The sequence below is a fragment of the Pseudomonas lactis genome (genome assembly GCF_001439845.1).
GTDB classification, from domain to species: Bacteria; Pseudomonadota; Gammaproteobacteria; order Pseudomonadales; family Pseudomonadaceae; genus Aquipseudomonas; species Aquipseudomonas lactis.
On record NZ_JYLO01000004.1, the window covers coordinates 345,723 to 436,919 of the forward strand.

The following is a 91,197-nucleotide window of genomic DNA, read 5'->3' on the forward strand; positions in this document are numbered from 1 at the left end:
CCCACGCTGATGATCGCGGAAAAAGCCGCGCAGCTCATCCTGTCACCCAACACTGTAGGCGCGAGCTTACTCGCGAAAAACCCACCAACACCGCGCACTACAGGGCACCCCGCGTAATCGTTGACGTTGAAAAAATAGCGGCGCTGAGGTTGGCGCCGACAGTGGAACAACAATAAATAATCACTGTGAGGGACACCCGATGTCAGAACATGCTCAACCCCTGGGCTCGGCGGCCAGTGCAAGTACCGCCAACGAATCAAGAAAGGTCATCTTCGCCTCCTCCCTGGGGACGGTGTTCGAGTGGTATGACTTTTTCCTCTACGGCGCCCTGGCGGCGGTGATCAGCAAGCAGTTCTTTGCCGGGGTCAACGACACCACGGCGTTTATCTTTGCCTTGATGGCCTTTGCCGCAGGCTTTGTGGTGCGGCCATTCGGTGCGCTGGTGTTCGGCCGCCTGGGCGATATGATCGGGCGCAAGTACACCTTCCTCGTGACCATCATCCTGATGGGCGTGGCAACCTTCTGCGTCGGGTTGCTGCCGACCTACGCCAGCATCGGCATTGCCGCGCCGATCATCCTCATTGTGCTGCGCATGCTGCAGGGCCTGGCACTGGGCGGCGAATACGGTGGTGCCGCTACCTACGTGGCCGAGCATGCGCCACCGGGCAAGCGCGGGCTGCATACCAGCTGGATTCAATCCACCGCCACCCTCGGCCTGCTGCTGTCGCTGCTGGTGGTGCTGGCCTGCCGTTACTTCACCGGCGATCAGTTCGAAGTGTGGGGCTGGCGCATTCCGTTCCTGTTTTCCATCGTGCTGCTGGGCATCTCGACCTGGATCCGCATGAGCCTGCACGAATCGCCCGCCTTCTTGAAAATGAAAGAGGAAGGCAAGGCCTGCAAGGCGCCGATTCGCGAGTCCTTCGGCAAATGGGAAAACCTCAAGGTGGTGCTGATCGCCCTGTTCAGCATCAACGGCGGGCAGGCGGTGACCTTCTACGCGGCGCAGTTTTATGTGCTGTTCTTCCTCACCCAGTTCCTGCGCATGGACCCGGCCCTGGCCAATATGCTGTTGATTATCAGCGTGGTGATTGGCGCGCCGTTCTTTATCCTGTTTGGCTGGCTATCGGACAAGGTCGGGCGCAAGCCGGTGCTGATGCTCGGCCTGCTGCTGGCGACCGCGCTGTACTTCCCGATCTTCAAAGGCCTGGCGCACTACACCAACCCCGCAATGGACCAGGCCAGCCAACAGGCGCCGATCACCGTACTGGCCGACCCGGCCACCTGCACCTTCCAGTTCGACCCAGTGGGCAAGGCCCGTTTTGACAGCCCCTGCGACAAGGTCAAGACCTTCCTGGTCAAACAGGGACTGCCCTACAGCAGCGTCGCCGCCCCTGCGGGCAGCCCGGTGCAAGTGAGCGTCGGCGATGTGCGCATCGACGGTTTTGATGAAGCGGCCCTGCGTGGCGCCGTGGCCCTGGCCGGTTACCCGTCATCGGCGGATGCGGCCCAGGTCAACAAGCTGATGGTGGTGGTGCTGATCGTGGTGCTGATCTTCATCGCCGCCATGTGCTACGGGCCGTTGGCGGCGCTGATGGTGGAGCTGTTTCCGACGCGCATCCGCTACACCTCGATGTCCCTGCCCTACCACATCGGTAACGGCTGGTTTGGCGGGTTCCTGCCGACGGTGTCGTTCGCCCTGGTGGTGTACACCGGCGATATTTTCTATGGGTTGTGGTACCCGGTGGTGGTGACGGGGGTGAGCCTGATCGTCGGGCTGTTCTGCCTCAAGGAAACCCGGCATGTGGATATCGAAAAAAACTGATACCTCCCCCCTGCAGGAGCGAGCTTGCTCGCGAAGAACCTGAGAGCAACGCGGGGCACCAGGCGCCCCGCGTCATCGTTAACGACCTTCGCGAGCAAGCTCGCTCCTACAGCGGTGTGCAGTGCTCACACAAATTACTGTACATCCATACAGATAATGGTTGCTCAAATCCGTTCAAATAAGCATCCTGCAAGGCATCAACCTGATCTGATGTGATGACCATGCGGCTGTACCTCTGTGAAAAACCCTCCCAGGCCAAGGATATCGCGGCCGTGCTCGGCGCCAGCCGCCGTGGCGATGGGTGCTGGCTGGGTCATGGAGTCACGGTCACCTGGTGCATCGGCCACTTGTTGGAAACCGCTCCGCCCGACGCTTACGACGCCAAGTACAAACGCTGGGTGCTGGCCGACCTGCCGATCGTTCCGGAAAAATGGAAGATGCTGGTCAAGCCCAAGACCGCCAGCCAATACAAGGCCGTCAAACGCTTGCTGGGGGAAGCCCAGGAACTGGTGATCGCCACCGACGCCGACCGTGAAGGCGAGATGATCGCCCGTGAACTGGTGGAGCATTGCCGCTACCGCGGGCCGATCCAGCGGCTGTGGCTGTCGGCACTCGACGACGCCTCCATTCGCAAGGCCCTGGCGGCGCTCAAACCCGGTGCAGAAACCTTCAGCCTGTATCATTCGGCCCTGGGGCGCTCGCGTGCCGACTGGCTGATCGGCATGAACATGAGTCGCCTGTTTACCCTGCTGGGGCGCCAATCCGGTTACCAGGGCGTGCTGCCGGTAGGCCGCGTGCAAACCCCGACCCTGCGCCTGGTGGTGGACCGTGATCGCAGCATTGCCGACTTCGTGCCGGTGGCCTATTGGGCCATTGATGTCGACCTGCGTCACGAGCACATGACCTTCACCGCCCAATGGCGCGCCCCTGACGATGCCTGTGACGACCAGGGCCGTTGCCTCAACCCGCAACTGGCGCGGGACGCCGCCGACGCCATGCTCAACGCCGCCACGGCGCGACTGGTGAAACTGCGTACCGAGCGCATGCGCGAAGTGGCGCCCCTGCCCTTCGACCTCGGCACCTTGCAGGAGATCTGTTCGAAGAAGCTCGGCCTGGGCGCCCAGGAAACCCTGGACATCGCTCAATCCCTGTACGAAACCCACAAGGCCATCACCTACCCGCGCAGCGATTGCGGCTACCTGCCGTTGAGCCAGCACAGTGAAGCGCCGAAGATTCTGGCGGCACTGGGCCGTGCGGACACAGCGGTCAACGAACTGATGCCGCACATCGACCCTCAGCGCCGTTCGCGGGCCTGGAACGACGCCAAGGTCAGCGCCCACCACGGCATCATCCCCACCGGCGCCGGCAAGGCGGTCAGCCAACTGACCGGCAAGCACCGTGCGGTCTATACGCTGATTCGTGCGCGCTACCTGGCGCAGTTCCTGCCCAACCATGAATACGACCGCACCCAGGCCGATTTCGACTGTGCCGGCCACGCGTTGCGCGCGGTGGGCAAAGTGGTCATCGAACCGGGCTGGAAACGCGCCTTGCCCGAAGCGTTGGTGCCCGCCAAAGGTCGCGAAGCCCCCGCGCCCCAAGCATTGCCGACGCTGGTGCAGGGCCACGACTACGCCGTGGCCAAGGTCAACCTCAAGGACCTATGGACCCAGCCGCCCAAGCCCTTTACCGAAGGCGACCTGATCAAGGCGATGAAAAACGTCGCCAAGCTGGTGGAGGACCCGTTGCTAAAGCAAAAACTCAAGGACACCACGGGCATCGGCACCGAGGCCACCCGCGCCGGGATTATCCAGGGCCTGCTGGACCGCGGCTACCTGGTGAAAAACGGCAAGGCCCTGTCGGCAACCCCGGCCGCGTTCAGCCTGATTGACGCCGTGCCCCGCGCTATCGCCGACCCTGGCACCACCGCCATCTGGGAACAGGCACTGGACATGGTGCAAAGCGGCGAAATGAGCCTGGAAGAGTTCGTGGCCAAGCAAGCGGCGTGGATGAGCAAGCAGGTGGCGCGCTGCAACGGCATGCGCATGACCATCACTGGCCCCGCCAGCCCCGCTGGCCGAGGAGCAACGCCGTGGAAAAAGAAACGCAAGGCCGCGCCACGTAAGGCTGCTGCCAGCCCCAAACGCGGGAAAAAGCCGGCAAATGCGGGATAAATACCGAAAAAAACCGGCCCATGACGTTTTTCGACAGGTTTAACGCCGCATTGGCCCTTGCTCCGGCGGGTTCGGTCTAGGATTCTGTAGGGGATCTGGACTACCAACAACAACACCGGAGTGGCCGCCATGAAGACCGTTGCACAACTGCTCAAAGCCAAGGACCAGAAAAACCAGGACGTCCACACCATCAAATGGGACCACACCGTGTTTGAAGCGCTGGTGCGAATGTCCGAGAAAAACGTCGGGGCCTTGCCCGTGGTCAAGGATGACGTGGTGGTCGGCATCATCAGCGAAAGGGATTACGCACGCAAAATCATGCTCAAGGGCCTCTCGTCGGTCACCACCAAGGTCCATGAGGTGATGAGCTCGCCGGTGATCACCGTGGATACTCACAAGAGTGTCGAGGAATGCATGAACATCATGACCGACAGTCACCTGCGCCACCTGCCCGTGGTCGAAGACGGCAAACTGCTGGGCCTGCTGTCCATCGGTGACTTGGTCAAGGAAGCGATTGCCGAGCAAGCGGCCTTGATCCAGCAGCTGGAACAGTACATCCGCGGCGAATAGGGGGAACCCATGCTCGACACGCTGGACCATCAGCAAGACCACCTCGACACCCTGCACCGGGCCATGACCGGCCGGCGCTTTCTGGTGCTGACCGGCGCAGGGATCAGTACATCTTCGGGCATCCCGGATTACCGGGACGGTGAAGGTGTACGCCGGGGCAAGCCACCGATGATGTACCAGGAATTCCTCGCCACTCCAGAGGCGCGGCGCCGCTACTGGGCGCGGGCGATGCTGGGGTGGCCGCGGGTGCGCATTGCCCAGCCGAACAAGGCCCACCTTGCGCTCGCGACGCTGCAACACCGTGGCCATATCAGCGGGCTGATTACGCAGAACGTCGACACCCTGCATGACCAGGCCGGCAGCCGGGATGTGATCGAGCTGCATGGCAGCTTGCATCGGGTGCTGTGCCTGGATTGCCAATTGCGTAGCGAGCGCGACGTGATCCAGCGGCAGATGGAGGTCGATAACCCGCACATGGCGCAGGTTCATGCGGTGCAAGCGCCAGATGGCGACACCCTGCTCGATCCGGTGTTTGAACAGCGCTTCCAGGTACCCCACTGCCCACATTGCGACGGCGCAAGGCTGAAACCGGATGTGGTGTTCTTTGGCGAGAACGTCGCACCGGCGACGGCGCTCAAGGCGATGACGGCGGTAGAACATGCCGAAGGACTGTTAGTGGTGGGGTCGTCGCTGATGGCCTATTCGGCGTTTCGCCTGTGCAAGGCGATAGTTGAACAGGGTAAGCCGGTGATTGCCATCAACCTGGGCAAGACGCGGGGTGATGAGCTGTTGCAGGTGAAAATCCAGGCGTCCTGCGAGCGGCTATTACCCTTACTGTCCGAGAAATTGAGATAGCGACGCATCAACCTGTGGGAGCTGGCTTGCCTGCGATAGCAGTGTGTCAGGCGAACATGTACCCACTGACGCATCGCCATCGCAGGCAAGCCAGCTCCCACAGGGGATCTGCGTAAATTCGTCACCAAAATCCCGCGACCCACCGCACAGAAAATGACGCCCAAGTCACGTTTTCCCGCATTCCCCCGTCCCCACGGCAATTTATGTAGTGAGCAAAAATAATCACTACATAACCGTTGACGTAACCTTTTTGTCCTTGCATGATCTAGACGTCTCTCGGATCGAGAGCGTTGGTAACAAGCGTTTTGAACAGGCTCGTCTGACCGCCGAGCTGTTTTTCCGGATGTGCACTGCCCACAAGGCAGATTGATGAAGCTGACCGGCCCCGAAAGGGACAGGTACAAGACGCTCAAACGCGGCTTGTCTTCGTAATCAGAGCATTGCGTAGCAGCCCATCAGCAAGACTACATGCATCAGCTTCAAGACCCTGCCCGTATTCGGCAGCCCGTCGCTGACGCCCGGTTTTAGTAACCGGAGACAACTCAACTGGTATTAACGAATCAACTGATAGATCGCCAACTGGTCAAGGGGCTTACACATGAATCTGAACAACCAACCAACTATCGATGAATTGGCTGAGATGTTCGCAGCGCAGAAAGACACACTCGACGACCATATCCTGTGGATTGGCAAATCGGGCGAAGTGCAAATTGACTGCCTGGCGCCCCATACCGAAGAAGCCGAGTTTGACCGCAATAACCGTGAGCTGGCGGCGCGCTTGAAGATGTACCGCCGTGGCCAGGGTTATGTCGGCAAGAAAGCCGCGGCTGACCGCAACTTTATCGAGCAGGTGTTCGACACACTTAATAATGCCTGGGCGTCTTTCAAAGACAGCTCGCAAGTTAAAGTGATCGACCGTTACTACTAAGTAGTCCTTAATTAATGTGGGCGCTGGCTTGCCAGCGCCCACATTTGTATTACCGGCTTAAAAAGTTGGAAACCTGCCCTTCCCCGCTTCATCTCGAAAGATATCAAACAACACCTGCGCCGCCGCCGACAGTTCATGCCCCGGCTTGGTCAGCACCCCAATCGGCCGTTCGATCACCGGGCCGGTCAAGGTAATGCAATGGGCTCCGGCCTCTTCCATCTGCCTGGCGCATAACGCCGGCACCGCGCTAACCCCCAAACCGCTGGCAACCATCTTGCCCACCGTCGCCAGTTGATGGCTTTCCAAGGCCACGGGCAATTTCATCTGCAAGGCCCCCAGGTGCTCTTCCAGCATTACTCGCACGGTGGAAGGCCGTTGCAGGGTGATGAACGGCTGTTCCAATAGAGCTTTCCAGTCGATTTCAGCGCGCTGTGCCAAGGCTGAATCTCCCGGGACCACGGCGATAAAGCGGTCCAGGTACAGCGGCGTGAACGCCAATGACGAGCCATCTGATGGCTCGAACGCCACCCCCAACTCCACCTGACGGTCGCGCACCATCTCCAGCACTTGCTCATTGATCAGGTCATGCACCGTCACGTTCACCTGAGGGTAACGGGCGCGGAATATCTTCAGGATCGGCGGCAACAGGTTCCCCGCGAACGACGGCATGGCCGCCACCGTGACGCGGCCGCGTTGCAGGGTAAAACGCTGGCGCAGTTCGTCTTCGGCGTTGTCCCAATCGGCAATCAACCGGCGGGCCAGGGGCAACAGGGATTCACCTTCAGGGGTCAGCGCGACGTTGCGGGTATTGCGGCTGAACAGGCGCCCGCCTAAACCTTCTTCCAGGCCCTTGATGGTCAAGCTCAACGCCGATTGGGAGAGGTGCAAACGCTCGCAGGCAGCGGCAAAACTCAGGCTTTGCGCGACGGCGAGAAAGGCACGCATCTGTTTGACGGTCATGAGCTGCTCCGGACGATGACTGGACTATGCTGTTTTCTAAATCAATCAACCTTAAAAAACAACTTAACAAATCAATCCGCTGGCGCAACACTCAACTCACTGGCTGGACCACAAACAATAAAAGAGGTGCATATGGCAGGTTTCGATAAACGCGTGGCGTCCTATGAAGAAGCGCTGGCAGGCCTGGAAGACGGCATGACCGTGCTCTCCGGTGGTTTTGGCCTGTGTGGCATTCCAGAAAACCTCATCGCTGAAATCAAGCGCAAAGGCACCCGCGACCTGACGGTGGTCTCCAACAACTGTGGCGTCGATGGCTTTGGCCTGGGCGTGCTGCTGGAACAGAAGCAGATCAGCAAAGTGATCGCCTCCTACGTGGGTGAAAACGCCCTGTTCGAGAAGCAACTGCTCAGCGGCGAGATTGAGGTGGTGCTCACGCCCCAAGGCACCCTGGCAGAAAAAATGCGCGCAGGCGGCGCCGGCATCCCGGCCTTCTTCACCGCCACCGGCGTCGGCACCCCCGTGGCCGAAGGCAAGGAAACTCGCGAATTCAAGGGTCGCCCGTACCTGATGGAAGAGTCCATCACCGGCGACTTTGCCATCGTCAAAGGCTGGAAAGCCGACCACTTCGGCAACGTCATTTACCGTCACACCGCCCAGAACTTCAACCCGCTGGCCGCCACCGCCGGCAAGATCACCGTGGTCGAAGTCGAGGAAATCGTCGAACCGGGCGAGCTGGACCCGGCGCAGATCCACACCCCTGGCATCTACGTCGACCGGATCATCTGCGGCACCTTCGAAAAGCGTATTGAACAGCGCACCGTCCGCAAATAATCCCCGTCCAGAACAATAAGAGGAAACAATCATGGCGCTTACCCGCGAACAAATGGCTCAACGCGTTGCCCGCGAGATGCAGGACGGTTACTACGTGAACCTCGGTATCGGCATTCCGACCCTGGTGGCCAACTACATCCCCGACGGCATGGAAGTGATGCTGCAATCGGAAAACGGCCTGCTGGGCATGGGCCCGTTCCCGACCGAAGACACCATCGACGCCGACATGATCAACGCCGGCAAGCAGACCGTCACCGCACGCATCGGCGCCTCGATCTTTTCTTCCGCCGAGTCGTTCGCGATGATTCGTGGTGGGCATGTCGACCTCACCGTACTGGGCGCATTCGAAGTGGACGTACAGGGCAACATCGCTTCGTGGATGATCCCCGGCAAGCTGGTCAAGGGCATGGGCGGTGCCATGGACCTGGTGGCTGGCGCAGAAAACATCATCGTGATCATGACTCACGCCTCCAAAGACGGGGAGTCCAAGTTGCTCAGCCAGTGCAGCCTGCCGCTGACCGGTGCCAACTGCATCAAGCGCGTGCTCACGGACCTGGCGTACCTGGAAATCGAAAATGGCGCTTTTGTCCTCAAGGAACGCGCACCTGGCGTCAGCGTAGAAGAGATTGTGAGCAAGACCGCCGGTAAACTGATCGTCCCGGACCACGTTCCAGAAATGCACTTCCAGTGAGGACAGATTCCATGCAAGACGTCGTGATTGTTGCTGCCACCCGCACCGCCGTAGGCAGCTTCCAAGGTTCGCTGGCGAACATCCCGGCCCCGGAACTGGGCGCTGCCGTGATCCGTCGCCTGCTGGAGCAGACCGGCCTGGACCCGGCGCAAGTGGATGAAGTGATCCTCGGCCAGGTACTCACCGCAGGCAGCGGCCAGAACCCGGCACGCCAGGCTTCGATCCTCGCCGGCCTGCCCCACGCCGTGCCGAGCCTGACCCTGAACAAGGTCTGCGGTTCGGGCCTCAAGGCTTTGCACCTGGGCGCCCAGGCCATTCGTTGCGGCGACGCCGAGGTGATCATTGCCGGTGGCATGGAGAACATGAGCCTGGCCCCGTACGTATTGCCTGCCGCGCGCACCGGTTTGCGCATGGGCCACGCGAAGATGATCGACAGCATGATCACCGACGGCCTGTGGGATGCGTTCAACGATTACCACATGGGCATCACCGCCGAGAACCTGGTGGACAAGTACGGTATCAGCCGCGAAGCCCAGGACGCCTTTGCCGCCGCCTCCCAGCAGAAAGCCGCCGCCGCTATCGAAACCGGACGCTTTGCCGATGAGATCACACCGATCCTGATTCCCCAGCGCAAAGGCGACCCGGTGGCCTTTGCGGTGGACGAACAACCCCGCGCCGGCACCACCGCCGAATCCCTGGCCAAGCTCAAGCCTGCGTTCAAAAAAGACGGCAGCGTCACCGCCGGCAACGCCTCCAGCCTGAACGACGGCGCTGCGGCCGTGCTGCTGATGAGCGCCGACAAAGCCAAGGCTCTCGGCCTGCCCGTACTGGCGCGTATCGCCAGCTACGCCAACGCGGGCGTCGACCCGGCCATCATGGGCATCGGCCCGGTCTCGGCCACCCGCCGCTGTCTGGACAAGGCCGGCTGGCAGCTGGCTGACCTGGACCTGATCGAAGCCAACGAAGCCTTCGCCGCGCAATCCCTGGCAGTGGGCAAAGAGCTGGAGTGGGACGCGCAGAAGGTCAACGTCAACGGCGGCGCCATCGCCATCGGCCACCCGATCGGTGCTTCAGGCTGCCGCGTGCTGGTGACCCTGCTGCATGAAATGATCAAGCGCGACGCCAAGAAAGGCTTGGCAACGCTGTGCATCGGCGGCGGCCAAGGCGTAGCCCTGGCGCTCGAACGCAACTGACCTGTAGGAGCGAGCTTGCTCGCGAAAAACCTCAACGATAACGCAGCGCTCCTCATAGAACGTGTTGCCTGTGAGTTCTTCGCGAGCTCGCTCCTACATATGAGACATAACGAGCAACATTGAAAAGGCCTGGTTCCACGAAAACCAGGCCTTTTCTTTTTCTCGATCCCCCTGAATGAACTCGGTCAAAATGTGGGAACTGGCTTGCCAGCTCCCACATTTGATCTCATTGCCTGTCAGCTTGCGGCACCGCGAACACCGCGCTCGCCCGCAGCACCACCCGCTCCTCCACCTGCAAACTCAACGTGGCAAACGCCATCTGCCGTCCGCGCTTGTGGCTTTCCAAACGCACCACCATCCATTCCCCTACCTGCACGGCGCCCAGGTAATCCACGGTCATGCTGGCGGTAATCAACGGCAACGGCGGCTCACTGGAAAACGCCATGGCGTACCCCATGCCGATATCGGCCAGCGTCGCCAGCACCCCGCCGTGCACCGTGCCGCGCCCGTTGGCGTGACGATGATCGGCGCGCAGGCCGACTTCCAATTGCAAACCTTCGCCACGGCAATACGCCGGGCCGAGAAGTTCCAGCAACGGGCTGCTGCGCGGCAATGGGACAAAACCTTGGGGGACGGTCTGAGCGTTCATGGCGGTTGCTTCCCTGGTATGAGGCTTGAGATGTACGCCAGCCTCGACCCGGCAGCCACCACCATCAGCCGGGCAAATCCCGGGCAATGCTTTGCGTTAATGGGCCAGACCCGCTTTAATCTCGGCCAATTTCTCCTACACATTTCAAGGAAACGCCATGCGCCACCTGGACGGCAACTCCCACCCGCTTCGCGCGCCGCTGTTAATCTTGCTGGCCGGCCTGGCCTTGGCCGGTTGTTCCCCCAAGGACCACTCTCGCGCCACCGTCATCAATGGCGAACAGGGCAAGGCCGGGGCGCAACTGGCCTATGAGCATGAATTGACCCTGGCCCTGCCCGGCGCTCTGCTCGCACCGCGTATGCAGGCCACTCGCGAGGCGTGTGAAACAGCGCGCTTTGGTGCCTGCAATATCCTTGGCATTACCGAAGACGGCCAGGGTGGCCAAATCATCCTGCGGATCGCGCCCACGGGTGTGGAGCCGATGGTCGCCCTGGCGGCCGAAGGCGGTAAGCTCGGCCAGCGCATCACCACGGCCGAAGACCTGGCCGATGCCGTGGCGGATGTGCGCCGTCGCCAGGACCGCCTGCAAGCTCAGCAGCAACGCCTCGATGAACTGGCCAAGCGCAAGGACATCACCGTCAGCGACCTGATCGTCCTGAGCAAAGAGCAAGCCGGCATTGAAAACGAGCTGCAGGAACTGGCTCAGGTTGCCGCCGGCCAGCAACGCCGCCTCGACACCAACCGCGTGACCTTGAACTTCCGCTCCTCGGACGGCGCCAACCAGGTGTCAAGGTTCACCCGGATGTTCAGCAACCTGGGAGACAACCTGGTGAACGGCACCGCAGACGCGCTGGAACGTGCCAGCTATGTGCTGCCCTTCGTGATCCTGGCGTTCCCGTTGGTGTGGTTGTGGGTGGGCTTGTGGCGCCGGTTCGTCAAGCGCCGCAGTTGATCAGCGCTTCAGGCAGCGCTGGTAGCGCTCATCCACGCGCTTGGCAAACCAGGCCGTGGTCAGGTTGCGGGTGATCTTCGGGCTCTTGAGCACAATACCCGGCAGGATCGCCCGTGGCAGCGGCTTGCCGGCCGCCTGGTCGGCCAGGCTGAAGACGCGCTTGTACAAGGTGGTGTCCTCAAAATCCAACTGCTCGCCCTGCTCCAGTTGGCTGCGAATGCTCGGGTTGCGCATGTCCAGCTTCGCCCCCAGTGAACGCACCGCCAGCTCGGTGGTGCCGGGCAGCAATGAGCCATAGCGGATCAAATCCCCATCCAGCGCCAGCTCTTTACCCGACACACGGCTGACAGCGGCCTGGAACGCGGCATTGCGGCTGGCGTACCAACCGGCGTTGAAGTCGGCAAAGCGGTACAGCGGCTGGTCGTAGCTCACCGGGTAACCGAGCAGATGGGCGATGCCGAAGTACATGCCACCGCGACGGGTGAACACTTCGCGGCGAATCGTGCCGTCCACCGTGTAGGGATAACTCCGCGCCTGTTTCTGCGCAAAGTCGATACTGACCTGCATGGGGCCTGCGGTGTGCACCGGGTTGAAGCCGCCAAACAGCGTATTGCCCAGGGGCACCATACTGATGAAGTCGTCGAAGATGCCGCTCAAATCCCTCTCCGTACGGGCGGCATTCAAACGGTCTGCGTAGGTTTTGCCGGTGGGCGAGCGCAGTTGCAAGGCGCTGCGCACCACGAATGCCGGCACATGCACCTTGCCGGCGCGGCGCAGGATTTCATCCTGAGCGATCTTGCCCATACCCGGCACCGGCGGGTCGACCTGATAGGTGGACTCTTGCTCGGTCACCGCCAATACCGCACAGATGTTTTCGTTGCTGGGGTAGATTTTCTGGGTGTCGAAGGCGGTATAGATGTCCTGGGCCCAACCGTTACGGTGCGCGACCTTGGCCGGCAGCAGGCGCACGATCTGCGCCTTCACCTCGGCTTCACTGCGCTCGGGCTGCTGAGGGCCACGGGAGGTGGAACAACCGGCCAATACCAGCAAAGGAATAAGGCAGAGCAGCAGACGCGTTGAATACATGGGGCTTCCTTGGTTAACGACAGGCCGGGCAGTGCTGATATCGACAGGTAAGTCTAACCGGGGTTCGTCGGCATGCCGAACCCCGTGCCTGGCAGTAACTGAAACATCCCACACAACTGCCGGATAAGCTCTACTCCTCGCCTGCGCAAACCTCTGCAAAGTCCCTCGCCTGATCAAACAGTGCGAGGGAGTGCAGATGGTTTTTTCCGTGACGCGTGCGGTTGACGGGGCCGGCACTTGAACCCGGCCATTGGCAGGCTGGCGCTGACGCCAATGAACGCGGAAACGGTCGACGTTGAAGGCGTCTTCCGTGACTTTCGCGATTGCTTGAACACCTTTGACGAGTGGGCCGAAAGCTTTTGGAGCTTCTCGGCGCTGGACGTCGAACAGGTGTTCAAGGTTGGGGAGGACGTCGCGCTGGTCGCGCCGATCAATCGTTCCCTCTTGCCCAGCAGCACCGTCGCCACGTGCCAGGCCACAGGGACCTTGACCCTGGTGCATATGTTCCAGAGCACCAGGTTCGTGCCCATCGGCAACACGCCGGTGGTGGTGCAACGCGTTGATCCAAACGGCGGCCCGCTGGGCGAGCCCATTCATAAGACCATCGGCCCCAGTGGCATCCTCGAAGTCACCGAGTGTGATCGCAACCAGCAATACCGGGTGAGTTTCTACCCCAACGTTTCCCAGGATCACTTCAAGGCGCTGTATGCGTCCTACCAGTCGGTGATCGCCGCGCTGGAAGCCCGGCTGCGCAAAGAGTGGACCGACACCTTCCAAGCCCAGTGGAAAAATTACATAGACGCCCGCCCGCTAGAGCGGCGCCGCCTGCTGGAAGCGGCTTTTGCCAGCGGGTTGGGCAAGGCGCTTTACAGCCTTTGGGACAACATTGGCGAGCTGTCTGCGCTGCTGGCAGACCTCAAGCCCAACAGCGAAAAACTGCTGCACTACCTTTCGCAAACTGAGCTCGATGAACTGCTGACCCTGAGCAGTGACGCGATCGCCCAGGGCTTGTTGGTGCTCAGTGATGAGCCGCTGCTGTTTGTCTACCTGTCGGCGCTGGTCAGCTGGATGCGCATGCTCCCGCCTACGGAGATGGCTGAACTGTGGGGTGAAATCACCGGTGAGGTGCTGATCAATCTGCTGCTGATTCGCGTGTTGGGTGCGATGGGCGTGGTGGTGCGATTGGGGGCTCGTGTGCTCAGTCACGTCAAATCCGGGCGGGCGCGGGCGTTGTTGGAATTGCTGGCCAAGCAGGTGGAGGGGCCTCGGCTGGAAACCCATGTGGAGGTCGCCAAGCCGGTGTTGCTGAGCAGTGCGGCGACGCCGGTCAAGGCAGTGCCGGCTGCGCCGTTGAAGGCGGGCGATACGCTGGTTTCGAATTCGGTGCCGATGGTGCGCGGCAAGACCCAGCGCACGACGTTGGTTCGTCAGGAGCCTGTCGATGATGTGCCGGCTGTGGCTTCAAATCCCAAAGGGGATGCGGCGGCACCAGCGGACAAGACCGTTACCCACGGTTGCCCGGTGTCGATGGTTACCGGCGAGGAATTGCTCACCCTCACCGATGGCGCGCTGGATGGGATTTTGCCGTTTGAGTGGACGCGGCTGTACCGCACCAGTGCGGTTGAAGTCGATTGTGGGTTGGGGTTTGGCTGGAGTCATGCGCTGGCTCATCGGCTGGTGGTGTCGGGCGATTTGGTGGTGTGGACTGACCATGAGAACCGCTCGACTACCCTGCCCTTGCCTACAGCGGCTCGACCCGCGATCACCAATAGTCTGGCAGAAGCGGCGATCTATTTGGGAGCCTCGCCTGATGAACTGGTGCTGGCCCAGGCGTCGCGTTTCTACCACTTTCGCGACGGTGTGCTGACAACCATCAGCGATGCGTGTGACAACCGGCTGCGCCTTTGCCGGGATCGTTCTGGGCGGATTGAGCGGCTGGATAACGGCGCCGGTCGTTCGTTGCTGCTGCGTTATGAGTTGGGTCGCATCGTCGCGGTGGACTATCAGGTGCATCGCGCCAAAGGGCGTGAGCCCTACGTGTGGGTCACCGAGCAAAACGTTGTTTCCTACGCCTATGACGAAGATGGACGACTGGTTTGCGCGACCAACGCTGTCGGGGAAAGCGAGCGTTATCGCTACGACGATCAGCACGTCATTCTTGAACGCCAACTGGCCGGTGGCGCGAGTTTCTTTTGGGAATGGGAGCGCGCTGGCAAGGCGGCGCGCTGCGTCCGGCATTGGGCGAGCTTTTCGCAAATGGACACGCGCTATGCCTGGGGGGATGACGGGCGCGTCACGGTGCATAACGCCGATGGTAGCCAGGAGGTGTATGTCCATGACCAGCGGGCGCGGCTGGTGCAGAGGATTGATCCGGACGGCGCCACGCACTTTAAATCCTACGACAACCAGGGGCGGCTGACCGTCGAGCAAGATCCGATGGGCGCGGTGACGGCCTATCAGTATGACGACGCCGGACGCCTGGTCGCGCTGTTTCCGGGGGATGATGAGCCAACGTCCTACGAGCATGACAACGATTTTGTACGGGTTGTTCGGCGTGGGGAGGCGGTCTGGAAATATGAGCGTAATGAGCAAGGCGATGTTACGCGTAGGACCGATCCCGATGGAGAGGCTACTGACTACAGCTACAACAAACAGGGGCAACTGACTGGAGTTTGGTATCCCGACAGCAGTTGTCATCGGTTGGTGTGGAACGAGCGGGGGCAGTTGCTTGAGGAGCAATTGCCCAATGGTGGGATCAAGCGTTATCGCTATGACGACCTCGGAAGGCAAATCGCCCGTGAGGATGAGCACGGCGCGCAAACAGTCTATGAATGGGACAGCGTCGGTAGGCTGATTCGCCTCGTCTTGCCAGGCGGCGCCACACGCGAATTCAGCTACAACCCCTACGGCAAAATCATCGCCGAACGCGACGAACTCGGCCACGTCACCCGCTACGAATACGAAGGTGGCCTGCACCTGATCAGCCGCCGCCTCAACGCCGACGGCACCCAGGTCAAATACCGCTACGACAACACCCGACTGCTGCTCACCGAGATCGAAACGAAGCCGGAGAAACCTACCAACTCGACTACCACCCCAACGGCCTGATCCGCCAGGAAACCGGCTTCGACGGCCAGCGCACCGCCTACGCCTACGACCTCAACGGCCACCTGCTGGAAAAGACCGAATACGGCGACGATGGCAGTCAGCTAATCACCCGTTACGAGCGCGACCACGCCGGGCGCCTCGTACGAAAAACCCTGCCCGATGCCAGCGTTGTCGACTATGCCTACGACCGCCAAGGCAACCTCCTCAGCGTCGAGGACGGCCACTGGGCGTTGGCCTACGAATACGACCGCCAAAACCGCCTCACCGCCGAACACCAAGGCTGGGGCACCCTGCGCTACCGCTACGACGCCTGCGGCCAGCTTCAACACCTGTGCCTGCCAGACAACAACCGCCTCACCTTCAACCACGACAAAGGCGGCCACCTCGCCACCGTCGAACTCAACGGTGAAGTGCTCACCTCACATCTGTTCAAGAACGGCCGCGAACATCAGCGCCAGCAAGGCCCACTGCTCAGCCACTACCACTACGACGACCAACACCGCCTGCACGCCCACGCGGTAACGCAGCAACAAAACCACCTCTACCAGCGCCAATACGACTACGACAAAGCCGGCAACCTCGCCCGCCTGCTCGACACCCGCAAAGGCGAACACCTTTACCACTACGACCCCCTCGCCCGCCTGACCCGCGCCGACCACTCCCAAGACGTGCAGGAACGCTTCGGCCACAACCCCGCCGGCAACCTGCTGATGCAAGACCGCCCCGGCCCGGACATCGTCGCGGCCAACCGCCTGATGATCCAAGGCGACCGCCACTACGACTACGACGCCTTCGGCAACTTGATTCGTGAGCGGCGCAGCAAAGGCCAGCTACTCATCACCGAATATCGCTACGACTGCCAGCATCGGTTAATCAACATCACAAAGCCGAACGGCAAAACCGCAAGCTATCGCTATGACCCGTTTGGGCGGCGCATCAGCAAAACCGCGGACGACAAAACCACAGAGTTTTTCTGGCAAGGCGACAAGCTGATAGCCGAGCACCATGCAGAGCGCCATCGCAGTTACCTCTACGAACCCGACAGCTTCCGACCACTGGCGCTACTGGAAGGCTTCGGCCCACACGCCACAACGCCCTACCACTACCAACTCGACCACCTCGGCACCCCACAGGAACTGACCAGCCCCGACGGCGAAATCGTCTGGTCCGCCCACTACCGCGCCTACGGCCAGATCGCCCGGCTCGACGTAGGCAAAATCGACAATCCACTGCGCTTTCAAGGGCAGTATTTCGATGCGGAAAGCGGCCTGCACTACAACCGCCATCGCTACTACAATCCGGATATTGGTCGCTACCTGACACCGGACCCGGTGAAGTTGGCGGGGGGGATCAATGGGTACCGGTATGTGCCCAATCCGACAGGTTGGGTAGACCCGCTGGGACTAAGTTGTAAGATTGGAGTATGCCCTGGCTCAAAATTCGATTTAGTCCACACAAAAAAATTATCCAACGGCGTACTAGTTGCACACGAAAAATCTGGTGGGCACTTAATCAAAAAACATATAGGACAGACAGATATTCAGTTAGCTGAAAGGCTTGAATGGGAACCGAATATACCAGCAGCGTCCACATTCAAAACTTTAGAGGAAGCAGAAGCGCTCGTTACTGAAAGCTTATCCACACATCATCACGAAATATCCAAATTTCTCAAAGGAAAAAAAGACAAGCATATCATTAGAGAACACTCGAGCAGCCCTGTGGGATTGAGCGTTATAAGAGGTAGCACAGAGTCAGTCCCCGTATATAAATTTATTCTGGTTTTAATAAAAAAACCAAAAATGCCAAATGGCTACCTTTTACTTACAGGATACCCAATAGAAAAATGAACATACCATTAACTGAGCTTCAGCAATTTTTTGGCGCCTACTTTAATCAAGACTGGGTAGAGGATCACGCCTGCGCCGACGACGTCATTGATAGTTTTCTAATGGACTCGTCCACAGACGTGATCTGCACCGTAAGGAATGAGATTCTAGAATTGATTGACTCCTACACAAACGAATCAGAGTTCCAAGAAAACTTGCTGCACAAACAGTACTGTTTCTATTACTACCCAAATGAATGGGCATCAGGGCCGTTATGGCTCCACCATATAGTGGAAAAATTCGACACGCATTTACTTAAAAAATAAAATCCATCAGTACGCCGATCTCATTCAGCTACATCGATGTAACCAGCTACGGGGGCTGCTAGGCAGCCCCACGCGAGCAAGCTCGCTCGCCACAGGTTCAGCGACGCCCTTAAATCCCCGCCAACGCCAAATCCATCGCAAAATACGTAAATATCAAATCCGCCCCCGCCCGCTTGATCGACCCCAACGTCTCGCGCACCACCCGGTCCTCATCAATCGCCCCAGCCTGTGCGCCGAACTTGATCATCGCGTACTCACCGCTCACCTGGTACGCCGCCACCGGCAGGCGCGAGGCTTCGCGGATGTCGCGGATGATGTCGAGGTAGGCCCCGGCTGGCTTGACCATCAGCGCGTCGGCGCCTTCCTGTTCGTCCAGCAGCGATTCGCGCACGGCTTCGCGGCGGTTCATCGGGTTCATCTGGTAGCTTTTGCGGTCGCCCTTGAGCGCGCTGCCGCCGGCTTCGCGGAAGGGGCCGTAGAGGGCCGAGGCGAATTTGGTGGAGTAGGCCATGATCGGGATGTGGGTGAAGCCGGCGTCATCCAGGGCGCGGCGGATGGCCTGGACCTGGCCGTCCATCGCGGCGGACGGAGCGATCACGTCGGCGCCAGCGCGGGCGGCGGCCACGGCTTGTTTGCCGAGGTTGACCAGGGTCGCGTCGTTGTCGACATGGGCGCCGTGCATCACGCCGCAGTGGCCGTGGTCGGTGTATTCGCAGAAACAGGTGTCGGACATCACGATCATTTCCGGCACGGCGTCCTTGATGATCGAGGACATGCGCGAAACCAGGCCACGTTCTTTCCAGGTGTCGCTGCCGCTGGCGTCGAGGTGGTGGGACACGCCGAAGGTCATCACCGACTTGATGCCGGCGCGAGCGTAACGCTCGATCTCACCGGCGAGTTTTTTCTCAGGAATGCGCAACACACCCGGCATGCTGGTGATGGGCACGAAATCGTCGATTTCTTCTTCGACAAAAATCGGCAATACCAGGTCGTTGAGGGTGAACTCGCTTTCCTGGAACAGGCCACGCAGCTCCGGGGAGCGGCGCAGGCGACGTGGGCGGGCTTGGGGAAACTGGCTGGTCATGGCAATCCTGAAAAATGGCTGAACACTTTGGGGCGAAAGCTTATGCCCCCAAGTCCTGGCAACACAAACGCCGAGGGGCCAATAGTGTATTGCCAGGCGCGTAACAATTCATTGATCTACAGCTGTAGACGCCCTTCGATGCACAACGCCACGGCGCCGCCCACCCAGATTTCATCGCCCTGGCGCTCGATATGAATACGCCCCGCTCGCCCAATCGCCGTGCCTTGGCTGACCACGTAACGGCTGGGCGCCAGGCCCTCGGCGAGCAGCCATTGGGCCACGCCGGCATTCAAGCTGCCGGTGGCCGGGTCTTCGGCGGCGCCATCGCCAGCGACAAAAGCGCGCACTTCAAAGTGCGCGTCCACCGCATCACGCGTCGGATCACAGGGGGCGATCACCCCTACGGCCAGACCCAGCAGTTGCGCATAGTCCGGTTGCAACGCAAGCACCGCGTCACGATCAGCCAGCATCACCGCCAGCCAACCCGCACCATTGTCGACCCACTGGCTGCGCACAATCGCCTCGGGCGCCAGCTTCAAAGCCAGGCGCACGCGCTCCAGCAACGGCGCCTCCACGGGCCCTGCACGCAACAATGGCGGCGCGATAAACGCCAGTTGGTCACCCTGGCGACGAATACGCACCAAGCCGATTTCGCACTCCTGGATAATCTCCTCCCCACGTGGCACGCCGCCAGCCTGCAACCAGGCGTGGCAACTGCCCAAGGTCGGATGCCCGGCGAACGGCAGCTCTTTGAGGGTGGTGAAGATTCTTACCCGATAGTCAGCACGTGGGTCGCGCGGCGTCAGTAAAAACGTGGTTTCGCTGAGGTTGGTCCAATTGGCAAAGTCCGCCATCTGCTGGTCGGTGAAGCTATCGGCCCCCAGCACCACGGCCAAGGGGTTGCCTTTGAGCGGCACGCTGCTGAATACATCCAGTTGTTGAAAATCGAAAGTCGACATGCTTCAGCTCGGAATGTTCAGGCCACGGATCACCGCAGGACGTGCGACAAAGCCGTCCAACGCGCGCAGTACGTTAGGGAAATCGGTGATGCCTACCAGATCACCGGACTCGTAGAACCCAATCAAGTTGCGAACCCACGGAAAGGTCGCAATGTCGGCGATGCTGTACTCGTCGCCCATGATCCAGGTGCGGCCCAACAGACGCTTTTCGAGCACGCCCAGCAAGCGCCGCGATTCGGCGGCGTAGCGATCACGCGGGCGCTTGTCCTCATACGCCTTGCCGGCGAATTTGTTGAAGAACCCCAGTTGGCCAAACATCGGGCCAATGCCGCCCATCTGGAACATCAACCATTGCAGGGTTTCATAGCGGGTGGCCGGGTCTTCGGAGAGCAACTGGCTGGTCTTTTCCGCCAGGTAAACGAGGATCGCGCCGGATTCGAACAGTGCCAGCGGCTGCCCGCTCGGGCCGTTGGGGTCGATAATCGCAGGGATCTTGTTGTTGGGGTTCAGGGACAGGAACTCGGGAGACAATTGGTCCTGGGTGTCGAAGCTGACCTTGTGCGCCTCGTAAGGCAGGCCCAGTTCTTCGAGCATGATCGACACCTTGACGCCGTTGGGCGTGGGTAGCGAATACAGCTGCAGGCGTTCTGGGTGCTGGGCGGGCCATTTGCTGTTGATCGGGAAAGCGGCGAGTGCGTTCATCGAGAACCCCCTGGACGGAAAGTCCCCATGATAGTCATCTGCCTGCCGTCGTGCATGGGTCATCGTTGCGCAACATTTGCCGGCTAGAATCCCGCGTGGGCGAACCAAAGCGCCCGAATGCACTCTTAAAGAGCGCCCGAAGAATGAAAGGAGGCGCTTTGCTCTATCGACAGGGAACACCGCAGGACGCTGATGCGTCACTGGGGCCGGGCTTGTCCGCCTTAACCCGACGCACGAAGACTCGAACCTATCATGAAGATCAAGCCTCTGCGCCTTGTGCCACAACTCAAACGTTATTCCTATATGGTATTGCCGCTGCTGCTGGTCAGCGCCGCCATCGTCACCGCCCTGGACGCCCGTGAAAGCCGCGCGCAACCGGTCGATGGCGTGCAAACCCTGGTATTCCTGCGCCATGGCGAAAAACCGGCCGGTGGCCTGGGCCAACTCAATTGCCAGGGCCTGAACCGCGCCATGAACCTGGCGACCCTGTTGCCGGAAAAGTTTGGCAAAGCCAACTATGTGTTCGCTGCCAACCCGACGCGCAATGTCGAGGAAGGCGAACTGGATAACTCCTACAGCTACATTCGCCCCTTGATCACCATCAGCCCCAGCGCGATCAAGCTTGGCCTGCCGGTGAACATCGAATTTTCAGCGAATGACACCAGCGCCCTGGCCGAAGAACTGGTCGAGGACAAGTACCGCAACGCGACGATCTATACGGCCTGGTCCCATGGTTACTTGCCGGAACTGATCAACAAAGTCGCCAGCGAAGCAGCCGGCGAAAAACACACCATTACCGATGATTGGTCGGGCAATGACTACGACTCCTTGTATGTGCTGACACTGACCTGGCACAACGGCAAGGCCTCGCTGCTCAGTCGCAACTATAAGCAAGGGCTGAATAACGGTGGGGAAAACTGCCCGGACCCGACCCAGGTCAGCGCAGATATCTGAAGCTTGGGCCGCAGGGGCGTATGATGCCAGGCTATCGACTCACCTGCGGATCCTCTCCATGCCCAACCTCGCTTCCACCCAGCCCAGCCGCGGCTGGGCGTTCTGGTGCAAACCTGCCCTATTTCTGTTGGTGGCCTGCATCGGCCTCTACTATGTGAAGTGGTCGCCCTACTACCTCAAGGCGTTTGTAGCGGCCGATAACCACAGCATTGGCGCCTCGATTCTCAATGACCAGCAAAGCTCGCCCCTGGAGGCAGCTCTCGCCTATGCCCAGGTGTATTTCCTGGCCATCTGGAAAGCCGCCGTACTGGCGGTGATCCTCGGCTCGTTACTGCAAGTGTTGATCCCCCGCGACTGGCTGCTGCGCCTGTTTGGCCGCGCCGGGCTGGGCTCGACCCTGCGCGGTGGGCTGTTCGCCCTGCCGGGGATGATGTGCAGTTGCTGCGCGGCCCCGGTGGCGGCGGGCATGCGCCGCCAGCAGGTGTCGGTCGGCGCGGCGCTGGCGTTCTGGATTGCCAACCCGGTATTGAACCCGGCCACCCTGGTGTTCATGGGCTTTGTGCTGGGCTGGGGTTTCACCGCGTTGCGGCTGGTGGCGGGGATTGTGCTGGTGGTGGGCGTGTCCCTGGTGGCACAGCGTATTGCGCGCCCGGACCACGTGCCGGAAGCCGCACTGGAAGCCGTTGCCGACGTCAGCACAGTGGAGTCGCAACCGTTCCTGAGCCGCTGGTTACGCACGCTGTGGCAGCTGTTCTGGAGCACTATCCCGGTGTATATCCTGGCGGTGCTGATCCTCGGCGCGGCACGGGTTTGGCTGTTCCCTCATGTGGACGGGGCGATGGCCGACAGCCTGGTGTGGCTGGTGCCGCTGACGATTGTGGGCACGCTGTTTGTGATTCCGACAGCGGCAGAGATTCCCATCGTACAAACCATGATGGCCCTGGGCATGGGCACCGGCCCGGCCGTGGCCTTGCTGATGACCCTGCCGAGCGTGAGCCTGCCGTCGCTGTTGATGCTGCGCAAGGATTTCGATGCGCGGGTGCTGGTGACGGTGGCCGGGTTGACCATGCTGGTGGGGGTGGTGTGTGGGTTGATTGGGGCGGTGATTCTTTAGAGTTTCAGTGGGGCCGATGGCCTCATCGCAGCATAGGTATCTACACAACTTCGGTACGACGCTAAACCTGTGGCGAGGGAGCTTGCTCCCGCGACGGCCTGGCAGCCGACGCTGATCTAACTGACGCACCGCGATCCAACTGTGGGAGCTGGCTTGCCTGCGAAGACGGCTTGACAGTCAACACAGTTGGACCGTGTACATATCCATTCCTGCGGTAACGGCCACTTAGGGTTCCGCCCTGACGGCGGCTCACTTTGCAAAAGCCGGGATGCCGGCCCAGGCCAAAGTAAGCAAAACGCTCTTGCCCCACCACTCGGCACCTCGCCCAGGCTCGGTGTGCCCGTAATTCGCCAGCGTGGTTTAACGGGGCGCCTAAGATCAAAAGCAGGTCAAGATCAAGAGCGTCTCGCTTCGCATCGTGGTTACCGTCGGCTGCTACAGCCTACAAAGTTGTGTAGATACCTATGCTCATCGCAGGCAAGCCAGCTCCCACCTTTGTATGTATTCACACTTCAAAAGGTGGGAGCTGGCTTGCCTGCGATGGCGTCCGAAAGGTCACCCCACCCGGGTCGCCCGCTCGCGCAAATACTCCACCACCGCCCCCTGCTCCCCGGCAAACTCGATACGCGCGCCCTTGCTCTCGCGCTGGAACGCATACATCGGGTCGTAATACTCACGCAGCAAGCCTTCAATCCATACCCGGTGCAGGTCCACCGCGCCGCTGCGTGCCTGTTCGGCCAGGGCATCCTGTAACACCGTCTGCAGCCGTTGGAAACGCTCACCTCCCAGGCGCTTGTGAATATTGGCCAGGCTCTGAGTCAGGCGTTCGGCGAACAACCCCTGCCCAGCGTCACCCCATACGTCAATGAACTCGGCGCACAGATCGACGACGTAATCCTTCAGGATGCGCTCGACGCGACCTTCGACGCTGTCCTCCAGCCACACCATCGGAAACGTCTGCATCCCCTTGTGCAATGGCAATGGCAGCGCACAACTGCCGATCATACGGCTCTCGTCCTCGACCACAAACTGCTCGATACCGCCTGCGCGCTTCTTCAACAAATCCACGGCCAGGCGGTTTTCGAAGTCGATATTGGAGGGTTGCGCCGTAGCACGCTTGCCGAAGCTGGAGCCCCGATGGTTGGCGTGGCCTTCCAGGTCCAGGGCATTGCGCAGTTGGCCGAGCACTTCGGTCTTGCCGGTGCCGGTCATGCCGCCCAGCAGTACGAAATCACACTGGGCGGTCGCCTGCTCCAGGGTTTCCAGCAGGAAGGTGCGCATGGCCTTGTAGCCACCGCCGACGCGGGGGTATTCGATGCCCGCTTCGGTTTTCAACCATTGCTGCACGATCTGTGAACGCAGGCCGCCCCGAAAGCAGTACAGGTAGCCATTGGGGTTAGCCTGGGCAAACTGCGCCCATTGTTCGATGCGCTCGGCCTTGATTGCACCCGACACCAGTTCATGCCCCAGCACGATTGCCGCTTGCTGGCCTTGCTGCTTGTAACACGTGCCGACCCGCTGGCGCTCATCGTCGGTCATCAGCGGCAGGTTAATCACCCCGGGGAACGCGCCCTTGGCGAATTCGACCGGCGCGCGGGTATCCATCATCGGCCGGTCGTTGAGGAAGATATCGCGGTAATCGGTGATGTCCGTCGCCATCAAATCACCTCAACCGCGTTGGTCTGTCGCTCCAGCAGTTCACCGATAGGCTCAAGGGCCAGGCCCAGCTCGGCGGCCACGGCGTGGAACTCGGCATCACCTTGCGGGGTAACGGCGATCAGCAGGCCACCGCTGGTTTGCGGGTCGCACAGCACGCGCTTGTGCAGCTCCTGCACACGCCCCAGTTTGCTGGCGTAGCTTTCAAAGTTGCGCAAGGTGCCACCCGGCACACAGCCCTGGTCCAGGTAATACTCAACCCCCGGCAAGCGTGGGACTTTTGCATAGTCGATGCGGGCGGTCAGGCCACTGCCGTCGGCCATTTCCACCAGGTGGCCGAGCAGGCCGAAACCGGTGACATCGGTCATGGCCGTCACACCGGCCAACTTGCCGAAACGGCTGCCCGGCTTGTTGAGGGTGCACATCCAGTCACGCGCCAGGCCGATATCCGCCTCGCGCAGTTTGCCCTTCTTCTCGGCGGTGGTGAGGATGCCGATGCCCAAAGGCTTGGTCAGGTACAACTTGCAGCCGGCAGTGGCAGTGTCGTTGCGCTTCATGTGGCGCTTTTGCACGATCCCGGTAACGGCCAGGCCAAAGATCGGCTCCGGCGCGTCAATGGAATGCCCGCCCGCAAGCGGGATGCCAGCTGCGTCGCACACGGCCCGACCGCCGCGAATCACTTCGCGGGCAATCTCCGGCGCCAGCACGTTGACCGGCCAACCGAGAATGGCGATGGCCATCAGGGGGTCGCCGCCCATGGCGTAGATGTCGCTGATGGCATTGGTGGCGGCAATGCGGCCGAAGTCGAACGGGTCGTCGACAATCGGCATGAAAAAGTCCGTGGTGGACACCACGCCGCGCTCGTCGTCGATGGCATACACCGCCGCATCGTCGCGGGAGGCATTGCCCACCCACAGGTTGGGGTCGAGGTTCTGTGCACCGCTGCCCGCAAGGATCACTTCCAGCACCTGGGGCGAAATCTTGCAACCGCAACCCGCACCGTGGCTGTACTGGGTAAGGCGAATCGGCTCGTTCATGGGGGACCTCAAGCTATCAAGTGGGCCGATTCTAGCAGACAGCAAAAGGCCGGCTGGGCTCTTGTGAGCACAGCCGGCCTGTTTGTTCAGCGGTTACTGGCGCGCAGCGAGCAAACGTGCGTGCCGGTTACGCCGGGCGATGTTCAAGCACTCGATCGCTGCCGAGAAGGCCATGGCCGCATACACGTAGCCTTTTGGCACGTGGGCGCCAAAGCCTTCGGCGATCAGCGTCATGCCGATCATGATCAAGAAGCCCAGGGCCAGCATCACCACGGTCGGGTTGTCGTTGATGAACTTGGCCAACGGTTCAGCGGCCACCAGCATCACGATCACCGAGACCACCACGGCAATGATCATGATCGGCAAGTGCTCGGTCATGCCCACGGCGGTGATGATGCTGTCGATGGAAAACACCAGGTCGAGCATCAGGATCTGGCCGATGGCGGCGGCAAAGCCGATAGTCACCGTGTTGCTGACGGTGGCCTTCTCTTCAGGCTCCGGGTCCATGCTGTGATGGATCTCGGTGGTTGCCTTCCACACCAGGAACAGGCCACCGGCGATCAGGATCATGTCCTTCCACGAGAACGCCTGGCCGAACACTTCGAACACCGGCGTCGTCAATTGCACGATGAACGCGATGGTGCTCAACAGGCCCAGGCGCAAGATCAACGCCATGCTGATACCAATGCGCCGTGCCTTGGCCCGGTGCTTCTCTGGCAATTTGTTGGTGAGGATCGAGATAAAGATCAGGTTATCGATGCCCAGCACGATTTCCATGACGATCAAGGTCGCCAGTGCGACCCAGGCGGTGGGGCTGGCGGCCAGTTGTAAAAGGTAATCCATAGGTCAGTCCTGACGTTTTAGTACTGGGGAATTAGGTTTCTTTGGTGTCGGATTCAGCGTCGTTTTCGGCGTCTTTTTCCTGCTTCTCAGGGCTGATCAAGCCCTGGGTTGCTTCACTCAATGCCTGTTCGGCGGCCTTGTGGGTGTCGTCGATGGCCTGCTTGGCCGACTCGGTGGCTTTGCCCAACACCTGTTGCGCGCTTTTCTCGACTTGATCACAGCCGCTGACCCCTATCAATGAAAGCGCAAGCAACGACGCCGCGCCCAGGGAATTGAGTTTCATGATGTATTCCTCGTTAGAACCATTGGGTCCAAATAGTGGCCCCTCGATAGCGAGGCATTCTATGTAGACGAACAGTTCAGGAAAATTCGTATTTTTCTCGCGTATACTTCGGTTTTTACGAAGTGTAGGTCGCGATGCTCAATTATCGACAACTGCATTACTTCTGGGTGGTGGCCAAGACTGGCAGCATCGTGCGCGCCTGCGAGCAGTTGAACCTCACGCCGCAGACCATCAGCGGGCAGATCAGCCTGTTGGAGCAGACCTACGGTGTTGCCCTGTTTCAGCGGGTCGGGCGCCAGCTTGAACTGACCGAAGCCGGGCGCCAGGCGCTGCCCTACGCCGAGCAGATGTTCCAGACCGGCAATGAATTGGAGGCGATGCTGCGCGCACAGCCTGACGAGCAGCAGATCCCGTTCCGGGTCGGGGTGGCGGATGTGGTGCCCAAGTCCATTGTGTACCGGTTGATCGCCCCGACCATGGAGTTGAGCGAACCGATCCGCATCACCTGCCGCGAAGACAAACTCGAACGTTTACTGGCCGACTTGGCGATCCAGCGCCTGGACCTGGTGATTTCCGACAGCCCCATGCCCACGCACTTGGACATCAAGGGCTACAGCCAGAAGCTGGGAGAATGCGGCATCAGTTTTTTCGCCACCCAGGCATTGGCTGACCAGCATGGCGGTGATTTCCCACAGTGCTTGCAGGGTGCGCCGCTGTTGATTCCAGGGGCAGAGACAGTGGTACGCAGCCGTTTGCAGCGCTGGTTTGCCGAACAGCAGATTCAACCCCGCATCATTGGCGAATTCGACGACAGCGCCTTGATGCAGGCGTTTGGGCAATCCGGCAGCGGGATCTTTATCGCGCCCAGCGTGATCGCCGACGAGGTGGTGCGCCAATATGGCGTGGCGCTGATCGGCCAGACCGATGCAGTGACCGAGTCGTTTTATGCGATCTCGGTGGAGCGCAAGGTCAAGCACCCCGGCATTGTGGCGATTACCGAAGGTGCCCGGCGGGAGTTGTTTACCGCCCTGCCCTGATCATTCAGGCGTTGAGCGCCGCGGGTTTGGCGGTCATCAGCCACAGTGCCAGCAGGATCGACAGCAGGATAAACCCCGAAGCGGCAAACCCCAGGCTGCCCAGGCCCAGGGTGTCGATGACATGCCCGCCCACCATGGCGCCCAGGCCAATGCCGAGGTTGGCCCCGGCAATGTTCAGCGACGCCGCAAACGCTGGAGCATGGGGCGCAGCCTTCATCAAGCGCACATGGCTGACCAGGAACATCGCCGCCTGGGTCACGCCCCACACCGCCATCGCCGCGGCCAGGCCGATGGTCGAGTGAATCGCAGGCACCACCGCCACCATGCCCGCGATCATAAACCCGCAGAACACCATGGACGCGATCAATGGGTGACGATCCACGGCACGTCCGCCCAAGGAGTTGCCGATCAGCCCGACTGCGCCAAAGCCCATCAGACACCAGCCCACCAACGTGCCGTCGAAGCCGGCCAGACGCTCAAGGATATCTGCCAGGTAGGTATAGGCGGTGAACATGCCACTGAATACCAGGATCGACAGCAGGATATGCCCCTGCATCACCGGGCTGCGCAGGATCTTGAATTGTGAGCGCAAGCTAGCCTGCTGGTGCTTGGCCTGGGTGACCGGCAGGTAGATATACAGCAGCAACGCCTTGGCCAGGGCGATCACCGCGAGCACGGCAAACGCGGTGCGCCAGCCGAACATATCGGAAATCAGCGTGCCCACCGGAATACCAAATACGGTGGCGCAAACAATGCCAAAGCCGATTTTTTCAATCGCACGCCCGGCGAACTCAGGGCCGACAATGTCTACCGCCGTTTCGCTGGCCAGGGCCCAGAACACGGGCAAGCCCAGAGCAGGGATCAAACGGGCCACGGCCATCACCCAGATATTCGGTGCCAATGCCGCCACGGTATTGGCCGCCGCAAACATGATAAGGATGCTGATAAACAAGCGCTTGCGCGGGAACCGCGCGCAATAGGCGGTGAGGAACGGGCCGAACGCGGCCACGGTGAACGCGAACAGTGTCACCAGCAGCCCGGCCTGGGACACGCTGACGTTCAGGTCCCGAGCAATCGACGGCAACAGGCCGACAATGACGAACTCTGTGGTCAGCACGGTAAAACCGGCGGCTGACAGCAGCAGGATAGGAAACAACATGAAAACTCCAGAAACGACGACATCAACGACAGCCCTAAGGGCTCGCTGAAGGAGAGGAAAGATGAGAGGGGTGAATCTTAACAGAACATGTCCGGATTTGACCAAGCCCGACTGAAACGGGTGACGGAATGCCGCAGCAAACAAGACGCTTCCCACAGCATGCTAGACTTCGCGCCTACTTCCTACAGTACTTTCTGCCTGCAATGCTGTGCCCTACTAAAAAAACTAGAGACAACTCTTTATGACTGCTGCCCCCTCCCTGTTGCAACGTTTAATGCGCGTCAGCCTGGTCACCCAAATTGTCATCGGCCTGATTGCCGGGATCGTGTTGGCCTTGCTGTTACCCGAGGCCGCGCGCGCCACTGGTTTTATCGGCAAGGTGTTTGTCACGGCGCTGAAGGCTGTCGCGCCGATCCTGGTGTTTGTGCTGGTCATGGCCTCGATTGCCAACCATAAGCATGGCCAGGAAACCCATATCCGCCCGATCCTGTTCCTGTACCTGCTCGGCACCTTTGCCGCCGCCGTGGTTGCGGTGGTCGCCAGCATGATGTTTCCGTCGTTCCTGGTATTGGCGACCCATGACGCCACGGTGAGTGCTCCTGGAGGCATTGGCGAAGTGTTGCAAAGCCTGGCGCTCAGTGTGGTGGATAACCCCGTCAGCGCGCTGATGAACGCTAACTTTATCGGCATCCTGGCCTGGGCCATTGGCATGGGCATCGCTATTCGCCATGCCGGTCAAACCACCCGTACGGTATTGGACGACTTGTCCAACGGCGTCACCCTGATTGTACGCGTGGTGATCCGCTTCGCCCCGCTGGGCATCTTTGGCCTGGTGGCCTCCACCCTGGCCACCTCGGGTTTCGGCGCCCTGCTCGGCTATGCCCACCTGCTGGCCGTGCTGATCGGCTGCATGTTGTTCGTGGCGCTGGTGATCAACCCGGCCATCGTGTTCTGGAAACTGCGCCGCAACCCCTATCCGCTGGTGCTGATGTGCCTGCGTGAAAGTGGTCTCACCGCGTTCTTCACCCGCAGCTCGGCGGCGAACATTCCGGTCAACCTGGCGTTGAGCAAACGCCTGGGCCTGCATGAAGACACCTACTCGGTGTCGATCCCGCTCGGTGCCACCATCAACATGGCCGGCGCCGCCATCACTATCACCGTGCTGACCCTGGCGGCCGTGCACACCCTGGGCATCGCCGTGGACATGCCGACCGCCGTGCTGCTCAGCGTCGTCGCTGCGGTGTGTGCCTGCGGTGCATCGGGGGTGGCGGGTGGTTCGCTGCTGTTGATTCCCCTGGCGTGCAGCCTGTTTGGCATCCCCAGTGAAATCGCCATGCAGGTAGTGGCCGTCGGTTTCATCATCGGCGTGCTGCAGGACTCGGCGGAAACCGCACTCAACTCGTCTACCGATGTGCTGTTTACGGCGGCGGCGTGTTTGGGCAAGGAAGAACAGGCCTCCTGAGTCCGCAAAAGAAAAGCCCGATCGGTTCAAGCCTGAACCGTCTCGGGCGCTATCTAAAAGGGCTGAATGCCTGGCAGATTAAGACGATGGATTGTCAGCCGTGAATCCCTGAAGCGGCATTCCGTATCGTTCGTTTGTTTTCGGGTTAAATCGGTACCACTTACCCGTGACGTCATCTAACTGAGCCAGCACCTTCGGGGTATCGGCGCCTGGCGACGTGCCGGTCATCACGCCTTGCGGCTTATGCTGATAGACCCGGCTGACACTGCGATTGGTCGCAATGACCTTCCAGCCAAGGCTTCCTTTGCCAACGACCGATGAGAACGTTGTAAGCCCTCGGGTCCCGATGGCCGCGCCACCTGCAAATGGGTTGGCGGCGCTGAGAAACGCCCTGCCCAGCTTGCCTGCAACGCCGCCACGCCCTAGCTGGCCACCTACCTTCACTATCTTGGAGATTTTGCCGACAGCTCCTGCTCCGGCGACCAAAAAACCAAACAGGTCAAATGCAAGGAACTTCAGTCCCTCCCCCACCCTGCCCTCCTGAAAACTATGAAGCGCCGACGCGCCCGGTATCAGTGCACGGGTCACCGCTTGTATTTTTTCAAATTCAGTCACTTCTGTGTCGAACGTAGTGACACCTCTGGCAGCGCTGACGACCGCCTCACGCTCATCGGCCCTGAAAAAATGCCGTGTAACTGCATCTGCTATGTGCTGTGTCCTCTGCGAGTTGAACGTTTGTACAGGGGATGAGCTTGTTGGCTTTGACTGTCGCTCTTGGCTTTCTGTCGCATCGCTGGCTTTGATTTCAGTCAGCCGAGTGTTCGTTCTGATTGCGACTTTTGGTTTATTCGTCGCAACCTGGCTCCATTCGCCTTGCAACCCGGTCGTCAGCCCATCGGCTAAATCTGCGCAATAACGCAGAACGCCTGTCGTGGGGTTGACCTCATAGATCCGTTTCTTGCCTTTATGCAGGGTTTCAACAAATACCGAGCTACTTTTAACCGCCTCATTCTCCGAGACTACATAACGAAAACGATGGCCTGCCGACTCAGTGGTTTGGGTTACGTTCTCCTCTCCATAAATTTTCAACTCACCGTGCTGCAACGCCTCTTGATCTTCCTCAGGCAGCAGTGACATCTGGTGTTTTACGGTAACGTTCATGGCACCTTTGAGCCCGTCGTAATACTCGCCGACATGCGCTTCAAACTTATCGTTCAATGATCCGAGAAAGCGCAGCTCATGGGCTATTTTGGCAATAGGAACGGCAGGGTCATCGGACGACCATTGAACATGTTGCTGGGGGTTCAAAAAGATATCCAGTATTGAATAAGGCCCCTGTAAGTCGTTTTGCCTCACCGATGGGTAGATTGTTTTTTTCTCAAAGTCGATCTTCCCATAGATCTCTTCGGGAAAAGTGCTCTTCAACAGGCCGAGCCCGAGCTCCGAGCGTTTGTGCAATACCGTACGCTGTGCTTCTGAGGCTGCTGTCAGCGCCTCGAAACGTTCATTGGCAAGGACACCCGCACGCTCAATTTCTTCATCCGTGTAGTTGTTATCCTCGCGCTTGTCGATGGCCTTATCTGCCACCGCCCAATGAATCAGCCCCTCCCGCGCAGCCAGCGCCTCTACTTGTTTTTCGGCGGCGGTAATCGGATTCAAATCGTCTTTGAGCAATTGCTCATAGGTTTTAGTTACCGCCAGCCCTGGAGAGCGCATTTCGGTTTTGGCAACGATGGCCTTCAAACTGACCCACGCTGGCGAGCCGTAAGTCACGTTGTCCGGAACGCCTTTGACGAGTAATTCCGGCGCGTGATGCGACAACAACAGATAGGCGGCAACCGGCGCATTATTGCCGTATGACTTGCGCAGATGTTCGGTTAGGCCCTTAAGTACAAAAGACAGTGGTTTGCCCCAGTTCTCGCGCGCCGACAGATCAAACCCAGCCACCTTGTTCTTTTCGTCAGGCTTCCACAATGCATCCTGGTTGAGACCTATCTGCAGAGCCGAAAGCGCCCAATCCTCGACACTGCCTGCACCGTCGAACTTAGTGCGCAAGGCTTCGCCCATGGCTCGCGCAGCAGGGCTTTGCAAAAGCCTGAAAATTGCTTGCCGGGGATCTTTCAGCTCTGCTTCAGACCACTGGATGCTTTGCGTTAAATAACCGAAAGCGTTTTGGCTCAATGTTAACGAGTCGAACTCAGGCAACGCCATTGCGTTATAGGAAACAGCGTCGTAGATAGCCTGCTGTTGCGACGTATCCAGCGGTGTAGGCCACGATAACCCGCCCCCCAAATCGCCATGCAATTGTCGGTACTCGACAGGGCGTGACAACTCAAGGCCCATGTTTTTTATATCGCCTTTATCAACGGGGTGCTCCCAACCATTACCCGTCATGAACTGCAAGAGGTTCACCTGCCGCCCTGCCATTGGTTGGTTATCCAGACGAAAGCCGGAGTCAGGATCCAGCCTGATTTGTTGCGATTGCAGATAGGATCGCAGTCCAGCTTCACGATCATAAACTGGCGTGTCGGGGAGAAGGCGATGAGTGTAGCGATGCAATGACGCTTGGTTATCCAGATACTCGTCCGCCCCCACGTACGCTGTGACCAAAGCATCCTTGAAGGTATCCAGATCACGTTTATTGGCAAGCTGCTGTTTTTGCGTCACCAGCGCTTCTTCAGTGCGCGCCTCACCCACCCCTGAGGTAGCAAACGTATTATTGCTTTGCAGCTCTCGAGCACGTTGTCGATCTTCGGTGAAGTCGTTATGAATCGTCTCGCCATAAAATTGGGCTACCTGCTTGAGCGGCGCACTTTCGGCCTGCAGGTCCGAGTAGCTGATCCCATCGGGCGCATAAGCTTTTAGCGCGGCCAGAATCGGTCCGGCAAAGGTCGCCCAAGGTGAGTTGTCTTTTAAGGTAAATAAGGTAAGCACGCCATTTTTTCTGACACTCAGCCCGCCGTCAGAACTAATCTTGAGGGAGGATGGATCATAACCATCCGACTTAAGCCAGGTTAAAAAGCCCTTGTCGTTAAGGGTATTACGTAGCTGCGCTCGCCACTGGCCGAACGAAGAAGCGTCCGGAATATTCGGGATGATCGTTTCTTCATCACGTGTCCGGCCCTCCAACGCCTCACTATAAAGGGCTGCCAGTTCACTGTTGGCTTGGTCCCGCGCAGAGGTGTGGGAGGACGTTTCATTACCTGGCACCTCTCGGCGGGTGCGACTCACCGCAACCAAATTCGAGGAAGAGTTACCTTGATTCTTCGTCGTATCCAATGCTGGCTTGGGATAAGCGTTGTTGGTAATCGACGTGGCTGCGATGGGAGAAAGATGCATGTCGTTTGTAGGCTCCAGGTTCTTTACTAGAAAGTTTTATAGGCGCTCCTGAGTGAGATCCATCTGAATTTTGGTTGCATCGAATACGTGACAAGACATGAGGCAGGTATAAAGACCATGCATAAAAAAACCTGGGGCTGTTCGTGAAAGAACAACCCCAGGTTTTTTTGAACCTTGAGTTTAGAAGGCGCCCATATAATCGCGCTTGCCCACTTCCACACCGTTATGGCGCAGCAGCGCATAAGCGGTGGTGACGTGGAAGAAGAACTGCGGCAGGCCGTAGGTCAGCAGGTAGGACTGGCCGCTGAAGCGCTTCTCTTTCGGAGTGCCGGGGCGAGTGACGATCTCGATGCCCTCTTTGCCGTCGATCTGCTCGGGCTTGATGGTGTCGACAAAGGCCAGGACTTTGGCGATCAGCGCTTGCAGGTCGGCAAAAGTGACTTCGCTGTCTTCGTACTTGGGTACTTCGATCTCGGCCAGGCGTGCGGATACACCTTTGGCGAAGTCCACGGCGATCTGTACCTGGCGCACCAACGGGAACATGTCCGGGAACAGGCGCGCTTGCAGCAAGGCGTTGGGCTCGATGTTCTTGGCGCTGGCGTGGGCTTCAGCTTTGTTCAGCACATCGCTGAGGGCGTTGAGCATTTGCTTGAAGACCGGGATGGAAGCGGCGTACAGGGAAATAGTCATGACAGTCTCACGGTAATGGCGGGGTTGGAACCAGCCGCGATTATAGCCATGCCTGGCGCTTGTCTTTTATTTTTTCAAGCTTAGGCTAAGGGGCTTCACTGCATAGGGAAAGCGCGATGACCGCCGAGCACGACACCGACACCCCTGAGCCGCGCCTGAACAGCACGGAAATCCGCGTCCTGGGCTGCCTGATCGAAAAACAGGCGACCAACCCGGAAACCTACCCCCTCACCCTCAACGCCTTGGTGCTGGCCTGCAACCAGAAGACCAGCCGCGAGCCGGTGATGAACCTCAGCCAAGGCCAAGTCGGCCAGAGCCTGCGCGTGCTGGAGGGCCAAGGCTTCACGCGCCTGGTAATGGGCAGCCGCGCCGACCGCTGGGAACACCGTGTGGACAAGGCCCTGGAACTGGTGCCGGCCCAGGTGATCCTGACCGGGCTGCTGTTTTTGCGGGGGCCGCAGACCGTCAATGAGCTGCTCACCCGCAGCGGGCGTATGCATGACTTTGAGGATGCCGAACAGGTTGTGCATCAGCTCGAGCGCCTGATTGCACGAGGACTGGCGCTGCTCGTGCCGCGTCAGGCGGGGCAGCGGGAAGACCGGTATACCCATGCACTGGGGGACCCGGCAGATATTGAAGCGATTATGACCGCGCGGGGGAATCCGGTAGAGCGTAGCGCAGGGGCTGTTTCGGTGGAGCGCATTGAAGAGCTGGAAGCGCGGATTGCCGCACTGGAAGAACGGCTGGCGCAGCTGGAACAGGGATAATGCAGATAAACATGTGGGAGCTGGCTTGCCTGCGATAGCCATTGGTATCGACACAACTTTGTAGGTTGCAGCAGCCAACGGTAACTACGATGCGAAGCGAGCCGCTCTTGATCTTGCTCTGCTTTTGATCTTAGGCGCCCCGTTAAACCACGCTGGCCGAACGCAGGCTTTAATTCGTGGGTAACCCGGCAGGACGCCGGGTTAGCCGCCCCGCGCCATGGATGGCGCGTGGCGGCGGCCCACGGATTCAAGCCTGCGTTCGGGCACACCGAGCCTAGGCGAGGTGCCGAGTGGTGGGGCAAGAGCCTTTTGCTTACTTTTGGGCTCTTTTCAAAAGTGAGCCGCTGTAAAAGCGGAACCCTAAGTAGCCGTTACCGCAGGAATGGATATGTACTCGGTATTACGGCGTCGACTGTGAGGCCGTCTTCGCAGGCAAGCCAGCTCCCACAGTTGGATCGCGTGCGCGTCAGTTAGATCACCGAATGGTTGTGCGTAAGGCTTTAGCTGCGGGCGAAGGCCACCGCTGCCTCGAACTGCTCCTGCGTAGGCCGCACGCCGGTATAAAGCACAAACTGCTCCAACGCCTGAATAGCGATCACTTCCAGCCCGGTAATCACCCGCTTGCCCTGCGCACGCCCCCGCACGATCAACGGCGTTTCCGCCGGGATCGCCACCACATCGAAGACAGTCTCCGCCTGATCGATTGCCTCAGGCTCAAACGCCAACGCATCCGCCTCCGCCCCGCCAGTCATGCCGATGGGCGTTACGTTGATCAGCATCTGTGGGCGCAGGCTGCCCAATTCCGCCTGCCACGCGTACCCCAGGTTCCTGGCCAATGCCTGGCCCGCCACCTCATTACGCGCCACGATCACACCATTGGCGTACCCCCCGTCACGCAAGGCACTGGCGACCGCCTTGGCCATGCCGCCGCTGCCGCGCAGGGCAAAGGTGGAATCTTTGGGCACCGCGTGCTTTTTCAGCAGTTGCTCAATGGCGATGTAGTCGGTGTTGTAAGCCTTGAGATGGCCGTTGGTGTTGACGATGGTGTTCAGGGAGTCAATGGCTTGAACCGAATCGTCGAGTTCATCCACCAAGGCAATAGCAGCCTCCTTGAACGGCATGGACACCCCGCAACCGCGCACACCCAGGGCGCGGATACCGCCGATCGCGCCGGGCAAGTCCTGGCTGCTGAAGGCTTTATAGTAAAAATTCAAACCCAGCTGTTCATACAGGTGGTTATGAAAACGCAGGCCAAAGTTCCCAGGGCGCGCCGACAGTGACATGCACAGTTGGGTGTCCTTGTTGGGGTGCATCTGCATGGATAACTCCTTGAAGTAAGCAAATCGGTACAGACCTTACACAACCTTTACCCATTGGCGGTGCTGTTTTCTCGAAATACGTTGTCTTAAAAGTATCCCCGCGACAATCCTTGAGTCTATTGATTGCAGACCACAAGCGCAGGGGCTAATTGAGGAATGACCATCATGCGTAAACTCCCCAGAATCGCCTTGCTTATCGGCGCACTCGCGATGGCCGGCCAAGCCTCCGCCCACGGTGGTGGTTGGGGTGGCCCGGCCGTGTTCGGTGCGCTTGTCGGCGCAGCAGTAGTCGGCTCTGTGGTTGCCAGCCAGCCGCGTGAGGTGTATGTGCAGCAACCGGTGTATGTGCAGCCGCAACCGGTGTATGCCGCGCCGCCGCCGGTCTACTACGCGCCACCGCCACCGGTGTATGTGCAACAGCAGGTTTACTACCGCCCGGCGCCCGTCTATTACGGCCCACCGCGCGGTTATTATGGGCCACCTCGCGGCTACTACGGCCCGCCTCACGGTTACTACCGCCATGGCTGGTAAGGTTTAACCCCGTTGACAGCCACAGGCCTCGCCCACACGCGGGGCCTTTTTTTGCCTGGGAAGTCCGGATTTATCCTGCCAGTGTCGCTGTGAGAACAACGCACGAGCGCCAATCCCACATCATAAGCGTCAAATATCCTCTTGATCGATTGCGGGCTGCGCTGTCATGTTTGCGTCACAAAACAGTCGCACTATCGACTCAGTCCAGCCAATAACAATTAAGGACGATTGACCATGCCCACACAAAACCCGCACCGCACCGCCGGCCTTTGCACTTCCAGCAAGGTCTACAGCGCCTTGACCGAACTCAAGCACCTGGAAGGCCATCGCAGCGCCAAGTTCCTGGCATTGTTGGCAGAAAACCTGGTGCGCAAGGGCCTGCTCAGTGAGCACGAAGTGGTGAACATGCTCGACCAGGTGGTGGATTAACGCCTGACATTGATGTCGACTATCGAGCCAGGTGATTTTTCCCAGGCGCCAGCAAACCGTAAGGTGACCTCCATAACGTTTGGAGGTACTTATGCCCACTGTTCAAATCATGTCCGTCATTGGTAGCGCCGTCCCCGCCCCGCTGCGCAAACTGGGCTTGCTCGCCTGCTGGTATGTGGTGCGCGATGGCGAGCCGATCAGCGGCCCGCTCACCTCGTTATCGGATGCAGAAACACAACGCCGGATGGCAACCGACTTCAGGCTAGAAGCCTGAACGTTACGGCAGCGGCAGCTTGACCCGCGGCTTGGTTTCGACGAACAACGCCCAGCACGACATGAACAACGCTGCCACCAGCGGCCCGATCACAAAGCCGTTAAGGCCGAACACCGACAGGCCGCCCAAGGTCGAGATCAGGATCAGGTAGTCGGGCATCTTGGTGTCCTTGCCCACCAGGATCGGGCGCAGCACGTTGTCCACCAGGCCGATCACAAACACGCCGAACAGCCCCAGCACCACACCCTGCCAGATCGAACCGCTCAACAGGAAATAAACTGCCACCGGCCCCCAGACCAGCCCGGCACCCACCGCAGGCAGCAGGGACAGGAACGCCATCAGCACGGCCCAGAGCAAGGCACTGGGGATGTCCAGGAACCAGAAGATCAAGCCACCCAGCGCACCCTGGGTCACGGCCACCAGCACATTGCCCTTGACCGTGGCGCGCACCACGCGGTTGAACTTGAGTTGCAGGCGACGCTTTTGCGGCTCGGCCAAGGGTACGGCTGTGCGCACCTTGCGTACCAGTTCCGGGCCGTCGCGCAGCAGGAAAAACAGCAGGTACAGCATGATGAAAAAGCTCACCAGGAAATCAAACGTACCCTGGCCGAAGCTGAACGCCTGGGAGGCAAAGAACTGACTGCCCTGCATCGCGCCCTTGACGACCTTTTCCCGCAGCCCTTCGAGGTTGCCCATGCCGAAACGGTCGAGCAACTGCTGGAAATACGGCGGTAGAACGTTCTTGAATTGCTCGATATAACCCGCCACATCGAGCTTGCCGCTCTCGATGTTTTTGTAGAGGGTGGCCCCCTCTTGCACCAGCAAGGCACTGGTGATGATCACCGGCAGAATCGCGATCACCAGGCACACCGTCAAGGTGGTCAGGGAGGTCAGGTTGCGATTCCAGCTAAAACGCTGCTGCAGGCGGCGCTGCATCGGCGCAAAGATAATGCCCAGGATCACCGCCCAGAACACCGCACCGTAGAACGGCAGCAATATCCAGATAAAAGCCACGGTGACCAAGGCCAGTAGCAGCAACAGGGTCTTGAATTGCAGGTTGGTTTGATTCATGTCCGGTCCATGTCAGAAAAACAGGGCCGATGGCGGCCCTGTTGCTTAGTCCGCAGCCAAACGCGGGAGTGCCCTGGTTTATCGAACAAGCATAGATCGCGTTATTTAGACCTGGGTCAATATCCCGTTATCGCTCCAGCACTACCCTCGCGCCTTTTTGCGACCCACACCCATGCGCCCGATAACTGCCCCCGAACTGCTCGCTCCCGCCGGCACCCTGAAAAACATGCGCTACGCCTTCGCCTACGGTGCCGACGCGGTCCATGCCGGCCAGCCGCGCTACAGCCTGCGGGTGCGCAATAACGAGTTCGACCACGCCAACCTGGCCCTCGGCATCCAGGAAGCCCATGACCAGGGCAAGCGCTTTTACGTGGTGGTGAACATTGCGCCGCACAACGCCAAGCTCAAGACCTTCCTCAAAGACCTTGCGCCCGTGATCGCTATGGGCCCGGATGCGCTGATCATGTCCGACCCGGGGTTGATCATGCTGGTGCGCGAGCACTTCCCGCAGATGCCAATCCACCTGTCGGTACAGGCCAATACGGTGAACTGGGCCAGCGTGGCGTTCTGGCAGCAACAAGGCATTTGCAGGGTGATTCTGTCGCGGGAGCTGTCCCTGGAAGAGATCGGCGAAATCCGCCAGCAGGTGCCGGCCATGGAGTTGGAGGTGTTTGTACATGGCGCCTTGTGCATGGCCTATTCCGGGCGGTGCCTGCTGTCGGGCTATATGAACAAGCGCGATGCCAACCAGGGCAGTTGCACCAATGCCTGCCGCTGGAAATACCAGGCCACGCCGGCAGTGGAGAATGTCACGGGGGATATCGTCCATGAATATCAACCCACATTGGGCATCGGCACGCCCACCGATCAGGTGTTCCTGCTACAAGAAACCAATCGCCCCGATGAACCCATGCCCGCCTTCGAAGACGAACACGGCACCTACATCATGAACGCCAAGGACCTGCGAGCCGTGCAGCATGTGGAGCGCCTGGCACAGATGGGCGTGCATTCGTTAAAGATCGAAGGCCGCACCAAATCGCACTTCTACTGCGCGCGCACCACCCAGGTGTACCGCCAGGCCATCGATGACGCAGTGGCCGGGCGCGCGTTTGACCGCGGCTTGATGACCAACCTCGAATCACTGGCCCAGCGTGGCTACACAGAAGGTTTCCTGCGCCGCCACGTGCATGACGAATACCAGAACTACCAGAACGGCAGCTCGGTTTCCGAACGCCAGCAGTTTGTCGGGGAACTGACCGGCGAGCGCCGTGGTGCGTTGGCCGAGGTGAAGGTGAAGAATCGCTTTGCGCTGGGCGACCACCTGGAGTTGATGACGCCCGCCGGCAACTTTCACTTTGACTTGGCGAGCCTGCATAACGCCAAGGGCGAAGCCATTGAGGTGGCGCCGGGGGACGGGCATACGGTGTATGTGTCGATTCCGGCGCAGATGGACCTGCGTTTTGGCTTGCTGATGCGCGACGTTTAAACCCTGCCATGGGGTTGAATGGATCAGATCCTGAACTGGCCCACCAACTGCCCGAGGCGCTGGCCCAGGTCGGCCAGGCTGCGAGACGTCTGGGCGCCCAGTTGGGTTTCATCCGCCACGCTGTCTACCGCTACGGCAATCTGATGCACGCTGCGGTTGATCTCTTCCGCGACGGCGGTCTGCTCTTCGGCGGCGCTGGCGATCTGGGCGTTCATTGAATTAATGGTGCCAATCAGTTGCGCCATGGTGTCCAGAGACGCGCCGGCTTGGTTGGCCTGGGCCGAGGTGCCGTCGCCGGCATCGCTGGAGCGGCGCATAGCGTCCACAGCCGCCTCGGTGCCTTTTTGCAGGCGATCGATCATGCCCTGAATTTCCTGAGTGCTGGTTTGGGTGCGACTGGCCAGGGCACGCACTTCATCGGCGACCACGGCAAAGCCACGCCCAGCCTCCCCGGCCCGTGCGGCCTCGATGGCAGCGTTGAGCGCCAACAGGTTGGTTTGTTCGGCGATGGAGCGGATCACGCCGAGCACACTGACGATTGACGACACATCCTGCTGCAGACTGTCCAGGGACACGCCGCTGCTGCGGATGTCGTTCACCAGCGCATGGATCTGCGCGATGCTACCGTCCACCACGCGCTTGGCGGCCTGGCCTTCGGCGTCGGTCTGCTGCGCAGCGACGGCGGCGCCCTGGGCACTGCGTGCCACTTCGTGGGCAGCCGAGGACATCTGGTTGATCGCGGTGGCCACCTGGTCGGTCTCGTGGCGCTGGCGTTCCATGGCCTGCTCGGAGCGCTGGGCCTGGTCGGACACCTGGCTCACCAACCCGGTGAGCTGAGCGGTCATGTCAGTGATCTGGCGCACCAGGCCGTGGATTTTATCGACAAAGCGGTTGAATGCACCGGCCAGGTCGCCGAGTTCATCCTGGCTGGTGATGGCCAGGCGGCAGGTCAGGTCGCCTTCACCCGCCGCGATGTCATCGAGGTTGGCTTTCATCAGGTGCAGCGGACGCAAGATGGTATTGGCTAGCAACATGCCCACGGCGGCGATCACCAGCAACACCACCACGGCCACACCGAGGATGCTCAGCAGCACGCCTTGCATGCGTGTCTCGACTTTAGCCTGCACCACCGCCACCTGGGCGTCGATGCCATCGAGGTTCACCGAGGTGCCGATCACCATGTCCCACTTGGGCAGGTACTCGGTATAGCCGAGCTTGGGCACCAGTTCGGTCTGGCCGGGCTGGGTCGAACTGTATTGCAGGTAGTGGGTGCCGTCCTTGCCGACCTTGACCAGGTCGCGGTTGACGTAGACGCCGTTAGGGTCGCGGTTGTCCTTGAAGCTTTTGCCCACTCCGTCCGGGCTGTTGCCCTTGAACAGGCGGATGGTTTCGGAGTCGTAGCCGAAGAAATAGCCGTCTTTGCCGTAGCTGGTATTGGATAACAACTTGACCACCTGCGCCCGCGCCGCGCTGTCGCCGGGGGCTGCCGCGTCGTAGAGCGGCTTGATGGTGGTCATGGCCACCTCGACATAACCTTGCAGGGTGGCCTTGGCGTCGTTGAGCAGGCGCTGGCGGGTTTCATCCACTTCGTTGCGGGCCTGGCCCTGCAGAATCCACACGGTGGTCAGGCTGATGACCACGGCAAACAACAACACCGGCACGACAGCAAGGGCCAGGACTTTGGCCTTCAAACTCAGACGCATGGCTTTTCTCTCTTGTTAGTGGCGACTTGAGAGGTTAACGGCCATGTGAGCGATTTCTGTAGGAGCGAGCTTGCTCGCGAAGAACCTGAGAGCACTGCGGGGTGCCAGGTTGCCCGCGTTATCGTTGACGCTTTTCGCGAGCAAGCTCGCTCCTACAGGAACCTCGTCAGAGCGTCATCGCGGCCAGCCAGCCGAACGCCAGCAGCGGCAGGTTGTAGTGCAGGAAGGTCGGCACCACGGTGTCCCAGATGTGGTGGTGCTGGCCGTCGATATTCAGGCCGGAGGTGGGCCCGAGGGTAGAGTCCGAGGCGGGCGAACCGGCGTCGCCCAAGGCACCGGCGGTACCAACGATGCACACGATGGCCACCGGGCTGAAGCCCAACTGCACACACAGCGGCACGAAAATCGCCGCGAGGATCGGCACCGTGGAAAACGACGAGCCGATGCCCATGGTCACCAACAACCCCACCAGCAGCATCAACAACGCGCCAACGCCCCGGCTATGGCCGATGAACGCTGCCGAGGCCTGCACCAGCGAGTTCACGTCACCGGTGGCCTTGAGCACTTCGGCAAAGCCTGAGGACGCGATCATGATGAAGCCGATCATCGCCATCATCTTCATGCCTTCGGTGAACAGGTCATCGGTGTCGCGCCAGCGCACGATGCCCGACACCGAGAAGATCAGGAAGCCGGCCAGGGCGCCGATGATCATCGAGTCCAGCCACAACTGGATGATGAACGCCGAGGCAATCGCCAGGCCGGCCACCAGCAGGGTCAGCGGGTTGTACTGCACCGCCACTTGCTCGACACGCTCGATTTTCTTCAGGTCGTACACACGCTTTTTGCGGTAGCTGATCAACACCGCCACCAGCAGGCCGACCACCATGCCCAGCGCCGGCAAGCCCATGGCGTGGGTGACATTCACCCCGCTGATATCCACCCCGCTCTTGGCGACGTTGGCCAGCAGGATCTGATTGAGGAAGATATTGCCAAAGCCCACCGGCAGAAACATGTACGGGGTGATCAGGCCGAAGGTCATCACACAGGCGATCAGGCGACGGTCCAGTTGCAGCTTGGTCAGCACATACAACAGCGGCGGTACCAGCAGCGGAATAAACGCAATGTGGATCGGCAAGATGTTCTGCGAGGCAATCGCCACCACCCACAACAGGCCGATCAGCAGCCATTTGACGTGGTTGCCACCGCTGGCGTCCTGGCGGTCCACCAGCAGCAAGGCTTTGTCCGCCAGGGCATGGGCCAGCCCGGACTTGGCAATCGCCACGGCGAAAGCCCCGAGCAATGCGTAGGACAAGGCCACGGTTGCGCCGCCGCCCAGCCCGCCGTTGAAGGCCTTGAGCGTGGCCTCGATACCCAGGCCACCGGTCAAGCCACCCACCAGGGCGCCGACGATAATGGCGATGACCACATGCACGCGGGACAGGCTGAGTACCAGCATGGTGCCGACCGCGGCGATGACTGCGTTAATCATGGTTACCTCAAGCAGAAACAAAAAAGACAGGCATGCCCGCGCGCGGCCCATGGGAACAGCTGCCGGCGTGCAGGCTTGAAAGAGGTCTTATTAGAGGGCGCGCACTTTGCAGGAGCTGGGCTGTCATGTCAAAAACTGTGGTGAGGCAAAGCCCTCTGCACAGATAAAGAATTACAGGCACTGGCCGATACGCTGTCTCTATGTGCTTTCAGGTAAGGATGTCCCGATGTCGCTCAGGCAGCTCTCCATTCAATGGAAAATCACCCTGCTGGCGGGCCTGTGCCTGCTGGGGATCGTGACCCTGCTGGTGGGTCTGTCGCTGTATCGCATGGCGCAGAGCTCGCAGCAGGTCAAGGCGTCCAGCATGCAGATGCTCGACGAAGCCGCCCAGTCGCGCATTGAAGCCCAAGGCGAAGTGCAGGCGCTGGGCATTCGCCAGCAGTTCATGGATGCCTACCAGTACGGCCATGGCTTTTCCCGCCAGGTGCTGTTTTTGCGCGAACAGGCCGAGAAGCGCTTTCTCGATGCCTTCGACACCCGTGAAGACCTGACGCGCCAGGTCAAGGCCGCCCTGCAGGCCAACCCAGACCTGCTCGGCCTGTCCCTGGTGTTCGAAGCCAATGCGCTGGACGGCAAAGACGAACTGTTCGCCAACCAGGCGGAACTGGGCAGCAATGACAAAGGCCGTTTCGCGCTGTACTGGTCGCAACCGACACCGGGGAAAATCACCTCGATGGCGCTGCCCGAGAGCGACATGGCCGACACCTCCATCGGCCCCAGCGGTGAAAAGGCCAACGCCTGGTTCACTTGCCCACGCACGACCCTCAAGCCCTGCGTGATCGAGCCCTACTTCTATGTGATCGACGGCCAGAACGTGCTGATGACCAGCATCGTGTTCCCGCTGATGGTCAATGGCAAAGTCATCGCCTCGCTGTCGGTGGACATCAACCTCAACAGCCTGCAGGCGGTCAGCCAACAGGCCAGCCAGAAACTGTACGACGGCCAGACCCAGGTCAGCATCCTCAGCCCGACCGGCTTACTGGCCGGCTACAGCCCGGATGCCAGCAAACTCAGCCAACGCCTGGAGCAGGTCGACCCGGCCAGCGGCGCTCAGTTGATCAGTGCCTTGGCCAGCAGTACCCAGACCCACAGCCTGCGCACCGACCATCAACTCAAGGTACTGGCGCCTTTTGCACCGATTCCCGGCGGTAAGGCGTGGGGCGTATTGCTGGATGTACCGGAAAAAGTCCTGGTCGCCCCCGCCGAAGCGCTGAAAAACCAGCTGGACGCCGACAACGCCAAAGGCACCCTGCTGGAACTGGGCCTGGGCCTGCTCGCCGCCGTGGTCGGCTTGATTCTGGTGTGGCTGATGGCGCGCAGCGTGACCCGGCCAATCCTCGGCGTGGCGCACATGCTTGAGGATATCGCCAGCGGCGAAGGCGACCTGACCCGTCGCCTGGCCTACGCCAAACAGGATGAACTGGGCCAATTGGCCGGCTGGTTCAACCGCTTCCTCGACAAGCTGCAGCCGATCATTGCCGAGGTCAAACGCTCGGTGCAGGATGCCCGCGGCACCGCCGACCAGTCCGCAGCCATTGCCACGCAAACCAGCGCCGGCATGGAGCAGCAGTACCGCCAGGTGGATCAGGTGGCCACCGCGTCCCACGAAATGAGCGCCACCGCCCAGGATGTGGCCCGCAGCGCCGCCCAAGCGGCCCAAGCCGCCCGGGATGCCGACCAGGCGACCCGCCAAGGCTTGACCGTTATCGACCGCACCACCGCCAACATTGGCGAGCTCGCCGCCGACATGAGCACTGCCATGGCCCAGGTAGAAGGCTTGGCCGCCAACAGCGAACAGATCGGCTCGGTGCTCGAAGTGATTCGCGGCATCGCCGAGCAGACCAACCTGTTGGCGCTCAACGCCGCCATCGAAGCCGCTCGCGCCGGTGAAGCCGGCCGCGGTTTTGCCGTGGTCGCCGACGAAGTGCGTAACCTGGCGCGGCGCACCCAGGAATCGGTGGAAGAAACCCGCCTGGTGATCGAACAATTGCAAACCGGTACCAGCGACGTGGTCGGCTCCATGGGCAACAGCTATCGCCAAGCCCAGGGCAGCGTCGAACAGGTGGGCCAGGCCGTGACGGCCTTGCGCCAGATTGGCGATGCGGTCACGGTGATCAGCGACATGAACCTGCAAATCGCCAGCGCCGCCGAAGAGCAAAGCGCGGTGGCCGAAGAGATCAACAGCAACGTGGCGACCATTCGCGATGTGACCGAGTCATTGTCGGAGCAGGCCAATGAGTCGGCGCGGGTCAGCCAGGCGTTGAACAGCCTGGCAAATCAGCAGCAGGGGTTGATGGATCAGTTCAGGGTCTGAATGTAGCAAGGCTTTTCTGTGGGAGCCGGGCTTGCCCGCGATGCAGACACCTCGGTACTTCAGGCAAACCGAGTCGATGCTATCGCAGGCAAGCCAGCTCCCACATCTTGAGCGGTGGTGTGTCAGTGTCAGCGGCGTGGCAACTCGATCAACACCTTGAGCCCACCCAGCTCACTCTCCTGCAGCTGCAACACCCCGCCCCACACCTCAACGATGTCGCGCACGATTCCCAGCCCAAGGCCATGGCCAACCCTTTGCTCATCCAGGCGTGCGCCACGGCTGAACACTTGGTCGCGCTGGGCCTCGGGAATGCCGGGGCCATCGTCTTCCACTGCCAGCCGGTAGCCCTGGGACGTCTCACTGACGCTCAGGCGTACCTCGGCGTCCGCCCATTTACAGGCGTTGTCCAACAGGTTGCCCAGCAGTTCCAGCAGGTCTTCCCGGTCCCAGGGCAGTTGCAGGCCCGGCGCCACTTGATAGCTGAGGTCCAGGTGTTCGCCGTGGATCATGCGCAGGGTGGCCAGTAAGCCGGGCAGTTCTTGTTCACAGTCAAACAACGCGCCCGGCAGCGCATCACCCGCCAGGCGCGCACGGTTGAGTTCACGGTTGAGGCGCTGCTGCACCTGCTCCAGTTGCTCGCGCAACAACTGGCTCAACTGCGGATGATCCTTGAGGGCTTCACTGGAAGCAGCGCTCAACAACACCGCCAGGGGAGTTTTCAGCGCATGCCCCAGGTTGCCGAGGGCGTTGCGGGAGCGCTTGAGGCTGTCTTCGGTGTGCGCCAGCAGGTGGTTGATCTGCGCCACCAGGGGCTCCAGCTCAAGTGGCACCTGAGTATCGAGTTGCGAGCGCTGGCCTTGTTGCAGTTGAGCGATCTGGTTGCGCGCGGTCTCCAGCGGGCGCAAGGCACGGCGCACCGTGACCCGTTGCAGAACCAGCACCAGTAGCAGCGCCGCCAGCCCCATCACCAGGCCGACCTGGCGCATCAGGCGAAAGCTCTCGCGCACCGGCGTGTAGTCCTGGGCCACGCTGATGGAAATCGATTGGCCAAAGCGCTTGTAGTCCGAGCGCAGCACCAACAGTTGCTGGCCTTCGGGCCCCAGTTGCAGGTTGCCCTTGAGCCCCGCCGTGGGAAGCCGGGGCAGTTCCTGGTCCCACAGTGAGCGGGAGCGCCAATGCACATCGGCAAAGTCGATACGAAAGTAATGCCCGGAGAATGGCCGTTGGTACGCCGGCGACAGGCGTTGCTCATCCAACTGCACACCGTTGGGCCCACGCACCAGCGCCACCAGCAGGTTTTCGCTGTCGTTGCGCAAGCCCGCTTCAAGGTAGCGCTGCAAACCTGCCTCGAACAACCACAGGCTGGTTTGCGCCAGCACCACGCCGACAATCACCATCACGCTGATCAACCCCAGGCTCAGGCGCCGCTGGATTGACCTCATGCCGGGGTGGCGCCGAAACGGTAGCCCTGGCCGCGCCGGGTCTCGATCACGCTGCGGCCCAATTTGCGCCGCAGGTGGTTGACGTGCACCTCAAGTACATTGGAGTCGCGCTCGGTCTCGCCGTCATACAAGTGTTCGGCCAGGTGGCTTTTGGACAGGATCTGTTCGGGATGCAGCATGAAATAGCGCAACAACCGAAATTCGGCAGCCGTCAATTGGATCTCGGCGCCGTCGCGCAGCACGCACTGGCGCCCTTCATCCAAATGCAGGCCGGCGGCTTGCAGGGTGGGCTGGTTCGTCTGGCCGTGGGAGCGGCGCAGCAGCGACTGGATGCGCAGGTACAGCTCTTCGGGGTGAAAGGGTTTGCTCAGGTAATCATCGGCGCCGGCCTTGAGCCCTTCGATACGCTCAGCCCAGGAATCGCGGGCGGTGAGGATCAGCACCGGGATGGCCAGCGCGGCGGCGCGCCATTGCGCCAGCACGTCAAGCCCGGGCAAACCGGGCAGGCCAAGGTCAAGAATGATCAGGTCATAGGGCTCGCTGCGCCCTTGATACACGGCGTCGCGGCCATCGGCCAGCCAGTCGACCGCATAGCCCTGGCGCTGCAGGCCGGCCATCAGCTCGTCAGCCAGGGGTACGTTGTCTTCCACCAGGAGCAGGCGCATCAGTCTTCCTCATCTTTGATCAGGTCGCCATTGGTGGCATCCAGCTTGATCTCGCGCACCACGCCCTCGGTGGTCACCAGTTCCACTTCATAGGCGTATTGCCCGTGTTTCTTTTCCAGTTCGGCTTCCAGCAGCCGTGAGCCGGGGTATCGCGCCATGGCCTGCTGCAACAGCTGTTCCAATGGCAGGATCACGCCTTGCTGGCGCAAGGCCAGGGCTTCGTCCTGGTTGAGGTCGCGGGCCGCGAGGCTGGAACAAAACACCATGAGCACCAGCGCCACGCGACTGCCGACGCGTAAATTTACCTTCATTACGTATCCTGATGATTCTTGAGAACCTGCCCGGTGAGCGCGTCCAATTCAACATCCCATTCAATGCCGTCAGTGTCTTGAAGCTCAACTTCATAGACGTACTTGCCGTACTCCTCATCCAGGTCGGTGCCCAGCAGCGTCGAACCAGGGTGAAGGGCCAGGGCAGTGGCTTCCAATTGATCGAAAGCGACAATAGTAACAGTGGCCGGCACGATCAGTGGTTTGTCGGGGTCCAATGCGGCGGCCGGGGTCGCCGTAACGAGGATGATAGCGGCGGCGCCCAGGGCAGTGAGGCGCTTCATGATAAGTCTCCGTTACATGATGTTTTCCTACGTCGGCCACGGTACGCGCTGCAACTTAACTGAAACTGAATTGCCACCATGGCAATTCCGGTTAAGCCATTTTTCCCACTGCCTGCGAGATTTCCTATACTGCCCCGCTCGCCTCAACAGAGACCGGTATGACCGCCATCCATATCAAGTTCCCGGCCTTGACCCTCAAGGCCGGCAAACGCGCCTTCACCCGCCTCCGCGAGCAGGGCCTTGCGCCTGCCGACGTGGGCATCCTCCCCGGTGCGGCCGGCGGCCCCAAGGCCCTGGGTATCCAAGGGCTCGACCTGGCGCTGTTCGGTGACTGGTTACGCCGTGCGCCGCGCGAGCGGGCGCTGATCGGCGCGTCCATCGGCTCCTGGCGGTTCGCCAGCGCCTGCCTGCCCGACCCGGTGCAAGGTTTGCTCGACCTGGGCCGCCTGTACAACGAGCAGCGCTTTGCCAAAGGCGTGACCATGGCCCAAGTCAGCCAGAGCTGCCAGCGCATGCTCGACGACCTGCTGGCCGGGCGCGATGCGCGGGTGCTGGACAACCCCGACTATCGGCTGAACATCATGGTGGTCAAGAGCCACGGCTTGCTCGCCGATGACCACCGTGGGCGGCTGGGGCTGGGCCTGTCGTCGGTGATTGCCGATAACCTGCGGGGCCGCGCACGGCTGTCGCGGCATTTCGAGCGGCTGATCATCCACGACCCGCGTCAGGCGCCACCGGTACACCCTCTGAAGGATTTCCCCTCGCGCTTCCTCACCCTGGACGTGGGCAACCTGCGCCAGGCGTTGCTCGCGTCCGGCTCGATCCCCATGGTGATGCAAGGCGTGCGCGACCTGCCCGGGGCCGGAGCCGGCACCTACCGCGACGGCGGCCTGCTGGATTACCACCTCGACCTGCCCTACCACGGCGATGATATCGTGCTGTACCCGCATTTTACCGACCGGGTCATCCCCGGCTGGTTCGACAAGGGCCTGCCCTGGCGACGCAGCAACCAGCAAGGCTTGCAGGATGTGTTACTGCTGGCGCCGTCCAGGGATTACCTGGCCCGCCTGCCCCACGGCAAGCTGCCAGACCGCAGCGACTTCAAGCGCTTTATGGGCGATGACCCTGGCCGCAACAAATATTGGCAAACCGCCATGAGCGAGAGCCAACGGCTGGGGGATGAGTTTTTGGCATTGGCGGATAACGGCAAGCTCGGCGACCGATTGCTAGCCCTTTGACCGCATGGGTGCCTGCGGCCGAGGGGCGGTATGCGCAGAGGTTGATCAAGCTGTTAAACTCGCCGCCTGCCAGACACCTGACCGAGCTGAAAACACTGTGGAAATCTTCAAGGAATTTACATTCGAATCCGCCCATCGCTTGCCCCACGTACCGGAAGGCCACAAATGCGGGCGCCTGCATGGGCATTCGTTCAAGGTGGCCATCCACCTGAGCGGCGACCTGGATCCCCATACCGGCTGGATTCGCGACTTCTCGGAGATCAAAGCGATTTTCAAGCCGCTCTATGAACGCCTCGACCACAACTACCTCAACGACATTCCCGGCCTGGAAAACCCCACCAGCGAAGTACTGGCCAAGTGGATCTGGAATGAACTGAAACCCTTGCTGCCGGAACTCAGTGCGATCCGTATCCACGAGACCTGCACCAGTGGCTGCATCTATCGCGGCGAGTAAGTGATCAAGTATTGAAAAGAACCACCTGCGGGTGGTTTTTTAATGCCTGCCTACCACGATGTAAAGCAAGCTTGACACCTAATTGACCACCACCTAATGTAAAGCACCCTTTACTTATGGAGATGATCATGTCACCCAAACGCTTCCCGATGGAGTTCGCTGTCATTTTGTTGGTGTACGTACTGTGCGTGGTGGTTTCCAGCGTCTACATGTCGTCGATGCCCGACGGCGTCGCCAAAATCGCCCTGGCACTGCTGCCCGTCATCCCGATGATCGCGATGGCGGTGTCGATTATCCGGCGGCTGAACGCCATGGATGAAATGGGCCGCAAGATCCAGCTCGAAGCGCTTGCGGTGGCGTTTGTCTGCACGGCGCTGACCACCTTCAGCTACGGTTTTCTGGAAACGGCTGGCTTCCCGCGGATGTCGGCCTTCATGGTCTGGCCGATCATGGGCGGCGTCTGGTGTGTGGCGACGATCATCGGCTCAAGGCGCTATCAGTGAACAATCAAATGCGTCATCTGCGCTCCGAACTGGGCTGGTCCCAGGCTGACCTTGCAGAGCGCCTGGGTGTGTCGCGCCAGACCGTCAACGCCATCGAGACCGGCCGCTACGACCCGAGCTTGCCCTTGGCGTTCAAGATCGCCAAGGTGTTCGAGCAGCCCATCGAGTCCATCTTTGAAGCACCGATGGACTGATGGGGACGCGTGACTGCAAGGGGTATTGAGACCCACTATGCGCTTCATGCCAACGCTGTTCGACTGAGCCAGTTTGGCTCACCGCTGCACTGCTTTTGCGCTGATTGGGAGGGGGCGGCCTTATAAAGGGCTTGCTCCCGTCAGCGCATACCTGCCCGCATCTACGTTGGCACGCAGGATGCACGCGACCTGGGTCACCACTCAGGGAGCAGCCCCATGACGCAGCAAGACCCCGGCAACGACTACCCTCTCAGCGAAGTCCCCTTGCACGCGCGCAAGGGTCTGGCCTCTACGGCCATGGTGTTGTTGGGGTTCACCTTTTTTACCGCGACCATGTTCGCCGGCGGCAAGCTGGGGGTGGCGTTCAGTTTCATCGACATGCTCGGCGTCGTGGTCCTGGGTAACCTGTTGTTGGGTATCTACGCCGCAGGCTTGGGTTACATCGCGTTCAAGAGCGGCTTGAACTCGGTGTTGATGGGGCGTTTCTGCTTTGGCGAAGTGGGCAGCAAGCTCAGTGACTTGATCCTCGGCTTTACCCAGATCGGCTGGTATGCCTGGGGCACGGCCACGGCGGCCGTGGTATTGGGCAAGTATTTCCAGTTGAGCCCGGGCAGTGTGCTGGGGCTGATGCTGGTGTTTGGCTTATTGTTCTGCGCCACCGCCTACGTGGGGTATCGCGGCTTGGAAATCCTGTCGTACATCGCGGTGCCGGCCATGGGGCTTCTGTTGCTGCTGTCGATGTGGGTCGCCACCGTGAAGGTCGGCGGGCTGGAGGGGCTGCTGGCAGTGGTGCCCAGCGCTGAACTGGACTTGTCCACCGCCATCACGCTGGTGTTCGGGACCTTTGTCAGCGGGGCAACTCAGGCCACCAACTGGACACGGTTTTCGCGCTCGGCCAAGGTTGCGGTGCTGGCTAGCCTGATCGGCTTTTTTGTCGGCAACGGCTTGATGGTGCTGATCGGGGCCTATGGCGCCATCGTCTATCAGCAACCGGATGTGGTGGAAGTCTTGCTGCTGCAAGGTTTCGCCACGGCGGCGATGGCGATGTTGCTGCTCAATATCTGGAGCACCCAGGACAACACCATCTACAACTTCGCCGTCGCCGGTTGCAACCTGCTGCGTACCCAGCGTCGCAAGAGCGTGACCCTGGCCGGCGCGGTGATCGGCACCTTGCTCGCCTTGTTCGGCATGTACGACCTGTTGGTGCCGTACCTGATCCTGCTGGGCACGGTCATCCCACCGATAGGAGGCGTGATCATGGCGGACTTCTTCTATCGCTATCGCGGCCAATATCCGCGCTTGGCGGAAGCTCACTTACCGGCATTCAATTGGCCAGGTCTGATCGCGTATGGGGTGGGCACCGTGGTCGCGTTCAACTCGCCGTGGGTCGCGCCGTTGGTGGGAATTGTTGCCGCATCGCTGACCTATGTGCTGCTCAGCGCCATACTACGCGCCATGACCGCCTGGACATCGGTATCGCCCTGAGGATCTGGCGGCTGTCTGCCTGATTGTTTTTAGCCAAGAGGAACTTGACCATGCACATCATCAATGCCCGCCTGCGCAACCGTGAAGGCCTGCATGATCTGCACCTGGAACACGGCCGGATCGCCAGCATCACTGCGCAAACCGGGGTGCCAACGCTGATGGCCGGCGACTTGGACGCCGCCGGCAACCTGGTGATACCGCCCTTCGTCGAACCCCACATCCATCTTGACGCCACGCTTACCGCTGGCGAGCCGCGCTGGAACATGAGCGGTACGCTGTTTGAAGGCATCGAATGCTGGGGTGAACGCAAGGCCACCATTACCCAGGAAGACACCAAGGCGCGGGCCAAAAAAACCATTCAGGCCCTCGCCGCCCATGGCATCCAGCATGTGCGCACCCATGTCGACGTCACCGACCCAGACCTCACCGCACTCAAGGCCATGCTGGAGGTACGTGAAGAGAGCACCCACCTGATCGACCTGCAAATCGTCGCCTTCCCCCAGGAGGGCATCGAGTCATTCCGCAATGGCCGCGAACTGATGGAAGAAGCCATTCGCCTGGGTGCCGACGTGATCGGTGGCATCCCCCACTTCGAATACACCCGCGACCAAGGCGTGAGTTCGGTGAAGTTCCTCATGGACCTGGCCGAACGCACCGGCTGCCTGGTGGACGTGCACTGTGACGAAACCGACGATCCCCACTCACGCTTTCTCGAAGTCCTCGCAGAAGAAGCCCGCAGCCGCGAAATGGGTGCCCGCGTGACAGCCAGCCACACGACGGCCATGGGCTCCTACGACAACGCTTACTGCGCCAAGCTGTTTCGCCTGCTGGGGCATTCCGGTATCAGCTTTGTCTCGTGCCCCACCGAAAGCATCCACCTGCAAGGCCGCTTCGACAACTTCCCGAAACGCCGCGGCGTCACCCGCGTCAACGAACTGCTTGAGGCCGGCATGAACGTGTGTTTCGGCCAGGACTCCATCGTCGATCCCTGGTACCCGCTGGGTAACGGCAATATCCTGCGAGTGCTGGAGGCCGGCCTGCACATCTGCCATATGCTCGGTTACCGCAATTTGCAAAACGCCCTGGATCTGGTCACCGACAACAGTGCCAAGGCCATGGCCCTGGGCGATCGCTATGGGTTGCAAGCATGTCGCCCGGCCAACCTGCTGATCCTGTCGGCCGACAGCGACTACGAAGTCATACGTAGCCAGGGCCTGCCGTTGTACTCGATCCGCAACGGCAAGGTGCTGATGAAACGGCAACCGGCCCGGGTGGAGTTTATGTAATCGCGTCGGTTAGACGACTGAGTCGATATCCAGCGTTTGCGCCCGTGCCTGTTCATTCTGGGACGGCGGCGGGATGCTGGCAAATTGCGCTGGCTCACGATTCTCGCGGTGGCTGAACCAACGTTTGAGGCTCGATTGCAGATGTGCAGAACGGGCATGGCTGCCGTAGACATCGTGGGCTTGCAGGCGACGCCAGCGCAGGCTTGCCAAGCGCTCGCGGCTGGTGTGCAAACGGTCGATCTCTGCGTTCAAGGCATCGGTGGGTTCATGGCTACGATCATTGGCTGGGCGCCGCTGAGCCAGTTCACGCCGCTTGGCCCGCAGTTGCTCGCGCATGCCTTCGAAGGCCCGGTCGAGCAGCTCGAACTCCCGCTGGGTCACCAGCGGGCCCTCACTCTCCAGGGTTTGTTGCCAGCGGCGCAATGTCGCCCAGGCTGCGGGGACGTAGCTGGTGGTCATGAAGTGCTGGTCGGCTTGGAATAGTTGCCTCAGCAAATTATCGCGACCGGGCATGTCGCCTTGCAGTTGCAATGCGCGGTTGCAACCTGCCTCCTCGATGGATTCACATCCAGGCTTCCATAGCACTGAAGAGTGGCTGCCATCCGGGAGCGTGATCGGCATGAAGTGATATTGCTCACCGTGATGCCGATAGGGGTTGCCGCCCACGCGCACCAGCCCTGCGGCGAACAGCAGGCCACCGGGTGCGGGGTTGCTGAATAGCGTGATGGCCCCGGGAATCCAGAGCTTGGCGGTGGTGTTCATCCAGGGCGCCGGGACACTGGGGACGGGGTCGTTGTGGTTGACGATGCGGTGGTGGACCAGGGTTGAGGCACCGGCGGTGAATTCGGCGTCGGCGGCGCGTGGGGCGCCGTAGGTGTAGAGGAGTGGGTCGTAATCTCGATCTGGTGTGCGGCGTAGGGCCTCTGCCAATAAGAGTGCTATAGCCCCCCCAAGACTATGGCCACAAATGATAATTCGTTGACTGCTGTGATATCGAAAAAGGTAACCCGATACAAAATTATGTATGGCCTGAAATGCCTGATAAAAACCTTGATGGGCTTTTCCAACGCCCTCGATGAATGGGACTTGATGGGCGTTTGCATCGCGTAGAACATCGGCACCACTAGCGGTGCCGCGTACAGCAATAAGCACCACTTCATCGTGATGACAAATGAATGCTTGAGTATCTGTTCCAAACTCTACATCGTTAAAAAAGTGTATCCGCTCCGGATGCTCGAGATCATGCGCATTGGCATTCTGCCCGTACAGCTCTGGATCAAAAGGCAAAACCTCGAAACGACGGGAATAAGCTACGTCTTCATACAATGGATAAAATCGTTGCACTTGCTCTGAGTCAAACCTCCACGCCTCCCGATGACATGACAAGCGTTCGGAAAACAAATTTCCGATACTTGGATGCCAAGGAAAACTGACTTTATCCTTAGGTTCTGCTGAAGGGTCTTGGCCAAACTCGCAATAGCTTAATGTTGCCATTAACGCCAGTTGGTACAGGTTCAATGCGCAAAATTGATCCTGTGTAGAAAGGATTGGCCGTAATGCTCTTAGAGGTCGCACCTGCAACATCGTGAATTTTTTCGGAAAGAGCACCAACCCCTTGAAGGAAGACTCGGGAGGTCCAAAACCAAGGTCTGCCATCATCTTGAGTGCATGCCGCATTGGACGGTGAGCCTGTGACGACAGGGGCGGCAAGTGAGCGCTATGTCGAACCAGGTCACTCACTTCAACCTGATAAAAATGATCTGCATTTGGGCGTGCGGGATTTTTTTCGACAATCTGATCGTGGTTATCAAGAAACTGGGTTTGCTCGGCACGCACTTGCAACTCAGTGATAGGCAATGCATAGAATGAACGTGTCATGAGCGAGTGATAGAGCGTTTCCCGACCTGAATAGCGCTCCTCCATCATCAGAATTACGGGACCACAGAAAAAGCCCTCCACTCGGGCAAACCCCTCCCCGTTCAACCGACCGTTGTATTGCTGACCAGCAACGTCACGCAGGGTGTAAGGCAGTCCCCCATAACTTTTTCCATTTCCCGTTTCATCGACTAAGCAGAAGGTCAACCAATCCCCACTCAATGAGCAAGCAGGCATCCTGTCGTTGAAAAACTGTTGCTTCCATGCAGCTTGTTCCATGAGGTTTCTCCTGATTAATCACAGGTCGGATAAATATTGCATAAACGCCCATCTGGCATTTTGAACGCCTTGAAGTCAGAGACATTACCGCGACAAAACGCAAATATGTCTTCCTGGCTTTCTCCCCTGCAACGCTTCCAGCCACCGACAACCTTTACCCAGTTGTCTCGCACTGCTGGTTGTTCTTCTTCCGTTAACGCCAGCACCATTCTCAGCGTCTTCCCACGCAATCCAGCACGGGACACATAACCGCCAGCACGAGCTTTCGTAAGCTGTCCGCTGGTGTTCAGCGAATTGCATTTAAGCCCCTTAATAAGGGCATGCTGGGGGCCAACAGTACGAAACAACCATTGACATTGCCCAGGAAGCTCTTGGACATAACTTTCTGACATCAAAGACATTCCGTCCTCCCAACTATCTCGGATATAAACAGCGGCGTAATCTCGTCCGACATCCGACCAACGCCCCCCCCACTTTGCGTTAATCGCAAACACAAGTTTACGTAACATCAGCGAGCAGCCTTCCACCCGCTCTGTCATTGGCACCTCGAAACTCACTCTATTTGCTACGGGTTTGCTGGCAGCCTTGAATATTTTGAGATCCGCTCGCTTGCCATGTCTTCGAGGCAACTTGCACGTTTCGCCCGCCGCGGGGGTGTAGGAAGCATCGCCCACAAGGCCGAATTGCGCCGGCAAATCCACCTCCAACGTAAAACGCTCCACCGCCCTCCCCGTACATCCCGAAAGCACCCCAGCCACCAGCAGCACCAATCCCATCCATTTACTCACCGCTCCCTACCTCCCTGTGCCACTGCGCCACCACTCGTTCAAAATGCTCCCCAGGCGCCTCGCCTGCCCTCGGTTGCCAATGAGTAACACTGCTACCAGTCGCCTCGGCCAACCGGCGAACCACCAAAAATTCGAGCTGCGCAGGCTCCCGCCACCGCCAGGTGCGCGCTTGTTCCAGTACCTGGGCCAGCCAAATCCTGGGGTTTTGGAATTCGACCAATGCCGCCAGGTCTTCGCTGTGCTCCGCCAGCAGGTAGCGCAGGATATTGGCGTGCAGGATGGCTTCGGCCTGGGGGTTGGGTGTGTCGAGCCACGGCGGGGGCTCAGGCGCCGGGTAGTCGCCCGGTGCAGGGTTTTTGTGGTGGTGCCAATCATCTTCATGCCAATAGCACACGCTGATCAGAGGCCCGAGGTAGAAAGGCCAATGTTCCTTGCCCAGATGGGCCAAGGCACGGGCCAGGGTGCGGTTGTCGTGCAAGCGATAAAGCGCCTGCTGGCCTACTGGCCCGACCAGCAGTCTCTCGCGCCAATGGCGCGCGATACCCGCCAGGTCGCTGGCCGGCAGGCTGGCGAGCCAACCCCAGTTCGACTCGGGGTGTAGCAGCAGGTCGGTCAGGGCGGGGTCACTCATTCGCTCGATCAACACGATGACCGGGCCTGAACTCGCCAACTGCGCCACAGCGGTCTCGCTGTAAAGGTTGCAATAGTGCGAGGGCGCGCGACCGGCGAGCAGAGGTTGGCGAGCCTCGTGGTTGCCATCAAGCACAAGGCATAGTTGATGCCCGCTCTGCTGCTGTTGGGCCATCCAACGATAGGGCAAGCTGTTCATCAAGCCGCCCTCCCCGCGATATCGCACAGGCCTTCACGGGAGCATTCACACAGAGGGCAAAAGTCCGCGCCCAGTTGCTTGGCCAAGTCCATGATGACGCCTTGCCCTGCTGAGATTTGCACACCGGCGTTCATCGAGCGGTATGCAGACGGCGAACCGCCCAGGGTGATGGGCTGGCTGCTTGAGATGCTGCCAGCCTGCATCACCAAATGTTCCCCGCCAGCCTTCAAACTCAGTTGCGCACCGGCCTCAATAACAAGGCTGGCACCGGCCTTGAGGTGAACCTGCTGCCCGGCTTCGATCACCAGGCTTTGGCCAACGCGAGTCAGGCTATCGCCCTCTACCTCCAGGCGACTGTCATGCCCCACCCGTTGCTCCAAGTCACGCTGGGCGCGCAGGTAAATGAGCTCTTCGCCGCGTCGGTCTTCAAGGTACAGCTCATTGGCGCCCCCGCCGCCCGGCGAACTGCGGCTGCGCAGAACGCTGCGTGTCTTGTGCTGCGGCAAAGGGTACGCCGGCAGATGCGATGCATTGGGCAGGCAACCGGTGACAAGGGGTTGGTCCGGGTCTCCCTCCAGAAAGCTCACCAACACTTCCATGCCCACCCGTGGAATGACCATGGCGCCAAACCCATCACCCGCCCAACCGGACGCCACACGCAGCCAGCAACTGCTGGTCTCGTCGCCCTTTTCCGCGCGATCCCAGTGAAAGCGCACCTTCACACGACCATAAGCATCGCAGTGCACATCCTCGCCGGCAGGCCCGGTTACCGTCGCGGTCTGACTGCCACTGATCGTTGGCTTAGGGTGCTTGAGGGCCGGTCGATGCACTGCGCGCCAGGGGGTTGCGGTGAACCGGTTGCGATAGCCTTGGAACCCATTGGCATCAACGACCGACTCCTCCAACACCTGCGGCTGGTAACCCTCATGACGCACCGAAGTCAGCAGCCATAAGTCGTTGCAGGCTGGGTCCGGGTGATCACACAGCTCAAGAAAGTGACCACTGCACAACGCCGGTTGATCGCTCTTGCCCAGTACCCGATGGCGATCACGCTGGTGGCGCTCCAGGCCGCGCCGTACCAGCTGCACACCGCGTGCATGGCCCGTAAAGCCGGCAGGGTAGCCATAGTCTTCCAAAGGATCGACCGGCCCGGCACCGGCTTGGTCATGCAGGCGAAACGAAGGGTGCTCAAAGTCATAGTCACGGCGTACGGTGCGCCGGCTGCGCGTTACCATGCGCCGGTCGAAACGTTGGACAACCGGGGGGCCAAGCGATGGATCAGCCGAGGGAGAATAACGCTGCACCGGCAACCGTCGAAATACTGTCTGGTCATCACCGAACACCAGCAGATGATTCTCCGCGCTGTGGCGAAAGTGGTAGTGAATACCCTCCTCCTCACACAGCCGCTGGATGAAATGCAGGTCGGACTCCCTGTACTGCACGCAAAATGCGCGCGGTGGATACACCACCGGCCCCAACTCAAACGCGTAGGCGTCGGCAAAGATACCGTGGTGTTCGAGGACCGCGGCAATCATCTGCGGTACGCTGCGCTGCTGAAAAACCCGCTGGTCGCAACGATGGGCAAGGGATGCCAGGCGTGGGGCCAGCGTCAGGTGATAAAGGGTGAGCCGCGTACCGGGATCATCCCGACCGATGGCGTAGATTTGCCCATGTAAGCCCTGGTCTGCTTCGCCGAAAGCCAGATAAACGGGTTGATGAAGCAACGCCTCCAGGTCAAGGGAAGGATCTTCGCTGACTAACTGCATGTGTATAAAGTAAGGCTGATCGAGGGCTTCGCTGCCTTTGAACGCCACTACCTGAAGTTCTGTATTTATGCTTGAAAGAACTAACTTGAAACGCGACAAAACAACCCCGTTAACCATCCTTTGTTACCCGCCATCAACTTTCTCTTGAACGACTCTCTCTCGCCCCAACACCCATTTGGATTGCGAAAAAAAGCACCTGAACACGCTCAAGCTTAGCGATCCCAGGCACTTTTCGGTCCTTTTTGAATAAAACAGAAGTTTCGTACAGCGAAGATGGAAGTGTCTTTTACAGAATATATACAGCCAAAAAAATCTTCTAACGGCATGAAGAAAATTCTGACTACAGTTTGTCTCTGCATAGCTAAATTTTAAGGAAACGGCTGACACTTATTTAATACGACAGTCGTTTCCGCTTTTTAGTCGCCCTGTCCAGCTACAAGTGTTGGCTCCTGACCATGGGTAACCACGATGCGAAGCGAGTCGCTCTTGATCTGCTTTTGATCTTAGGCGCCCCGTCAAACCACGCTGGCCGGAATTCGACAGGGATTTGGGGGGTAAACCGGCAGGGATGCCGGTTTAGCCGCCCCGCGCCATGGATGGCGCGTGGCGGCGGCCCCCCAAATCACTGGCGGATTACGGGCACACCGAGCCTAGGCGAGGTGCCGAGTGGTGGGGCAAGAGCGCTTTGCTTACTTTCGCGCTTTTCGAAAGTGAGCCGCCGTCAGGGCGGAACCCTAGGTGGCCGTTACCGCAGCAATGGATATGTACACAATCCAACTGTGTTGACTGTCAGGCCGCCTTCGCGAGCAAGCCCGCTCCCACAGTTTGATTGTGGGGTGTCAGGTAGATATGCATCGGCTGGCAGGCCGCCATCGCAGGCAAGCCAGCTCCCACATTTGAATCGCGGGGCGTCAGGCCTCCCTTACAGCAATACCCCCCTCTTAGCGCCCAGCATGGCAATTGCCCACTGATATTGCCTAGCGTCTCTACCTAGCGAGACTGCGGCATATTACAGAACGCCAAGTCTGTGGAAAGTGATCTGGAAGGTGGTAATCCGCCGCAAGAAACCTGGGGTTCAGCCACTCCCGCAGGGATTACACACCTTCCAGCCCACCTCCTACAGGCTCGATCATTTCTACGTGGTCACCGGTGGTCAAAGCGTTCCGTGTTTGTAAAAAAATTGCCTCGCACCCCGTAACACCAAGGGAACCCGGCTCGCTCGAGAGGGCCTGATGTGCAAGGATGTCGCGCCGGACATCGTTCGTTGAACGCCAAACCAAGGATTTTTCATGACTGCCATTCCCACCCCTGCCCCCGTGGTTCCCGGGCGACTGGAACAGATGTCGACCCGCATCGCTTTTTTTATCGCAGGTTTTGGTATCGCGGCCTGGGCGCCGTTGGTGCCGTTTGCCAAGGCGCGCGCGAATCTGAACGAAGGCACGCTTGGCCTGCTGCTGTTATGCCTGGGGATGGGGTCGATCATCGCGATGCCGGTTGCGGGCGTACTGGCCTCGCGTTATGGCTGTCGACGCGTGCTGACCGCAGGGACACTGATGATCTGCCTGGCCCTGCCGATGCTGGCCACCGTCAGTTCGATCCCGTTGTTGATCGCAGGTTTATTCCTGTTTGGCGCGGGCCTGGGCACCGTGGACTCCACCGTCAATCTGCAAGCGGTGATCGTTGAGCGCGCCAGCGGCAAAACCATGATGTCGGGTTTCCATGGTCTGTTCAGCCTGGGGGGCATTGTGGGCGCAGCGGGGGTTGCCGGCTTGCTGGGGCTGGGCCTGTCGCCACTGCAGGCCACTTTGCTGGTGGTTGTTATCATGGTTGTGGCGCTGTTGAAGGCCGCACCCCACCTGTTGCCTTATGGCAGCGAGAGCTCGGGCCCGGCGTTTGCGGTGCCCCATGGCGTAGTGTTTTTTATCGGTTGTCTGTGTTTCATCGTGTTCCTGGCTGAAGGTGCCGTTCTGGATTGGAGCGCGGTGTTCCTGAGTGCTGAGCGCGGTCTGGATGAGGCTTACGCCGGCCTGGGCTACGCGGCATTTGCCTTGACCATGACCGCTGGACGCCTGACCGGTGATGCCATTGTCCGACGCCTGGGCGCCACGCGAGTGATCGTGATCGGTGGCACGCTGGCCTGTGGTGGGTTGCTTCTGGCGACGCTATTGCCGGCCTGGGAAACTGCGTTGCTCGGGTATGCCTTGGTGGGCGCCGGTTGTTCGAACATCGTGCCGGTGCTGTACACCGCTGTGGGTAAACAAACAGTCATGCCGGAACATATTGCGGTGCCGGCCATCACCACATTGGGTTATGCCGGCATTCTCGCCGGCCCCGCCATGATCGGTTTCATCGCCCATGGCAGCAGCTTGAATATCGCCTTCGTCTTGGTCGCAGTGTTGCTGGCGGCAGTGGCCATCAGTGGCAAGATCCTCAGGGTGTAAACCAGACTTCAGCGCGTTTTACGGGCATCATCCTGCTCCCGCCAGCGTTCGAGGTTTTTGTTGCTGAGCCAGCCTTCCTTGTGAGGCGGGCCAAACAGTCGTGCGCCGCTGGCACGCTCCAATGACGGCAGCAAACCCGGACGCTCGATAATGTTCTTCGCCGTGTAGACACAGAGTTCGCTGTACTTGGACTTGGGCATGCCCGTAGACGTATCCACCACAGGCTCGCCCTGCTGATCAACCTCATACGGGTCTTGCATAACCACCCGAAGCTTGGCTATTTCAAGGTACTGATACGGTTCAAACAGGTAGGTTCGATCCATGGCCTTGTCTCTCAGGTTCGGAAACTCGCTTTGCAGCGCCTCCACCACCTGGGCATTGCCTTGGGCATGAAATGGATCCTGGCTGAACACGTTGGCAGAGCTGTTGCCCTGCAAAGCCTGGGCTGCCGCACTGAGGCTGTCACGCGTGATATCGCCGTCACGGCTGAAGATCGCGTCGCTTAACCGCGGGCGCTTGAGAATTTCCCTGACGACCTGGATCGCGCTGTCCAACGCCTCGCTTTCACCCAAAGGGTGAGCGGCGATCCGCTGCAAGGACAGCCAGGTCAAGCGGCCATCATTTAAGAACGAGTGCAGCAGGCCGAAAGACTTTTCCAAAGCTTTAGCCAACTGGTTGTCCGTTGAGTTTTCACCCGGCAGGGTACCGCTGGACCGTTGCGTCACAGGGTTCTGCAAATCTCTATAACGCAGAGCGGACAAGGTCGCGCGCAACAGAAAGGGCTTGTGCGGGCCTCCAGCCGGAGGCGTAGAAGAGGTTTCATGCCAGGTTTCAGGGGGGGCGGCCGGGGCCGGTGATGGCGTGGTTGATTGTACGGCCGGCAGGTCGGGGGGGAGCGGTCGTCCGGAAGGTACTACACCCTCGATTGTCATGGGTTTTCTCCAACTCTTTTCAGATGTATATCCGCAGGGTGATCTGTGCCGCGATGGGCAAAATCAACGAATAGACTCCACTCAGGCAGGCACCTCATGTGTGGTTGGATGGACTCGACAGTTCCGCGTGAACGACTAATACCAATGACAGCATGTAAAACCGTGATCAATCCAGCTTTAGCCTACGCCACCAGCCTGCCAGGCTGTTGATCAAGCCGGTGTCCTTCAATGAATCGCCGTCGCCCCCCGCCCCTTGCCAGTCCGCCAGCAGGCCCCGGGAAAAATCATCCGAAACGGGTGCCTGGAATTTGCGCTCGCCGGCATAAGCCTTCATGCGCCTCGCCTCGGCCTCATATTCGGTCGACGCAAAGGGAAGGTTTAGTGAGGGTGCGCGCTCCTCACACATCTGCAGTTTCGCTGACTGGGTAGCGTGCAAAAGCTCGAGAGGGCCGGTTTTTGGGGAATTAAACGAGGTTGAAGTCATATGTTTCCCTCATTTGGAAACTGAAAAACGGCGTGCCAAATCACAACCGCATACCACCTATGTGGCAATCGGGCGTCATTCGTTCCTTGAAACATATAGGGCTGGCGCCGCCTTCGAGAGGCGGCGCCGAAGAACGATCAGCGGGACAACAAGTACAGTCCTGTACGGCTGATTTTTCCGTCGTCATCTTTACTGGCGCGATTATCCATCCGCTCAAGCGCATCACTGCGCTTGAGTATTTCCTGGGACAGCTGAATCAAATGGTCCTTGGCCGCGTCGCCGGTAAGCGGCTGGCGGGCCAACTTCTTCAGGTCACGGATTTTCAGGCTTGGCCCCCCGCTCCCGTTCTTCAACTCGTCGAAATGCTCAAGCAGCTCGCCGGCCAGTTCCTTGTCGGTCTTGTATTTGAAGTAGTTTTCTCCTTTGATCACCGCGTTCAGGCTGTGCCGGTCGATAAGGCCATCCAGAGCGCCCGTGGAACCGTGCCGGTCCAACGCGGCCATCAGCTCCGGACGCCGTAGCAGCTCATTGGCCAGGCGAATGTTCTCGTTCATGACGGGGTTAGGCGAGTACCCTCTTTTCGCCATCGCAAGAATGCTGTCAACACTGATGGAACGAGGGTTCTTCCGGTCTCTGAAGGCGTTGAAGCTGTCACGCAGTTGCTGCGCCAGCTCTTCACTACTCCTCAGGGAGTACTGTGGATCAGGCCTGCCGGGCGCGGGTGGATACGGTCGACCGGCCGTCGGGTCGGGTCGTGGCGGTGGATTGCTCTCAATGGGATTGGGCCTGGGTGGCGGGTTGCTGCAACCTGGGTTCGGCCGTGGCGGCGGATGCCCACAACCAGGATGCATGGGTGGCCGATGCCCAGAGAACCAGTGGCTGATCCAGTGCTTGAGTTGGCTCAGGAAGTTCTGCATGGCCGGCGGGTTGTGGTGATGCCCAAGCACATCTGCCGCGGTGGTTGGCGACTGGTGATGACTGAATACAGGCCCGGCCTTGCTGTCCCCGGTTTGAAAATTCACATGGGCAGCCTGCTGACCATTGAAGGAAGGCGTAGCAGGCGCCTGGCGGGTATTTTTGATCTCGGCCTTGGCATTGGCCGGTGAGAGGTCAGGCGTTGATGACGCAGAGACGGGTGCATCCGACATCGATACCGACATACGTTTCTCCATGACAGTGGGCGATTTTCAGCTTGTCGCTCCAACGCAATGTCGAAGCCCATCAGCTTTCCCATGTGTGGTTTTGCGTCGGAATCAGTTCCTGATCCAGCAATAATATGTGCGGGGGCGATGTAGGAAACAGAGGGTGGCCTGCCGGTTATCAGTGAACAGAGCGCTTGACCCAGGCAAAAAAATCGCAACCCTGGGGTTGCGATCTTTCCTACCGACTACAGATCAGAACCCCACGCTTGCCTGTACGAAAAACGTGCGAGGCTCACCCAGGTATAACCCGGCATTGTTATCGCTGGAGCGCGTGTAATGCTGCTGGTCGAAAATGTTTTTTACGCCCACCCCCAACTTCAGATTCGATAGTTGCGCGCCAAAGTCATAGCCACTGCGTACGTTGACCGAGACATACCCTGGGATATCACCGTATTGGCCATCCGCAGTGCCTTGGGTGATGTAGGTGGTGCCAGTGCCCGGCGCACGTTGGCCGGACTGGGCATAGACGTCAAGGTTGTGGGTCCAGTGGTTGACGTCGTAACGCAGGCCCAGGGTCGCCACTTGGCGGGAATACAGTGGCAGGTCACGGCCCTTGAACGGCACATCACCTTCGGAGGTGGCCTTGGTGTAGGTAAAGCCCGCGTTGGCGGTCAGGCCGTCGAGGCGCGGGTCGAGGTTGGCCAGGTCGTAGTGGGCCGATGCTTCGATACCGCTGTGCTTGGTGGCGCCGAGGTTGGTCCAGCCCACGTCATTGCTGACGTATTGCAGTTCATCCGAGAAGTCGATGTAAAACAGCGTCACTTCGCCACCCCAGACGCTGTCGTTGTAGCGCGTACCGACCTCGTAGGTCTTGGCCTTTTCCGGGTTCAGGCCGTTGGCCGTCTGGTCGCCGGTACCGCCCTGGCCCAGTTGGAAATACTGCAGGCTGCCGAAGGAGGTTTCGTAGTTGGCGAACAGCTTCCATGCGTCAGACACGTGGTACATCACGCTCAGCGCCGGCAGCGGTTCGTTGTTGTGGACTTCGCGGCGTTTTTCCTCGGTACGCTTGCCGTTCAGGGCCACGACCGGACGATCATGCCATTCGGTGCGGATGTCTTCGAAGCGAATACCAGGGGTGATGGTCCATTTTCCGATATCGATTTTGTTATCGATATAGAAGGCGTTGGCTTCGGTGCCCCCAGTACGGTCCTGGTATACGTGGCCGTCGCTCTGCCCGCCCGGCGTCGGCACGTTGTTGACCAGATTCAGGCTGCTGGCCTCCTCGTGCATGCCCTCTTTGAGGTAGCGATAACCCACACTGACTTCTTGGGTACTGGGCCCCAGGTCGAACACATGGGACACACGCGGCTCGATGCCGAAGGTGTAGTAGGTACGCGGATAGGAGCTGAGGGTCTTGAGGTCGCGGTTGGCAATGTTGCTACCCCGGAAACTGTCGGAATAGTACGTCAGCACTTCGGCCTGGGTGCGGTCGTCGATCTGGCGGATGTACTTGAAGGACACGTCCTTGCGGCGCCCGCTGAAGTTGTCCCAGTCGCGAACCGACTGGTACGGGTTGGCGTCGAACTGCTTCTGGGTCAGGCCGCCGGGCATATCGGCGCTGGCATCGTAGTAGTGGAAGTTCAGCGAGAAATCGTCTTGATCGGTCGGCGCCCAGTGGGTCTTGAAGATCACGTCATCGATATCGTTGCCGTTGTTGCTGTTGCGGTAACCGTTGCCGTTGACCCCTGAGTACAGCAGCGCGGCGCCGATACCGTTGTCGGCCGTGCCGCCGACAAAGGCGTTCTCCACATGTTTCCAGCCCCCGTGGGCGGAGGTTTGCAGGGTGGTGCCGACTTCCCCGGAGAAGTCTTGCGGGATCGCACGGGTTACGAAGTTGATCACGCCGCCGACGTTCTGTGGGCCATAACGCACCGAACCCGCGCCACGGACAACGTCGATGCTTTCCAGGTTACCCGCAGAGATCGGCGCCATCGAGAGCTGTGGCTGGCCGTAGGGAGCGAACGCCGCCGGTACGCCGTCGATCAGCACGGTGGAGCGCGGCGACAGGCGCGACGTCAGCCCGCGTACACCGACGTTGAGGGAAATATCACTGCCACCGGTGCCGTTGGATTCCTGCACTTGCACGCCAGGCACGCGGCGCAGGACGTCACCGACGTTCATCGCGCCCTGCTCTACCATGGCTTCGCGGCGAATGACCGTGCGTGCGCCGGGATGGTTCTGCACCACTTCGGCATCGGCGTCGGCAAGCCAGTCGCCTACCACCTTGATATCGGTCACACCCAGCACCAGCGGCGAGCCGGCTTCACCGGTGCCGTTGATCACCGGGCGCAAGGTCACGGAGCCGGCGTCAATCTGGTAATCCAGGCCACTGCCTTGCAGCAATTGGCGCAGGGCTTGTTCGGGCGAGAGGTTACCATCGACCGCGGGGGCTTGCTTGCCGGCCACCATATCGGGGCCGAAGAACACTTGCAGCGAGGTCTGCTGGCCCAACTGGCTCAAGGCTGCGCCCAGGGGTTGGGCACGGATGTGGATGCCTTCGACAGCCTGTGCGGTGCTGATGGCAACGGCCAGGGCCAAAGGCGCCCAGCGAGAGATTTTATTGTTGTGGATGGCGAGTTTTTTCACGTCGAACCTAGTCCTGTGATCGCAAGCATGCGCGGCCGTTAATGCAAACCAGTTGCAGTTGCAGGAGAAGACGAAGAACTCGAAAAAAACCTGAATGTCAGCGTGAAATAATTTCCTGGCTACCGTCCGGCAAGGTGCGCAAGGCGACCGGCAGGATGTGGGGCAAGGCCTTGAGCAAGGCGTCGGTGTCGCTGGATTTGAAAACGCTGGTCAGGCGCAGGTTGCCCACCGCTGCCGTACTGACACGCAGCGGTTGCTCGCGGTAGCGCGACACCTCCCACGCCACCTCACTCAGGGTGGCGTTGTTGAACACCAGTTTACCGCTGCGCCACGCGGTGAGTTCTTCAGGGTTCACTGCGTAAGCCGCTGCCACTTGGCCTTGGGGATCGACATGGGTGCCACGCCCGGCGGTGAGCGTGACGATGTGATCGGACGCCTGGCCCTGCACCTTGACCGTGCCGGCTTCGACCGCCACGCGGGTCTGGTCCGCATCCAGGCGCACATCAAAGCGCGTGCCGGTAACGGTCACCTGCCCTGTCCCGGCGGCGACTACAAAGGGGCGGGCGGCGTCATGCTGAACGCTGAACATCGCCTCGCCCTGTTTTAGCTCCACGCCTCGCCAGCCCTTTTCGTAGTGAACCGCGACCACGCTGCGGCTGTTGAGGTCCATCACGGAACCGTCGGGAAAAGTCACCTGGCGATGCTCGCCCACTTGCGTGCTGAATTCGGCATTGTAGGACTTAGGCTCAAACACGCTGAATACACTCAAACCCACTGCAACGGCGACCACACTGGCGGCCACGGCATAACGCAGCAGCGCACGCCGCCCAAGGCGCTCGGTCGGGGCATCGCCCAGCGCCTGCAAGCGGGCCTTGGGCAGTAAATCCGTAGCGTTCCATAGCCCTTGCAGCACATCGATTTCGTACTGATGCGCGGGCTGCGCTCCACGCCAGGCATCGAAACGTTGACGTTCCTGGGCGCTCAATGGGCCGTCTTGCAGGCGCACAAACCACTGCGCGGCCTCATCACGGACACGGTTATCCATCGTGGAAGATCCTGTTTCAAAGCCGGTCATGGCGCGCTCGCATCCAGACGATCACGCAGATGCCGCAGGGTGCGGATCATATACTTTTCCACCATGTTTTTAGACAGCCCCAGGCGTGTGGCGATTTCTTGCTGGGTGAGCCCTTCGATCTTCTGCCAGATGAAAATTCTGCGACAGTTGAGCGGCAACTCGGCCAGCGCCCGCTCGATGGCGTCGGCCAACTGGATCGCGTGCATGTAATGCTCCGGGTCGCCACTGTGAGGCGTGCTGTGATCAACTGCCTGCTGCGTCAACGCCTCGCGGCGGTCTTCGCGGCGGTAGGCGTCCACCGCAATATTGCGCGCGGTTTGATGCAGGTAGGCGCGCGGCTGCGCCACCTCGCAGGCAGCGGACTCAAGCACCCGCACGAAGGTGTCGTGCGCCAGGTCTTCGGCCTGCTGACGGTTTCTCAGGCGACGTGTCCAGGTGCCGATCAACTCTTCGTAGTGCTCGAAAAAGCCTGTTCTGCGGGGCGGCTGAGGAGTCATCGCGGGAGCACTGGGGAGGCGGGGCGTGAATAGTAATGCTTCCTATTAAGCGGGGCAATTGCTGCCCATCGCCCACTCACTATTTGTTCGAAATGACCTCACTCATGTATTGATGCAAATCGCGAAAGTCTTTAACACTCCAGGCATGTGGCGCGATCTTTACGCCATTGTCTTGCAGCGTCTTGGGGATCAGATTGCCGTTGGGGCGAAGGATGACCGAAGAGACGATAACGCCCGGATAATCATGGAGTCGTTTTTTGAAGGCGGCGGTTGTCAGGTCCGGGGTTTGCGGATTGCTTTTTTTAGCCAATGGCCCGGTGCCTTTGATATCGGGCCCGTGGCACACAGCGCAGCGCTGTAAATACAGCGTCTTACCATTGCTGTTGTCCGCGACGCACAAGGCTGTCTGAATCAGTGATAAAGCGGCTAATACGCCGCTGAGTAATAGTTTCGTCCCTCGGGTATCGGCCCACGCATGCATTCCATCGCTTCCTGTATTGCCCTTTATTTTCAGCATCATACGACAAAGTCGCGCTTTTGCCCGCGCTGGGCGTAAGCGCCAGGGGGTGAACTTCCGCTCCCCGCCGCCAGTCAGCAAGAAGGACTCTCATAAAACGGTGGGTGGGCGATGCAGATTTCCTTGCAGCAACAAGTGGCCCTGGTCACCGGGGCCAGTTCCGGTATTGGCGCGGGCGCGGCCAAAGCCTTGGCCGCAGCAGGCGCGGCGGTGGTGCTTAACTACAACTCCCAGGCGGCACCGGCGGAGGCCCTCGCCGCGCAGATCAATGCCAACGGCGGCCGAGCGCTTGCGATTGGCGGCGATGTGTCCAAGGAGGCCGATGTCGAACGCCTGTTCGCGCAAACCCTCGACGCCTTCGGCCATCTGGATATTCTGGTGGCCAATTCCGGCCTGCAAAAAGATGCCAATCTGGTGGATATGACCCTTGAGGATTGGAACACCGTGATTGGGGTCAACCTCACCGGGCAGTTCCTCTGCGCACGGGCGGCGGTGCGTATCTTCAATCGCCAGGGTATTCGCGAAGGTGTGTCACGGGCCGCCGGCAAAATCATCCATATGAGTTCGGTGCATCAAGTCATCCCCTGGGCCGGGCATGTGAATTACGCGGCGTCCAAGGGCGGCGTGGAGATGCTGATGCGCACCCTCGCTCAGGAAGTCAGCGAACAGCGCATCCGTATCAATGGCATTGCGCCTGGGGCGATTCGCACGGCGATCAACCGTGCGGCCACCGAAGGCGCGGCAGAACAAGAGCTGCTTAAATTGATTCCTTATGGTCGTGTCGGTGACGTCGAAGACGTGGCCAATGCCGTGGTGTGGCTGGCCAGCGACGCTTCTGATTATGTGGTTGGCAGCACGCTGTTCATTGATGGCGGCATGAGCCTTTATCCGGAGTTTCGTGGCAATGGTTGATTTCAAGAACGAACCTCAAAGCGCCATCGATGCCCACGGGATCATCGGCGACATGCGCAGCGCGGCACTGGTGAACGACCGCGGCAGCATCGACTTCTTCTGCTGGCCGGAATTCGACAGCCCCTCGGTGTTCTGCGCATTGCTCGACACGCCCGAGGCCGGCACGTTTCAGCTTACCCCGGACCTGCCCAACGCCCGCCGCGAGCAGATCTACCTGCCCGACACCAACGTGTTGCAGACTCGCTGGCTGAGCGATGAAGCGGTGGTGGAGATCACCGACCTGCTGACCGTCAGCGAAAACGTCGATGAACTGCCTTTGCTGATCAGGCGGGTACGGGTGGTCAGTGGCAAGGCGACTATCCACCTGAGCTGCGCCGTGCGCCACGACTATGCCCGGGCCGCCACCGAAGCGAAGGCAGACGCTGCCAGTGTAGTGTTCACCGCCAGCGGCCAGCCCGGCCTGCGCCTGATCGGCAGCCAGCCGCTGACCCTGCAAGACAACACCGCCCTCGCCACGTTTACCCTCGCCCAGGAGGAAGGCGCTGAGTTTGTCCTCGGCGGCCAGGAGGATGCGCGCGTCACCAACGACTGTACCGACCTCTACCTGGAGCGCACCTTGAAATTCTGGCGCGGCTGGATCAGCCAATCCAACTACCGCGGGCGCTGGCGCGAGATGGTCAACCGCTCGGCCCTGGCGCTGAAACTTTTGACCTCGCGCAAACACGGCGCCATCATCGCCGCCGCCACGTTCGGGCTGCCGGAAACGCCCGGCGGCGAACGCAACTGGGACTACCGCTACACCTGGATCCGCGATGCCTCGTTCACCGTCTATGCGTTCATGCGCCTGGGTTTCGTCGAGGAAGCCAACGCCTACATGCGCTGGCTCAGGGGCCGGGTCAGCGACTGCTGCGGCCAGCCGACCAAGATCAACATCCTGTACGGCATCGACGGCCGCCAGGAACTCCCGGAAACCACCCTCGACCACTTGAGCGGCCACGGCGGCGCCCAACCGGTGCGGGTGGGCAATGAGGCGTTCGATCAGATCCAGCTGGATATCTACGGCGAACTGATGGACGCGGTTTACCTGGTGAACAAATACGGCGAAGCCATCTCCCACCAAGGCTGGAAACACACGGTGGAAGTGGTCGACCAGGTGTGTGAGATCTGGAACCACAAAGACGTAGGCATCTGGGAAATGCGCGGTGAGCAGCATCACTTCCTGCACTCACGCCTGATGTGCTGGGTGGCCCTGGACCGTGCCATTCGCCTGGCCTCCAAACGCTCACTACCAGCGCCGTTCGCACGCTGGGACCAGACGCGCCAGGCGATCTACGCCGACATCTGGACGAACTTCTGGAACGAAGAGCGCGGGCATTTTGTGCAGCATATCGGCAGCACCGCCCTCGACGGTTCGATGCTGTTGATGCCGCTGGTGCGCTTTGTCGCCGCCACGGACCCGCGCTGGCTGTCGACACTGCAAGCGATCCAGAAAAGCCTGGTGCGTGACGGCATGGTCTACCGCTACCGCAATGACGACAGCCAGATCGATGGGCTGCAAGGCGTCGAAGGCGCGTTTGCCGCCTGCTCGTTCTGGTACGTCGAATGCCTGGCGCGCGCCGGGCAAGTTGAAAAAGCCCATCTGGAATTCGAACAGTTGCTGCGTTACGCCAACCCGCTGGGGTTGTACGCCGAAGAGTTCGACAGCCAGGCCCGGCACCTGGGTAACACGCCCCAGGCCTTGAGCCATTTGGCATTGATCAGTGCGGCAACGTTCCTGGACCGCAAGCTCAGCGGGGAGAAAACCGTATGGCAACCCTGACCACCCCACCCGCACTGCTGTATGTGCGCACCACCATGCTTGATGTGGCTTACGAAACCCACGGCCCCGTCGATGGCGAACCGGTGATCCTGTTGCATGGCTTCCCCTACGACCCTCGGGGCTACGACGACATCGCACCGGTGCTGGCTGAACGCGGTTATCGGGTACTGGTCCCGTATTTACGCGGTTATGGCCCGACGCGATTTATCAACACGCAAGTGATGCGCTCCGGCCAACAGGCGGCGCTGGCCAAGGACTTGCTCGACTTCATGGATGCCTTGGCCATCCCGCAAGCTACCCTCGCCGGCTTTGACTGGGGTGGGCGCGCCGCCTGTATTGTGGCGGCGCTGTGGCCGCAGCGGGTACGCGGCCTGGTGACCGGCGATGGCTACAACATCCAGGCCATCAGCCAGTCGCTCAAACCTCGGGCACCTGAGACAGAGCACCGGCTCTGGTATCAGTACTACTTTCACACCCAGCGCGGGGTCGATGGTTTGACGGCCAACCGGCGTGAACTCTGCCAATTGCTCTGGACGCTGTGGTCACCGTCCTGGGCCGAAGGGCCAAGCCGCTACGCCCTGACCGCGCCGTCGTTTGATAACCCGGATTTTGTCGAGGTGGTGATTCATTCGTATCGCCATCGCTTCATGTATGCGCCGGGTGATCCCGCGCTGGAATCCATCGAGCAGGCGCTGGTGCCACAACCGGCGATCTCGGTACCGAGCATTTCGTTGTGCGGGGCCGACGACGGTGTGGGCCCGCCGCCGCTTGTGGATGACGATGTGGAGCACTTCAGCGGCTTTTATCGCCGCCAGGTGTTGCCCGGCGTTGGCCACAATGTTTTCCAGGAAGCGCCCCAGGTCACGCTTCACGCTTTGCTGGAACTACTGGAGCGGTGAAAAACGCTCCCGATACGCCTGTGGCGTCACCGACAAAGCCCTTAGAAAGCTGCGACGCAAGGTCTCTTCACAGCCAAAACCGCATTGCATGGCGATACGTTTGATGGAGGTTGTGCTGTCTGCCAGTTGCCGGCGTGCGTTTTCGACGCGAATCAGTTCCACGGCCCGCGCCGGGGTCTGGCCGGTCTCGGTGCGGTAGTGACGCACAAAGCTGCGCTCGCTCATACCGGCCTGGGCCGCCAGTGTGGCGATGCTCAACTCCAGCGTCAGGTTATCGGCGATCCAGGCATGCAGCTCGGCGAAGCGGCTGTCGCTCTTTTGCAGGGATAACGTCACGCTGAACTGCGACTGGCCGCCAGGGCGCTTGAGGAACACCACCAGGTGGCGCGCAACCTCCAAGGCAATCGCACGCCCCAGGTCATCCTCTACCAGGGCCAGGCACAGGTCGATCCCGGCGGTCACGCCAGCAGACGTCCACACCGCGCCTTGCTGGATGAAAATCGGATTGGCCTCCACCGTGAGCGCAGGGAACTTGCGCGCCAGTTCTTCACAGCGCGTCCAGTGCGTGGCCACGCGGCAACCATCGAGCAAACCACTGGCGGCCAGCAGAAAAGCCCCGGTGCACACTGAAGCCATGCGCCGGGTGTGCCGGGATTTATCACGCACCCATTGCACCAGCGTCGGGTCCTCGGCAACACCGTACACCCCCCAGCCACCGGCGATCACCAGCGTGTCGCAGGGCTGGTCAATGGCGGGCAGCGGCTCGGCCAGCAGCGCCAGGCCGGCCGACGTCATTACCGGCCCAGCCTGAGTAGCAATGACGTTGACCGCGTAGGGCAATGGCAAACCACGTTGGCGCGCCAGATCGTTAGCCGATGCGAACACTTGTAGAGGCCCGGTGACATCGAGCACCTGGGCATTCTCAAACGCGAGCACATGAATAATTTTTGGCATGATTGGCGAGATTAGTGGGCTCAATGGCGTATTCGCCAAAGCCTAGGCTTCTACAGTAAGGACGTCCATCCCTTTCGGAGCGTGAATCATGACCTTGCAGATCGGCTTTCTATTGTTCCCCGGCATCCAGCAACTGGACCTTACCGGCCCCTATGATGTCCTCGGTTCGCTGCCAGACGTGAAACTGCACCTGGTGTGGAAAGACCTGGCACCGATCACCTCCAGCACCGGCTTGGTGTTCACGCCGACCATCACGTATGCTGACTGCCCGAACCTGGATGTGCTTTGCGTACCCGGCGGCGCCGGTGTGGGCCCGTTGATGGAAGACCCGCAAACCCTGGATTTTCTCAAGGCCCAGGCACAGACAGTGCGCTACATGACCTCGGTGTGCACCGGTTCATTGGTATTGGGCGCGGCAGGGTTACTGCGCGGTCGCAAGGCCACCACCCATTGGGCCTACCACCACCTGCTCGCCCCGCTCGGTGCTATTCCCGTACAGGAACGTGTGGTGCGTGACGGCAACCTGTTTACCGGCGGCGGGATCACCGCCGGCATCGACTTTGCCCTGACTCTGGCCGCGGAGTTGTACAGCGAAGCGGCGGCGCAACTGGTACAACTGCAGATCGAATACGCGCCGGCCCCACCGTTTGACTCAGGCCGCCCGGAGACGGCGCCCCGGCATGTGCTGGAGGAAGCCAACAAGCGCACGGTGGAGTCACGCAGAGTGCGCGGGGAGATTGTTGCGCGGGCAGCTGCGCGGCTGGGGTGAATGTTCATCCGTGGCGAGGGAGCTTGCTCCCGCTGGGGCGCGAAGCGGCCCCGTTCTTGGTTAGAGAATAATGGGACTGCTACGCAGTCCAGCGGGACGGTTCGACGCCTCGACAAGCTCCCTCGCCACAGTACAGCGCTGCTTCTTAACTGACGGGCATCGCCGTTACTGCGCTCGCGTCTCGCCGCCTCCCTCTACTACCCGATCAACCAGCAACTGAACGCCCTCCACCATTCGGCAAATCCCCAGCACTACACTGCGCTGCGAACCTTCAACCTCAAAGGCCAGGTGCGCCGCAATGGCATTGATGGAGTCCAGATCCTGGGAGGCATTGACCAGCAGGGTTTCGGTGTCGAGGTTGGGATGGAGGGTGAAGAGCAGGTTTGAATCTGAAGGAGGATTGGGGCTGTCTTTGATCATGGTGTAGTTCCTGAGAGTAATGGACTACCACCGAGTTTTTCTCACGAACTGAAGGTGGCAGCTGTACGCGGAGTGAGAAAACCAAGACCCCAGGAGCTTGGCCACGCCGAAGCGTGCCCGCGCACAGCCGCCATAACAGCGAGCCGAAAAGCGCGTGCACTGTATACGGTGAGCGCTTTTGCGCCAATGGAGTAGTTCGGATTTCTCACGTCCGGTCGCTGAATTGGCAGCGACTGGGCAAGACTAGTGATGACCATTCTTAGCAGCAACCTGAAAGGGTTGTAGGAAAAAGCCGGGCTCGGTGCTTGACCTTAAGATGAGTCCTAGTCCGTTGTACGAAAGTGAATTGGCAGTAGATCAGTCACCGATGTTTGGCTGATCTACCGCTATCACACCTTCGGTATTTACACATCTCCAGGTATGGCGCTTTACCTGTGGGGGACTGTAAAAACCTTGGAGTGAAGTGCTGTCGTACTCCTGACACGTATCGCCCCCCCTCAGATCTGTACCATTATGCGGCCTTGGCGATTGCCGTTTAGACCGCTGACCGGTGCAGGCCTAGGCGTTTTCTTCCTCGGCCTGGAAGACCTCGATGAGCTTTTGATTGTAGTCATCAAGGTAGCTCTGGAGCCCATCCCGGTCGATTAGTCGCACGCCTGCCGTGCTGGCCAACTCCTTCGCTGATTTCGTGTAATAGGAGTTCGTAACGACCATGGCCTCGTCACAACCGTAGAAGGTTTTAGCAGAGATGGCCTGCTGCACAGCAGCGTTACCCACAGAGCCAGAGTAATTCTTCGCTTGGATGACCATGTTTTTACCGAACCGGGTAACGAAAAGGTCAGCGCCCTGATCTGCAGTTTTCTTGGTCTCTTTGACGTCGTAGCCGATGGTTTGGAAGATCTCAACCAAGAAGGCTTCAAACTGAAAACCGTCCATGGCATCCACTAGGTACATGGTGATGAACTGATTCGGATTGAAATGCTCGAGCTGAGATCCCAGCCGCTCGACGAGAATATCGAAATAAATCTCCTCGCAGAGGCTCAGCCCATTCCGGAAAACCTGTATCGGGAGGAGTGGCACACCAGATGTCGACGCTGCTTGGGGATTGAATTGAACATTGGGGAAAGCTACGTCATTTTCCCAAAGGTAGTAATAGAACAGAGCCAAGTCAGACCTAAATGTCGTTCCTGCCTCTTCAATCCAAGAACGTAATGTGTCGGCAAGGTCAGTTCGAATGTGCCTGGTCAACTCTCTGGAGAAGCCCAGATAGGCAGAGTTGAAGGCGGTGGTCTGCAACAGCTTGTCCAAGAGAGATGGAAGCCCTTCAAGCTCGTCAAAGCCTTTGCGAATCAGGACTTCCCTAAACAGTTCCCTCTCGCTGTAAACCCCATCCAATCGTGGCCCAGGAACGCCCGCGTCATCGCTACTAGCTGCGCTTTCGCGAGTGGTATGAATAAAGTTCGTAAAGTATGGCTGCTTCAGCTCTGCGTACTTTCTCAAAACGTTATTCAGGAGATCGTTGAGCTGCGCTTGCTCCTTTTTCTTCCCGAAAAAGTCTTGGATCAAGCCTTTGGATCTGTATTGAAAGTCGGGATAAAACGAAGGATCCAGTGGCGTGAGGTGTCGCAACGTAAGCTCTGATGACGGCGAAACTTGAGAGCCCATGCACCAGGGGCATGCGATCTCGAAGGTAGTCCTATTGCATCCATTGCATTGGTAAATCATCGTTTTCGTTCCTTCCCAAGTCATCGCGCGCCTTCACGCACATCCTGCTAGCGACCATAGCTCAGTGCCATCACTCAGTCCACGAGCTTGTTTCTACTGCACACAGACGCATCAATGATGGCGAAACCCCATCACGGCGGTTGGAGTGCCGGGCCGGCTAAGCTAGAGTTCCAGCATCTATCAGCCGGACGCTCCGTTGCTGAGCAGTCACCAGGGAAGCGACTATGCAAATTCAGCATCTGGAAATCGCGAACTTTCGCAAGCTCCTATCCGTACGAGTCGACCTCGCAGCCGAGACCACACTACTCGTTGGAGCCAACAACAGTGGCAAATCATCTGCGGTGCTGGCCTTGCGTAAGTTCCTACTTTCGAAAGCGTCGATTTTCAGATTGCAAGATCTTACTCTGAGCCATCTCGCCACAATCGATGCCATTGGTGAAGCTTGGGAGGCTGCAGATGATAGCTTCTCCATCCCAGTCGCAAATGAATGGGCTGACTGGTTGCCAACGCTAGATATTTGGCTTGAAGCAACTCAGGGCGAGCTTCATCACATCCGAGATCTCATACCGAACTTCGCTTGGAAAGGCGGCCATGTCGGTATGCGATTCCGGCTGGAGCCAGATGATATGCCAACGCTGTTTGTCGATTACCGCAAAGAGCGAGCACGAGTGAGGGAGCTTCAGCAGGAAATTCAAAAACAGGCAGCGCTAGGTACGCAGCCACCATCGCTTCCGCTCTGGCCGCAGAGCTTGCATGACTACCTGAATCGTCGAATCGGTAAAACCTTCAAGATCCGATGGTACCGACTTGATTCAGGCCAGCTACGAGCTCCAGATCCTGCAACTCGTAAAGCTAACCAGCAACCGCTTGCGGCCACAGCAACGCCACTCGAGCGCAATCCCCTAACAGACCTGATACGAGTCCACGAGATCAATGCTCAACGCGGCTTTGGTGACAGCGCTGACGAAGGCGTCCTAGAGGGAGGGCATGGATCGGGCAGGAAGCTCTCGGAACAATTGCGAGCGTACTACAGCAGGCATCTCGATCCAGGCGATAGCCCAGATATTTCAGATTTGGAGGCACTCAGAGCAATTGAGGCAGCTCAAACTGCCTTTGACACTCGCCTGAGCACGAGCTTTGCGCCTGCGCTCAAGGAAGTCGTCGGCTTGGGCTATCCGAATAACTCCGACCCGTCCATCCGAGTTTCCACCCGCCTCGCCCCTACGGACGGGATGAACCACGAAGCAGCTGTGCTGTTTGAATTGGATTCCGTTGGAGGAGCCCCTGGAGCACCGCCTCTTAGGCTTCCGGAGACGTCCAACGGGCTCGGCTACCAGAACCTCATCTCAATGATATTCCGATTGATGGCATTTCGAGATGAATGGCTTAAGAAGTACAGAAGTCCTGAAGAGCAAAGCGCTACTGGTGTTGAGCCTATACATTTGGTTCTAATCGAAGAACCGGAGGCCCACCTGCACGTCCAGGTTCAGCAAGCATTCATAAAACACGCCTACCATGTGCTGTGCAGCGACCCATTGTTAGCGAAGTATCCGAATCTCAGGACGCAGCTGATGGTCAGTTCCCACTCCAGCCACGTAGCTCATGAAATTGACTACGAAAACTTGAGATACTTCCGCAGGCTTCCGTCCGGCATGGCTGGGATTTCAATCCCAGTCACTACCGTCTCGAACCTAAGCGCAGTGTTCGGCGAGTCCAATCAAACGAAGGAATTCGTTACCCGTTACCTTCGGGCACAACATGCCGACCTGTTCTTTGCGGATGCGGTGATCCTTGTTGAGGGGGCCGCTGAGCGCATGATGCTTCCGCATTTTTTGAGGCAACACTTTCGTTTCCTAAACCAGTGCTACATAACCATTTTGGATATTGGGGGAAGTCACGCGCATCGGCTCCGGCCCCTGATCGATGCGTTGGGCATTGTCACTCTGGTGATAACCGACTTGGACGCGGGCCTTCTACAGGTAGGCAAACCTGTCGAACGGAAGAAAGGCCAAACCACTAATAACCCAACCGTGCGCCATTGGATGCGAGCAGCAGGCCTTGGACATGATGTGGACTCATTACTGGATCTGCCCTTTGACAGTAAAGCCCAGCAAATTGACGATCTATTTTCGATCAGGATCGCTTATCAAACGCCCATTACTGTCCGCTTACCCAAAACTGGGCTCGATGTCGAAGCATTGCCAAATACCTTTGAAGACAGCCTCGTCTTGAGCAATACAGAGTATTTTGCTAACAAAGCGGGGCGCGGGCTGATGCGATCCTTTGCCAAGTCGCTACGGGAAGCAGAAACATCCTTAGAGCTTGGCACCGAGCTATTCACCAAGCTCAAGGATGGTGATAAGGCTGAGTTCGCACTACACGTTCTCGGCGACTCTAATTTCGCCACGTTGAAGGTGCCTACTTACATCCATGAGGGCTTGGCGTGGCTGCAGTCCAAGCTCGAAAGAAAAAGCAAAGAACTACTGGTCGTCCCTTCAGCGATTCTCGAGGTGACGCCATGAGCCGGCAGCCGGAAGCTGCTACGGATGATGTTCCAGATGCCGATCAGATCATTCAGGAATGTCTGAATCTCGACCATCCGAAGAGTTTTTTCCTATACGCCGGCGCTGGCTCTGGAAAAACCCACTCATTGGTCGAGGCCGTGAAAAACCTGAAAAATAGGGAGCGGCAACGGCTGACGTTTGAAGGGCGTCAAATCGCGATCATCACCTATACAAATGCTGCATCCGAGGAAATTTCCCGCCGTCTTGAACACGATCCATTGGTGGTCGTATCAACTATCCACGCGTTCTCTTGGCGGATGATTCAAGGCTTTAATACCGACATACGTGAGTGGCTTAGGGCCAAGCTCACGCGAGATATTGGCGAGCTTAATGAGAAACTCGGAAAGGCTCGAGGGCAAAACAAGACATTTCTAGCGAATCAAGCTTCGAGGGATAGCAAAGCTCGTCGTCTTGATTCCCTGGATGAGATATCGACATTCATTTACAGCCCTACTGGCGATAATCGCGGTAGGCAAGCCCTAAATCATAGCGAAGTCATTCAAATGGCCGCTGCTTTTATTCAGCAGCCTCCATTGTTGGACGTTATGGCGGATCTGCATCCGGTAATTTTGATTGATGAGAGCCAAGATACTTATGGGCCTCTCATGGACGCTTTTCTGCAAGCACAATCCCTCATCCCTGACCGTTTTTGTCTCGGGCTTCTCGGCGATACCATGCAACGCATCTACAGCGATGGGAAGTTGCGTTTGGAGGAAGCGATCCCTCCAGATTGGGCTGTGCCCGAAAAACGTATGAACCGTCGCTGCCCAACAAGGGTTGTTGATCTTATCAACGTAATTCGTGCGAGCGCAGACAGCCATCAGCAGAAGCCAAAGCCTGACGCTATAGAAGGCACAGTTCGAATGTTTTGCACCCAACAGATACCAGGTCAAGGTTTCGAGTTGGAGGAAGACATCGCACAGCGCATGGCCGCCATCACCGGCGACGCTCAGTGGGCAATTGGTAAAGACGGAAGAAAATCTCTGATTCTTGAACACAAAATGGCCGGACGCCGAATGGGGTTCGAGGGTGTGTTCACACCGTTGTATGGAGTTGAGCACCTGCGCACGGGGCTACTGGATGGAACACTGCCAATCTTGAAACTGTTCTTCGAACGGGTAGCCCCTATTCTTCAAGCTGCCAAGACGAACAGTTTCAGTCTCATGGAGGCTGTGCGGCTTCAGTCTCCGCTTCTCGATACAAAATCTATAAAAGACGCGCCTGACCAATTTGCTTTGCTTGATAAAGCAGGAACAGCAACTGAGTCGTTGTGTGAACTATTCAGTGCCAACGATCCCTTGATTGGAGAGGTGGCTCATGTACTGTTCGAAACTGGCTTACTAGATCTCCCTGATCGCCTTGTGACAGCTCTATTACTGGGCGCCACAAGTGACGATCCTCCCGAGACATCGGATCGTGATGCGTTGGAAACCCATGCATACCAGATTCTACTTGGACGCCCCTTCTCGGAAATGGCTGCGTTCGCCGGGTATACCGATGGACTATCCCCTTTCGACACGCATCAAGGCGTGAAGGGACTGGAGTTCCCAAGAGTCATGGTAATCCTAAACGATGAGGAGGCAGGTGGTTTCCTTTTCAGTTACGACAAGCTCCTGGGGGTCAAGCCTGCTTCTGACAGCGATGTAAAAAATCAACGCGAAGGTAAAGATGACTCCTTGGCCCGCACTCGTCGCCTACTGTACGTCACTTGCAGCCGGGCCGAAGAAAGTCTCGCCATTGTGGTTTATACCGGTCAGCCGGCGACGGCGAAACAGCGAGTGATTGAGGCAGGCTGGCTCCAGCCAGAGGAGATCGAAATTCTATGACCTCCTCTCGCAGCTAGCTGACCGCTAACCGAGCAGGGGTTATTTACCTACTGTGGAGTGCGCCACCTTTTGGCTTTAGGCAACCCATTCTCGGCAGGTTGAAATCCCCTGCCTAGAGCCTGCCAACTCGCTTGGTATAGACCGTTACATAGTCTTTCTCCGGCTTGATCTTACCTACAAAACCACGATCATTGAGTGCCTGACAAAGACGAACATCAAGCTCCGAATTCGGCAACCGCACAGTTCGTTTATCCCCCAACAACTCAGCATATCCACCGGTGAGCGAAGCCAGTATCGACGAGGTGATAGCCCAATCAACATGCAGTTTGAGAGCCTGATGCAATAGCTCCTGCCTTTCACGTTGCGAAAGAATGGCCTCGCACGCCCGCGACGCAATGATGCTTCTGCAATTCCGGGGCATGACGAAATTCTCGGCATTAGCCCTGGCGCATACCAATGCAAGTTTCCCGACTACAGTAGCTTGGCTAGCCTCTTCTCGCTCAACCAAACCCTCCCACATCTCGGCAATGTCACCAATAGGCACACTGCGTGCGGCGCTGATCAAACCGACAGTCTTCGGATCGAGCTTTCGTAGGACGACGTAGTCACGGGCATCAGCCCAGCACCTGATCAAATACGCCGCCTCTGCGGTTGGATCATTGTTGCCAATTTCTTCCAGAACCTGACCATCGAAGGGCACGAAATGAGCCTGGGCCAGAAACGTCCATCGGTCAGCAGATATGTTCAGCCCTACGAGAGACTCAGGGCCGACAGTGGTACTCCCGAAAATTTCATCCAGCGAGTCATCGTCAAGCTCCGACGCCAGCAAATAGGCTTTCAGGTCATCTGCCTCATCTCTCGCATCATCCCAAAGCCGCTGAGCTTCACAGGCGTTCCTAGCAAGGAATGCTGTGAAGATGTCTCGGATACGATCCTGTTCTTCCTTGTCAATCGATTCAGAAGGAGTCTCTATTGGCCTTACAATCATGCCGATATAGTAGCTCCACGCAGCATTTGGGACGGAGGTCACACGGTCTAGTTCAAGAGCCTTCTCCCAAATGTTATCGGTGAACCCTTCCAAGTCATCCATCAAACATTCGGTGTGCTGGAACAAATTCTCCTGCAATTCTTGATCATCCTCTACTAGGCCGAGAATGTACCTAAGGGACTCAGTGTCTTCCTGAAGCTTACCTTGTTGCTTCATCAGCTCGAAGATGAAGTCTTCAGGAGCAATCTCAATCAATGAATCAATTCCTGCGAGACCCAACGCTCGAAGGCGCTTGCAGGAGACATCTCCCCCCTCGTCCGCAAACGTTTCCAGGATCAATGCCATCATCGGGAGACTCAGTTGCAAGCAGCGCCAGCCAATCAATTGCTCCAGCGTACTCGCACCAACCTCTGCGGAGAGACTATTGAAGCGAACAGGCTCGCGGCGAAGCCACGCCCAGCCATCGATGTTCGAGGCCATGCCTGTGATCAGGTGGTTAACACCTGTGAGACTGGCGATAACTTCAAGCAACGGCTGCCGATGAGCCATAACCTCAAGTTGTTGCTGAGACAACGCGTCCATGATCCCGCACACCAAAGCCTGTCGAGCGTCAGCCTCATTGAATCGCTCAGTGCTCAAGATCACGGCGAACAACTCAGGGGCGAGTGCATGCATAGCGCGAACAAGCGGTAACCTAGCATCCCCTGCAAGGATGATGGATACAGCCTCAGCCAATCGGCCAGCATTCTGGTGGCCGCTTTGCAGGATGACGTCCAGCTTTTGCGTTCTTGTGTCGGACAACTCAGTGAGTGGCGCCGATAGTGAGAGTTGGACAATTAGGTCAGCGATAATGCCTTTGCCATCGCCGAGAGCATCGTGCTCCAATTTGCTTGCCACTCGCTCAGGATTCCGGACTGGCGAGGCGACGTCGAGGGTGGCACGGCGCCTGAGTGCGAGAATAAGATTCTGATCATCGCGAGTCAGCGAGCCTTCATAGAAAAATCCAAGATAATCTGTGTAATCGGTGTCGAGGTAGCCAGCGCGCATTAGGTAAACGACGATCTCCATTCCTGTCAGCCGCTGGTCAATAATTGCCCCATAATCACCACGGGCAGCTTCACGGAAGGAAATTGTCTTGATTTCGGTGAGCTTCCTCTCTGCCGCCCCAATGGCCTCATCCATCGATTTCATGGACTGATGAATCCATGCGAGACGCGTGCGATAGGATGCCTGTGTAAGCGCGTCATTGGGACTAATAATATTTCCAACGGGGTTGTGATTCGCCCACTGTGAATAGAGGACGCCTTTAAGTTGCTCAGCCTCACAGATTTTAGTGAAGATGTCGTCCTGTAGGAATTCCTTGAGGCTTACCCGCTCAGAACCGTTTACTAAAACGTAATTTGCACCGTCTATTCCGCTCGCCCTCAACACCTCGAACCAGACACTTAACCTAAGATCGATTACGCGCTCTTCACCGTGTTCCTCACGCCGGGACTTTTCTTCGATTAATCGTTCGAGCTCAACGAGTGCCTGCGATGGTTGGTTAGCCCAAGCAGACAACCCCGTGAGCAAGCTGTACACCTTCCCCCTCCGCTTAACCAGCTCTGCAAATTCTTCCGGATAGAGGTTCCTGAGCACCACGATGGCAAACAACTTGTTTTGATCCAGCTTTAGGCCACCTTGGGACAGCAGGCTTGCAAAAATGTCGTACTCATTGACGATGTTCTTTATCAGCCGCATCTCATCTATGTAATAGCAGACTGTCTCCACGAGAATTGGGTCAAGATCAGAACCCAGCTTTTTGCCATCAACAGCCCGAGTCATCATGAGCTCTTGAAGCTTCTCCCTAGAGTTTTCAGAATTGACGACAGGAATCACCGGGATAATCAGATCAAAAAATTTCGTCTTGTCGGTGACGGTAAACAGCTCGTCACGAATAGCGTAAATGAAATGAACAGGTCGAGTTATTTGGGGCGAGTGCCGGATAGTGAAGTTGATCTCGCGCAAGCGAAAAAATATTTCCTGAGTTCCAAAACGATCCAGATCCTCAATCACCACGACGCGGACATTGCTTCGTTCAAAGCAATAGATAATTTCATCTACGTTCTTGTGGAGTACGGATCCGTGATTCACGGCCTCGAGCTTTCCACCCTTTAAGGTTAAGCCGTCGATACTGAACATAGATAGAAATTTGAGTCCCGAATAGAGAAGATAGAAACCACCCAGCCCTGTTACCGAGACTGCCAACCAACCCGGGATCATTAACAGTCTCGTCAGCAACCAAGCAGGATCTAACGCAGGTATCTCCTTCAATGTAGGGACATAAAGCCGCAGGCACGCGATGAGCATTACCCCCCAAAAAATCGTGCGCCAAGCGATGCTACGCCCTGATGTCTGGACAATTCGCTTGAGCCTGGTTTTGGGCACGCGTGCAGTTGGCACGGCGTAAAGGAGCTGCTGGACAATGGTTTCCTCAATTCTTGCGATCAAATCGCTTGAGGTACTACTCTCGCCGGAATCCTGTGCTGACTGGGAACTTCTGGCTGAGGTCTCAGAGAGTTCAGCGTCCGAAACCGGCAACGGTGGAGGTGCATCCTTGCTGAAGGTCGCTAGTGAAACATAAGCCGTTTGAAATTCTGGATGTCGCTCAAAAAAGGTCTTGAGGACACTGCTCTTACCTGCTCCATATCCACCGGTAAGTGCGATGTTCAGAACCTCATCCTTTTCAAGTGCGCCGAGCAATTCGCGCTCGTAGCGATCAAAGTGGTCACTATCGATGAGGACTGGTGTGAGTGGCTCAAAAGAACCTGGCGACGAAGGCCCGGAGCACAGAGACTGGAAGATGCGGATCCCTTCTTTAGCAGCAACCAAAAAAGCGGCATATTTTAGTTTGATACTGGCTGACAGTCCCTGTGACATAGGCAATCCTGGCTTTAGACACCCATACCTTCAGGCTTGGGTATCTGCAAAGTAATTGAGCACCAGCTAGGCCAGCGCCATCTTCTATAGCGGCTATATGCCATAATTACTAGGCTATGAGCCAGCAATGCTTTAGACGCCTAGATATTCAGCATTCTCGCGACCCCAATGGTGACATTTGTTCGCCCAGCTTTGCTCAAGAACGACATCAAATCCACGGCGCTCATAGGTCAGCCGAAAGGAAACAGCCTCAGTTCGACTTTGACCTCAAACGCGTCTCGCATCAGCACTACATAACAAGGAAAGCCGCCATCAATTTCCCTCATCCCGAAAGCACCACAGGTGGGTGGCATTTCCTTTCCTATTTTGATCGGGAATCCGGCGTAGCCAAGGTGTCATTGGCAGGCATTCATTATCTTGAGACCACCGACTATTTTGGCGACCTTGGCATCACAGACGTGACCGATGAGCTCACAAAACGTGCATGGTCTGCTGAAGGGCGGCGCTTGTACATCGCCGATCACCAGAGGGCCGCTGCGGACATGATAGTGAAGTTGGTGCTGAGCGATTCAAAGCAATGTAACGTCGAAATAGCTGACTGGTTTACCTCGCCTGGAGACAGACAAAAGCTACTCAGGTTTTAGAGTTGGCTAAGCCAAACTTCTTGCTGAAATGAATCTGGGGAAAATGGAAGCTTGGCTCAGCTCGCAGTAACCTCACCAAAGCAGTTAGTGCAGGAACCCCAGGTGGGGTAAGAGCGTTGCTTACTCTGCCGCTTTTGCAAAATGAGCCGCCGTCAGGGCGGAACCCAGCCGTTACCGCAGGAATGGATATGCTCTCGGTATAACTGCGTCGCCTGTTAGGCCGCCTTCGCGAGCAAGCCCGCTCCCACAGTTTGATTGCGGGGTGTCTGGTAGATGAGCATCGGCTGTCGGGCCGTCACGGGAGCAAGCTCCCTCGCCACGAAGAAACTCGTTTGGCTTCCCGCCTGTCATTCAGGCAGGACGCGACATCACCGCCAAGCGCACGGCCAACGCCATCAGCACCGCTGCCAAGCCCCACTTCTGCAGCCAGGCGCTTTTGGTGCGCTTGGCGAAGAAGCGGCTGAGCGCCCCGCCAAACAGGCCCAATAGCATGTGAAACACGCTCGCGATCAACGTCAGCACGCCGCCCAGCACCATCAGTTGCAAGGCGATGGGCCCCGCCTCGGGCCGCACAAACTGCGGCAGGAACACCATGAAAAACAACAACGCCTTGGGGTTGAGCAAACTGTTGAACATAGCCTGCAAAAACACCCGGCCCAACGCCACGCGGCCGACGTGAGCGGCGCCCAGGCTGGGGCGTTTTTGCAAGGTTTTGAAGACCAGCCACAGCAGGTAGATCACGCCCGCATAACGGATCAGGTCGAATGCCGGCGGCCAACTGGCGACCACCGCCGTCACCCCCATGGCGGTCAATGCCGTCAGCAGCAGGTCGGCCACGCCGATGCCCAGGGCCGAGGCAACACCGCCGCGCCAGCCATGGGTGACACCCTGGCTGATGACAAACGCCATGTTCGGCCCCGGTGACAGCAGCAACAGCAACACAGCGCCGGAAAAAACGCCGAGTGTGACAAGGCTGATCATGCTTGAACCGTCCACCTGCAAAAACTGCAGATTAATCGGTGCTTCCAGCCCCTACAAAAAATTGTGCTGGATACATTGCTCACGCAGCGAACCCAGTGATTGCTGAATGCCACGACCAACGTCTAGAATGCGAAACATTATCAATTAAGCCTGCTGCGCCAGGATGACCATGTCGAGCGATCACCCACTGGACCCTGCTGCCATCGGCCAGCTTTACCAAGCCCACCATTCGTGGCTGCGGGGCTGGTTGAGCCGGCGCACGGGTTGCCATGAGCGCGCCGCTGACCTCGCGCAGGACACCTTCGTGCGCCTGCTCAACGCGCGTCAGCAACAGACTTTGCAGCAGCCGCGCGCTTATCTGAGCAGCATCGCACGCAGCTTGATGATCGACCAATACCGGCGCCGCGAGCTGGAACGCGCCTACCTGGAAAGCCTGGCGCACTTTGCGCAAATGGAGGTGCCGAGCGAAGAAACACGGCGGCTGATCCTCGACAGCCTGGAACGCATTGACCGTCTGCTCGACCAGCTCAAGCCGAGGGTGCGCGAGGCGTTCCTGTTGGCCCAATTGGACGGCCTGACCTGCCCGCAGATCGCCTTGCGCCTGGGCGTGTCCAAGGCCACGGTGGAACGCGACCTGTCCAAGGCGCTGCACGCCTGTTACCGGTTGCGCTATGCCGACTCCTGACTCGCGCCTGGTCGACCAGGCCATCCAGTGGATGATCAAGTTGCGCTATAACACCGCCGACGACGCCAGCACCGCGGCCTTTGAACAGTGGCTGCACACCAGCGACGCGCATCAACAGGCCTGGCATCGGGTCGCCACCCTGAATGACGATTTCAACCACTTGCCAGCGCATGTCAGTCGCCATGCACTCGACGGCGCACGCCAGCACATCAGCCGTCGTGAAAGCCTGAAACTGCTCGGGCTGTTTGCCGGCGCCGCAGGTTTAGCCTGGCTTGGCCGCGACTACACGCCCCTGCCCGCCTTAATGGCGGACTACCGCACCGCCACTGGCGAGCGGCGCTGGGTAGCATTGGAGGATGGCAGCAAAGTCCAGCTCAACAGCGCCAGCGCCGTCGACATTACTCCTGGCGCCGAACAACGGCTGGTGAACCTGCGCCAGGGTGAAATTTTGATCAATACCGGGGCCGACCACCGTGCGCTATGGGTGCATACCCGCGATGGTTACCTGCGCGCCCTCGGCACGCGCTTGCTGGTGCGCGAAGAACCCCAAGGCACCTTGCTGGCCGTGCAACAGGGTGCAGTGGCGGTGTTTACCGACCGCTATGACGGCGCCGCACGCCAAGTGATCAAGCCGGGCGAACAGGTGATGTTCAATCGTAGCGGCATTCGCCCGTCCCCCAACAACGGCCTGGACCCATGGGCCTGGAGTGACGGCGTGATCAGCGCCCACAATATGCGCCTGGAGGACTTCCTGGCCGAGCTGGGTCGCTATCGCAATGGGTTGCTGCGTTGCAGCGAAGCCGTGGCGGGGCTGCGGGTGTCGGGCACTTACCAACTGGACGACACCGACCAGGTGCTCAAGTTGGTGGCGCAATCGCTGGCAATCGATGTGACCTACCGTAGCCGTTACTGGGTGACCGTCTCCGCGCGCGCGTGACCGGCCAAAAATAAATGAGGTGAATTCTCATTGCCATTCGACCTGTAAGGAAAGGCCGATCAACAGGCCCGTGTTGTCCACTTCCTTCAGGAGCATCCCGCGGTCATGCAAGCGTTCCCCTCCCTGCGTTCACCTCTCAGGCACGCCATCAAGGCGACCCTCCTCGGCGCCTGCCTGGCGGCCACTGCCCTTCCGTATACCGCCGGTGCCCAGCCAACCGGCGGCGAACGCCAGACGCGCACCTGGAATATCGCCCCCGGCCCACTGGCCGGCGCCCTCGATCAATTTGCACGGCAGGCCGGTATCAGCGTGTCGTATGACGCAGGCAGCGTAGCCGGCAAAAGCAGTGATGGGCTGAGCGGTACCCTGGAGCCACAACAGGCCCTGAGCCGACTGCTTCAAGGCCAGGGCTTGCAGGCTCAGAGCCAGGGCCCGAACGCTTGGTTACTGTTACCTCAACAGGCCGACAGCTCGACCCTGAACCTGGGCGCCACCACCATTAACGGCGAGCGCCTGGGCGCCACCACCGAAGGCAGCGGCTCCTACACCACCGGCGCCGTGACCATCGGCAAGGGCGAACACAGCCTGCGACGCACGCCGCAATCGGTGAGTGTGATGACCCGCAAGCTGATGGATGACCAAAACATCACCACCATCGACCAATTGCTGGAGCGCACCCCAGGCATCACCAGCTACGAATCGCCCATGGGCGGCAAGTATTTTTACTCCCGGGGCTTCAAGATGCTCGGCCAGTACCAGTTCGATGGTGTACCACTGGACATCGGCAAGGACTACATACAAGCCGACAGTTTCAGCGCGAACATGGCGATTTATGACCGTGTGGAAGTGCTTAAAGGCGCTGCCGGAATGCTCAAGGGCGCCGGCACTGCCAGTGGTGCGGTGAACTTCGTGCGCAAGCGGCCCCAGGACAAGCCCACCACCAGCCTTGGCCTGTCGGCGGGCACCTGGGATAACTATCACGCCGAATTCGACACCGGCGGCCCATTGAACGACAGCGGCACGGTGCGCGGCCGCGCGGCGGTGAGCCAACAGAACCGTGGCTCTTACATGGACCTTGCCAAGCGCCAGGACCAGGCGTTTTACGCGGCCCTGGACATGGATGTCCGCCCTGACACTACCCTGGGCTTCGGAGCCAGCTATGAGGATGTCGACTCCACGCCGTGCTGGAGCGGCCTGCCGCGTTATCGCGACGGCAAAAGCCTCGGCCTGAGCCGCTCCACCTGCCTTGGCCAGGCCTGGAACGATTGGCAAAGCCAGCGCACCACGCTGTTCGCCGATCTGATCCATCACTTCAACGACGACTGGAAGCTCAAAGTCAGCGCCGTGCATAGCCGCAACCTGCAAGACATCAAATACGCCGCCAGCGAGAGCACCGTGGACTATGGCAACCCGGCCCCCACGCTCACCAGCTACGCAGCCTTGCTGGACTACGATCACAAAGACTACGGCCTGGACGCCTACATCGACGGTCAATTTGAAGCCTTTGGCCTGCAACATGAGTTGATCCTCGGCGCCAATGGCAGCCGTGGCACTCAGGACGATGTCTATGCGATCCGCAACCTGCCCCAGCGCCAAAGCGTCTTCAACCCCAACCACCACTTCCCGGAACCTGCCGACGACACCTTCTGGCCCAACATGTACCGTGGCGGCACGGTCAAGGAAACCGCCACTCAATACGGTGCCTACGCCACCTTGCGCCTGCGTCTGGCCGAACCTTTGATGCTGGTTCTGGGCAGTCGCGTCAGTTGGTATGAAAACCGCCGTGAGTCCCTGAACCTGGCCTGGGGCGAGTGGGCCGACCAGGATGCACGCACCAAGGAAACCGGGGTGGTCACGCCGTTTGCCGCGCTGATCTACGACCTCAATGACAACCTTTCGGTGTACGCCAGCTACGCCGATATCTTCCAGCCACAAAGCTCCTACGCTACGGTCAGCGGTTCGGCCCTCAAGCCGAAAATGGGTGAGAACTATGAGTTGGGCATCAAGGGCGAATGGTTTGACGGGCGCCTGAACAGCTCCCTGGCGCTGTTTCGCGCCATCGAAAAAAACGCCGCCCAAACCGATTTCGAGACCCGCTGCGGCAGCTCCTCCGACGGCTACTGCTACACCGACACGGGCAAGGTTCGCGCCCAAGGGGTCGAGGCCGAGCTGAGCGGCGAATTGCTTGAACGCCTGCAGGTGTTCGGCGGCTACACCTACACGCAAACCAAGAACCTGAAGAACATCGACAGCGCAGCCGAAGGCGCGGTGTCCAACACCTACGTACCCCGGCATATGCTGCGTTTGTGGGGCGACTACCAGTTGGACGGTGCGCTGTCGAAATGGACAGTCGGCGCAGGCGTCAACGCCCAAAGCAGCAACTACCGGTTGCAAAACATCAAACTGGAACAGGCCGGCTACGCCTTGTGGAATGCGCGCCTGGCGTATCAGGTGGACGACACCTGGACGGTGGCGCTCAACGGTAACAACCTGTTCGATAAAAACTACTACCAGACCGTGGGTACCTCAGGCTGGGGTAATCTTTATGGAGAGCCGCGCAACCTCACGCTGAGCCTCAAAGGCAACTTCTAAGCACTGCATACCCCTCCTGTAGGAGCGAGCTTGCTCGCGAAAAACTCACAGACGCCGCGTTTATTCAGGAAGCACGCGTTATCGTTGACGTCTTTCGCGAGCAAGAACCAGGCGTCCTCGCTCCTACAAAAAAGCCTTGTCCCACCCCCTCCTTCCCGCCGGCAAAAGCTTTTCGTCGCTGGCAGGCAAATCCCCAGGTTTGTTCCTACACTCCAAAAAGCCATCATCGATTCTCGATTATTCTGAAATACCCGCCATACACGTCAACAAACCGTCATATCATGGAGGTATTGAGAGGGACACCGAAGAAAACGGACGAAAAGCCAAATCATTGACACAAATCCTCAATGAAGCCACTATTTAGCCATCACCCAGTAAATGCCTGCGTCTAGACAGCCATTACGGTTTACCCAGCAACAGAAGTCGTTCGATTTGCACCACTTGTAATGCATACCTGCCTTATGGATGAGCAAACGAATAGGAACGTTCTGGTGGTGTATTGAGGATCTGATGTATGCGCGGTAAATCGTCGGTTGATAGCCTGTTTTTGACTCGCGGTGTTTTTCAAGGTAGTTGTCACTGTTCTTCGTTTTAAGCTGCTTGTTTCATAGTCGTTTCTTTCTCAGGGTTCAGTGTCACTGGCCCAGCGGGCTCGCAGTTTCTGACTGGGCGCACACCCCAG

At 59.1% G+C, this 91,197-nt stretch carries 74 protein-coding genes and 3 pseudogenes (1 of these 77 cut by a window edge); 39 read left to right on the forward strand and 38 right to left on the reverse strand.

Annotation, left to right across the window (positions count from 1 at the left end; all coding sequences use genetic code 11):
- From TX24_RS08510 to TX24_RS08535, 6 genes are all read left to right on the forward strand, one after another.
- A protein-coding gene (locus TX24_RS08510) for a GMC family oxidoreductase (protein WP_057710148.1) crosses the window boundary here: on the forward strand, positions 1–117 show its final stretch. Its footprint begins 1,551 nt before the window's first position; 117 of the gene's 1,668 nt are visible here — the last part of the coding sequence; its start codon lies beyond the left edge, outside the window; its stop codon occupies positions 115–117.
- An 82-nt stretch (positions 118–199) separates the two neighbouring features.
- Complete coding sequence (locus TX24_RS08515; protein WP_003190341.1) at positions 200–1,822, forward strand: MFS transporter; 1,623 nt, start codon at positions 200–202, stop codon at positions 1,820–1,822.
- A 221-nt stretch (positions 1,823–2,043) separates the two neighbouring features.
- Positions 2,044–3,993 (forward strand): DNA topoisomerase III, encoded by a 1,950-nt coding sequence (locus TX24_RS08520; RefSeq protein WP_057710190.1) that lies wholly within the window; start codon positions 2,044–2,046, stop codon positions 3,991–3,993.
- Positions 3,994–4,122: 129 nt separating this feature from the next.
- Entirely contained in the window at positions 4,123–4,563 is a 441-nt protein-coding gene (locus TX24_RS08525) for a CBS domain-containing protein (RefSeq protein ID WP_003190337.1), read from the forward strand.
- A 9-nt stretch (positions 4,564–4,572) separates the two neighbouring features.
- A complete protein-coding gene (locus TX24_RS08530) occupies positions 4,573–5,418 on the forward strand; it encodes an NAD-dependent protein deacetylase (RefSeq protein ID WP_057710149.1) in 846 nt (281 codons plus the stop codon).
- Positions 5,419–6,016: 598 nt separating this feature from the next.
- The gene (locus tag TX24_RS08535; RefSeq protein ID WP_003190335.1) at positions 6,017–6,346 is read left to right on the forward strand and encodes a hypothetical protein; all 330 of its coding nucleotides are present in this window, start codon (positions 6,017–6,019) and stop codon (positions 6,344–6,346) included.
- Between the two features lie 57 nt (positions 6,347–6,403).
- Here TX24_RS08535 and TX24_RS08540 read toward each other — a convergent pair whose 3' ends face one another.
- The gene (locus TX24_RS08540) at positions 6,404–7,306 is read right to left on the reverse strand and encodes a LysR family transcriptional regulator (protein ID WP_003190333.1); all 903 of its coding nucleotides are present in this window, start codon (positions 7,304–7,306) and stop codon (positions 6,404–6,406) included.
- A gap of 132 nt (positions 7,307–7,438) precedes the next feature.
- Between TX24_RS08540 and TX24_RS08545 the strand changes: the two genes are divergently transcribed.
- The 3 genes from TX24_RS08545 to TX24_RS08555 are packed head-to-tail and all read left to right on the forward strand — an operon-like array spanning position 7,439 to position 10,021.
- On the forward strand, positions 7,439–8,137 hold the full coding sequence (locus TX24_RS08545) for a CoA transferase subunit A (RefSeq protein ID WP_003190329.1): 699 nt from the start codon (positions 7,439–7,441) through the stop codon (positions 8,135–8,137).
- Between the two features lie 31 nt (positions 8,138–8,168).
- Complete coding sequence (locus TX24_RS08550) at positions 8,169–8,828, forward strand: CoA transferase subunit B (RefSeq protein WP_003190327.1); 660 nt, start codon at positions 8,169–8,171, stop codon at positions 8,826–8,828.
- 11 nt (positions 8,829–8,839) lie between these two features.
- Positions 8,840–10,021: an acetyl-CoA C-acetyltransferase gene (locus TX24_RS08555; RefSeq protein ID WP_057710150.1), complete on the forward strand. Its 1,182-nt coding sequence runs from the start codon at positions 8,840–8,842 to the stop codon at positions 10,019–10,021.
- Between the two features lie 226 nt (positions 10,022–10,247).
- Here the strand turns inward: TX24_RS08555 and TX24_RS08560 are convergent, their stop codons facing one another.
- Positions 10,248–10,670 (reverse strand): PaaI family thioesterase, encoded by a 423-nt coding sequence (locus TX24_RS08560; RefSeq protein ID WP_014717969.1) that lies wholly within the window; start codon positions 10,668–10,670, stop codon positions 10,248–10,250.
- Between the two features lie 157 nt (positions 10,671–10,827).
- Here TX24_RS08560 and TX24_RS08565 point away from each other — a divergent pair, with 157 nt between their 5' ends.
- Complete coding sequence (locus TX24_RS08565; RefSeq protein ID WP_057710151.1) at positions 10,828–11,622, forward strand: DUF4349 domain-containing protein; 795 nt, start codon at positions 10,828–10,830, stop codon at positions 11,620–11,622.
- On the opposite strand, the gene TX24_RS08570 is transcribed toward TX24_RS08565, so the two are convergent.
- Positions 11,623–12,708: a DUF1615 domain-containing protein gene (locus TX24_RS08570; protein WP_057710152.1), complete on the reverse strand. Its 1,086-nt coding sequence runs from the start codon at positions 12,706–12,708 to the stop codon at positions 11,623–11,625.
- Positions 12,709–12,981: 273 nt separating this feature from the next.
- Between TX24_RS08570 and TX24_RS08575 the strand changes: the two are divergent.
- A pseudogene (locus tag TX24_RS08575) lies at positions 12,982–17,663 on the forward strand (RHS repeat-associated core domain-containing protein).
- Positions 17,660–17,968, forward strand: a complete 309-nt coding sequence (locus tag TX24_RS32130; protein WP_032900519.1) for a contact-dependent growth inhibition system immunity protein — start codon at positions 17,660–17,662, stop codon at positions 17,966–17,968. The pseudogene TX24_RS08575 and the gene TX24_RS32130 overlap by 4 nt, the downstream one beginning before the upstream one ends.
- A 109-nt stretch (positions 17,969–18,077) precedes the next feature.
- On the opposite strand, the gene hemB is transcribed toward TX24_RS32130, so the two are convergent.
- The 3 genes from hemB to TX24_RS08595 form a co-directional block, all read right to left on the reverse strand.
- A complete protein-coding gene (gene hemB / locus TX24_RS08585) occupies positions 18,078–19,052 on the reverse strand; it encodes a porphobilinogen synthase (RefSeq protein ID WP_016977356.1) in 975 nt (324 codons plus the stop codon).
- Between the two features lie 116 nt (positions 19,053–19,168).
- Positions 19,169–20,011, reverse strand: coding sequence for a PhzF family phenazine biosynthesis protein (locus tag TX24_RS08590; RefSeq protein WP_014717964.1), 843 nt, complete (start codon positions 20,009–20,011; stop codon positions 19,169–19,171).
- Positions 20,012–20,014: 3 nt separating this feature from the next.
- Positions 20,015–20,713, reverse strand: a complete 699-nt coding sequence (locus TX24_RS08595) for a glutathione S-transferase N-terminal domain-containing protein (RefSeq protein WP_019817512.1) — start codon at positions 20,711–20,713, stop codon at positions 20,015–20,017.
- Positions 20,714–20,965: 252 nt separating this feature from the next.
- On the opposite strand from TX24_RS08595, the gene TX24_RS08600 reads away from it, so the two are divergent.
- The gene (locus TX24_RS08600) at positions 20,966–21,667 is read left to right on the forward strand and encodes a hypothetical protein (protein ID WP_034125794.1); all 702 of its coding nucleotides are present in this window, start codon (positions 20,966–20,968) and stop codon (positions 21,665–21,667) included.
- 58 nt (positions 21,668–21,725) lie between these two features.
- On the forward strand, positions 21,726–22,781 hold the full coding sequence (locus TX24_RS08605) for a permease (protein ID WP_057710153.1): 1,056 nt from the start codon (positions 21,726–21,728) through the stop codon (positions 22,779–22,781).
- A gap of 555 nt (positions 22,782–23,336) precedes the next feature.
- Here TX24_RS08605 and mnmH read toward each other — a convergent pair.
- The 4 genes from mnmH to TX24_RS08625 form a co-directional block, all read right to left on the reverse strand.
- Entirely contained in the window at positions 23,337–24,440 is a 1,104-nt protein-coding gene (gene mnmH, locus TX24_RS08610; RefSeq protein ID WP_003190305.1) for a tRNA 2-selenouridine(34) synthase MnmH, read from the reverse strand.
- Positions 24,440–25,474 (reverse strand): selenide, water dikinase SelD, encoded by a 1,035-nt coding sequence (gene selD, locus TX24_RS08615; RefSeq protein ID WP_057710154.1) that lies wholly within the window; start codon positions 25,472–25,474, stop codon positions 24,440–24,442. The genes mnmH and selD overlap by 1 nt, the downstream gene beginning before the upstream one ends.
- A 93-nt stretch (positions 25,475–25,567) precedes the next feature.
- Positions 25,568–26,317, reverse strand: a complete 750-nt coding sequence (locus TX24_RS08620; RefSeq protein ID WP_014717958.1) for a TerC family protein — start codon at positions 26,315–26,317, stop codon at positions 25,568–25,570.
- Positions 26,318–26,348: 31 nt separating this feature from the next.
- The gene (locus TX24_RS08625) at positions 26,349–26,600 is read right to left on the reverse strand and encodes a hypothetical protein (protein WP_003190299.1); all 252 of its coding nucleotides are present in this window, start codon (positions 26,598–26,600) and stop codon (positions 26,349–26,351) included.
- A 134-nt stretch (positions 26,601–26,734) separates the two neighbouring features.
- Between TX24_RS08625 and nhaR the strand changes: the two genes are divergently transcribed.
- Positions 26,735–27,637, forward strand: a complete 903-nt coding sequence (gene nhaR / locus TX24_RS08630) for a transcriptional activator NhaR (protein ID WP_057710155.1) — start codon at positions 26,735–26,737, stop codon at positions 27,635–27,637.
- A gap of 4 nt (positions 27,638–27,641) precedes the next feature.
- Here nhaR and TX24_RS08635 read toward each other — a convergent pair whose 3' ends face one another.
- Positions 27,642–28,796 carry an MFS transporter gene (locus tag TX24_RS08635; RefSeq protein WP_057710156.1) on the reverse strand — a complete coding sequence of 385 codons (1,155 nt, stop codon included), beginning with the start codon at positions 28,794–28,796 and terminating at the stop codon, positions 27,642–27,644.
- A gap of 241 nt (positions 28,797–29,037) precedes the next feature.
- Between TX24_RS08635 and sstT the strand changes: the two genes are divergently transcribed.
- Positions 29,038–30,258: a serine/threonine transporter SstT gene (gene sstT, locus TX24_RS08640; RefSeq protein WP_057710157.1), complete on the forward strand. Its 1,221-nt coding sequence runs from the start codon at positions 29,038–29,040 to the stop codon at positions 30,256–30,258.
- A 78-nt stretch (positions 30,259–30,336) separates the two neighbouring features.
- Here sstT and TX24_RS08645 read toward each other — a convergent pair whose 3' ends face one another.
- On the reverse strand, positions 30,337–33,597 hold the full coding sequence (locus tag TX24_RS08645; RefSeq protein WP_186354197.1) for a hypothetical protein: 3,261 nt from the start codon (positions 33,595–33,597) through the stop codon (positions 30,337–30,339).
- Between the two features lie 180 nt (positions 33,598–33,777).
- Positions 33,778–34,287 carry a DUF1993 domain-containing protein gene (locus tag TX24_RS08650; protein WP_003190292.1) on the reverse strand — a complete coding sequence of 170 codons (510 nt, stop codon included), beginning with the start codon at positions 34,285–34,287 and terminating at the stop codon, positions 33,778–33,780.
- Between the two features lie 116 nt (positions 34,288–34,403).
- On the opposite strand from TX24_RS08650, the gene TX24_RS08655 reads away from it, so the two are divergent.
- On the forward strand, positions 34,404–35,054 hold the full coding sequence (locus tag TX24_RS08655) for a YceH family protein (RefSeq protein ID WP_003190290.1): 651 nt from the start codon (positions 34,404–34,406) through the stop codon (positions 35,052–35,054).
- 500 nt (positions 35,055–35,554) lie between these two features.
- Here TX24_RS08655 and TX24_RS08660 read toward each other — a convergent pair whose 3' ends face one another.
- Entirely contained in the window at positions 35,555–36,373 is an 819-nt protein-coding gene (locus tag TX24_RS08660) for a shikimate 5-dehydrogenase (protein ID WP_003190288.1), read from the reverse strand.
- A 156-nt stretch (positions 36,374–36,529) separates the two neighbouring features.
- On the opposite strand from TX24_RS08660, the gene TX24_RS08665 reads away from it, so the two are divergent.
- From TX24_RS08665 to TX24_RS08675, 3 genes are all read left to right on the forward strand, one after another.
- Complete coding sequence (locus TX24_RS08665) at positions 36,530–36,904, forward strand: hypothetical protein (RefSeq protein WP_019818659.1); 375 nt, start codon at positions 36,530–36,532, stop codon at positions 36,902–36,904.
- A gap of 234 nt (positions 36,905–37,138) precedes the next feature.
- Complete coding sequence (locus TX24_RS08670) at positions 37,139–37,333, forward strand: hypothetical protein (protein WP_003190284.1); 195 nt, start codon at positions 37,139–37,141, stop codon at positions 37,331–37,333.
- A 91-nt stretch (positions 37,334–37,424) separates the two neighbouring features.
- Positions 37,425–37,607, forward strand: a complete 183-nt coding sequence (locus TX24_RS08675) for a hypothetical protein (RefSeq protein ID WP_003190283.1) — start codon at positions 37,425–37,427, stop codon at positions 37,605–37,607.
- Between the two features lie 3 nt (positions 37,608–37,610).
- Here TX24_RS08675 and TX24_RS08680 read toward each other — a convergent pair whose 3' ends face one another.
- Entirely contained in the window at positions 37,611–38,678 is a 1,068-nt protein-coding gene (locus TX24_RS08680) for an AI-2E family transporter (protein WP_003190281.1), read from the reverse strand.
- Positions 38,679–38,850: 172 nt separating this feature from the next.
- On the opposite strand from TX24_RS08680, the gene trhP reads away from it, so the two are divergent.
- A complete protein-coding gene (gene trhP, locus TX24_RS08685; RefSeq protein WP_057710158.1) occupies positions 38,851–40,164 on the forward strand; it encodes a prephenate-dependent tRNA uridine(34) hydroxylase TrhP in 1,314 nt (437 codons plus the stop codon).
- A 23-nt stretch (positions 40,165–40,187) separates the two neighbouring features.
- Here the strand turns inward: trhP and TX24_RS32895 are convergent, their stop codons facing one another.
- From TX24_RS32895 to TX24_RS08695, 3 genes and pseudogenes are all read right to left on the reverse strand, one after another.
- A complete protein-coding gene (locus TX24_RS32895) occupies positions 40,188–41,009 on the reverse strand; it encodes a methyl-accepting chemotaxis protein (protein ID WP_370874666.1) in 822 nt (273 codons plus the stop codon).
- A gap of 36 nt (positions 41,010–41,045) precedes the next feature.
- Positions 41,046–41,867: pseudogene (locus TX24_RS32900) on the reverse strand (cache domain-containing protein); the annotation flags it as partial.
- Positions 41,868–42,033: 166 nt separating this feature from the next.
- Positions 42,034–43,353 (reverse strand): Na+/H+ antiporter family protein, encoded by a 1,320-nt coding sequence (locus TX24_RS08695; protein WP_161793214.1) that lies wholly within the window; start codon positions 43,351–43,353, stop codon positions 42,034–42,036.
- A gap of 229 nt (positions 43,354–43,582) precedes the next feature.
- On the opposite strand from TX24_RS08695, the gene TX24_RS33040 reads away from it, so the two are divergent.
- Complete coding sequence (locus TX24_RS33040; RefSeq protein ID WP_057710160.1) at positions 43,583–45,730, forward strand: methyl-accepting chemotaxis protein; 2,148 nt, start codon at positions 43,583–43,585, stop codon at positions 45,728–45,730.
- A 128-nt stretch (positions 45,731–45,858) separates the two neighbouring features.
- Here the strand turns inward: TX24_RS33040 and TX24_RS08705 are convergent, their stop codons facing one another.
- From TX24_RS08705 to TX24_RS08720, 4 genes are read right to left on the reverse strand one after another with little or no spacing between them, the layout of a single operon-like run.
- Positions 45,859–47,172 (reverse strand): sensor histidine kinase, encoded by a 1,314-nt coding sequence (locus TX24_RS08705; protein WP_057710161.1) that lies wholly within the window; start codon positions 47,170–47,172, stop codon positions 45,859–45,861.
- The gene (locus TX24_RS08710; RefSeq protein WP_003190268.1) at positions 47,169–47,837 is read right to left on the reverse strand and encodes a response regulator transcription factor; all 669 of its coding nucleotides are present in this window, start codon (positions 47,835–47,837) and stop codon (positions 47,169–47,171) included. The genes TX24_RS08705 and TX24_RS08710 overlap by 4 nt, the downstream gene beginning before the upstream one ends.
- The gene (locus TX24_RS08715; RefSeq protein WP_003190266.1) at positions 47,837–48,148 is read right to left on the reverse strand and encodes a PepSY domain-containing protein; all 312 of its coding nucleotides are present in this window, start codon (positions 48,146–48,148) and stop codon (positions 47,837–47,839) included. The genes TX24_RS08710 and TX24_RS08715 overlap by 1 nt, the downstream gene beginning before the upstream one ends.
- The gene (locus tag TX24_RS08720) at positions 48,148–48,450 is read right to left on the reverse strand and encodes a PepSY domain-containing protein (protein ID WP_034135262.1); all 303 of its coding nucleotides are present in this window, start codon (positions 48,448–48,450) and stop codon (positions 48,148–48,150) included. Before TX24_RS08720 ends, TX24_RS08715 begins: the two co-directional genes overlap by 1 nt.
- 158 nt (positions 48,451–48,608) lie before the next feature.
- On the opposite strand from TX24_RS08720, the gene TX24_RS08725 reads away from it, so the two are divergent.
- The 6 genes from TX24_RS08725 to codA all read left to right on the forward strand — a co-directional run bounded on the left by TX24_RS08725 (position 48,609) and on the right by codA (position 53,610).
- Positions 48,609–49,688, forward strand: a complete 1,080-nt coding sequence (locus TX24_RS08725) for a patatin-like phospholipase domain-containing protein (RefSeq protein ID WP_057710162.1) — start codon at positions 48,609–48,611, stop codon at positions 49,686–49,688.
- Between the two features lie 97 nt (positions 49,689–49,785).
- A complete protein-coding gene (gene queD / locus TX24_RS08730; protein WP_003190259.1) occupies positions 49,786–50,142 on the forward strand; it encodes a 6-carboxytetrahydropterin synthase QueD in 357 nt (118 codons plus the stop codon).
- 128 nt (positions 50,143–50,270) lie between these two features.
- Positions 50,271–50,645 carry a hypothetical protein gene (locus tag TX24_RS08735; RefSeq protein WP_003190257.1) on the forward strand — a complete coding sequence of 125 codons (375 nt, stop codon included), beginning with the start codon at positions 50,271–50,273 and terminating at the stop codon, positions 50,643–50,645.
- Positions 50,642–50,839: a helix-turn-helix transcriptional regulator gene (locus TX24_RS08740; protein ID WP_003190255.1), complete on the forward strand. Its 198-nt coding sequence runs from the start codon at positions 50,642–50,644 to the stop codon at positions 50,837–50,839. The genes TX24_RS08735 and TX24_RS08740 overlap by 4 nt, the downstream gene beginning before the upstream one ends.
- Before the next feature lie 216 nt (positions 50,840–51,055).
- The gene (gene codB, locus TX24_RS08745) at positions 51,056–52,324 is read left to right on the forward strand and encodes a cytosine permease (RefSeq protein ID WP_003190253.1); all 1,269 of its coding nucleotides are present in this window, start codon (positions 51,056–51,058) and stop codon (positions 52,322–52,324) included.
- Positions 52,325–52,374: 50 nt separating this feature from the next.
- Positions 52,375–53,610, forward strand: a complete 1,236-nt coding sequence (gene codA, locus TX24_RS08750; RefSeq protein ID WP_057710163.1) for a cytosine deaminase — start codon at positions 52,375–52,377, stop codon at positions 53,608–53,610.
- A 9-nt stretch (positions 53,611–53,619) separates the two neighbouring features.
- On the opposite strand, the gene TX24_RS08755 is transcribed toward codA, so the two are convergent.
- The 4 genes from TX24_RS08755 to tssI are packed head-to-tail and all read right to left on the reverse strand — an operon-like array spanning position 53,620 to position 59,264.
- Complete coding sequence (locus tag TX24_RS08755) at positions 53,620–55,764, reverse strand: lipase family protein (protein WP_057710164.1); 2,145 nt, start codon at positions 55,762–55,764, stop codon at positions 53,620–53,622.
- A gap of 14 nt (positions 55,765–55,778) precedes the next feature.
- Positions 55,779–56,552 (reverse strand): hypothetical protein, encoded by a 774-nt coding sequence (locus TX24_RS08760; protein ID WP_034135259.1) that lies wholly within the window; start codon positions 56,550–56,552, stop codon positions 55,779–55,781.
- Positions 56,545–57,381: a DUF4123 domain-containing protein gene (locus TX24_RS08765; RefSeq protein WP_057710165.1), complete on the reverse strand. Its 837-nt coding sequence runs from the start codon at positions 57,379–57,381 to the stop codon at positions 56,545–56,547. Before TX24_RS08765 ends, TX24_RS08760 begins: the two co-directional genes overlap by 8 nt.
- Positions 57,381–59,264: a type VI secretion system tip protein TssI/VgrG gene (tssI, locus tag TX24_RS08770; RefSeq protein WP_057710166.1), complete on the reverse strand. Its 1,884-nt coding sequence runs from the start codon at positions 59,262–59,264 to the stop codon at positions 57,381–57,383. Before tssI ends, TX24_RS08765 begins: the two co-directional genes overlap by 1 nt.
- A gap of 1,172 nt (positions 59,265–60,436) precedes the next feature.
- On the opposite strand from tssI, the gene TX24_RS08775 reads away from it, so the two are divergent.
- Positions 60,437–61,588, forward strand: coding sequence for an MFS transporter (locus TX24_RS08775; protein WP_003190242.1), 1,152 nt, complete (start codon positions 60,437–60,439; stop codon positions 61,586–61,588).
- An 8-nt stretch (positions 61,589–61,596) separates the two neighbouring features.
- On the opposite strand, the gene TX24_RS08780 is transcribed toward TX24_RS08775, so the two are convergent.
- The 7 genes from TX24_RS08780 to TX24_RS08815 all read right to left on the reverse strand — a co-directional run bounded on the left by TX24_RS08780 (position 61,597) and on the right by TX24_RS08815 (position 68,845).
- The gene (locus tag TX24_RS08780) at positions 61,597–62,259 is read right to left on the reverse strand and encodes a type III secretion effector protein (protein WP_232964750.1); all 663 of its coding nucleotides are present in this window, start codon (positions 62,257–62,259) and stop codon (positions 61,597–61,599) included.
- A gap of 427 nt (positions 62,260–62,686) precedes the next feature.
- Complete coding sequence (locus TX24_RS31805) at positions 62,687–62,854, reverse strand: type III secretion effector protein (RefSeq protein ID WP_120249165.1); 168 nt, start codon at positions 62,852–62,854, stop codon at positions 62,687–62,689.
- 287 nt (positions 62,855–63,141) lie between these two features.
- Positions 63,142–64,164: a hypothetical protein gene (locus TX24_RS32295; protein ID WP_003190238.1), complete on the reverse strand. Its 1,023-nt coding sequence runs from the start codon at positions 64,162–64,164 to the stop codon at positions 63,142–63,144.
- Between the two features lie 234 nt (positions 64,165–64,398).
- Complete coding sequence (locus TX24_RS08800) at positions 64,399–66,792, reverse strand: TonB-dependent siderophore receptor (protein ID WP_057710168.1); 2,394 nt, start codon at positions 66,790–66,792, stop codon at positions 64,399–64,401.
- Positions 66,793–66,889: 97 nt separating this feature from the next.
- A complete protein-coding gene (locus TX24_RS08805) occupies positions 66,890–67,837 on the reverse strand; it encodes a FecR family protein (RefSeq protein WP_057710169.1) in 948 nt (315 codons plus the stop codon).
- 26 nt (positions 67,838–67,863) lie between these two features.
- Positions 67,864–68,364 carry a sigma-70 family RNA polymerase sigma factor gene (locus tag TX24_RS08810; protein ID WP_057710170.1) on the reverse strand — a complete coding sequence of 167 codons (501 nt, stop codon included), beginning with the start codon at positions 68,362–68,364 and terminating at the stop codon, positions 67,864–67,866.
- A gap of 79 nt (positions 68,365–68,443) precedes the next feature.
- Positions 68,444–68,845 carry a cytochrome c gene (locus TX24_RS08815; protein WP_057710171.1) on the reverse strand — a complete coding sequence of 134 codons (402 nt, stop codon included), beginning with the start codon at positions 68,843–68,845 and terminating at the stop codon, positions 68,444–68,446.
- Positions 68,846–68,992: 147 nt separating this feature from the next.
- Here TX24_RS08815 and TX24_RS08820 point away from each other — a divergent pair, with 147 nt between their 5' ends.
- The 3 genes from TX24_RS08820 to TX24_RS08830 are packed head-to-tail and all read left to right on the forward strand — an operon-like array spanning position 68,993 to position 72,511.
- The gene (locus TX24_RS08820) at positions 68,993–69,793 is read left to right on the forward strand and encodes a glucose 1-dehydrogenase (protein WP_003190230.1); all 801 of its coding nucleotides are present in this window, start codon (positions 68,993–68,995) and stop codon (positions 69,791–69,793) included.
- Entirely contained in the window at positions 69,786–71,612 is a 1,827-nt protein-coding gene (locus TX24_RS08825; RefSeq protein WP_003190228.1) for a glycoside hydrolase family 15 protein, read from the forward strand. The genes TX24_RS08820 and TX24_RS08825 overlap by 8 nt, the downstream gene beginning before the upstream one ends.
- Positions 71,600–72,511, forward strand: a complete 912-nt coding sequence (locus TX24_RS08830) for an alpha/beta fold hydrolase (RefSeq protein WP_057710172.1) — start codon at positions 71,600–71,602, stop codon at positions 72,509–72,511. Before TX24_RS08825 ends, TX24_RS08830 begins: the two co-directional genes overlap by 13 nt.
- Here the strand turns inward: TX24_RS08830 and TX24_RS08835 are convergent.
- On the reverse strand, positions 72,497–73,465 hold the full coding sequence (locus tag TX24_RS08835) for a GlxA family transcriptional regulator (RefSeq protein ID WP_003190225.1): 969 nt from the start codon (positions 73,463–73,465) through the stop codon (positions 72,497–72,499). The genes TX24_RS08830 and TX24_RS08835 overlap by 15 nt on opposite strands.
- Positions 73,466–73,553: 88 nt before the next feature.
- On the opposite strand from TX24_RS08835, the gene inhA reads away from it, so the two are divergent.
- Positions 73,554–74,234, forward strand: a complete 681-nt coding sequence (gene inhA, locus TX24_RS08840) for an isonitrile hydratase (RefSeq protein WP_019818712.1) — start codon at positions 73,554–73,556, stop codon at positions 74,232–74,234.
- A gap of 165 nt (positions 74,235–74,399) precedes the next feature.
- On the opposite strand, the gene TX24_RS08845 is transcribed toward inhA, so the two are convergent.
- A complete protein-coding gene (locus tag TX24_RS08845; protein ID WP_019818714.1) occupies positions 74,400–74,654 on the reverse strand; it encodes a DUF6124 family protein in 255 nt (84 codons plus the stop codon).
- A gap of 558 nt (positions 74,655–75,212) precedes the next feature.
- The gene (locus tag TX24_RS08850; protein ID WP_057710173.1) at positions 75,213–76,379 is read right to left on the reverse strand and encodes a restriction endonuclease; all 1,167 of its coding nucleotides are present in this window, start codon (positions 76,377–76,379) and stop codon (positions 75,213–75,215) included.
- 224 nt (positions 76,380–76,603) lie between these two features.
- Here TX24_RS08850 and TX24_RS08855 point away from each other — a divergent pair, with 224 nt between their 5' ends.
- Positions 76,604–78,901 carry an AAA family ATPase gene (locus tag TX24_RS08855; RefSeq protein ID WP_057710174.1) on the forward strand — a complete coding sequence of 766 codons (2,298 nt, stop codon included), beginning with the start codon at positions 76,604–76,606 and terminating at the stop codon, positions 78,899–78,901.
- On the forward strand, positions 78,898–80,769 hold the full coding sequence (locus tag TX24_RS08860; protein WP_057710175.1) for a UvrD-helicase domain-containing protein: 1,872 nt from the start codon (positions 78,898–78,900) through the stop codon (positions 80,767–80,769). Before TX24_RS08855 ends, TX24_RS08860 begins: the two co-directional genes overlap by 4 nt.
- Positions 80,770–80,881: 112 nt before the next feature.
- Here TX24_RS08860 and TX24_RS08865 read toward each other — a convergent pair whose 3' ends face one another.
- Positions 80,882–84,676 carry a YobI family P-loop NTPase gene (locus TX24_RS08865; RefSeq protein ID WP_057710176.1) on the reverse strand — a complete coding sequence of 1,265 codons (3,795 nt, stop codon included), beginning with the start codon at positions 84,674–84,676 and terminating at the stop codon, positions 80,882–80,884.
- A gap of 212 nt (positions 84,677–84,888) precedes the next feature.
- Here TX24_RS08865 and TX24_RS08870 point away from each other — a divergent pair.
- Positions 84,889–85,390: pseudogene (locus tag TX24_RS08870) on the forward strand (hypothetical protein).
- A gap of 281 nt (positions 85,391–85,671) precedes the next feature.
- On the opposite strand, the gene TX24_RS08875 reads toward TX24_RS08870, so the two are convergent.
- A complete protein-coding gene (locus tag TX24_RS08875; protein WP_057710177.1) occupies positions 85,672–86,301 on the reverse strand; it encodes a LysE family translocator in 630 nt (209 codons plus the stop codon).
- 169 nt (positions 86,302–86,470) lie between these two features.
- On the opposite strand from TX24_RS08875, the gene TX24_RS08880 reads away from it, so the two are divergent.
- The 3 genes from TX24_RS08880 (at position 86,471) to TX24_RS08890 (ending at position 90,515) form a co-directional block, all read left to right on the forward strand.
- A complete protein-coding gene (locus TX24_RS08880) occupies positions 86,471–86,986 on the forward strand; it encodes a sigma-70 family RNA polymerase sigma factor (protein ID WP_003190219.1) in 516 nt (171 codons plus the stop codon).
- Positions 86,973–87,923, forward strand: coding sequence for a FecR domain-containing protein (locus TX24_RS08885; RefSeq protein ID WP_034135248.1), 951 nt, complete (start codon positions 86,973–86,975; stop codon positions 87,921–87,923). Before TX24_RS08880 ends, TX24_RS08885 begins: the two co-directional genes overlap by 14 nt.
- 105 nt (positions 87,924–88,028) lie before the next feature.
- Positions 88,029–90,515, forward strand: a complete 2,487-nt coding sequence (locus tag TX24_RS08890; RefSeq protein WP_057710178.1) for a TonB-dependent siderophore receptor — start codon at positions 88,029–88,031, stop codon at positions 90,513–90,515.
- Positions 90,516–91,197: the final 682 nt, after the last annotated feature.

Coding starts and splice junctions, on each gene's coding strand:
- TX24_RS08515 (WP_003190341.1), top strand. CDS start 200: ATGTCAGAACATGCTCAACCCCTGGGCTCGGCGGCCAGTGCAAGTACC.
- TX24_RS08520 (WP_057710190.1), top strand. CDS start 2,044: ATGCGGCTGTACCTCTGTGAAAAACCCTCCCAGGCCAAGGATATCGCG.
- TX24_RS08525 (WP_003190337.1), top strand. CDS start 4,123: ATGAAGACCGTTGCACAACTGCTCAAAGCCAAGGACCAGAAAAACCAG.
- TX24_RS08530 (WP_057710149.1), top strand. CDS start 4,573: ATGCTCGACACGCTGGACCATCAGCAAGACCACCTCGACACCCTGCAC.
- TX24_RS08535 (WP_003190335.1), top strand. CDS start 6,017: ATGAATCTGAACAACCAACCAACTATCGATGAATTGGCTGAGATGTTC.
- TX24_RS08540 (WP_003190333.1), bottom strand. CDS start 7,306: ATGACCGTCAAACAGATGCGTGCCTTTCTCGCCGTCGCGCAAAGCCTG.
- TX24_RS08545 (WP_003190329.1), top strand. CDS start 7,439: ATGGCAGGTTTCGATAAACGCGTGGCGTCCTATGAAGAAGCGCTGGCA.
- TX24_RS08550 (WP_003190327.1), top strand. CDS start 8,169: ATGGCGCTTACCCGCGAACAAATGGCTCAACGCGTTGCCCGCGAGATG.
- TX24_RS08555 (WP_057710150.1), top strand. CDS start 8,840: ATGCAAGACGTCGTGATTGTTGCTGCCACCCGCACCGCCGTAGGCAGC.
- TX24_RS08560 (WP_014717969.1), bottom strand. CDS start 10,670: ATGAACGCTCAGACCGTCCCCCAAGGTTTTGTCCCATTGCCGCGCAGC.
- TX24_RS08565 (WP_057710151.1), top strand. CDS start 10,828: ATGCGCCACCTGGACGGCAACTCCCACCCGCTTCGCGCGCCGCTGTTA.
- TX24_RS08570 (WP_057710152.1), bottom strand. CDS start 12,708: ATGTATTCAACGCGTCTGCTGCTCTGCCTTATTCCTTTGCTGGTATTG.
- TX24_RS32130 (WP_032900519.1), top strand. CDS start 17,660: ATGAACATACCATTAACTGAGCTTCAGCAATTTTTTGGCGCCTACTTT.
- hemB (WP_016977356.1), bottom strand. CDS start 19,052: ATGACCAGCCAGTTTCCCCAAGCCCGCCCACGTCGCCTGCGCCGCTCC.
- TX24_RS08590 (WP_014717964.1), bottom strand. CDS start 20,011: ATGTCGACTTTCGATTTTCAACAACTGGATGTATTCAGCAGCGTGCCG.
- TX24_RS08595 (WP_019817512.1), bottom strand. CDS start 20,713: ATGAACGCACTCGCCGCTTTCCCGATCAACAGCAAATGGCCCGCCCAG.
- TX24_RS08600 (WP_034125794.1), top strand. CDS start 20,966: ATGAAGATCAAGCCTCTGCGCCTTGTGCCACAACTCAAACGTTATTCC.
- TX24_RS08605 (WP_057710153.1), top strand. CDS start 21,726: ATGCCCAACCTCGCTTCCACCCAGCCCAGCCGCGGCTGGGCGTTCTGG.
- mnmH (WP_003190305.1), bottom strand. CDS start 24,440: ATGGCGACGGACATCACCGATTACCGCGATATCTTCCTCAACGACCGG.
- selD (WP_057710154.1), bottom strand. CDS start 25,474: ATGAACGAGCCGATTCGCCTTACCCAGTACAGCCACGGTGCGGGTTGC.
- TX24_RS08620 (WP_014717958.1), bottom strand. CDS start 26,317: ATGGATTACCTTTTACAACTGGCCGCCAGCCCCACCGCCTGGGTCGCA.
- TX24_RS08625 (WP_003190299.1), bottom strand. CDS start 26,600: ATGAAACTCAATTCCCTGGGCGCGGCGTCGTTGCTTGCGCTTTCATTG.
- nhaR (WP_057710155.1), top strand. CDS start 26,735: ATGCTCAATTATCGACAACTGCATTACTTCTGGGTGGTGGCCAAGACT.
- TX24_RS08635 (WP_057710156.1), bottom strand. CDS start 28,796: ATGTTGTTTCCTATCCTGCTGCTGTCAGCCGCCGGTTTTACCGTGCTG.
- sstT (WP_057710157.1), top strand. CDS start 29,038: ATGACTGCTGCCCCCTCCCTGTTGCAACGTTTAATGCGCGTCAGCCTG.
- TX24_RS08645 (WP_186354197.1), bottom strand. CDS start 33,597: ATGCATCTTTCTCCCATCGCAGCCACGTCGATTACCAACAACGCTTAT.
- TX24_RS08650 (WP_003190292.1), bottom strand. CDS start 34,287: ATGACTATTTCCCTGTACGCCGCTTCCATCCCGGTCTTCAAGCAAATG.
- TX24_RS08655 (WP_003190290.1), top strand. CDS start 34,404: ATGACCGCCGAGCACGACACCGACACCCCTGAGCCGCGCCTGAACAGC.
- TX24_RS08660 (WP_003190288.1), bottom strand. CDS start 36,373: ATGCAGATGCACCCCAACAAGGACACCCAACTGTGCATGTCACTGTCG.
- TX24_RS08665 (WP_019818659.1), top strand. CDS start 36,530: ATGACCATCATGCGTAAACTCCCCAGAATCGCCTTGCTTATCGGCGCA.
- TX24_RS08670 (WP_003190284.1), top strand. CDS start 37,139: ATGCCCACACAAAACCCGCACCGCACCGCCGGCCTTTGCACTTCCAGC.
- TX24_RS08675 (WP_003190283.1), top strand. CDS start 37,425: ATGCCCACTGTTCAAATCATGTCCGTCATTGGTAGCGCCGTCCCCGCC.
- TX24_RS08680 (WP_003190281.1), bottom strand. CDS start 38,678: ATGAATCAAACCAACCTGCAATTCAAGACCCTGTTGCTGCTACTGGCC.
- trhP (WP_057710158.1), top strand. CDS start 38,851: ATGCGCCCGATAACTGCCCCCGAACTGCTCGCTCCCGCCGGCACCCTG.
- TX24_RS32895 (WP_370874666.1), bottom strand. CDS start 41,009: ATGACCGCTCAGCTCACCGGGTTGGTGAGCCAGGTGTCCGACCAGGCC.
- TX24_RS33040 (WP_057710160.1), top strand. CDS start 43,583: ATGTCGCTCAGGCAGCTCTCCATTCAATGGAAAATCACCCTGCTGGCG.
- TX24_RS08705 (WP_057710161.1), bottom strand. CDS start 47,172: ATGAGGTCAATCCAGCGGCGCCTGAGCCTGGGGTTGATCAGCGTGATG.
- TX24_RS08710 (WP_003190268.1), bottom strand. CDS start 47,837: ATGCGCCTGCTCCTGGTGGAAGACAACGTACCCCTGGCTGACGAGCTG.
- TX24_RS08715 (WP_003190266.1), bottom strand. CDS start 48,148: ATGAAGGTAAATTTACGCGTCGGCAGTCGCGTGGCGCTGGTGCTCATG.
- TX24_RS08720 (WP_034135262.1), bottom strand. CDS start 48,450: ATGAAGCGCCTCACTGCCCTGGGCGCCGCCGCTATCATCCTCGTTACG.
- TX24_RS08725 (WP_057710162.1), top strand. CDS start 48,609: ATGACCGCCATCCATATCAAGTTCCCGGCCTTGACCCTCAAGGCCGGC.
- TX24_RS08735 (WP_003190257.1), top strand. CDS start 50,271: ATGTCACCCAAACGCTTCCCGATGGAGTTCGCTGTCATTTTGTTGGTG.
- codB (WP_003190253.1), top strand. CDS start 51,056: ATGACGCAGCAAGACCCCGGCAACGACTACCCTCTCAGCGAAGTCCCC.
- codA (WP_057710163.1), top strand. CDS start 52,375: ATGCACATCATCAATGCCCGCCTGCGCAACCGTGAAGGCCTGCATGAT.
- TX24_RS08755 (WP_057710164.1), bottom strand. CDS start 55,764: ATGGAACAAGCTGCATGGAAGCAACAGTTTTTCAACGACAGGATGCCT.
- TX24_RS08765 (WP_057710165.1), bottom strand. CDS start 57,381: ATGAACAGCTTGCCCTATCGTTGGATGGCCCAACAGCAGCAGAGCGGG.
- tssI (WP_057710166.1), bottom strand. CDS start 59,264: ATGGTTAACGGGGTTGTTTTGTCGCGTTTCAAGTTAGTTCTTTCAAGC.
- TX24_RS08775 (WP_003190242.1), top strand. CDS start 60,437: ATGACTGCCATTCCCACCCCTGCCCCCGTGGTTCCCGGGCGACTGGAA.
- TX24_RS31805 (WP_120249165.1), bottom strand. CDS start 62,854: ATGAAGGCTTATGCCGGCGAGCGCAAATTCCAGGCACCCGTTTCGGAT.
- TX24_RS32295 (WP_003190238.1), bottom strand. CDS start 64,164: ATGTCGGTATCGATGTCGGATGCACCCGTCTCTGCGTCATCAACGCCT.
- TX24_RS08805 (WP_057710169.1), bottom strand. CDS start 67,837: ATGGATAACCGTGTCCGTGATGAGGCCGCGCAGTGGTTTGTGCGCCTG.
- TX24_RS08810 (WP_057710170.1), bottom strand. CDS start 68,364: ATGACTCCTCAGCCGCCCCGCAGAACAGGCTTTTTCGAGCACTACGAA.
- TX24_RS08815 (WP_057710171.1), bottom strand. CDS start 68,845: ATGCATGCGTGGGCCGATACCCGAGGGACGAAACTATTACTCAGCGGC.
- TX24_RS08820 (WP_003190230.1), top strand. CDS start 68,993: ATGCAGATTTCCTTGCAGCAACAAGTGGCCCTGGTCACCGGGGCCAGT.
- TX24_RS08825 (WP_003190228.1), top strand. CDS start 69,786: ATGGTTGATTTCAAGAACGAACCTCAAAGCGCCATCGATGCCCACGGG.
- TX24_RS08830 (WP_057710172.1), top strand. CDS start 71,600: ATGGCAACCCTGACCACCCCACCCGCACTGCTGTATGTGCGCACCACC.
- TX24_RS08835 (WP_003190225.1), bottom strand. CDS start 73,465: ATGCCAAAAATTATTCATGTGCTCGCGTTTGAGAATGCCCAGGTGCTC.
- inhA (WP_019818712.1), top strand. CDS start 73,554: ATGACCTTGCAGATCGGCTTTCTATTGTTCCCCGGCATCCAGCAACTG.
- TX24_RS08845 (WP_019818714.1), bottom strand. CDS start 74,654: ATGATCAAAGACAGCCCCAATCCTCCTTCAGATTCAAACCTGCTCTTC.
- TX24_RS08850 (WP_057710173.1), bottom strand. CDS start 76,379: ATGATTTACCAATGCAATGGATGCAATAGGACTACCTTCGAGATCGCA.
- TX24_RS08855 (WP_057710174.1), top strand. CDS start 76,604: ATGCAAATTCAGCATCTGGAAATCGCGAACTTTCGCAAGCTCCTATCC.
- TX24_RS08860 (WP_057710175.1), top strand. CDS start 78,898: ATGAGCCGGCAGCCGGAAGCTGCTACGGATGATGTTCCAGATGCCGAT.
- TX24_RS08865 (WP_057710176.1), bottom strand. CDS start 84,676: ATGTCACAGGGACTGTCAGCCAGTATCAAACTAAAATATGCCGCTTTT.
- TX24_RS08875 (WP_057710177.1), bottom strand. CDS start 86,301: ATGATCAGCCTTGTCACACTCGGCGTTTTTTCCGGCGCTGTGTTGCTG.
- TX24_RS08880 (WP_003190219.1), top strand. CDS start 86,471: ATGTCGAGCGATCACCCACTGGACCCTGCTGCCATCGGCCAGCTTTAC.
- TX24_RS08885 (WP_034135248.1), top strand. CDS start 86,973: ATGCCGACTCCTGACTCGCGCCTGGTCGACCAGGCCATCCAGTGGATG.
- TX24_RS08890 (WP_057710178.1), top strand. CDS start 88,029: ATGCAAGCGTTCCCCTCCCTGCGTTCACCTCTCAGGCACGCCATCAAG.